General features: G+C 59.2%; 102 protein-coding genes, 4 tRNA genes and 5 pseudogenes (1 of these 111 cut by a window edge). 45 read left to right on the plus strand and 66 right to left on the minus strand.

Annotated elements, in window-relative coordinates; translation table 11 throughout:
• From DNJ95_RS02110 to DNJ95_RS02125, 4 genes are all read right to left on the minus strand, one after another.
• Positions 1–922 carry the 5' portion of a flagellar hook-associated protein 3 gene (locus DNJ95_RS02110; protein WP_131183070.1) on the minus strand. The gene continues 674 nt to the left of window position 1, outside the view, so 922 of the gene's 1,596 nt are visible here — the first part of the coding sequence; the start codon lies at positions 920–922; its stop codon lies off the left edge, out of view.
• An 11-nt stretch (positions 923–933) separates the two neighbouring features.
• Complete coding sequence (gene flgK, locus DNJ95_RS02115; RefSeq protein WP_131183071.1) at positions 934–2,955, minus strand: flagellar hook-associated protein FlgK; 2,022 nt, start codon at positions 2,953–2,955, stop codon at positions 934–936.
• Positions 2,956–3,186: 231 nt separating this feature from the next.
• Positions 3,187–4,500, minus strand: a complete 1,314-nt coding sequence (flgE, locus tag DNJ95_RS02120) for a flagellar hook protein FlgE (protein ID WP_131183072.1) — start codon at positions 4,498–4,500, stop codon at positions 3,187–3,189.
• 27 nt (positions 4,501–4,527) lie between these two features.
• On the minus strand, positions 4,528–5,211 hold the full coding sequence (locus DNJ95_RS02125; RefSeq protein ID WP_131183073.1) for a flagellar hook assembly protein FlgD: 684 nt from the start codon (positions 5,209–5,211) through the stop codon (positions 4,528–4,530).
• Positions 5,212–5,498: 287 nt separating this feature from the next.
• Between DNJ95_RS02125 and DNJ95_RS02130 the strand changes: the two genes are divergently transcribed.
• Positions 5,499–6,317, plus strand: a complete 819-nt coding sequence (locus tag DNJ95_RS02130; protein WP_131183074.1) for a GNAT family N-acetyltransferase — start codon at positions 5,499–5,501, stop codon at positions 6,315–6,317.
• 703 nt (positions 6,318–7,020) lie between these two features.
• Here the strand turns inward: DNJ95_RS02130 and rpoS are convergent.
• The 9 genes from rpoS to DNJ95_RS19635 form a co-directional block, all read right to left on the minus strand.
• The gene (gene rpoS / locus DNJ95_RS02135) at positions 7,021–8,004 is read right to left on the minus strand and encodes an RNA polymerase sigma factor RpoS (protein ID WP_131183075.1); all 984 of its coding nucleotides are present in this window, start codon (positions 8,002–8,004) and stop codon (positions 7,021–7,023) included.
• 96 nt (positions 8,005–8,100) lie between these two features.
• Positions 8,101–8,937: a peptidoglycan DD-metalloendopeptidase family protein gene (locus DNJ95_RS02140; protein WP_131183212.1), complete on the minus strand. Its 837-nt coding sequence runs from the start codon at positions 8,935–8,937 to the stop codon at positions 8,101–8,103.
• A 28-nt stretch (positions 8,938–8,965) separates the two neighbouring features.
• Positions 8,966–9,931 (minus strand): polyprenyl-phosphate transporter, encoded by a 966-nt coding sequence (locus DNJ95_RS02145; protein WP_131183076.1) that lies wholly within the window; start codon positions 9,929–9,931, stop codon positions 8,966–8,968.
• 18 nt (positions 9,932–9,949) lie between these two features.
• A complete protein-coding gene (locus DNJ95_RS02150) occupies positions 9,950–10,585 on the minus strand; it encodes a protein-L-isoaspartate(D-aspartate) O-methyltransferase (protein ID WP_131183077.1) in 636 nt (211 codons plus the stop codon).
• 38 nt (positions 10,586–10,623) lie between these two features.
• Positions 10,624–11,373, minus strand: coding sequence for a 5'/3'-nucleotidase SurE (surE, locus tag DNJ95_RS02155; RefSeq protein ID WP_131183078.1), 750 nt, complete (start codon positions 11,371–11,373; stop codon positions 10,624–10,626).
• The gene (truD, locus tag DNJ95_RS02160) at positions 11,373–12,413 is read right to left on the minus strand and encodes a tRNA pseudouridine(13) synthase TruD (RefSeq protein WP_131183079.1); all 1,041 of its coding nucleotides are present in this window, start codon (positions 12,411–12,413) and stop codon (positions 11,373–11,375) included. The genes surE and truD overlap by 1 nt, the downstream gene beginning before the upstream one ends.
• Positions 12,410–12,883, minus strand: coding sequence for a 2-C-methyl-D-erythritol 2,4-cyclodiphosphate synthase (ispF, locus tag DNJ95_RS02165; protein ID WP_131183080.1), 474 nt, complete (start codon positions 12,881–12,883; stop codon positions 12,410–12,412). The genes truD and ispF overlap by 4 nt, the downstream gene beginning before the upstream one ends.
• Positions 12,884–13,118: 235 nt before the next feature.
• Positions 13,119–14,180 (minus strand): AI-2E family transporter, encoded by a 1,062-nt coding sequence (locus DNJ95_RS02170; RefSeq protein ID WP_131183081.1) that lies wholly within the window; start codon positions 14,178–14,180, stop codon positions 13,119–13,121.
• 76 nt (positions 14,181–14,256) lie between these two features.
• Positions 14,257–14,391, minus strand: a complete 135-nt coding sequence (locus tag DNJ95_RS19635; protein ID WP_276330871.1) for a hypothetical protein — start codon at positions 14,389–14,391, stop codon at positions 14,257–14,259.
• Positions 14,392–14,609: 218 nt separating this feature from the next.
• Between DNJ95_RS19635 and DNJ95_RS02175 the strand changes: the two genes are divergently transcribed.
• Both DNJ95_RS02175 and DNJ95_RS02180 read left to right on the plus strand, forming a co-directional pair.
• Entirely contained in the window at positions 14,610–15,023 is a 414-nt protein-coding gene (locus tag DNJ95_RS02175) for a P pilus assembly/Cpx signaling pathway, periplasmic inhibitor/zinc-resistance associated protein (protein WP_131183082.1), read from the plus strand.
• A 56-nt stretch (positions 15,024–15,079) separates the two neighbouring features.
• Complete coding sequence (locus DNJ95_RS02180; RefSeq protein WP_131183083.1) at positions 15,080–16,438, plus strand: HAMP domain-containing sensor histidine kinase; 1,359 nt, start codon at positions 15,080–15,082, stop codon at positions 16,436–16,438.
• Positions 16,439–16,546: 108 nt separating this feature from the next.
• Here DNJ95_RS02180 and phnA read toward each other — a convergent pair whose 3' ends face one another.
• Genes phnA through DNJ95_RS02200 form a run of 4 tightly spaced genes read right to left on the minus strand, consistent with a single transcriptional unit; the run spans position 16,547 to position 20,285 of the window.
• Positions 16,547–17,797: a phosphonoacetate hydrolase gene (gene phnA, locus DNJ95_RS02185; protein ID WP_131183084.1), complete on the minus strand. Its 1,251-nt coding sequence runs from the start codon at positions 17,795–17,797 to the stop codon at positions 16,547–16,549.
• Positions 17,798–17,832: 35 nt separating this feature from the next.
• Complete coding sequence (phnE, locus tag DNJ95_RS02190; RefSeq protein WP_131183085.1) at positions 17,833–18,642, minus strand: phosphonate ABC transporter, permease protein PhnE; 810 nt, start codon at positions 18,640–18,642, stop codon at positions 17,833–17,835.
• Positions 18,635–19,426, minus strand: coding sequence for a phosphonate ABC transporter ATP-binding protein (locus tag DNJ95_RS02195; RefSeq protein ID WP_244944424.1), 792 nt, complete (start codon positions 19,424–19,426; stop codon positions 18,635–18,637). The genes phnE and DNJ95_RS02195 overlap by 8 nt, the downstream gene beginning before the upstream one ends.
• Positions 19,404–20,285: a PhnD/SsuA/transferrin family substrate-binding protein gene (locus tag DNJ95_RS02200; protein ID WP_131183086.1), complete on the minus strand. Its 882-nt coding sequence runs from the start codon at positions 20,283–20,285 to the stop codon at positions 19,404–19,406. The genes DNJ95_RS02195 and DNJ95_RS02200 overlap by 23 nt, the downstream gene beginning before the upstream one ends.
• A gap of 137 nt (positions 20,286–20,422) precedes the next feature.
• Here DNJ95_RS02200 and DNJ95_RS02205 point away from each other — a divergent pair, with 137 nt between their 5' ends.
• On the plus strand, positions 20,423–21,097 hold the full coding sequence (locus DNJ95_RS02205) for an FCD domain-containing protein (protein WP_131183087.1): 675 nt from the start codon (positions 20,423–20,425) through the stop codon (positions 21,095–21,097).
• A 192-nt stretch (positions 21,098–21,289) separates the two neighbouring features.
• On the opposite strand, the pseudogene ltrA reads toward DNJ95_RS02205, so the two are convergent.
• A pseudogene (ltrA, locus tag DNJ95_RS02210) lies at positions 21,290–22,633 on the minus strand (group II intron reverse transcriptase/maturase).
• A 723-nt stretch (positions 22,634–23,356) separates the two neighbouring features.
• On the opposite strand from ltrA, the gene DNJ95_RS02215 reads away from it, so the two are divergent.
• Complete coding sequence (locus DNJ95_RS02215) at positions 23,357–24,739, plus strand: tyrosine-type recombinase/integrase (RefSeq protein WP_131183088.1); 1,383 nt, start codon at positions 23,357–23,359, stop codon at positions 24,737–24,739.
• Between the two features lie 498 nt (positions 24,740–25,237).
• Here the strand turns inward: DNJ95_RS02215 and DNJ95_RS02220 are convergent, their stop codons facing one another.
• The gene (locus DNJ95_RS02220) at positions 25,238–26,440 is read right to left on the minus strand and encodes an HNH endonuclease (RefSeq protein WP_131183089.1); all 1,203 of its coding nucleotides are present in this window, start codon (positions 26,438–26,440) and stop codon (positions 25,238–25,240) included.
• A gap of 325 nt (positions 26,441–26,765) precedes the next feature.
• Entirely contained in the window at positions 26,766–26,984 is a 219-nt protein-coding gene (locus DNJ95_RS02225) for a hypothetical protein (RefSeq protein WP_131183090.1), read from the minus strand.
• 89 nt (positions 26,985–27,073) lie between these two features.
• Between DNJ95_RS02225 and DNJ95_RS19415 the strand changes: the two are divergent.
• The 3 genes and pseudogenes from DNJ95_RS19415 to DNJ95_RS02240 all read left to right on the plus strand — a co-directional run.
• Positions 27,074–27,302: pseudogene (locus tag DNJ95_RS19415) on the plus strand (tyrosine-type recombinase/integrase); the annotation flags it as partial.
• A gap of 273 nt (positions 27,303–27,575) precedes the next feature.
• Positions 27,576–28,322 carry a restriction endonuclease gene (locus DNJ95_RS02235; RefSeq protein ID WP_131183091.1) on the plus strand — a complete coding sequence of 249 codons (747 nt, stop codon included), beginning with the start codon at positions 27,576–27,578 and terminating at the stop codon, positions 28,320–28,322.
• Positions 28,323–28,497: 175 nt separating this feature from the next.
• The gene (locus DNJ95_RS02240) at positions 28,498–28,920 is read left to right on the plus strand and encodes a very short patch repair endonuclease (RefSeq protein ID WP_131183092.1); all 423 of its coding nucleotides are present in this window, start codon (positions 28,498–28,500) and stop codon (positions 28,918–28,920) included.
• 246 nt (positions 28,921–29,166) lie between these two features.
• Here DNJ95_RS02240 and DNJ95_RS02245 read toward each other — a convergent pair whose 3' ends face one another.
• From DNJ95_RS02245 to DNJ95_RS02280, 8 genes are all read right to left on the minus strand, one after another.
• A complete protein-coding gene (locus DNJ95_RS02245) occupies positions 29,167–34,995 on the minus strand; it encodes a DEAD/DEAH box helicase (RefSeq protein WP_131183093.1) in 5,829 nt (1,942 codons plus the stop codon).
• A 22-nt stretch (positions 34,996–35,017) separates the two neighbouring features.
• Positions 35,018–37,153, minus strand: a complete 2,136-nt coding sequence (locus DNJ95_RS02250; RefSeq protein WP_131183094.1) for a hypothetical protein — start codon at positions 37,151–37,153, stop codon at positions 35,018–35,020.
• A complete protein-coding gene (locus DNJ95_RS02255) occupies positions 37,150–39,684 on the minus strand; it encodes a hypothetical protein (RefSeq protein WP_131183095.1) in 2,535 nt (844 codons plus the stop codon). Before DNJ95_RS02255 ends, DNJ95_RS02250 begins: the two co-directional genes overlap by 4 nt.
• Positions 39,681–40,874, minus strand: a complete 1,194-nt coding sequence (locus DNJ95_RS02260; protein WP_242671853.1) for a DNA cytosine methyltransferase — start codon at positions 40,872–40,874, stop codon at positions 39,681–39,683. The genes DNJ95_RS02255 and DNJ95_RS02260 overlap by 4 nt, the downstream gene beginning before the upstream one ends.
• Positions 40,875–41,247: 373 nt before the next feature.
• A complete protein-coding gene (locus DNJ95_RS02265; protein WP_131183096.1) occupies positions 41,248–43,164 on the minus strand; it encodes an AAA family ATPase in 1,917 nt (638 codons plus the stop codon).
• Entirely contained in the window at positions 43,154–43,660 is a 507-nt protein-coding gene (locus DNJ95_RS02270) for an ABC-three component system middle component 5 (protein ID WP_131183097.1), read from the minus strand. Before DNJ95_RS02270 ends, DNJ95_RS02265 begins: the two co-directional genes overlap by 11 nt.
• The gene (locus DNJ95_RS02275) at positions 43,654–44,178 is read right to left on the minus strand and encodes an ABC-three component system protein (RefSeq protein WP_242671854.1); all 525 of its coding nucleotides are present in this window, start codon (positions 44,176–44,178) and stop codon (positions 43,654–43,656) included. Before DNJ95_RS02275 ends, DNJ95_RS02270 begins: the two co-directional genes overlap by 7 nt.
• Before the next feature lie 40 nt (positions 44,179–44,218).
• On the minus strand, positions 44,219–44,515 hold the full coding sequence (locus DNJ95_RS02280; RefSeq protein WP_131183099.1) for a hypothetical protein: 297 nt from the start codon (positions 44,513–44,515) through the stop codon (positions 44,219–44,221).
• 356 nt (positions 44,516–44,871) lie between these two features.
• Here DNJ95_RS02280 and DNJ95_RS02285 point away from each other — a divergent pair.
• From DNJ95_RS02285 to DNJ95_RS02295, 3 genes and pseudogenes are all read left to right on the plus strand, one after another.
• A pseudogene (locus DNJ95_RS02285) lies at positions 44,872–45,090 on the plus strand (transposase domain-containing protein); the annotation flags it as partial.
• Positions 45,091–45,902: 812 nt separating this feature from the next.
• The gene (locus DNJ95_RS02290; RefSeq protein ID WP_131183100.1) at positions 45,903–46,406 is read left to right on the plus strand and encodes a hypothetical protein; all 504 of its coding nucleotides are present in this window, start codon (positions 45,903–45,905) and stop codon (positions 46,404–46,406) included.
• A 75-nt stretch (positions 46,407–46,481) separates the two neighbouring features.
• Positions 46,482–47,243, plus strand: coding sequence for an HNH endonuclease signature motif containing protein (locus DNJ95_RS02295; RefSeq protein ID WP_131183101.1), 762 nt, complete (start codon positions 46,482–46,484; stop codon positions 47,241–47,243).
• A gap of 257 nt (positions 47,244–47,500) precedes the next feature.
• On the opposite strand, the gene DNJ95_RS02300 is transcribed toward DNJ95_RS02295, so the two are convergent.
• Together DNJ95_RS02300 and DNJ95_RS02305 are read right to left on the minus strand one after the other, a co-directional pair.
• Positions 47,501–48,313 (minus strand): DUF7946 domain-containing protein, encoded by an 813-nt coding sequence (locus DNJ95_RS02300; protein ID WP_131183102.1) that lies wholly within the window; start codon positions 48,311–48,313, stop codon positions 47,501–47,503.
• 378 nt (positions 48,314–48,691) lie between these two features.
• The gene (locus tag DNJ95_RS02305; RefSeq protein WP_131183103.1) at positions 48,692–52,543 is read right to left on the minus strand and encodes a DUF3427 domain-containing protein; all 3,852 of its coding nucleotides are present in this window, start codon (positions 52,541–52,543) and stop codon (positions 48,692–48,694) included.
• 283 nt (positions 52,544–52,826) lie between these two features.
• Here DNJ95_RS02305 and DNJ95_RS02310 point away from each other — a divergent pair, with 283 nt between their 5' ends.
• From DNJ95_RS02310 to DNJ95_RS02340, 7 genes are all read left to right on the plus strand, one after another.
• Entirely contained in the window at positions 52,827–53,099 is a 273-nt protein-coding gene (locus DNJ95_RS02310; protein WP_242671855.1) for a hypothetical protein, read from the plus strand.
• Between the two features lie 95 nt (positions 53,100–53,194).
• Positions 53,195–54,163, plus strand: coding sequence for a DUF932 domain-containing protein (locus DNJ95_RS02315; protein ID WP_131183105.1), 969 nt, complete (start codon positions 53,195–53,197; stop codon positions 54,161–54,163).
• A gap of 78 nt (positions 54,164–54,241) precedes the next feature.
• Positions 54,242–55,243, plus strand: a complete 1,002-nt coding sequence (locus DNJ95_RS02320; RefSeq protein WP_131183106.1) for a YqaJ viral recombinase family nuclease — start codon at positions 54,242–54,244, stop codon at positions 55,241–55,243.
• A gap of 79 nt (positions 55,244–55,322) precedes the next feature.
• Positions 55,323–56,228 (plus strand): recombination directionality factor, encoded by a 906-nt coding sequence (locus DNJ95_RS02325; protein ID WP_131183107.1) that lies wholly within the window; start codon positions 55,323–55,325, stop codon positions 56,226–56,228.
• 53 nt (positions 56,229–56,281) lie between these two features.
• Positions 56,282–56,779: a RadC family protein gene (gene radC, locus DNJ95_RS02330; RefSeq protein WP_124188979.1), complete on the plus strand. Its 498-nt coding sequence runs from the start codon at positions 56,282–56,284 to the stop codon at positions 56,777–56,779.
• An 18-nt stretch (positions 56,780–56,797) separates the two neighbouring features.
• Entirely contained in the window at positions 56,798–56,986 is a 189-nt protein-coding gene (locus DNJ95_RS02335) for a hypothetical protein (protein WP_131183108.1), read from the plus strand.
• Between the two features lie 48 nt (positions 56,987–57,034).
• On the plus strand, positions 57,035–57,370 hold the full coding sequence (locus DNJ95_RS02340) for a hypothetical protein (RefSeq protein ID WP_131183109.1): 336 nt from the start codon (positions 57,035–57,037) through the stop codon (positions 57,368–57,370).
• A gap of 4 nt (positions 57,371–57,374) precedes the next feature.
• Here the strand turns inward: DNJ95_RS02340 and DNJ95_RS02345 are convergent, their stop codons facing one another.
• A complete protein-coding gene (locus DNJ95_RS02345; protein WP_131183110.1) occupies positions 57,375–57,722 on the minus strand; it encodes a helix-turn-helix domain-containing protein in 348 nt (115 codons plus the stop codon).
• A gap of 136 nt (positions 57,723–57,858) precedes the next feature.
• Between DNJ95_RS02345 and DNJ95_RS02350 the strand changes: the two genes are divergently transcribed.
• Positions 57,859–58,221 (plus strand): hypothetical protein, encoded by a 363-nt coding sequence (locus DNJ95_RS02350; RefSeq protein ID WP_131183111.1) that lies wholly within the window; start codon positions 57,859–57,861, stop codon positions 58,219–58,221.
• A 38-nt stretch (positions 58,222–58,259) separates the two neighbouring features.
• Entirely contained in the window at positions 58,260–59,459 is a 1,200-nt protein-coding gene (locus DNJ95_RS02355; RefSeq protein ID WP_131183112.1) for a toxin-antitoxin system YwqK family antitoxin, read from the plus strand.
• A gap of 153 nt (positions 59,460–59,612) precedes the next feature.
• Here DNJ95_RS02355 and DNJ95_RS02360 read toward each other — a convergent pair whose 3' ends face one another.
• The 6 genes and pseudogenes from DNJ95_RS02360 to DNJ95_RS02385 form a co-directional block, all read right to left on the minus strand.
• Positions 59,613–60,095, minus strand: a complete 483-nt coding sequence (locus DNJ95_RS02360; RefSeq protein ID WP_131183113.1) for a hypothetical protein — start codon at positions 60,093–60,095, stop codon at positions 59,613–59,615.
• Positions 60,096–60,148: 53 nt separating this feature from the next.
• A pseudogene (locus tag DNJ95_RS19640) lies at positions 60,149–60,283 on the minus strand (type II toxin-antitoxin system RelE/ParE family toxin); the annotation flags it as partial.
• Between the two features lie 121 nt (positions 60,284–60,404).
• Positions 60,405–60,650: a type II toxin-antitoxin system prevent-host-death family antitoxin gene (locus DNJ95_RS02370; protein ID WP_131183114.1), complete on the minus strand. Its 246-nt coding sequence runs from the start codon at positions 60,648–60,650 to the stop codon at positions 60,405–60,407.
• Between the two features lie 125 nt (positions 60,651–60,775).
• The gene (locus DNJ95_RS02375) at positions 60,776–61,723 is read right to left on the minus strand and encodes a YagK/YfjJ domain-containing protein (RefSeq protein ID WP_131183115.1); all 948 of its coding nucleotides are present in this window, start codon (positions 61,721–61,723) and stop codon (positions 60,776–60,778) included.
• A 327-nt stretch (positions 61,724–62,050) separates the two neighbouring features.
• On the minus strand, positions 62,051–62,278 hold the full coding sequence (locus DNJ95_RS02380) for a helix-turn-helix transcriptional regulator (RefSeq protein ID WP_131183116.1): 228 nt from the start codon (positions 62,276–62,278) through the stop codon (positions 62,051–62,053).
• Positions 62,279–62,326: 48 nt separating this feature from the next.
• A complete protein-coding gene (locus DNJ95_RS02385) occupies positions 62,327–63,814 on the minus strand; it encodes a helix-turn-helix domain-containing protein (protein WP_131183117.1) in 1,488 nt (495 codons plus the stop codon).
• A 169-nt stretch (positions 63,815–63,983) separates the two neighbouring features.
• Here DNJ95_RS02385 and DNJ95_RS19155 point away from each other — a divergent pair, with 169 nt between their 5' ends.
• Positions 63,984–64,655, plus strand: a complete 672-nt coding sequence (locus tag DNJ95_RS19155) for a hypothetical protein (protein WP_165491545.1) — start codon at positions 63,984–63,986, stop codon at positions 64,653–64,655.
• Positions 64,656–64,899: 244 nt separating this feature from the next.
• Here DNJ95_RS19155 and DNJ95_RS02395 read toward each other — a convergent pair whose 3' ends face one another.
• On the minus strand, positions 64,900–65,307 hold the full coding sequence (locus tag DNJ95_RS02395) for a DUF6088 family protein (RefSeq protein WP_131183118.1): 408 nt from the start codon (positions 65,305–65,307) through the stop codon (positions 64,900–64,902).
• A gap of 318 nt (positions 65,308–65,625) precedes the next feature.
• On the opposite strand from DNJ95_RS02395, the pseudogene DNJ95_RS02400 reads away from it, so the two are divergent.
• Positions 65,626–68,343: pseudogene (locus DNJ95_RS02400) on the plus strand (AAA domain-containing protein).
• 93 nt (positions 68,344–68,436) lie between these two features.
• Here the strand turns inward: DNJ95_RS02400 and DNJ95_RS02405 are convergent.
• The 5 genes from DNJ95_RS02405 to DNJ95_RS02425 all read right to left on the minus strand — a co-directional run bounded on the left by DNJ95_RS02405 (position 68,437) and on the right by DNJ95_RS02425 (position 70,970).
• The gene (locus DNJ95_RS02405; RefSeq protein ID WP_131183215.1) at positions 68,437–68,676 is read right to left on the minus strand and encodes a type II toxin-antitoxin system Phd/YefM family antitoxin; all 240 of its coding nucleotides are present in this window, start codon (positions 68,674–68,676) and stop codon (positions 68,437–68,439) included.
• Positions 68,677–68,792: 116 nt separating this feature from the next.
• A complete protein-coding gene (locus tag DNJ95_RS02410) occupies positions 68,793–69,026 on the minus strand; it encodes a type II toxin-antitoxin system ParD family antitoxin (protein ID WP_131183119.1) in 234 nt (77 codons plus the stop codon).
• Positions 69,027–69,287: 261 nt separating this feature from the next.
• Positions 69,288–70,088, minus strand: a complete 801-nt coding sequence (locus tag DNJ95_RS02415) for a DUF5677 domain-containing protein (RefSeq protein WP_131183120.1) — start codon at positions 70,086–70,088, stop codon at positions 69,288–69,290.
• 118 nt (positions 70,089–70,206) lie between these two features.
• Entirely contained in the window at positions 70,207–70,464 is a 258-nt protein-coding gene (locus DNJ95_RS02420) for a hypothetical protein (RefSeq protein ID WP_131183121.1), read from the minus strand.
• Positions 70,465–70,490: 26 nt separating this feature from the next.
• Entirely contained in the window at positions 70,491–70,970 is a 480-nt protein-coding gene (locus DNJ95_RS02425) for a hypothetical protein (RefSeq protein ID WP_131183122.1), read from the minus strand.
• A 469-nt stretch (positions 70,971–71,439) separates the two neighbouring features.
• Here DNJ95_RS02425 and DNJ95_RS02430 point away from each other — a divergent pair, with 469 nt between their 5' ends.
• Both DNJ95_RS02430 and DNJ95_RS02435 read left to right on the plus strand, forming a co-directional pair.
• Positions 71,440–71,727 carry a type II toxin-antitoxin system TacA family antitoxin gene (locus DNJ95_RS02430; protein ID WP_131183123.1) on the plus strand — a complete coding sequence of 96 codons (288 nt, stop codon included), beginning with the start codon at positions 71,440–71,442 and terminating at the stop codon, positions 71,725–71,727.
• Positions 71,724–72,224: a GNAT family N-acetyltransferase gene (locus tag DNJ95_RS02435; RefSeq protein ID WP_131183124.1), complete on the plus strand. Its 501-nt coding sequence runs from the start codon at positions 71,724–71,726 to the stop codon at positions 72,222–72,224. The genes DNJ95_RS02430 and DNJ95_RS02435 overlap by 4 nt, the downstream gene beginning before the upstream one ends.
• 193 nt (positions 72,225–72,417) lie before the next feature.
• On the opposite strand, the gene DNJ95_RS02440 is transcribed toward DNJ95_RS02435, so the two are convergent.
• From DNJ95_RS02440 to DNJ95_RS02485, 10 genes are all read right to left on the minus strand, one after another.
• Positions 72,418–72,494: transfer RNA gene (locus DNJ95_RS02440), tRNA-Pro, on the minus strand.
• A gap of 128 nt (positions 72,495–72,622) precedes the next feature.
• Positions 72,623–72,979, minus strand: a complete 357-nt coding sequence (locus tag DNJ95_RS02445) for a MerR family transcriptional regulator (RefSeq protein WP_131183125.1) — start codon at positions 72,977–72,979, stop codon at positions 72,623–72,625.
• On the minus strand, positions 72,960–73,262 hold the full coding sequence (ihfA, locus tag DNJ95_RS02450) for an integration host factor subunit alpha (protein ID WP_131183126.1): 303 nt from the start codon (positions 73,260–73,262) through the stop codon (positions 72,960–72,962). Before ihfA ends, DNJ95_RS02445 begins: the two co-directional genes overlap by 20 nt.
• Before the next feature lie 4 nt (positions 73,263–73,266).
• The gene (pheT, locus tag DNJ95_RS02455) at positions 73,267–75,657 is read right to left on the minus strand and encodes a phenylalanine--tRNA ligase subunit beta (RefSeq protein WP_131183127.1); all 2,391 of its coding nucleotides are present in this window, start codon (positions 75,655–75,657) and stop codon (positions 73,267–73,269) included.
• Between the two features lie 25 nt (positions 75,658–75,682).
• Entirely contained in the window at positions 75,683–76,687 is a 1,005-nt protein-coding gene (gene pheS / locus DNJ95_RS02460; RefSeq protein ID WP_131183128.1) for a phenylalanine--tRNA ligase subunit alpha, read from the minus strand.
• A gap of 151 nt (positions 76,688–76,838) precedes the next feature.
• The gene (gene rplT, locus DNJ95_RS02465; RefSeq protein WP_131183129.1) at positions 76,839–77,195 is read right to left on the minus strand and encodes a 50S ribosomal protein L20; all 357 of its coding nucleotides are present in this window, start codon (positions 77,193–77,195) and stop codon (positions 76,839–76,841) included.
• Between the two features lie 27 nt (positions 77,196–77,222).
• Positions 77,223–77,417 (minus strand): 50S ribosomal protein L35, encoded by a 195-nt coding sequence (gene rpmI / locus DNJ95_RS02470; protein ID WP_131183130.1) that lies wholly within the window; start codon positions 77,415–77,417, stop codon positions 77,223–77,225.
• A gap of 61 nt (positions 77,418–77,478) precedes the next feature.
• Positions 77,479–78,012, minus strand: a complete 534-nt coding sequence (infC, locus tag DNJ95_RS02475; RefSeq protein WP_131183131.1) for a translation initiation factor IF-3 — start codon at positions 78,010–78,012, stop codon at positions 77,479–77,481.
• Between the two features lie 17 nt (positions 78,013–78,029).
• Positions 78,030–79,952 carry a threonine--tRNA ligase gene (thrS, locus tag DNJ95_RS02480; protein ID WP_131183132.1) on the minus strand — a complete coding sequence of 641 codons (1,923 nt, stop codon included), beginning with the start codon at positions 79,950–79,952 and terminating at the stop codon, positions 78,030–78,032.
• A gap of 271 nt (positions 79,953–80,223) precedes the next feature.
• A tRNA-Val gene (locus tag DNJ95_RS02485) sits at positions 80,224–80,300 on the minus strand.
• A gap of 169 nt (positions 80,301–80,469) precedes the next feature.
• Here DNJ95_RS02485 and DNJ95_RS02490 point away from each other — a divergent pair.
• On the plus strand, positions 80,470–81,753 hold the full coding sequence (locus DNJ95_RS02490; RefSeq protein WP_131183133.1) for an NAD(P)/FAD-dependent oxidoreductase: 1,284 nt from the start codon (positions 80,470–80,472) through the stop codon (positions 81,751–81,753).
• 11 nt (positions 81,754–81,764) lie between these two features.
• Here the strand turns inward: DNJ95_RS02490 and DNJ95_RS02495 are convergent, their stop codons facing one another.
• Entirely contained in the window at positions 81,765–82,739 is a 975-nt protein-coding gene (locus DNJ95_RS02495; RefSeq protein WP_131183134.1) for a PA2778 family cysteine peptidase, read from the minus strand.
• Positions 82,740–83,141 carry a PA2779 family protein gene (locus DNJ95_RS02500; RefSeq protein WP_131183135.1) on the minus strand — a complete coding sequence of 134 codons (402 nt, stop codon included), beginning with the start codon at positions 83,139–83,141 and terminating at the stop codon, positions 82,740–82,742.
• Between the two features lie 281 nt (positions 83,142–83,422).
• On the opposite strand from DNJ95_RS02500, the gene DNJ95_RS02505 reads away from it, so the two are divergent.
• The 3 genes from DNJ95_RS02505 to DNJ95_RS02515 all read left to right on the plus strand — a co-directional run bounded on the left by DNJ95_RS02505 (position 83,423) and on the right by DNJ95_RS02515 (position 83,983).
• Positions 83,423–83,647 (plus strand): YgdI/YgdR family lipoprotein, encoded by a 225-nt coding sequence (locus DNJ95_RS02505; RefSeq protein WP_131183136.1) that lies wholly within the window; start codon positions 83,423–83,425, stop codon positions 83,645–83,647.
• A gap of 67 nt (positions 83,648–83,714) precedes the next feature.
• Positions 83,715–83,791 (plus strand) — tRNA-Pro (locus DNJ95_RS02510).
• Positions 83,792–83,906: 115 nt separating this feature from the next.
• Positions 83,907–83,983, plus strand: a tRNA-Met gene (locus DNJ95_RS02515).
• Between the two features lie 218 nt (positions 83,984–84,201).
• Here DNJ95_RS02515 and DNJ95_RS02520 read toward each other — a convergent pair.
• Positions 84,202–84,462: a hypothetical protein gene (locus tag DNJ95_RS02520; RefSeq protein WP_131183137.1), complete on the minus strand. Its 261-nt coding sequence runs from the start codon at positions 84,460–84,462 to the stop codon at positions 84,202–84,204.
• A 170-nt stretch (positions 84,463–84,632) separates the two neighbouring features.
• Here DNJ95_RS02520 and DNJ95_RS02525 point away from each other — a divergent pair, with 170 nt between their 5' ends.
• The 12 genes from DNJ95_RS02525 to DNJ95_RS02580 all read left to right on the plus strand — a co-directional run bounded on the left by DNJ95_RS02525 (position 84,633) and on the right by DNJ95_RS02580 (position 98,582).
• Complete coding sequence (locus tag DNJ95_RS02525) at positions 84,633–86,180, plus strand: LysM peptidoglycan-binding domain-containing protein (protein ID WP_131183138.1); 1,548 nt, start codon at positions 84,633–84,635, stop codon at positions 86,178–86,180.
• 117 nt (positions 86,181–86,297) lie between these two features.
• Positions 86,298–88,127 carry an extracellular solute-binding protein gene (locus DNJ95_RS02530; RefSeq protein WP_131183139.1) on the plus strand — a complete coding sequence of 610 codons (1,830 nt, stop codon included), beginning with the start codon at positions 86,298–86,300 and terminating at the stop codon, positions 88,125–88,127.
• Positions 88,124–90,004 carry an extracellular solute-binding protein gene (locus tag DNJ95_RS02535; RefSeq protein ID WP_131183140.1) on the plus strand — a complete coding sequence of 627 codons (1,881 nt, stop codon included), beginning with the start codon at positions 88,124–88,126 and terminating at the stop codon, positions 90,002–90,004. The genes DNJ95_RS02530 and DNJ95_RS02535 overlap by 4 nt, the downstream gene beginning before the upstream one ends.
• Position 90,005: 1 nt before the next feature.
• Positions 90,006–91,079, plus strand: a complete 1,074-nt coding sequence (locus DNJ95_RS02540; RefSeq protein WP_131183141.1) for a microcin C ABC transporter permease YejB — start codon at positions 90,006–90,008, stop codon at positions 91,077–91,079.
• A 6-nt stretch (positions 91,080–91,085) separates the two neighbouring features.
• On the plus strand, positions 91,086–92,105 hold the full coding sequence (locus DNJ95_RS02545; RefSeq protein WP_131183142.1) for an ABC transporter permease: 1,020 nt from the start codon (positions 91,086–91,088) through the stop codon (positions 92,103–92,105).
• A gap of 1 nt (position 92,106) precedes the next feature.
• Positions 92,107–93,729 carry an ABC transporter ATP-binding protein gene (locus DNJ95_RS02550; protein ID WP_131183143.1) on the plus strand — a complete coding sequence of 541 codons (1,623 nt, stop codon included), beginning with the start codon at positions 92,107–92,109 and terminating at the stop codon, positions 93,727–93,729.
• 4 nt (positions 93,730–93,733) lie between these two features.
• Positions 93,734–94,528, plus strand: coding sequence for an enoyl-ACP reductase FabI (gene fabI, locus DNJ95_RS02555; protein WP_131183144.1), 795 nt, complete (start codon positions 93,734–93,736; stop codon positions 94,526–94,528).
• A gap of 322 nt (positions 94,529–94,850) precedes the next feature.
• Positions 94,851–95,267 carry an ElaB/YgaM/YqjD family protein gene (locus tag DNJ95_RS02560; RefSeq protein WP_131183145.1) on the plus strand — a complete coding sequence of 139 codons (417 nt, stop codon included), beginning with the start codon at positions 94,851–94,853 and terminating at the stop codon, positions 95,265–95,267.
• Positions 95,268–95,290: 23 nt separating this feature from the next.
• Positions 95,291–95,674 (plus strand): phage holin family protein, encoded by a 384-nt coding sequence (locus DNJ95_RS02565; protein ID WP_131183146.1) that lies wholly within the window; start codon positions 95,291–95,293, stop codon positions 95,672–95,674.
• Positions 95,671–95,973 (plus strand): hypothetical protein, encoded by a 303-nt coding sequence (locus tag DNJ95_RS02570; protein WP_131183147.1) that lies wholly within the window; start codon positions 95,671–95,673, stop codon positions 95,971–95,973. Before DNJ95_RS02565 ends, DNJ95_RS02570 begins: the two co-directional genes overlap by 4 nt.
• Positions 95,974–96,172: 199 nt before the next feature.
• Positions 96,173–97,504, plus strand: coding sequence for a deoxyguanosinetriphosphate triphosphohydrolase (locus DNJ95_RS02575; RefSeq protein WP_131183148.1), 1,332 nt, complete (start codon positions 96,173–96,175; stop codon positions 97,502–97,504).
• Between the two features lie 79 nt (positions 97,505–97,583).
• Entirely contained in the window at positions 97,584–98,582 is a 999-nt protein-coding gene (locus DNJ95_RS02580) for an FUSC family protein (protein WP_131183216.1), read from the plus strand.
• A 412-nt stretch (positions 98,583–98,994) separates the two neighbouring features.
• Here the strand turns inward: DNJ95_RS02580 and DNJ95_RS02585 are convergent, their stop codons facing one another.
• Positions 98,995–99,336 (minus strand): YggL 50S ribosome-binding family protein, encoded by a 342-nt coding sequence (locus tag DNJ95_RS02585; protein WP_131183149.1) that lies wholly within the window; start codon positions 99,334–99,336, stop codon positions 98,995–98,997.
• 167 nt (positions 99,337–99,503) lie between these two features.
• Here DNJ95_RS02585 and dacB point away from each other — a divergent pair, with 167 nt between their 5' ends.
• Together dacB and DNJ95_RS02595 are read left to right on the plus strand one after the other, a co-directional pair.
• Entirely contained in the window at positions 99,504–100,949 is a 1,446-nt protein-coding gene (gene dacB / locus DNJ95_RS02590) for a D-alanyl-D-alanine carboxypeptidase/D-alanyl-D-alanine endopeptidase (protein ID WP_131183150.1), read from the plus strand.
• A 646-nt stretch (positions 100,950–101,595) separates the two neighbouring features.
• On the plus strand, positions 101,596–102,657 hold the full coding sequence (locus DNJ95_RS02595) for a metal-dependent hydrolase (protein ID WP_131183151.1): 1,062 nt from the start codon (positions 101,596–101,598) through the stop codon (positions 102,655–102,657).
• Between the two features lie 89 nt (positions 102,658–102,746).
• On the opposite strand, the gene DNJ95_RS02600 is transcribed toward DNJ95_RS02595, so the two are convergent.
• The 7 genes from DNJ95_RS02600 to DNJ95_RS02630 form a co-directional block, all read right to left on the minus strand.
• On the minus strand, positions 102,747–104,702 hold the full coding sequence (locus DNJ95_RS02600; protein ID WP_131183152.1) for a methyl-accepting chemotaxis protein: 1,956 nt from the start codon (positions 104,700–104,702) through the stop codon (positions 102,747–102,749).
• A gap of 617 nt (positions 104,703–105,319) precedes the next feature.
• Positions 105,320–107,098, minus strand: coding sequence for an ABC transporter ATP-binding protein (locus tag DNJ95_RS02605; protein WP_131183153.1), 1,779 nt, complete (start codon positions 107,096–107,098; stop codon positions 105,320–105,322).
• Positions 107,091–107,723 carry a DsbA family protein gene (locus DNJ95_RS02610; protein ID WP_131183154.1) on the minus strand — a complete coding sequence of 211 codons (633 nt, stop codon included), beginning with the start codon at positions 107,721–107,723 and terminating at the stop codon, positions 107,091–107,093. Before DNJ95_RS02610 ends, DNJ95_RS02605 begins: the two co-directional genes overlap by 8 nt.
• An 11-nt stretch (positions 107,724–107,734) precedes the next feature.
• Positions 107,735–108,670: an oxygen-dependent tRNA uridine(34) hydroxylase TrhO gene (gene trhO, locus DNJ95_RS02615; RefSeq protein WP_131183155.1), complete on the minus strand. Its 936-nt coding sequence runs from the start codon at positions 108,668–108,670 to the stop codon at positions 107,735–107,737.
• 49 nt (positions 108,671–108,719) lie between these two features.
• Positions 108,720–109,019 carry a DUF1883 domain-containing protein gene (locus DNJ95_RS02620; RefSeq protein WP_131183156.1) on the minus strand — a complete coding sequence of 100 codons (300 nt, stop codon included), beginning with the start codon at positions 109,017–109,019 and terminating at the stop codon, positions 108,720–108,722.
• A 124-nt stretch (positions 109,020–109,143) separates the two neighbouring features.
• Positions 109,144–109,443 (minus strand): BolA family protein, encoded by a 300-nt coding sequence (locus DNJ95_RS02625; protein WP_131183157.1) that lies wholly within the window; start codon positions 109,441–109,443, stop codon positions 109,144–109,146.
• Positions 109,444–109,445: 2 nt separating this feature from the next.
• The gene (locus tag DNJ95_RS02630; RefSeq protein WP_131183158.1) at positions 109,446–109,952 is read right to left on the minus strand and encodes a DUF2059 domain-containing protein; all 507 of its coding nucleotides are present in this window, start codon (positions 109,950–109,952) and stop codon (positions 109,446–109,448) included.
• A 163-nt stretch (positions 109,953–110,115) separates the two neighbouring features.
• On the opposite strand from DNJ95_RS02630, the gene DNJ95_RS02635 reads away from it, so the two are divergent.
• The gene (locus tag DNJ95_RS02635) at positions 110,116–111,492 is read left to right on the plus strand and encodes a class II fumarate hydratase (RefSeq protein WP_131183159.1); all 1,377 of its coding nucleotides are present in this window, start codon (positions 110,116–110,118) and stop codon (positions 111,490–111,492) included.
• A gap of 48 nt (positions 111,493–111,540) precedes the next feature.
• Here the strand turns inward: DNJ95_RS02635 and DNJ95_RS02640 are convergent, their stop codons facing one another.
• Positions 111,541–112,395 carry an SDR family oxidoreductase gene (locus DNJ95_RS02640; protein WP_131183160.1) on the minus strand — a complete coding sequence of 285 codons (855 nt, stop codon included), beginning with the start codon at positions 112,393–112,395 and terminating at the stop codon, positions 111,541–111,543.
• Between the two features lie 97 nt (positions 112,396–112,492).
• Here DNJ95_RS02640 and DNJ95_RS02645 point away from each other — a divergent pair, with 97 nt between their 5' ends.
• Positions 112,493–112,945: a winged helix-turn-helix transcriptional regulator gene (locus DNJ95_RS02645; RefSeq protein ID WP_131183161.1), complete on the plus strand. Its 453-nt coding sequence runs from the start codon at positions 112,493–112,495 to the stop codon at positions 112,943–112,945.
• 108 nt (positions 112,946–113,053) lie between these two features.
• Here DNJ95_RS02645 and DNJ95_RS02650 read toward each other — a convergent pair whose 3' ends face one another.
• On the minus strand, positions 113,054–113,755 hold the full coding sequence (locus DNJ95_RS02650) for a pirin family protein (RefSeq protein WP_131183162.1): 702 nt from the start codon (positions 113,753–113,755) through the stop codon (positions 113,054–113,056).
• A gap of 134 nt (positions 113,756–113,889) precedes the next feature.
• Here DNJ95_RS02650 and DNJ95_RS02655 point away from each other — a divergent pair, with 134 nt between their 5' ends.
• Positions 113,890–114,819 (plus strand): LysR family transcriptional regulator, encoded by a 930-nt coding sequence (locus DNJ95_RS02655; protein WP_131183163.1) that lies wholly within the window; start codon positions 113,890–113,892, stop codon positions 114,817–114,819.
• Positions 114,820–115,343: the final 524 nt, after the last annotated feature.

Here is a 115,343-nt window from a genome sequence, read left to right on the forward strand (position 1 = left end):
CGCCGAAGCTGAAGCTATAGCCCGTCAACAGATTGTCCAGGTCCCCTGTGCCATCACTTTCCTTCAGGGCCACGTCCAGTTCGAAGGTGGCGCCGCGAAAACTGATCGTGGTGCCGTCGGTGGCGGTCGGATCGAAGGCACCGGCTGTGGAGGAGGCCTCGCTGGTCACGTCGTTGCCGGAAACATCGAGGATACGGAACTGGGTGCTGCTGACCAGTTCCAGGGTGTAGGGCTGGCCGTCGCGGAAACTCTTGTTGTACTGGGTGGTATTGTCCACCAGCCCCTGCGACAGGTAGACCCGCTGGCCATCGGCGACGGGATCGTTGCTCAGGCTGGACTGGGTGCGGCTGGAGTTGATGACATTCTCGAAGATGCTCCAGCCGGTGTCGTTGGTAGCCAGCGATCCGGAACCCGAAACCTGCAGGTTCAGGGTGGTCTGGTCGCCCTGGTAGGTCACGGAACCGTCCGGGTTGAGCACGAAGGGCTGCACGGTGCTCTTGGAGCCGGCGAAGATGTAGTTGCCACTGGCATCCTTGCTGTTCATCAGGTCCAGCAACTGGCTCATGATCTGGTCCAGCTCACTGGCGATCGAACTGCGGTCCTCGTCGGAGAGCGCACCGCCGCCCGCCTCCACAGCCAGCTCACGGGCACTCTGCAGGACGTTGTTAACCGACGCGAGCAATGCGTCTTCCTGGGTCAAGGCATTGGTGGCGGTGGTCATGTTGGTGCTGTACTGCTTGAGCTGCGCGCTCTGCTGCTCGAGTTGCAAAAGCCGAGCCGCGCCGACCGGATCGTCCGCCGGGGTCTGTACCCGCACGCCACTGGAGATCTCCTGCTGGGTCTTGACGATGTCGGCATAGCCCTTCTGGTAGGTGGAGATGTTGGAGTGGAACATCTGCGAGGTCGAGATTCGCGTACTCATGTCGGCATGCCTCAGAAGCTGTTGATCAGGGTATCGAACGTCGAGCGCGCAACTTGAATGATTTGTGACGCCGCCGTGTAGTACTGCTCGAACTTGATCAGGTTGGCCGCTTCCTCGTCCAGGTTGACCCCGGACAACGACGACTGGCTGCTGGTCGCCTGGGTCAGGATGGCCTCCGTGGCGGCGGCATCGAGCTTGGCCTGGTTGGTCTTGGCGCCAACCGTCTCGATCAGCGAACTGTAGGAGGTGGTCAGGCTCATGCCACTGCTGCCGTTGACCGCGACGGTATTGGCCGTCTGCAGTTCCAGCACGGCCAATGCGTTGCGGTTGTCGCTGCTGCCATTGGCGTTGAAGGCGATGGTCAGGCTGTCACCCGAGGCCGGCGAGCCGGACAGGGTCATCTCGAACGCATAGCTGCTGGGTACGCTGGGCGGATTGGCCGGGACGGTGACGGTCACCTGGTTGCTCTGCCCGGGCACTATGCTGCCGACGCCGATGCTGTTGCCCGAGGCATCGTACAGGGTATAGCCCTGGCTGCCGCCACTGGCGGCATCGTAGACCAGCTTGATCGGCGTGCCGTTCTCAAGGCTGGTCTGCATGTCCGCGATCGCGGCGCTGTCGTAGATGTCGACCGTCGTCGTCAGGGTCGGCTGGGTGATGCTGCCGGTACCGACATTACCGCTGGTCAGGGTCGCCTCCAGCGGTGCGGCGAAAGCCAACTGGCTGGAATCGGTCATGCTCACCGCGATGTCGCCCGCGGCGAAGCGCGTCGGCAGGATGGTGAAGCTGTCGCCCGCCGCCACACTGCCGGAGTCGAGCTGCAGGGAAAAGCCATCGATCACCGGCGCCGGGCTGGTGGTCAGGTCGTAGCTGCCCATGTCCTTGCCATCCGACAGCCGCCTGACCGAATACTCGGTGCCACTGCTGAAAGTGACCTCGTAGTCGCTGGTGCTGAGCTGGCTGGTATCGGCGATATAGACACTGAGGTTGGCCGTGGTGTCGCTGTTGCCGACCTGGGCCAGGCTTCTCTGCTGCTGCAGGGTGGTGTCGTTGATATTGCCGAACAGGCTGGCACCGAGCTCGCTGTTGAGGTCGAGCCCCTGCCCCAGTTGGCTGTTGACCTGGTCCGCCACCACCAGCGCCATGCGCCCGAGGTCGTTGAGCGTGGTATCCAGCACTTCCTCACGATAACGCACCAGGCCGCCGATCTGCCCGCCAGTCACCGAGGAGGTGATATCGAGGGTCGCATAACCGTTCTGCGTCAACTGCAGGGCGAAGCGCGAGGGATCGTCGGTACTCGGCACCGCGCTCAGTTGCGAGGCCGAACTGCCCACCACCAGTGGCTGGCCATTGCCGACGAACAGGTTGTAGCTGTTGCCCTGCTCGACCACGGTGACACCGATCAGCTCGGACAACTCGCGCACCGCCTCGTCACGCTGGTCGAGCAGGTCGTTGGGCGCGGAACCGGAGGCCGAAGCCGTGATGATGGCCTGGTTGTATTGCGCCACGCTGCTCGCCAGGCTGTTGACCTGCTGCGTCATGCTGGACAGTTGCTGGTTGATGTAGCCGTTCTGCTCGGACAACTGGGTGTAGATGGAGTTGAAGCGCTCGCCCAGGGTCGAGGACTGGGTCAGCAGCAACTGCCGCGAGGCCGTATCGGTAGGGCTGGCCGCCGCGGTCTGCAAGGCCGAGAAGAAACTCTCGAGCACCGCGCTGATCCCGGTCGTGCTGTCCGCCAGCAGCGAGTTGACCTGGTTGATCTGGGTCAGGTAGGTCTGCGCCTCGCTGTCCAGTGCCGTGGACGTACGCACCTGGGTGGTGAGGTAGTCGCTGTAGATACGCCGCACGTCGGTGATGGTGGCACCACTGCCGAGATAGTTCGCCCCCAGTTGCTGCGATGCACTGGACACCTGGGTCACCGTCTGGCGGCTGTAGCCGGCGGTATCGGTATTGGCGATGTTGTTGCCGGTAACGGACAGCGCCGTCTGGCTCACGCGCAGCCCGGAAATCCCGATGGAAAGAAGGTCAGCCATGGGTCACCTCAGAATCCTGATGGAGGCGCGATCCGCCCGTGCGTTGTTCTGGTCCGTACCGGTGCATCCCGGCGGGAGTACTCCCCATCGACGGATAAAGCAGTTCGTTCACTGGCCCGCACACCTGCCCCGCCCAGGATAGAGCGGCACAGCCCGGGGAGCGGCCAGCGAAAAAGACGCCATCGGCACAGGATAAGAGCCTTCCACGAACTAACCCGTGCCACCCGGCCATCAACGGATATTGATGATCGTTTGCGAGATCGTATTCTCGGTCTCGATGGTCTTGGCATTCGCCTGATAGTTGCGCTGCGCCACGATCAGGTCGACCAGTTGCGAGGTCAGGTCGACGTTCGAGTCCTCCAGCGCCCCGGCGGCGATGGCACCCAGCGTACCGGAGCCCGGCGTACCGATCACCGGCTCGCCCGAGGCGAGCGACTGCCGCCAGGCCGTCCCGCCCACCGGGGTAAGCCCCTGCATATTGGCGAAGGTCGCCAGGGCCGTCTGCCCGATCACCTTGGACTGACCATTGGTGTAGGTGGCGAACAACTGACCGGTCTCGTCCACCGACAACCCGGACAACTGCCCGGTGGTATAACCGTCCTGGTACAGGCTGTTGACCGAGAAGCTGGTGTTGGTCTGGGTCATGGTGCGCAAGTCCAGCGTTATCCCGCTCGTGCTCGCCGCCGCGCCGTTGCTGGCCCAGGTGACCGGATCGGTCGTGGCGTCGGAAATGGCCGCCGGCACCCAGTCGGACAAGCTCAGCGTACCGTCCGCGTTGATCGTGAAATCGCCTGAAGCCAGGTTGGAGGTATCCAGCTTGCCGGCCGTGGTGAAGGGCAGGCTGGCTTCGTAGGGATCGGTACTGGTCGGGTCCTGGGGGTTGCGCCCATCGACCAGCACATACATGCTCCACTCGTTGCTGTCCGTCTTGACGAAGTACTGGCTCATGGTATGAGCGTTGCCCTGGGAGTCGTACAGGGTGGCGGAGGTCGACCAGTTGTAGGAAGTGGAGATCGACGAATCGAATGGCGTGGTGGTCGGCAGGCTGGCAGCCGAATTGAGCGCCAGCGACTGGGTCACCGAAGTGGTCGCATTCGGCTCCTGGTTGGTGGTATCCACGACCAGGTTGGTCAGCACCCCATTCACCAGGTTGCCATCGGAGTCCACCCCGTACCCCATGAGGTTGTTGCCGGAGCTGTCGACGACATTACCCTGGTTGTCGACCTTGAAGGCCCCCGAGCGCGTATAGAGCTGGCTACCGCCATCATTGACGATGAAATAGCCACTGCCGTTGATGGCAAGATCGAGGCTATTGTCGGTGTAGGTGATATTGCCCTGGGTGAACTGCTGGGCGATGTCGGAAGTGAGAACCCCACTGCCGACCGAGTTGCTGCCCGTGCCGAACATGCTGCTGGCGTACAGGTCCGCGAACTCCGCGCGCGAATACTTGAACCCCGTGGTACCCGTGTTGGCAATGTTGTTGCCGGTCACGTTGAGGTAGGTGCTGGCAGCCTTTAATCCACTAAGCGCTGTATTGAACGACATATCCGCGTACTCCCGCGTGCGATTCCGTTACTGACCGATACTGATGACTTTCGATAGCGAAAGGCTGCCAGCACCTGCAAGATTCAAACTCAATTCACTTCCGCCGATCGTCACGCTACTCACCGTCGCCGGCAGGTAGGTCGTCAGTGCCGTGGAAGTACCGTCCAGCGTGGCGCTGGCCTTGAAGGTATAGGTTCCGGAGGCCAGTTGCTCACCGCTATCGTTGGTTCCGTCCCAGGTGAAATCCACTGTGCCACTGCTGCTCTGGCTATCCAGCGGTATGCTCTTGACCAGGTTGCCGGCGGCGCTGTAGACCTTTACCGAGATCGCATCGGCGGCGGAAGGAATCACCACTGAGCCGGTCATCTCGGTGCCGGTCTCCACATAAGTGTTATCGGACGAGATGATCACGCTGCGCCCCACCAGCGAGGATGCCTGCAACGCCTGGGAGGACTGGTAGGAACTCACCAGGGTATCCATCGAGGTGTTCAGGTTGGTCATGCTTTCGAGGCTGCTGAACTGCGCGAGCTGGGCGACGAACTCACTGTTGTCCTGAGGGTCGAGCGGATTCTGGTTGTTCAGTTGTGTCACCAGCAGCATCAGGAAGTCATCCTTGCCGAGACTGCCGTAGCCGGACTCATTGGTCGTAGAGGTCGTGGTGCCGGAATATTGCGACAACACCGAACTGGAGACACTGTCTGTGGTACTCATCATCAACCTCCTCTACACAGCCCAAGCGAGCCCCTTTGGCATCAGAATTAGCAAGACCTGTGCCAATTCACCGACTGCCACGCCGAGCAGCCTGCCAGTCGCCCGCCCGGAGAAAAGCGGCAAGCCTTTGCCGCCCATGGGCAAACAGCGGCAATACCGAAGAACAACGGCTTCCGCCTGCCTGCCAGCCGAGCGGATTGCAGCCTGCGCCATGGACAAGCGAACATTCCGGGGAAATACTGCCGCCCTGTGAACCCCACCTCAACCGGCACCTTTTCCATTGCGGCATGCATACACTGACCTTCCAGCACCTGCCCTCGCAACAGCACCCCTTGATCGCCAGGTTCTATCGCAACCAGAAGAGTTCGATGCGAGCCTCGAAAGGCGCCAAGTACTGGGTAGCCAGGCGCAAGGAAATCGTCGCGGCCTGTTGCCTGACGCCCGTGGCGGACGGCTACTGGCTGACCAGCCTCCTGGTCGCGCCGGATGAACGCAACCGGGGTATCGCCAGCCTGCTTCTGCAGCGGTTGTCGTCTGGCATAGCGGCGCCCATATGGCTGTTCTGCCATCCATCGCTACAACCTTTATATGCAAAGGCCGGTTTCACACCCTGCGACGAAATCCCACCGCCACTCGCAGAACGACTGACTCGCTATCGGCGCAACAAGTCGCTGATAGCCCTGTGCAAGGCTCCCGCCATGAAAACACTGAATATCGCCAGCGCCTGCCTGCTGGATGACGAGAACAGGCTGCTGATCGTGCGTAAACGCGCAACCAGGCTGTTCATGCTGCCGGGCGGAAAAGCAGAGGCAGGCGAAACACCGCTGCAGACTCTCATACGCGAACTCACGGAAGAATTGGGCGTACAGATGCAGGCAAAGGATTTCCAGCCTCTGGGGCACTTCCAGGCAGAAGCCGCCAATGAGCCTGGCTTCCAGGTCTGCGCAGAGGTGTTCGTGGCGCCCTTGAGGGTTCCGGTCAAGGCACTGGCGGAGCTGGAAGAGACAGGTTGGCTGAACTGGCGAGAAACCAGCAGGGAAGACCTGGCGCCACTGCTAAAGGAAAAAATCCTGCCGGCCTTGCGGGCCAGTCTGGACGAAAGCTGAAACACCCACGGAACAGGATGCGCGGATAAAAAAAGGGGCGGGGTTAAACCCCGCCCGCCTTCTTCCCTGTCCCTTCGATCCTGTTCATCATCCTGATGAAACCCATTCCCCGGGTTGTCCTTGCCTCCCGCTCCCTGGGTAGCCGCGCCGTCCTGAGCACAGGGCTGATATTAATGATTCTCGAATGGCGGGCAACGTGTGGAAATCGCCCCGTCGGCAACGGGACAATCGCCGCCTATTAATAAAACCAATTTAAATCAGTTAGTTAGGCGATAAGCAAGGGAGAAAAGCCAGGATTCTCCCGTTTTTTTCAGATATTGCTTACAACACCTGTAAGCGAATGCTTACATGGGCAAGGGCAGACAACCCCATACCAAGGCGCTCGTACCATGCTGTTATCCGCTGGCAAGCCGCTGCGATAAAAGGTGCTGGAGCCTGGAACGCTGGACGAAAATACCGACTACCTGCCGTTTTTCGTCCAGCCCCCAGCGTTCTTCCCGGCTCTCGCCCACCCATCGCGCAGCCGCCCTGGACGCCATGCCAACCCTGCTTTCACCGCAGCGCTGTCGCACAGCAAACAGGCCCCGTGGGAGCGGGACTTACCGCCCCCACAGCTCAACCAGATACATGGCCGCCGATCGACGGCCAGGTCTGTTGGCGTTTCGCCGCAAGCCGCATTGTCGCGAGAAACGCCAAACAGCCCCTAGCGAAACAACGCATCCCCGGAAAGCCCGTTACGCTCCATGATTTCCCTCAGGCGTTTCAGCGCTTCGACCTGGATCTGCCGGACACGCTCGCGCGTCAGGCCAATCGCCTGCCCTACTTCCTCGAGCGTACAACTGTCATGCCCGCGCAGGCCGAAACGGCGGATCACCACATCACGCTGCTTCTCGTTCAGATCCGAAAGCCAGGTATCGATGCTGCTGGCCAGGTCATCGTCCTGCAGTAGCTCGAACGGATCACTCGGCTTGTCGTCGGTCAGCACGTCGAGCAACGTCTTGTCGTTGTCCGGGCCCAGAGAGACATCCACCGAGGTGACGCGTTCGTTGAGCCCGAGCATGCGCTTGACCTCCGCCACTGGCCGGTCGAGCAATTGTGCGATCTCCTCGGGGCTCGGTTCATGATCGAGCTTCTGCGTCAGTTCACGGGCCGCACGCAGGTAGAGGTTGAGTTCCTTGACGACATGGATGGGCAAGCGAATGGTGCGCGTCTGGTTCATGATCGCGCGCTCGATGGTCTGCCGTATCCACCAGGTGGCGTAGGTGGAGAAACGGAAACCCCGCTCCGGATCGAACTTCTCGACCGCGCGAATCAGCCCCAGGTTGCCTTCCTCGACCAGGTCGAGCAGGGATAAGCCACGGTTCAGGTAGCGGCGGGCGATCTTCACCACCAGGCGCAGGTTGCTCTCGATCATGCGCTTGCGCCCTGCCGGGTCGCCCTGCTGCGCAAGCCTGGCGAAGTGCACTTCCTCTGCGGGCGTCAGTAGTGGGGAAAAGCCGATTTCATTGAGATAGAGCTGGGTAGCGTCGAGCGCTCGATGATAATCGATGGAGGTGTTCTGGCGGATGGTCGGCTTTGCTGCCGAGGAGGCAGGATGTCCTTTCCCTCGGGCCTGGAGTGCGTTTGACTCCATGAGTAAGACGCTGTCATCCGCGTCAAACTCCGGCGCTTCTTTCTTGAGTGCCATTATTGTTGTCCCGTTCCGAGTTCGACCACAGACTCGGGCAACACATGATCCCTGTCATCACCCGAGTCTCCCTGTGCGGGAGCGGGCGGCCGCGGATCAGCGCTTGGGCAGATAGTTCTGGGGATCTACAGGTTTGCCCTGACGGCGTATCTCGAAATGCAGCTTCACCCGGTCAGTGCCCGTCGATCCCATTTCGGCTATGGTCTGCCCAACCTTGACACGTTGGCCTTCCCGCACCAGCAGCCTACGGTTGTGGCCGTAGGCGCTTACATAGGTATCGTTGTGCTTGATGATCACAAGTTCGCCGTAACCCCGTAGACCACTGCCGGCGTACACCACAGTTCCATCAGAAGCAGCCAGGACAGGCTGGCCCAATTCCCCCGCGATATCAATGCCTTTATTCAAACTACCGTTTGAGGAAAAACGACCGATGATCGTACCGCTCGCGGGCCAGGCCCAACCGCTCGCCGAACGCGCCTGGGTCGTCGATACCGGCGTCTGGGCGGGAGCCGTCGTCGCGACCGGGGCGGGTGTCGTGACCGGTTTGACCGGGGGGCTGACAGGCACGGTCGAAACCACTACCGAAGGAGAGGATGCCGCAGGCGTTGCATTCTGCGTTGGCCGTTGCGACGCCGCAGAGGGACTGCTTGCGCTTGCAACTGCCTGGGATGCCCTCCCATCGAAACGGATGATCTGCCCCGGATAGATGGTATAGGGCGCCGGGATATTGTTGCGACGTGCCAGTTCACGGAAATCCCAACCGAAGCGGAAAGCGATCGACCAGAGCGTATCCCCGCGCTGCACGACATATTGCCCAGTGGTAACCGCCGGCCTGCTGTTGCGATCCACGACCTGGACATTGCCCGGTGCCGGCGAGGAGGCACAGCCGGACAGCAGCCAGCCGGCTACCAACAAAGCCACGAGGGTCGGCATGGATGACGGCAGGTGGGGATTCAAACGCTCACTCCTTTGTCCGTTGCACCCGCTGCTGCCGGGGCTCGGCGGCAACCACGGCATCACGTACCGCCAGGCGCTCGAGGCCGAGCACCAGGGCGATGGCGGCGAGCGCCAGGAAAATCGCGATCCACAACTGCGGATTCTCCCCCATGACGCTGGCGTAGTTCCAGGGCAGGAGGTTCTCCTGCAACAAAGGGAAAGACTCTCCGCGGCTGTTGGTCTGCCAGGTCAGTGTCTGCTTCCACGGCCATACCTTGCCCAGCGACCCCAGCATGATGCCGGTCAGGAACGCCAGCGTGATATCGCGAACATGTTGCAACATCCAGCTGAGCAGCCTGGAAAAGCTCATCAGGCCGATCAGGCAACCGGCGCTGAACACCGCCAGCGTTCCGATGTCCAGCCCCTTGACCGCCCCCAGCACCGCCGGATAGAGCCCGAGCAACACCAGGATGAAACTACCCGAGATTCCCGGCAGGATCATCGCGCTGATCGCCACCGCCCCGGCCCAGAACAGGGTGAATGGTGTCGCGCTCAGTTGCAGGGGCGCTGCCATGGTGATCCACAGCGCCAGCGCCAGGCCGGCGCCGAAGAACAGTAATCGCCCGAGCGTCCAGACCGCCACTTCCCGCCCGACCAGATAGACGGATACCAGCACCAGCCCGAAAAAGAAGGCCCAGAGCAGTATCGGGTGGGCCTGCATCAGCCAGGTAATGACCCGCGCCAGGGTGAAGACGCTGGTCAGGATGCCGATGATCAGCACCAGCAGGAAGGTCGCGTTGCAGTGCCCCCAGGCCTCGCGGACACGCCCGCGCAGGAACAGCAGCAACGCCGTCGGCAGCGCCGCCATGGATTGCAGCAGCTTGTCGTAGATCCCAACGATCAGGGCAACGGTCCCGCCGGAAAAGCCGGGCACCACATCGACGGCGCCCATGGCCATGCCCTTGATATACAGCAGAAGAGTGCTTTTCATGGATTCATCCACTGATATTCAGATCACAGGGCCATTGAGCAATGGCACGAAACGAACGGTGTCCAGCAGATGACGGGAGAACCCGTCCTCTTCCCGCACGATCAGCATCAACTGTTGCACATCCCCGGTGCCGACCGGTATGACCAGGCGCCCGCCGGGCGCCAGTTGCCCAAGCAGGGCCTGCGGCACATCGGCCGCCGCCGCTGTCACGATGATCCCGTTATACGGCGCCAGGGCCGGCCAACCTTCCCAGCCATCGCCCCAGCGAAAGACCACATTGCGCAACCTGAGTTCGGCCAGGCGCTCCTTGGCCCGCTCCTGAAGCGCCTGTATGCGCTCCACCGAGAACACCCGCTCGACCAGTTGCGCCAGCACGGCGGTCTGGTAGCCGGAACCGGTGCCGATTTCCAGAACCTTGTCCAGCGGGCCATCCGCCAGCAGCAGCTCGCTCATGCGCGCGACCATGAATGGCTGGGAAATCGTCTGGTTGTGCCCGATCGGCAGCGCCGTATCCTCATAGGCGCGGTGCGCCAGTGCCTCATCGACGAACAGGTGCCTTGGCGTGCGCCTGATGACCTCCAGCACATGGGGGTTCGACAACCCCTCCTCGTAAAGCCGTTGAATCAGCCGATCACGCGTGCGCTGGGAGGTCATGCCCGTTCCGTGACGCAGAAACTCTTCCTGGCGACTACTCACATCAAGCCCCCCAGCCAACTGTCCAGCCCCTGGAAGGCTTCATGGAAGGTACGGTCCAGTTGCAGCGGCGTGATGGAGACATAGCCCTGCATGACGGCATGAAAGTCCGTCCCCGGCCCGCCTTCCTCCACATCGCCCGCGGCGGATATCCAGTAACCCAGTTTGCCGCGGGGGTTGGCCTGCTGCACTGGCGGCTTGGCGCGCTGCCGGTGCCCCAGCCGGGTCAGTTGCAGCCCACGGATGCGCTCCAGCGGCAAGTTGGGAATGTTCACACTCAGTACGGTACGTGCCGGCACTTCGAGATCCGCATGGTTGCGCACCAGCAGACGTGCGATATGCGCCGCCGCCGGCAGGTTGTCGGGGTCCCGCGACAAGAGCGAGAAAGCGAACGCCGGCCGCCCGGTGAAACGCCCCTCGATCGCCGCCGCTACCGTCCCCGAATACAGCACGTCATCCCCCAGGTTGGCGCCCAGGTTGATGCCGGACACCACCATGTCCGGTGGCTCGTCCAGCAGGCCGTTGATGCCCAGGTGGACACAATCGGTGGGCGAGCCGTCGATGCCGATGAAACCATTGGGCATCGTCACCGGGTGCAGGGGGCGATCCAGTGTCAGGGAACTGCTCGCTCCGCTCATGTCACGAATGGGCGCAACCACCGTGCAGCGGGCGTCACCGCTGAGCGCGTCATGAAGCGCGGCGAGCCCGGGCGCATACACCCCGTCGTCGTTGGCGATCAAAATATGCATCAGATATCCGTCGGCCCCGCCAGACTGACCAGTTCGCGCACCACGGCTGTGGCGAAGCATCCGGTCGGCAGGACGAATTCAAGTTGCAGAACTTCAGGTTCGGGATAATGCCACGACAAATCGCGTATGGGGAGGCGAAGAATACGTCGCTCGTGCTTCATACCTGCCTCGGACAGCCAGTCGACCAGGGCCTGCTGCTGCCCGGCCAGCGCCTCCTCCAGAGCCTGCACCGGCCCGCCAGCCGGTGATGGCCCGGCCCCCCAGAGCGGCCCGCTGGGATGCAGGTCGAGGGCCTCCAGCCGTGGGTCCCGGCATTCCGCCTCGGTAGCGGGAAAGAAACTGCGACTATCGGTGAACACCAGCAGATCGCCGAGCATCGCCCGGCTCCAGCTGCCGTCGGCGACACGGCTGGCCAGAACCCGATTGAACAGGTAGCTGCGCGCGGCGGACAGTACGCGGGAACGCAGGTTGCGCTGCTCGGGCAAGACGCCAGCCTGGGCGAACTCATTGGCTCGCGACAGATTCGAGCCGGAGAAACCAAAGCGCTGCATACCGAAATAGTTGGGCACTCCGCACTGACGTATACGCTGCAGACGCTCCTCCAGGACCCGGGGATCTGCCTGCAGATGTCGCAGGCGCAGGCGGAAACCATTGGCCGAATGCGCCCCACGCTGCAATTTGCGCAGGTGCCGGGTCTGTTCGAGGATGCGCAGGCTATCGCTCTGCATGGCGGAGAAATCCGGATCGGCCTTGCCGGGCAAGTGCAGGCTGAACCATTGCCGGGTCAGCGCCAGCCGGTCCTTGAGACCGGCATAACCGACCGCGCGCAATGGCAACCGGGCGGCACGGGCAATCTGCCGGGCAGCGTCCTCGGTATTGAGGTTGCGTTTCTCCACCCACAACCAGAGATGCTCGCCCTCTCCCGCCAGCGGGATATCCAGCACTTCATCGACCTGGAAGTCTTCGGCGCTTTCCTTGAGCACGGCGCTTGCGCACGGGCCGCCATGGGCCCATGGGCCCAGCAATTGCTGCTCCGTCATGATGCGAGCAGCAGCGTCACGGCATGCACCGCGATGCCTTCCTCACGCCCGACGAAGCCAAGGAGTTCGGTGGTGGTCGCCTTGACGTTGACCTGGTCGATATCCAGTTGCAGGTCCTCGGCGATCAGGGCGCGCATGGCCTCGATATGCGGGGCCATCTTCGGTGCCTGGGCCAGGATGGTCGCATCGACATTGCCGATCCGCCAGCCCCTGGCCAATACCAGGGAAACCACATGCCGCAACAGCACCCGGCTATCGGCACCTTTGTAGCGGGGGTCGGTATCGGGGAAATGCCTGCCGATATCCCCCAGGGCGCAGGCCCCCAGCAAGGCATCGCTCAGAGCGTGCAGCAGCACGTCACCGTCGGAATGGGCCACGAACCCTCGATGGTAGGGAATGTGCACGCCGCCCAGCACAAGATGATCGCCGTCACCGAAGCGATGCACATCATAACCATGACCGATACGCATAGACTGCCCATGTCCCCGAATCAACAAACCGCGAATTCTACAGGAAACCACAGGCAGCCAGGACAGGGGATCGCGCACCGCGCTCAAAGAGCCGGGAAAACCGGAAAGAGCGCAGGAAAGCTGGAGGCTGAACGAAAGGGCCTGGCAGCCCATGTTTTCGTCCGGCTTTCCAGCCTAGAGCGCCTTTATCGAAGCATCTTGCCCAGGCATGACTGCATAGTGCGATCGCCCGGGGTCAAGGCACTCCGGCCTCTTCCTCCCGTTCGGCGAACAGGTCCCAGCAAGCGATGAACAGCGCGGCGATCAGCGGGCCGATGACGAAACCATTGAGCCCGAACAACGCCAGGCCGCCCAGGGTCGAGATCAGCACGATATAGTCCGGCATCTTGGTGTCCTTGCCCACCAGGGTGGGCCGCAACAGATTGTCGACCAGGCCGATAACCAGGACACCAAAGGCGATCAGCACCACCCCGGAAACGATCGAGCCGCTGAACAGGAAGTAAATGGCCACGGGCACCCAGATCAGCCCGGCCCCCACCGCTGGCAGCAATGACAGCATCGCCATCAGCACGCCCCACAGCAATGCACTGGGGATGCCCAGGATGGCGAAGATCAGGCCGCCCAGCGCACCCTGTATCACCGCGATGATGATGTTGCCCTTGACCGTGGCGCGAACCACCTGGGCGAATTTTTCGAACAGCTTCTTTTTCTGCTCGCCACTCAGCGGCAAGGCCTTGCGGATACGTGCCACCAGATCGCGACCATCACGGATCAGGAAGAACAGCAGGTAGAGCATCACGAAAAAGCTGACGACGAACTGGAAAGTACCCTGGCCGAAGCTGAACGCCTTGGTCGCCAGGTACTGGCTGCCTTGCAGCGCACTGCTGCCAAGGCGCTCACGCAGATCATCCATGTCAGTCAGGCCGAAGCGCTGCAGATAGCCCTGAATGGACGCCGGCAGCATTTCCTTGACCTGGATGACATAGGCCCCCACGTCCAACTCGCCACTGCTGATGCGCGTATACAGCGTGCTACCTTCCTGCACCAGCAAGCCGGTGATGAAAATGACCGGCAGTACCGCGATCAACAGGCTGGCCAACAGCGTCGCCAGGGCCGCCAGGTTCCTGCGATTGTTGAACAGTACCTGCAGCCGCCGCTGCAGCGGCGCGAACAGGATGGCCAGGATCACAGCCCAGAACACCGCCCCATAGAACGGCCACAATATCCAGCCGAATGCCAGGGTCACCAGCACCAGCAGACTCAGAAAGACTTTTTGCTCGAAGATCAGATTGCCCATTGTGCCTCCCTGTTTTACCACCCTGCCCAGTGCGGCACAGGCCATTCGCATACTGTATGCACCAGCATAGACAGACTCACAAGCGACCTGGAACGTTCAATGCGCCCCGAACGCCATAGCGCTCAAAGTCTTCGGGCAAGTAAAAGCCGACGAAAACGAAAAAAGCGCTGAAGACCGGACGATGAAAGCCACCTCGTTCGCTTTCGTTCAAGCTCGAGCCTCCAGCGCTTTTTCCGGCGCCGGCCTGCAAACCTGGCAAACACCGCGGATTGAATGGAAAATGCCGCCAGGTGACCTTTACCAAGCCTTTACCCATGCCTGACCACGCTTGACCTTGCTCACCCTAGACTGTGCACATCCGGTTCGATACGCCAGTTGGCAAACGCCAGGCGGCCAGGAAACCGGGAGTCATCCACAGGAGAATCCCTCATGCGCAAGACCCTTATCAGCCTGTTGTTCGTCGCTGCACTGCCAAGCCTGGCCCTGGCCGCCCCCGAAGGTCATCCGCAGCGCCCCGCGGAACGCCATGGCCAACTGCCGTTCCATCGCCTGGACCTGAACAAGGAACAACAGAAGGAAATCCACAAACTGATCGGCACCCAGATGAAAAACCGCCACGAGATCACTCAGCGTTATCTGGACAAGCTGCCGGAAGCCGAACGCAAGGCATTCCAGAATGAACTGACCGCCAATCAGGAAAATACCGACAAGGCGATCCGCGCCCTGCTCAGCACCGAACAACAGAAGCAGTTCGACGAGCGCCAGCTCAAGGCAAAGGAAAAACGTGCCGAACGCGAAGAGTTCCTGAAATGGAAAGCCGAGCGCGAACAGCAGAAAAACTGACCCACCCAACAGCCCGGTAGCGCAAGCTGCCGGGCTGCCTGTATCACGGAGGCCCCTTGCGCTCACTGTTCTGGCGAATACTCGCTACATTCTGGCTGGCCATCACCCTGGTCGCGGCCCTGGCCATGCTATTGGGGCGGGCGTTGAACCAGGACGCCTGGATCATTGGCCGACACCCGGCCATCAAGAATCTCGCCGCCGATTGGGCACAGGTCTACGAACAGCGTGGCCCGGCCTCGGCCCAGCGCCTGCTGGAACAACAGAAACAGCGCTTCCATATCGACACCCAGGTCCTGTCCGAAAACGGCCATCCGCTCATCCCCGGAACCTTCCCTCCCCGCGCCGCCGCATTGGAGGCCCGCAGACAGCACCGTGCGGAACAATTGCCCTGGCGGCGCCTGACCAGCGAATATACCAGCCCGACCAGCGACGAGACGTATCTGTTCATCTACCGCATCCCCCACCCGGAACTCGATGAATGGCACCGCGACAGCCTGCTCTGGCCCTTGAGCGCCATAGGCATCGCCCTGATCGTCCTGAGCGGCTTCAGCCTGCTGCTGACACTCTCGATCACCCGCCCGCTCGACCGCCTGCGTGGGGCCGTGCACGACCTGGGGCAGACCAGCTACCAGCAGACATCTCTGGCGCGCCTGGCCAGGCGCCGGGACGAGCTGGGCCTGCTGGCCAGCGACTTCAACCGCATGGGCGCGCGCCTGCAAAGCCTGATCGGCAGCCAGCGGCAATTGCTGCGCGATGTCTCCCACGAATTGCGATCCCCCCTGGCAAGACTGCGTATCGCCCTGGCGCTGGCCGAGCGGGCCACCCCTGAAGAGCGCCAGAGTATCTGGCCCCGGCTGGAACAGGAGTGCGACCGCCTGGAAACCCTGATCGCCGAGATACTGGAGCTCGCCCGGCTGGATGCGGAGCCCGGTGCACCGGTGCGGATCGACCTCGACGAGGTATTTTCCCGACTACGTGAAAACGCCCGGATAACCGCGCCCGACACACGAATCCTCAGCCGAGTACAACCCGGGATCGAGTTCCAGGGATGGCCCGATATGCTCGAACGGGCCCTGGACAACCTGCTGCGCAACGCCCTGCGCTTCAACCCGCCGGGTAGCGATATCGAACTGAATGCACGGCTCGACGCGGGGCAGTTGCTCCTGAGCGTACGCGACCACGGTCCCGGGGTAGACCCCGCCCACCTGCCACATCTGAGCCAACCGTTCTACCGCGCTCCGGGCCAGACCGCCGCAGGCCATGGTCTGGGGCTGGCCATAGCGCAACGGGCAGCCGAGCGGCACGGTGGCAGGCTCTGCCTGGACAACCACCCGGAAGGCGGCTTCACCGCCAGCCTGCAGTTGCCACTGGCTGGAGCGGCTTATACGGAAACGCAAAAGCAGCCAGAGGCCTGAAGCTGTGGCTGGGTACCCTGGATATTGGAAAATCGAAGAGCCTTCCCTGGCTTTTTGATTCCAAAGGAAAAACAGGGGGAAATCAGCATGATTCCCCCTTGTGAAGCCTTACAACGTGCCGTTGATGGCGAACTCGAAAATCTGGTAACTCTTGATATCCGTATAGGTGACGTTTTTCCTGTACTCGGCGTTAAGCGGGCGATTCAGGATGAATGGAACCTTGGTTTCCGTGATACCGCCATGTGTTCGCAGACGATGGCCCTTCAGACCGTTCAGGTCGTGCAGTCTGGCCGAACTGCCGATGACTACGTTTTTCCTGGAAATGACCACCACATCCGCTTCCCGGTCTTCCGGCAGATCGAACATGCGGCATGCAATCGCTTTCCCCAGGGCAAGATCGACCCCTTCCACGGCGGCTACCCGGTCGATAATCGCCTGTACGCTGACATTGCCCTTGCGCCAGATGCGCACAAAGCTGCCCAGCGCACCGTGATGAGCGACAAAGGCATCGGTGATCGGGCAAATAACCGTGGTTTCTCCCGCGCCAAACTCGGCATCGAGGATGTCTTGCAACCAGATCACATTCGGCTCGCCCGCCTCATTGCTCTTGTCGCTCATGCCGTGGTCGGCGATCAGTCCGAGGACGATATCTTCTTGCACAAGACGCCCGAAGGTATCGTCGAGTCGCTGGTAGAAATGGCGCGCTTGCGCTTCTTCGGGGGCCCATTTGTGCTGCACGAAGTCGGTCAGGGAGAGATACATCAGGTCTGGGCGCTTATCCTGCAGCAGCCTGATACCCGCCTCGAGCACGAACAGCGACAGCTCCATCGAGTACATGTCCGGCTTGGGCATGCCGACATATTCGAGCGCATTCTCGATACCGTTTTCCTCCAGCGTGCAGCGGTCGGCATACTCGGATGAAAACGACACATGGCCCTGGCTGACATCCAATCCCTTGCCAAGTTGCCGACGCAGCTTGTCCTTGGCAGTGATGGACACGACCTTGGCCCCTGCCTTGGCGAAGCCCGCCAGAATGGTCTCGCCGCGCAGGAGCTCCGGCCCGGTCATGACCACAGGCTCCCAGGTCTTCGTGTCCAGGTAGAAGTTGCCGGAAATGCCATGCCTGGCGGTCGGCGTCCCGGTGATGATGGACATATTGTTCGGGCAGGTGAACGATGGCATCGAGCCGGTCGCCACGGTCGAGTAGCCCTCCTGGATGAAACGCTGGATATTGGGCAATACGCCATCGGCAAGGAATCGACGAAGGTATTCCGGATCGCCACCATCAATGCACACGACCACGACTGGCCGTTCGGGCCAGCGATAAGCATTGCCATTGATATTGACTGAATGACTCATTTTCTTTCCTTCATGGAGTGGATGTTTGCAGCGGTTCACTGCCGTTTTTTTAGAAGGGATGTGCGGGCGCGAGAGGATATTTTTTCCACACTCAGCACTAGCAGGAAGATCATCAGAACGATGGTCGCGGCCTGATCGAATCGGAAAAGCTCCATCGAAGTCGCCAGTTCGGCACCGATGCCACCTGCGCCGACCAGGCCCAGCACTACGGATGAGCGCACGGCTTTTTCCAGGGCAAACAGGCTGGAGTTGATAAGGCTGGGCATGGCCATCGGCAACGTGGCGCAGACAATCACCGATAGCCTGGACGCACCGATCGCGGACAGCGCTTCCGGAGGGCCGTCATCCACTTCCTCGATAGACTCGGCAAAGAATCTGGCGCAGAAGCCGATGGTGTCCATGATCAGGGTCAGCGTGCCCGCGAATGGGCCAAGGCCGACCGATGCAACGAAGAACAACGCCCAGGCCAGATCGGGAATCGTCCGGATGAAACTGACCAGGCTGCGAATGACCGAACGCACCGCCGGATGTGGTGCGTAGTTCCGCGACATCAGCACGGCCAGTGGCAGGCTGATGAGGATGCCGATCACCGTGCCGACCAGCGCCATCTGGAATGTGACCAGTACCGAACGCATCGTCGGCACGATTCGATCGGTCGCGGGCGGCACCATTTCGGAAGCGATCTTTGCCATATTGGGCAAGCCCGTCACCAGTTCCGACACGGAAACCCCCGCCGCCGAGAATGACCATGCAAGGAAGGCGACGAAGGCAAGGAAGGCCAGCAGGGAACCGGCTGCGGGGCGCTCGAACCGGGTAGGCAGCCTGGCATGTGGTTTCTTACTCATACATCCCCCGCAATTGCTGAGCACTCAGGCTGTTGCTAGGGACGTCCAGACTCAGGCGAGAATCCTGCAAGCCCAGGACACGATCCGCATAACGCAGCGCGTGTTCCAAGTGATGTGTCACGAAGACCAGCGTAAGAGATTCATCACGCGCCAGATCCGAGAAGACCTGCATGACATCCTCGCCAGCCTGCGGATCGAGGCTGGCAGCGGGTTCGTCGGCAAAGATCATGCTGGGCTTTTGCATCAGCGCCCGGGCGATGGCGACGCGCTGCGACTGCCCGCCGGACAGTTCGCCGGCCTGTCTCTTGCTGAGGTGGCCGAGCTTGACCTGATCCAGGCAATGCAAGGCATAGTCCCGATGCTCGCTGGCCGCGACACCCTGGAACCACATGCGCGGCGTGCGTGCCCAGGCCATGCCGCCATGCAGCACATTGGTCAGTACGGAAAGACGGCTGACCAGATTATGTTTCTGAAAGATGAAGCCAACGCGCGAGCGGGCCTTGGACAGCGCATTGCCCCGCAACCCGGTCACGCTTTGATCGCCGAAATATACGATCCCCGAATCCGCGTCGATCAGGCGCATGCAACACCGCAGCAGGGTACTCTTGCCGGCACCGTTGCCGCCGATGATGGCAACCCGCTGCCCGTGTGGAATATCGAATGAAACATCCGACCACACGGGCGCTGCCGCCCCGTCGAAACGCTTGCTGAGGCCACTGACGCGCAACGCGGGAAAGGTCTTGCTGATCGAGGCAGGCATATCAATCACCGATGAATTCAGCATATTCGGGATAACCGGCCGTGCGATACATGGTGCGTACGGCGTTGTAATCCTTATCCGCGATCGACGTCAGGAACCGCATGCCCTGGTAGCGTTTGGCGTGCTCCGCCCCCTGGCCGATGCTGGCTATCAGGCTTGTGGAGTGATCGACGATTGCCTTGCGCAGTCGTTCGGCGGTCTGCGTGGGGACATGCTCACCCGCCATCAGCAAGTCATTCGGCAAATCTCCGCTTCGGGCCAGGACGCGATAGGCGTTCTGCTGGTCCTTGGGCTCTTGCGCCAGGAAGTTTTCCAGGTCAGAGCGCCCCATGCCGACGGCCTGGAGGTCGCCTTTCTTCAGCCCCTCCCAGGCGAGGCGCAAATGGGTATGGGTGACTTTGATGTCGTTGAGTGGCTCCAGGCCGACGTCAGCCAGCAATTGGATCGGCCCCAGATGCCGCGAGGTAGAACCGACGGAGCCAAGGCCAACGTGCTGCCCCTTGAGTTCCAGCAACGAGAAGAGCGGGCTGTTCGCCTTGACCACAACCAACGAGTAGTAATCGGGGCGATAAAGACCGGCGACCACCTTGGCATTGGCGCGCTTTTGCATCACCACATACTCGGCCGGCCCGGTCAGCACGAAATCCACCTTCTTGAAGCGCAAGGCTTCGAGCGCGGCGGTGCGATTGGTAACGGGCAGGAAGTCGATAGCCAGACCACTGGCGCGCTCCAGTTCGGCCTTGAACGGCCCGAACTCCCGTTGCAGCTCTTCGAGGCCAACGAGGTCGGTCACGGCCAGCTTGATGTTCTGGGCATGTGCGCTCAGTGAACCGCCCAGCAGCGAAAGCGCCAGGGCGGCGCCAGTCAGTAGCTTGCGAAACATGATGTGGTTCCTTTCCAGGGTGTTGTGGAACCGCCATGCTAGAGAGCCAATATTGAATATTGTTGACAATTTACGATATTGAAGAGCTGCGATACAATCACAATCATGTTGTTCTTCAGCCACAGAAAGAGGCCCTGATGAGTTCTCCCGACGCAATTTCACTGCTGCGTACGCAGTCCCTGACGACGCTGGTGCATGAGGAACTGGAGCAACGCATTGCCGCCGGGCGGCTCCTTCCCGGCACTCCCTTGCGCGAGTCCGCCATCGCCACGGACATGGGCATCTCCCGTGGCCCGGTGCGTGAGGCGTTTCGCATGCTGGAAGAACGCGGACTGGTCATGTTCGAGAAGAACTGCGGGGTGCGTGTCCGCCAGCTAGACCTTGAGCAAGCCACCCACATTTATCAGGTGCGGATTCCCCTGGAGGGCTTGATCGGTGAACTGGTCACGCAGAATCTGAGTTCGGATGCGACCAATCAGGTTCGGCTCGTGCTGGAAGAAATGGCAGAGCGCGTCGCACATCAGGATGTTCCCGCCTATACGGATCTGAACTTCCGCTTCCATGACCTGCTTGCCAAGTTCACGGGCAACCCTGCTCTTTACGATACCTATCGGCGATTGGTCGTACAGCTCAAACTCTTCAGGAGCTATACCTTTCGGCACAGCCCTGAAACGATTGGCGTATCGCTTCGGGAACACACGGCAATCTTCGAGGCGATTGTTTCTCTGAACGTCCTTTTGGCAGGGGAGCTTCTGCGCCAACATGCCAAAGACAGTTTGCAGCGTCTTCGTGCCGTCGCGCAGCCTTCATGAGGCGCTAGCAAAGGAGCAGATGGAGTCCCGGTATCTGCGGCCCGTGCAGAGGAACGGCCTCACATCGAGCAGCCTCCGCGGTCACGGGCCCATCAAGGAACCAAATCGGCATAGGGGACAGTCCTCATGGACTGCGCCCCTGCCACACCACCCGGCATGCGGGTCCGCACCGGGCGGTTCGAGAGATTGAGATCATGAGAGCCGGGGCAGTCCCAAGCGGTCGAACCAGGCCAGGTTCAGCACGCTGTTGAGCAGCTTGCCGCTGTTGCGCCACCCGGCGCGCCACGGCTACGCCTGCTCCCTGTGCACGCAATTCCCGGAATTGGGTCTTGCCTCGCTTCCATTGCTTGAGCTGGATTGCCCGCAGCCGATGCCGCAGCCATTCGTCCAGCGCCCGCCAGACCCTCGGCGTCTGCGCCAGTCGGTAGTAGCCTTTCCAACCCAGCAGGTAGCTTCCCAGACGCTCGACCACCTGCTGCAGACTGCGACCTCCCGAGCGGCGACTCAGTTGCCGGATACGTCGCTTGAACGTCTCCAGCGCCTTCTTCGCCACTCGCCGCTTGACCACTCCTTTTGGCGCGACCCAGAAGCTGTACCCCAGGAACTTGTGTCCCGCAAATACACGGCTCACCGCGCTCTTGCTCTCATTGACCTTCAAGCGAAGCCGGGCGTACAAACGACGCAGCAGCGCCATCTCCCGCTCTCCCGCCCGACGACTGTGCACATAGACGTTGCAGTCATCGGCATAACGGGCGAAGCAGTGACCACGGCGCTCCAGCTCCTTGTCTACTTCGTCGAGCAGCACGTTGGCCAGCAGCGGCGACAACGGGCCACCTTGAGGCATGCCTTCGTGACGTTGCATGAGCAATCCGCCATCCAGGATGCCGCTGTTCAGGTACGCCCGAATCAGACGGATGACGCCTTGGTCCGGGATACGTTTGCGTAGGCGGTCAATCAGGATGTCGTGGTTGACCCGGTCGAAGAATTTCTCCAGATCGACATCCACCACGATCCGCCGCCCGCGCTGCACGTACACCTGCGCGGCAAGTACCGCGTCGTGCGCACTGCGCCCAGGACGAAAGCCGTAGCTGTGCTCGCTGAAGGTGGGGGCGAGCAGCGGTTGCAGCACTTGCAGCAACGCCTGCTGGATCAGGCGATCGGTCACCGTCGGGATACCCAGCTCGCGCTGGCTACCATCCCCCTTGGGGATCACCACCCGCCGCACCGGCCTGGGCCGGTACTGCCCCGACAACAACCGCTCACGAATATCGGCCCACTCCGTCAGCAGCCGCTCGGCCGTCTGTTCTATGTTCAGACCGTCGACACCCGCTGCTCCCTTGTTGGCTTTGACTCGCTTCCACGCTCGTTGCAGATTGGCTCTCGAAAGGCCCGTTGCAGCAGCCCTTGCCCTGTGCCGTCGGTTTCACCCCGCGGGCGTAATGCCTCGTCGCTGGCGCTGTGATTCACGGCTTCACCGCTCACCGCCTGCACCCGCCCCACCTCCTGGTGGGCATCTGACTTCAGGTCATGTCGCATCGGGATGGCCTATGACACTCTCTCTCGTTCGGCCTTTCGTCAAAAAAACTACTACGGCCTCTGCTGACTTCTGTTCGCCCATCCCGTCATCTCGCGATACCGGTAGCACATGGCAGGCCAAACAGATCTCCCAGGGTAATTCGCGCGACCTTCCTGCTTATGCCTGTCGGATTTACCTCGCAGCGTTCCGTGCAAGTATTGGGCTTTGCCAATCATGGCTACCTTACCCCGCTACGCCGCCTCTATCCGCTTCCTGTTCGTCAGGCCAGCATTTTGCCTTCGGCTTCCTTCAGATTCGCAGTCACCCACGACACCCTTGCCGTCCAGCTAACACTTCCCCTTGCCGGGTGCGTAGAGGACTTTCACCTCCAAGTCACCAACGAGGCCACCACAGCCAAGCTGGTTGCGCTCACGCGCAACGCGCCATGCCTGGCGCACCATGAAAAAAAATCCAGTCACCGCTAATTGACTGGATTTCTTGAGGTTTTTTGGTCTGGACGGAGTGATTTTAACACTCTACCCCTTGCACCCCATGCGCTTATTTGGTGGATTTCCATGGAAGTCCATGGACGCTAATGGAATACCTACAACCTAGTAAATACGGGGCATACAGGCTATATTGGCGTCCATCACAATCCACCAGCATCCACCGACAGCCACGCGATTCGGTGGGGTAAAAGTGGGGTAAAAATACAGGCGACGGGATTATGCAAGGGGTAGGACATGGCCAAACTGACAGCCAAGCAACTGGAAGCGCTCACCGCCGCCGATGACGGCAGGATCCTCCGCGAAGACGGTGGCCTGGTCGCCAAAGTTCGCTCAGGTTTGCGAGGCGTAACGGTGCAATTCCGCTATGAGTTCAAGCTGAATGGATTGAAGCGCGACCAGAGCCTGGGCAGTTGGCCGAAGAAATCGCTGGCGCAGATCCGCGCCGAACGTGATGAGGTGAAAGCGACAGCCGCCAAAGGTATCGATCCCACTGCGGCCCGCAAAGCCGCCAAGATCGAAGCCCAGGCCGCCATCGCCGCCACCATTGCCGAGGCCGAGCGCCAGTCCGCGGAGAATAAGACGGTCGCCGACCTCTTCGAAGAGTGGATGCACGATGGCGTATCCCGCCAGGACGGCAACGCCGAACTGCGCCGCAGCTTCACCAAGGACGTACTGCCCCTCATTGGCAAGAAGCCCCTGCGCAACCTCACCGAGAAAGACCTGCTCGCCGTCCTGCGCTCGATCAAGGCCCGCGGCCTGAACCGCACCGTCGTGATCCGCAACAACGACATTGGCCAGATGCTGCGCTGGGCCGAAAAGCGCAAACCCTGGCGCGGCCTGATGGCCGACGGCAACCCGGCCGACCTGGTAGACGTCAACAAACTCCTCGACCACGACTACCAGGAACAACGCGACCGCCTCCTCTCCCCCGACGAAATCCGCGAACTACGCGACATCTTCGCCCGCCTCGAACACGACTACGACGCCCTCCCCGCCGGCCAGAAATACTCCGGCATCCGCCCGGTCAACCCGCGCGTGCAATGCGCCGCCTGGATCTGCCTGAGCACCCTCTGCCGTATCGGCGAACTGCTCAAATCCGAATGGCGCCACGTCGATCTGGAAAAAGGCACCTGGTTCATCCCGGCCGAGGCCACCAAAGGGCACAAAGGCAAGCGACAGGATCACCACGTGTTCCTATCATCATTCGCACTGAACCAGTTCAAGCGCCTAAAGGAAGAAACCGGGCATACACCGTTCTGCTTCCCGAGCAAGGACGAGAACAGCCACGTCGATACCAAGACGGTCAGCAAGCTGATCGGCGATCGGCAGTGCCGTTTCAAGAACCGCAGCAAGCCGCTTACTGGTCGCCATAATGACGACTCATTGGTGCTTAGCAAGGGTGCTAAGGGTGAATGGACTCCGCATGACCTCCGGCGCACCGGTGCAACGATGATGCAGGAGCTCGGCGTAACGCTGGAGATCATTGATCGCTGTCAGAACCACTTGCTGGGTGGTTCCAAGGTACGTAGACACTATTTGCATCATGACTACGCGAAGGAAAAAACCGAGGCATGGAGAATGCTCGGAGGACACATCGAAGCCATCTTGACCACTTAGGAATGTCATACCGAAGTGCCTTGAGGCTTCAACACACCAAAGCGGAATCCTTGCATAAACATGCAAGTTGCTCACGATATTTTTGGTGCCACCGGCCACCCAGACTAACTTCAGGGTATCTAGTTGAGCCACACATGCCAGATCAGATAACTCAGTCAGCTTGATTGATCTGCCTGAGCCTGGGCCGCGTGATCAGATGATTTCGTTCCAGACCAATTTTGGCTCACCATTGTCTTCCACCGTGTGCACCCACTTACAGCCGCAGGCTTTGCAGCTGTAATACCGCTTATCTGTGCCAATTGGGTTACGTTTCCCGGTGAGTTCAAAGCCCTCTGCGGCCTCACCAGTATCCAATAGGCTCATTGAAGTTTCGCAGCACGGATTAATCACTTCGCTTCTCCTTATGCCGGTACCGCACTGATACTCCATTCTCGAACAACAAGCCACTAGCCGGTAGTCACAAGACCTGTGCGTCTGGCAACAGCTCAGCCTGCTCAATCAACTCGATGCTCCCAGTCCCTTAAAAACAAATTGCCGATGAAAGCCCAGGTATCTCTGCTGCATAGAAGTGAAAGTACCTACATTCAGGATGGTGGATATTCCCCACGCGTCCAGAGCTCCGCGAGCGCTTTCACACGAGACAAGCAGATCTCCGTTATCGGAGAAGGATATCCATCCACGATCGAAAAGCTTGTCTGCGTGCGGAGCAAGCATCAAGCCGTTGCTACCATCGAGCCTCTCCGTATTGTCAGAGTCCTTCCATGGCTTGATGTGACTGGCAATCAGAAAGCGCTCATCAGCAATACCGGTGAGGCGACATGCACGCTCTATTTTTAGCAGTTGTTGGCGAAACTCTCCCTGCCCAACGCGGGCGTTGATGAGCTGTTCTTTTACGGTCGGTTTCAGGTTCGAGGAAAGAATAGAGGCAGCCTCGCCCTGCTCTATCACTATTTCCGAGACACTTTCTGCGGTCGCCATGCCCTCAGCCGCCTGATCAGATAGACCAAGCAAAAAACTACCTAACTCGGCTGAAATAGCTGCCAGATAGCACTTCTGGTTACCAAGACCATCGTGACGGATTGGCGAGTACTTCTCGGGAAGAAGGGGGGCGATTTGCTCAAGGTGAGCTCTAGGCTCAATCGGGCTAGCAAGAACGATCCACTGAATAGGCACACGCCAACCGATACCATCCCATGACTCGCTTCTCTCATCGTATTGGGTTGGCATTCTTTGCTCATGGCATCTGCTCTGAACAACCCCAACTGCACGGATAGCAGCCCCTGCGTAGGAAAAAACCACATCGCCAGGACGAACAAGGGTTAAGTTCTCGTAGGTCTGATTATGTGCGCCGTTACTGTTCGTCTTCGGCGACCATATATACCCGCCATCAATTTCAGCTCGATGCGTCTTCTTGTGGTTAACCCACCAAAACGGGCGTACCGACTTTGCATCAACTGAACCCCGGGTGAAAGTTACCAACTCCCTAGGCATGTCTAGCGCACCCCGCTCCCATCCAGCGGCAATCCAAAGGTGAGCCCAGGTATGAGTATCTTCGGTGCGCGAATTACCCCACCAGGCCTGGTGCTCTCTGGCACTCCGAGGCAGCCTCCCAACTAGCTCGTCGATTTGACCGAAAGAAAGCGTGACGGAGTCTTGTGTCTGGGCCTGAAGAAACGCTGCCAAAGGCGTGTATTTGCTCACCGCTCACCTCCTTGTTTAGGGCTATCGAGCATACACGCCACAGGCGAACCCTTCATGCTCAGCATGCATCATCTGAGTGCGGCCGATTACCGTGAAATTGAGTGCTGCAGAGCGACAGCAGCAGTAAATCCGCATTCTTCCTGGAAAATGGCGACAGACAGGGGGCTATTACCTACAAGCCAATCATTCGTAGGAGGTACCTATGCACCCAGGAGCCATTGTGGCTGTGATCGTCATCGTGCTAATCGCGTTTTTGCTATAAAACTGAGCTACCCAGTCCGGCCACCATCCTTGCCCGATGCGCGGCCGGCGGATGTCTGGAAGCCTAGCAGACCTTCTTGGCCGATATCGTTCTGCAGTGAGGTGGATAAATACCGGTGCTGTCACTGACCTCGTACGAGGCAACAACCTCACCAACCACATTCACCTCGTCGTAGAAATAGAGGTCAATATCTTGCCCCTTGCGACCGCCAAGGGCCTTCATTCCAGTGCCCACCAGACGGTGCCCATCGGGAATGCCGATCTTCTTGAAGTGCTCTTCCATTCCTAGCTCCTGAACCGGCCCCATGCCGGATCGCTAGAACCTACCCCACATCCTTCTGTCACGCCACACGACGAGGTGCCCTCATGCCCAAGCGCCAGGATAACCACGTGTTTCTGTCACCGCTAGCATTGAGCCAGTTCAAGCGCCTGAAAGATGAACCAACCACACCCTGTTCTGCGTCCCCAGCAAGGACGAAAGCAGCCACGTCGACACTAAAACGCTCAGCAAACTGATCGGCAATGCCACTTCAAGAACCGCAGCAAGCCCCTAACTGGCCGCCATCATAGGGCACCTCTACAACGTAAGCGAGGCAGCCAACGTAAGGCAAAAAACAGGCGAAAAAGAGCAGTTTACGTGTTGTAAATGAGCATTTTTAGCTTATTTTTAACACCGCGATGGCAACGCAGGTAGTTTTAGAGGCGCCCCATAACGACTCACTGGTGCCGAGCTAGGGCATCAAAGGTGGATAGACGCCGCAAGACCTCCGGCCTAACCCTCAACGAAGGTGCGGAGCTAATCAGCCCAAAATATAAAACTCTAGCAATCGATTAAAAACAGAAAAGTAAAGCCCACTAAAAAGCCTAAGGTCAAATGAAAAAAGACAAACCAGACTGGGAAAAATATGAGCGCCTGGTGGCGAAGCTGGTATCTGAACAACTCTCCACCGAATACTGCGTAACACCCAACGCTAAAATAACAGGAAAAATTAGCAAAAAAAAACGGCAGATTGATGTTTTGATTGACTCAAGACACAACACCGAAAATGAAAATCGTATAATCATCGACGCCAAGATTCGCACTCGCCGAATCGACATTACACATGTAGAAGCCTTTCTAGGATTAATGGCTGATACCGGCGCAACACATGGTTATTTAGTTTGCCCAAACGGATATACGAAAGCAGCAGAACTTAGAGCCCAAGACTCTGTATCAATTCGCCTACTACCATTGAATCGCCTAGAGAATTTTGATCCATCAACATGGCCTAATTGCCTTGTTCCAAACTGCCAAAACGGTCGTATATTTTGGGATGGCTACCCCTCCATAGATGTCGCCCTAGCACCGTTAAATGGTGGAAAAACAATCTCTATCTCTTACGTTCATTACGTAGGGAAATGCGACAAATGCAGCCGATTTCATGTCAAATGCTTATCCTGCAAACACATACTATCCGTACCTCACGAATCTGATGAAGATTGCGGGGTTCAATGCAGTTGCGGCCTGCCATGGTTTTGGCTCGCATCTATTGAAGAGGATCACACAGGACAGCGTTCTGCGGAGCTACACTTAATTCGAGGTCACAATCAAATACTTACAGCAAGCCGACGATCACTATAAATTTATCGCTATAGCAAAACACCCTCACTGCGGTCAGTCGCACATGTTAGTGCATAACATGCACTAACCATTGTACTCCTATCGCAAGGCGGGAGCAGAGAACATCAGCCATCCAAGTCGACAAAACTGGAGCTCACCCAACGAAACAACAAGGCAAATAAACGAGGAGATATCTATGACAGATACCATCAGCGCCGGCGAGCGTAGCCGCATCATGTCCCTAGTAAAAAGTAAGAATACCCGGGCCGAAATGCTTGTTCGGCAGTTGGTGCACAGCGCCGGGTTCCGCTATCGACTGCATGATGCCAAGCTCCCCGGAAAGCCAGACCTAGTATTCTCGCGCAAACGCAAGGTAATCTTTGTGCATGGTTGCTTTTGGCACCTCCATGAGAACTGTCCATTTTCTCGAATGCCTAAATCAAACCAGGAGTATTGGGTCGCAAAACTCGAGGGCAATAAAGCTCGCGACGAGATAAACCTGCAGAAGCTTCATGACACCGGCTGGCAGACATTAGTGGTATGGGAATGCGAGCTGCGGGATCTGATTTCATTGGCGTCACGGCTTCACTCATTCCTTTTAGATGAGCCATCCTGTTAATCCCCCTCCGGAGCCTTTCGCAAAATACCGATAAAACTTCACTCAGAGCTTTACCACAGCATCAATGGGTCAAATCGAGTGATTGCCTGAGCCCCTCACGAGCTCTGAAACCTAATCGCGCAGCTGAATTGATCCGTCAACTACGGGGACGTCAACAGACTGGCAAGGCATGTCATACAGCGGCAATGCCGGCCATACTAACTACCATGCTTATCTTCACAACTGACGCCCTAATATTTTCTTTCCCTAGCGCAGTACCTGGCCGATCTTCGCCAGCTCTAAAGCCCGTAATGGTCGCCGTTCGAGGTTAAAGGTATCGAGAAACTTCACCTCAGCCCCGCCACTCAACCTTTTGCCGAAATCACCATCGACGCGCCAGAGCGGGTGAACGATCAGGAAGGTATCGCCTCCTTTATGCTTTTCACGAAGCACAGGCAGATTCGAAGGGCCATGGACTTCGACCAAAAGCGAGTCTGGGCGCATCCCCGCAACGGCCTCTGCAAGTGCAAGGGCGCGCTGACTCCAACCAATTGTCTCCGGGAACATCTGATCCTTCGCATCCAGCCCCGCAGTGTAGCCCGGTGTTACCAGTGCTCGTAGGTAGGTGAGCCCGAGCCGCCAATCAAGAAGTCCGTGATAGGAGCGGTTTCCGTATCGTTGGATACACCGGTAGCACGACGTCTGGCATCGCGCAGCATGATTGCCATCCCCATCAACACTTAGGAACTCAATCAATGGCCAAATCGCGCGATCCGTGAGCATCTCCTGGATGAGATACACGATGTGCGGAATGCCATCGCTACGATCTTCGCCGAGACGGCGACAAAGACCTGAACCGTTGATTAGAGAATCGGCTATTTGCAGCATCGGATTGCCTTCACGCAGTCGAGGTTCGAGCGCTTCGAATTCATCGGGAGAAACGTCAAGATCCAAAGCTGCTTTCTGCACAAGAATCTGCGTTGCGCTGATCGCGGCTGAGCGCGTGGGTAGATGACTGAAATTACCTTTTCTAGCAACGTTATCTAGAGTCAGCCTGGGATCAAAATCGAGGAGTTCGAGATAAAGTGCGTCAGTCTCTTTCTTGGCGATGAGGCCGAAAGTACGCAGCGTGTTGGGCTTCACCACCCATCGGCTGCTCGAGCCAGATATCTCGTCAAGTACGATTGCCTGATCATCCGCAAGAGTCGTTGATGCAGCTCGGGGGATCCGGACGCGACTATCTTCAGCCTCGCACACGGAGAATCTACTTGGCTGCCCAGTATCATCATCAACCCCATCGTTAAGCTGCATAATCGTCACGCCAGCACCGCGACGCACCCGAAGCGATCCAGCATCCTTCCACCCCCCTAAATGCAGCACCGTAGCGACCGTTCTCACCGCCATCCGCCCCACAGTATCGAGGTCGGTTTCAGCTGCTTTGAAATCGGTTCGGAATGCAGCCGGAGTTATGTAATCGTTGAACTCGTTAGGCTCTATATCGCCGCCGCAGTCTTCGCATTGTTGAGCACATTGCGGCCGAAGAAGGCTATATCGGGCAGATCCACAGGCCTGGCAGAGAGCTACCTGGTGCTGAGATTCAGCCCAACTCGATAGGCTTTCAATCACCACATCCTTCCCGCGTCTTTCCGGAGCTGAAAGCGTGCCACTGAAGCCGATCACACGATGGCGCTGCTTATCCTTCGTCAGTACCGCACCAGGCGCAAACTCGAAAACGGCAGTATCAATATCCCGATCCATGGTCGACCATGAATAATCAGGATTAGTGTCGTCAGTTTCCGCACGCACTCCGAGGTAGAGCTGCCGTACCCGAGTAGGCATGCCATACATCGGCAGCAACCCGCGTTCTGCCAAGAACTGAGCAAGTCCCTGTCGATTGACCGGCTTGTCCTTCTTCTGACCACCGATCTCCTCTATCAGCCTCTCCACAGTGGACTCCGCACGGAGGCGCTCTCGCTGAACTGGATCAATGCAGGCTGCGTCGATGTAAGCATCACGTTGCGCGATAGTTGCCTGAAGAGCGTCCTTCAACCGCATCTGCCAGTTACAACCTTCACTATCATCGTAATAGTCATCCGTTGGCACATATTCGCCATGGACGTCCGGAGGGACGAGCAGATCGCCGGGATACTCCCCCCCTTCATTAACGAAGTCGTCGCGCACTTTCTGAAACGCCGCGCGAAGCCAAACCTTCGTCAGAAGACGGCGAGGAATCGGATCGTGGCCTGTTGCCAGGAACGGCGGTGGCGGTGGATCCCCGGTAATAGCAGCGGGATGGGCGAAGTAATATGCGTCATGACTTCGCCCACGACAGAAGGTGATGACGAAGGAAAATGCCTGACCGCGGCGACCAGCCCGACCAACACGCTGCTGATAGTTGAAGCGTTGAGGAGGCATGTTCGCCTGGTAGACCGTCTGGAGTGATCCAATGTCGATCCCAACCTCCATCGTTGTCGTGACTGACAGCATGTCAATCTCGCGCGCTAGCCTCGCCACCTCGCCGAAATCGTCAACGAAAATGTTCTTGAACTTACGCAAACGCTCTGAGAAGTCATCGGTCTGCCCAGTCAACTCCTCGCACCTAAGACGGAAACGGGCAACGCCGTCATTCTGACCTCGGACGATGCGCCGCCCGAGGAAATTGGTCTCCCAGAGCTCCTCTACCTTGCCACTCCTCTCAGACGGCAGCGGCTTGTAACAACGAGTACAGTTGCCTACTCCCCGATGGAGGTGGATGCGCTCGCAATAACTGCACCGCCAAAACGGATCACCCGGCTCGGAAACCCGAAGAAACACACGCCCCACACGGATGATGCCGTTCACATGGCCATACTTGCCAAACGCATCGAGAACTCTCTGAAGCTGGTTATTTGTATCTCCATTTAGAGCATCGGCAAACTTCCAAACACGGCTTGAAGGCCTAACCTTGCTTGCCTGATCCCACTCGGTGGTTCGGTTACGATCAAAGAACTTGTTCTCCTGGACACGAGTAGCGCTCGAGAAAACACGGAGCCAAGCGTCTAGTTGATCGATGTCAGGGCCAGATTCGCGACTGATCGATGGATAGGCGAGTCCGGTTTCTTCTAGCGCAAAGAAGGTATTGGCGAAAATAACGTCGTCGACGAGTTCCATCAGCTCCTGCTCAATGAACACGCCCAGCTCTTTTTGCTGAGTATCGTCAAGCCAAGATGCATAGCTGATTAGTTCACCTGACTTCTGGAAAGCCTGGAACCAAGGGCGCTTATCGTAGGGCTTGCGACCAACCTCATCGAAAGGATGGATGCCGAGATTCACGTATTCGGAGATCAACGCACCGACACCGCCGGTAGTGTCCTTATAGTGGAATAGCCTGCTGATTTGTACTTTTCGGGACTCTACAGAGATCTGAGTGTCTTGCGCCTGTGCGCTGATCGCAGCGACAGCCTTTTGGAAACCCTCCATGTCACCCGCGTCCAGCAGCTTCTGCGCTTCAGCCATAGCTGACTTCGGATCAACTTTTGCTACCGCGGCGCATTGAAGGTAATCTCGAGCAACGGTCACTAAAATCTCACGGCGCAAATCGCGAAGATGGAGACGCTCGATCTCGAGCGATTGATTAGCCGCGTCCTGCCGACTATCCGAGAAGACTATGCTCTTAGCCTCTGCCCCCACCGCATGAAGCAGCTCGAATAGCTCTGTCGCCACCAGCTGTGATGCCTTGCTAACACCGGTTCGGAATGCACGGATTGGCGACCGCGAACGCGAGCTGGGCGGTCTATTCGAGTAATCGGTGCCGCAGTTCGGGCAGCAGAACGGCTGAGCGGTGCGATGCCCGTTTTGCGACGCAGTCGTAGACTGGTGATAGAGCCTTCCGCCGATTCGCCCGCCAGGCACCTCCTCCCCCAGACTCACGACGCCAGATTCTGGATCGAGATGAGCTGGCTCCCATTCATCCCAGCCGCGGGCATCCGGCTGTGGGGTAAGCTGGCTCGGCCAAAACACGGCGAACTGCTCAAACGACATACGATCGTAGTATTCCGAAGCGGCGCGCTCCGGTAGATTTTCCAGCTCAGCAGTTGAAGGCAACAACTCGGTCAATGAGCTGGTTCCAACGCGCTTACCACGTTGGCCGCCGAGCAGCAGGTCGCCACACGCCTCGCAATAAAGCATCTCAAATAGCCTTCGACCACGAGCTTCGCCCGGTTCGGGCTGGCCATGGGACAGACCACGCTCAACACTTAGATCTGTAAATGTTACTTTTCCAGCCACATTGGAGGGCGCACCAAACAACCCTTCCACATTACGCACGAACGCGTGAACCCTGAAAGACGGCGTCCCCTGAGAAACACGCCCACTCCATTGCCCACTTTCTGGCAGAGCACGTGCGAGCATTAGTCCTTGGACAGCGACATTAGCATTCGTTATGCCACCAAACAGCCGCTTGCCGAGATCTTCAATGCTGGCGGCCCGAACCCCCTCACCTACTCTACATGCGCTAGTGAGAACAGCCGCTGCGATCTCCGCGATCTCAACGACGCGGGCATCACCGGATACGGTGACGTTGAGCGCGTTGGCAACAGTATCGATCGCTTTCTCTAAGGCATCGCTCCTCACAATCTTCGCGATGAAGTCTTTATCGTTAGTGCGTGCAGCTTCCATTAACCTGAGGAACGGTTCAGACGCAATAATCCCGCCGCCCCAAGATGGGATATCGGCCTCGCCTTTTACAACGCAGTCAGTCCAAAACTCCTCATTTTCTGAGCCGGTGTCTCCGGCCTTAGCGCTTGTGCCGAATGGTGCGAAAAGATCACGCAGATATCGCCGAGATTGAACGCCGGGCTCGCCATCCATCGGCAACGATGCCGACGAGGCGAGGACACGCAGCTTATGCCGATGAGCTGGATCATCCAGCCCCAATCGTTGAATGAGGGACTTGATTAGGAAGGCCACCTCCGTGCCGGCAGAGCCACGAATGAGGTGGAGCTCGTCAAAGACGAGGTAGAAGTAAGCATCCTCATTGTCGCGGAGCCATGTCCGGGTCTTCTCGAAGATTGGCCCCTCAACTTCACGCGACAACATCGCGCCAAGCATCGATGCGTTAGTAACAAGAACGTCTGGTGGCGTCTCCTGCATATCCCAGCGCGAAAGCATTTCACCGCCATCTAACGACGGGAAAATAAAGCGGGTCATTTCAGGAGGAGACGCTCCCAGTTCGTCTGCGCTCTTCCGCGCCCTGGCATCATAAATGCGCGCGTCGTTCTGATCCTGGTTGACCTTCCTCATTGCCGAACGAAGCTCTCGCTGCCGGCGCTGCCTCCGCTTCTTCTCCACCTCGCTATTCGCGATACGAGGGTGATCTTCGTATCCCGTCACCGGCGTGGATGACGTGTACTGTCCAAAGAACACTCGATTCCCTTCGAACCGGCGATCCATTACCGCTCTTGCCTCGTCCGAATCTAGCGTACGCCGGAGACGAACCATTTGATCCTCGACGAGAGCGTTCATGGGATACAACACAAGAGCACGCACTGCTGCCGGACGGTTCTCTCCGTCACGCTGCGGGCTCCACTTCCCCCTCGGTGACGCCCACCAGGGCATCTCGAGATATCCGGCATCCGGCTTCGACCAGCTGACAGCCTCACGCGACAATGCAGCCATGATTGGCAACATGAAGCTCTCGGTTTTACCTGAGCCGGTTCCCGATGTGACAATGCCCGGATGCCCCGGCTGAATACCCCGTTGGAGCATCTCGACCTGATGCTTATAGGGCGCGTAGCGGCCGACGCGCGTCAGTTCACCGACGGTATCATCACCTTCGAACAGGCCGGAAAGCACCAGTTCAGCGAACGCCACCTGTGCATCGTACGGCAGCTTCGCAAGCGGGCCATCCACAACCCCGACCATCTGATCGATACGCAGCTCGTGCGCCCTATAACGCAGTACCGGCTCCACGAATGCCGCGGTAGCGAATACGTTAGTCGTCTCGAGGAGGCGACGTCGCTCTGCCGCAATTTTCCTATCCGCAATGCGAAAGTTTGTTTCCACATACGAGATGAAGAAGTCCCTGATGCGGTTGAAGCCACCAATTGGATCAAGCATCGATTCCCTCCGAATTTCCTTATTAGTTGGAATTCATGACCAGCTGCCTCGCAACTTTGAGGACGATACGCTGCGCCAACTCCGTGTCACCGAGTAATGTGACTGCTTCCGCGAACATGCGCGCGCTGCGCATAGCAATATCCAGGCTCAAGTTTTCACCGAGCTCCAGCACGAGCGAACTAGCTTCAGATAAATCCATGGGCATTTCCCCTGGATCCAGCATCTCCAACTCAATCCGGGGAGGCACGAGGAGAGACAATCCAGCCAACGCCGCTCCAGGCGAGAAGACGTTCGTTATCTCGAGCCATGGGACGCTTCCCCGGAGAACGCGCAGCTCGTCGTGCTCGGGCTCATGGATCGTACAACAAACAAATAGTCCGCGTGGCAACCCCCCACTCCGAAGCACTTCCGACAAGGCCGGCATCCAAAAGCGCGCGCCCGACCGCTCAACACCCCGGATAACAACCAAGATCGCCCCACCATCCTTAGCGGCCTCAGCGGCTGCCGCCAGCAGAGTAGGGACGCCCGACCCCGGCCTGGCCCAGAGGTCGTCGAGAGAGATAAGCGTCGGGTCTGCTTCAATCGAAACAAACCGTCCAGGGCAGATGATCGACTCGGCGACGCGCAATAGATCCGTCGCGTCCCCGCCGACGAGAATAGGCAGCTCTCCTGAGAGGAGCATAACGGCCAGGCTCTGCAGAAGCTCCCTGCCCTTATCCGAGAGCATAACCTGGCGTGTGATTAGCTGCCCCTTGACAGCTGTGCCAACCTTCGGAAGGTTCGGAAACGTCCTCCCGATGCCAATATTACTTACTGCAGGCTGCGGGGCGCTGATCATCGTAGGGCCAAGCTGCTCGGCGATAGCAAGTAAGCGATCCACCTCCCCCTTCACATCGGTAAGCTGTGTTTGAGCATTTTCCGCTTCGGCCCGAAGCTCCTCCCGCTCCACCTCAACACCTGCGACCTCCGCCTTAATATCCATCAGCGTCTGCACCTGCTCAGCAATCTGGCGCTCTAGCTGGTCGCTGCGCTCACTGACACTAGCTTCGAGCGCCTGGATTCGGCTGGAAACGGCGCGCTCAGTATCCTTTAGCCTTACGTCACATTCAGAAAGACCGGCTGCCTCGTACTTTTCAAGCTCCTGTTCGATACGAGATATACCCTCTGTACGCTCCACCTCCAGTTCAGCCAACAGCTGGGCGAGTCTCCGCGCCTTTTCAGAGGCGATTTCCACAGAGAGCTCGGAGCGAAGCTTGGCCCGTTCAGCCCCGTGCCCCTCCCTCACATAAGCGGCCACGACATCGCGTACGGCTTCGTCGTGGAGCACTGCCGTGAGATACACCTCCATGAGCTTATAGTCGGCTCGTAGACGGTTTGCGAGAGCCGCTGAACGGAGCGTGTCAATCACAGGTTCCCTGCCATCCGAGGCTGCGGATACCCGGTCTGTGATCACTTCCTGATGAAGCTCGAGCCAGCGGATGATCTCCGAGACTTTAGGGTCGTTCATACCTGCTAGTGAATTGACAACACGAGCTATGTGGTCAACATCATCCGACCAATCCAATGAGGCCATCTCGCTGTCGATTGAAGCGATGAAGACTTCGTCAGATCTCACTCCGCTATTAACATGTATGACGCGCTCGTGAGCATAGTGGTAGCGTTTCACCTCTCGGGCAGAAGTACGCGAAACTCGAAGCCGACCGTCCTTACCAGCTTCCAACTCGACAACAATCACCGTGTCACCAGCTAGATGAAATGCCCAGAACCCTGGTCTCGCGTCCCCCGACCAGCCCTCGCGGGTAAGCAGATCACGGTACATCGACAAGGTTGACTCCGGTAAAACCACGAAGCGCGGTAGTCGCTTCAAATGAAGCGCCTTATAGGCAGGCGCCCTGTATCGTGTGTTTTTGACTACATCGAACTCGACCCAATCGCCTGGATGAAAGTCGCCGTGCTGGTTCACCCCTTGTATCTCGACCAGACCATCACGTGGAAACAGTCGCTTCGAGTTAGCAATTGCTTCCAAACCATCTTGGTTCAATTGGCCAACAACGGCGATGGAGCCATACGGTCCCTGCCAACGGACAAAATGACCCACGAATCGCTTTAAGTCGGCTACCGCAAATGCGCTGCGCTCCGCTTTAACATCCACTGTCACTCCACAAGTCCTCCATCAGACCAAATAGGACGCCGGTAGCCTCGCCCACGACGACACGATGTAGCAACATCCATCACCGACTCATCTCGGATACCGTCAATGAGGCCTGGCAAAAGGCCGGCCAACCATACTGCATCTTGCTTGGCCACCTCATATCTCCAACTGCGGCCTGTACAAGCAGCGTTGAAGAGCGTCCGTACGCGGAGTGCCGCTGATATCTCCAATGGCAGTGCGCCCTCAGATGCGAGCCGGACTAAATGATCCTGGTCAAATCTAAATAACGGCCGTTCGGCCTGCAGGTATGCATCGAGAATGGCTGCATGACGCGAGTGGAATGACCTAATGCTCTTATGTCCCTGAACTCGATAGATGTCATGGTCTCGCAATCCAGGATGGACGAGTCTTACAAGTGTCACCGATGTATCGATACATGACTCATCAATGCCTACTCCGCTACGAAAGCGACCGACAGACCAATCCCAATGGGAAGAGACCTGATAGCCCTCGCCACTCACTTTGGTTTCAATCAGTCGACTGACGACTGTGCCATCCGGCTGAAAAGGAGCATCCACCACCGGCCAACCAAGGGCTCGCGACAATATCTCGGGCACCACTCCAAATGCTCCGATCAGCGGTAGAGCAGAACTCTCTTTTGACAGCCTGCGAAAGGCTATGCCGCCCTGCAAAGTTACCGCTGTGCGGAAATCAGCCTCAAGCCTTGCGGGGACTGCGCCAGAGACCAAAAGCGCCGTGCTGCCACCCATTCGAATTTTCACGAGTCTGGGCTGCCCAAGCGTAAAGATCCGCCCTCTCCAGCGGGCGAGCGGGCGGGCATCGAAAAATGAGGCCTCTTGGAGCAAGCGGAGAGTCTGCCACCCAAAGGAGCCTACAGCTCGGTCTATGATCGATATCAGATCGCCTTCAGATATACCTGACCGCGACGAAGCGTAGAGAGCTTCGATCATGTCCTGGTTCGCGTAGGGAGTATCGTCCCACTTCCCCGCCAAGACATGGGAACACTCACACCTTCGACTCGTTGTTTCCATCCACTCCGCCTGTGCTGGCAGAGAGTAGGCCGAAGCGCTTAAAGTGGTATGGACATCGGCCAGTGCCACAAACGATGCGCGGCGGGTCCAATGCGCAGCAGCGTCAGAAATCGAGAACTGCCCATCCACAGCATCATCTGCCCTAAGCTCACCGTTTATCCAAGCCAACCTCTCAGACGAACCACCGTCCACTGACTCAATTACGACTTCGCCAGAAGCTCCTTCAAGATGTGGAAGGTATCTAGGCTGACCGAGCCAGCAATTACCAACGCGCACACCATCCACAAGGCCGATCACTCGCACTGTCTGTTTGGCGTTTGTGATGCCGAGTTGGGTTAGGACATTTTCGACAATTAGACCGGGAATTGGGCATGCAGTAATGAACCAACTTCCGGAGGGTGCGAATTCGGTACACACGCCCCTAACAGAGCCGATGTGCCGGCTGGAAATCGCTAGGTGAAAAGGGCCAACCCCAGGGCTAGGTTCGCCAGCGGCAGCCCAGCTCGCCAGCCCGCTAGAGCGGAAAAACAGGATGCCGCGCCTGATGGACGGTCCGAGATTCAAACTATCAGCTACCCCTGGTGATGCGACTGCGCTGCCTAGCCAGTTGAACGCGTTATTTCCTTCCAGCAGCTGCCCAACCCGATAATGACGGATACCATCCTCATCGAAATCCATCACGAGGCTTCCAGCTTTCGGTGGCGCGAGCCCCGCCAGCGTGCTCGCTCTCAGCACCAAGCGCCAGAACCGGTGATCAACGGATGCCGCGCCCGATCTGAGCGCTATCTTGAAATCTTCGAAGGCAACCTTCAGTCCGTGCGAAGTGCTCGAAGCTCGCATTACCGGGTCGAGCTGCCACACTAACGATACGGGATCGATACTAGTGCTGGTCCCGCGATCGATCTGCTTGGACAGCAAGCGAATATCACGTTTGGTAGGAAAAGACAGGAATCTGGTGTAACCGATATGAGTCCAGCTCGCCGGTATCACCGGCAGGATAAGTCGTCGGAACGGCGCGCCTGCGGCGATGCGACTCTCCAGCCAGGCGGCGAGCTGTTTCCACATCATCGCTATACCGTGCAAGTTCGTGAAGGATCGATCAATGCTCAACCATTCGGCAAGCTTGGCGCGATATTGCCCTTTCTCCTCGTAAACGCCATCGAGCAGACTATCTACCAATAAACTGAACGCAAGCATTGCTAAGCAGTTTGGCTGCTCATTAGTTGGAGCTTTGAGTCGACCATACTGAAGGCACCGAATCAGATCGGGGTCGGCTCGGAGCGCCTTCTTGAATGCAGCCTCCGCAGCCTCGGCATACTCCATATCAAGCCCACAGTGCATTGCAAGCGTCTCGGGAGTAACCTCAAACGAGCGGATGGCATCACTATCTCCGCTATCAGCATGTAATAGAGCCCGAGTGAGTATCAACTCCCAATCGTGCAACGTAGTGGGGAGCACTGGCGATAGTTGATCTCCCTCGATCACGCCAACTCTTTCCGATCTAATGTTGCGGACGCGAGAACCTTCGCATGATTCGCCAACGGCTCCAACAGCCTATCCGCAAGAAACCGCACGATTGCCGGCACAACGCCATCGCCGATCAGGCGAAAACAGTCCTGATAGGTTTCCGGAAGGACAAAATCCTCATCGAGCCCCATCAAGAGCGCAGCCTCTGCCACTGAAAGGAGGCGCGTACGGACGCGACCATTTTCGACAACTATAATGCGCGGCCGAGAGGCTCCTCCTTTCGGCGTGCGAAGACACCCCAGCGTGGCTCCAAAAGCGATCTCGGCACGCTGTACATTACGCCCCCCACCACCCGGTCGCATCCGTAGATAAAGACTACCAATCATAGGTCGAGCCTCTGCCTTGGCCGCCGCCAATCGGTTGAGGTGGGACGCACTCATCATGCTAATGAGGCGCTGGGTAGCCTCGTCGGCGTTCCAATCAGCCTCATCACTCAGATCGATGATGTCTTCAAGCTCGAAGTTCCTCTTTGGAGGCGGAGTACCCGGAGACCACCAAATCCACCCTGCCGCATCCTCGACCGAAAGCCCGGCGTAAGCACGCAGCAAACTTTTAGGATGCCAATGTGCTTGCGGCAGGTCGGACTGAACTGCCGTTGGTATCGTCACTTCGCGCCGAACAGCTACAATGAACACTCGGGGACGAGATTGAGGTACGAAATGTGATGCATCTGCCACAATCGCACCAAATCGATAACCAATCTCGCTCAGAGCACCGCAAAGTGATCGGAAGTCATTTCCACCATTCGCACTAAGAAGACCGACCACATTCTCAAGTGCAAGCAGAACCGGATGTCGACCCTCTTTCGCAAGGCCACGGATGATCCGAAGGAACGGCCACACTGCGCCAGAACGCGTCACTGAGACGTCATCAGCCTCTCCGATGCCAGCCTTCGAGCCGGCCTGCGATAGATCCTGGCACGGGAAGGACGCCCAGGCGAGATCGGCCATTCCATCAAGGTCGGTAGTCTCGACCTCTGCAACGTCGCGAGGATCGAAGACCTCTCCAACCCAATTATTCAAATATGACTGCCTCTTAAGCTGATCACTGTCATTAGCGAACAAGCATTGCCAAGAGTCGCCAAGTCCAGTCCTCGCCATACCAACACCAGCGAAGAACTCGTAATACTTTAGCCTTTCTGAATTCAAAATCGCCCTCCGATCCACTCCGGATCGTAGCATCAAAATGAACCGTCCTCATATTCCTGAAGGACTGTTTGGTTTGAGTCGGTTCGTACGTGCCTGCAAACCACCACTTCAGGACTCCCCCTCAACACGCCACAGCGGCACGACTATCCTTGCCATTGCAACCGATCTATACACCTTTACTCATGGCGACCGCCATGAGCACTTTAAACGTATGCGGAACCAGCGTCACTATACCTACCTCCACAAACTAAATACCCCGGATGCCTCCTGACGATCTGAGCTTGACCAAAGCCGCTCCGAACCAGCTATCCATCACCAACAAACGCTTCTAATCAGAGACCCAGAGTTGGCAAATACCCAATCAAAATGCCACCTAGATATTCAATGTATGCATGCCTTTCTTATAATGCGGCCCGACACAGAGATTAGACTCATCAAGATCGGGATCGACCATCGAGGTGGTCATTATGACTTGGTAAGTCTTTTTGTCATGCTTAGCGAGCGCCTCTACAAGTACTCTCTGGAAATTCTGACTGCGATCGGGCCCCATCCCCTTGTCCTCAGTGTTATCGAGCAAGAACAGCCTTGGATAACGCATGCTCTCATCCTCCAGTGATTCCAGCAGAATCGCTAGGTGGAAACTATTCTTGAGGATTGTTTCGGAGCTGGCAGAGAATTTCGAGCGTCCGTCTACCAGCATGAAGTCTTTGCCAAAATCGAACATGACGGATTGTGCGACATTGAACGCAGGTTCAAAACCGCCGTCTTGCTTGAGAAGCTCCACAGTCTTATCAGACAAGTTGCATTCGATGGACTCACGGCGAGAGCTGTTTTGTGCTTTGCTGGCCTTAATCTGCTCATCCAGCTCCAGAATGGTGGCATTGAGACTCTGCTTTTTCTTAATGAGCCCCTCTACAGCCGCTACCAGCTTGGTCTTCGTATCATAGTTTTTTATGCGTTCCTCAATGCTGCCGATCTTAGCCGACAACTCGTTGAGCTTGAAAACGTAATCGGAGCTCATCCTAAGAGCCGTAATGTGATTAGATTTGACCGTTTGGAGTGCGCGCTGCTTTGAGCTTAAGTAGTGAGCATGCTCGCTCAGTTTGGTACGCAGCTCTATCAGAACTTTCGTACTTTCTTTCTTCTGAAACGCCAGCTCATTCAATGCAGCAAGATAGGAAGCTTCTCTGGAGTTATTGTCCAACTCGGTTTTGCAGAGGTGACATTGCTCTTTGCCCGAATCTGACAGTGCGGACAAACAGCTTGGACAGAATTTGAACCTGACTTCTCCGAAGAAATCGTAGGCAGCACGAGACTCCTTGAGTGCCTTGATCCTCGACTCAATCGCTGCGATGAACAACTCGGACTCGACAATCTCATTGACTATTTCGGCTTGCTTGCTCGTCCGGATGTCGATCTCTTTCGTGAGATCAGCGATCTCCCGGCTAGACTGTTCAGCTTTGGCTTTGAGGGCAGTGTCCGACGCTGATTCGTCAGGTTGAGCCAGGAGCATGTCTCGCTGAGCAAGCAGCTCCTTAAGCTCTAGGCTAGCGTTCTCAATGACACTGTTGAGCGACGCTTCGCGCAATACACCTTCGGAGGGGGATATGTATTTGTAGATGGAGTCCAGCTGACCATCAATCTTCGCGAACTCGGACTCAGCTTTTGACAACTGCTGCTTGAGCGCATAGATGCCAAGGTCGTCTAGACCGAGCAGGAAATCCCCGATCGCTTGGCGCATGCTGGGTTTGTCAAACGTTGAGTGTTCGGCTCGCAGAATCTTGTTAACCGCAGTCCCCTGGTCAACATAAATCAGGCGTAGAATCTGGTGAATCGTGAGGCTCGCAAAATCGTCGGTCTGACTGTGAGGCCAGCACAAGAGCTCAAAGAGCTGCTGGGAGAAACTAAGCTTTTCATCGGTACGATTAATGCCATAGTTCTGCCAAACCGCCGCGGAATTGGCAACCCGGAGCTGCTCATAACTGCCGTCGAAGAAACTCATGGGTGGCTTCTTGCCTGGCTGTACCGAACGATGGATTGTCAAAATATGACCGTTCAATTCGATCTCAGCAAAGACCGCGTCACATGTCTGAGCCTCCTCGTTCCATCGATCTTCCGCAATATCTCCGCCAAGACAATTGAATAGAAAGTCCATAATCGTGGACTTGCCTACGCTATTGGCGCCTCGAATTATATTGACGCCTTTGTGGAAGATCTCGTCGTATACCGCTTTGCCACCTTTGGAAATGATGAAGCGATTGACAAAGAACGTAGATGGCCTAGAGATCATAAATGTACTCCATCAGGCCGGAGCGAAATTTAAGACCGTTTGATCCATTAAATTTTGTGCTCGGTAAAGCCTTGGTGATCACCTCAAACGCATCACTCTTCAGGAAATCATCGCCGTCCAAAAGGGCTTTATAGGCAGTGGGCAGGGTGTCAGGCTCTAGCGCCATGATTCCTTTGTCAAAGGAGGACTTGGAGAGAACGCCTTTGGCGATCAATTCCAGCACCGCGGTTTTCTGGAAGGTCTCTAACTCAAAAAATGTACGCGCCGGATTGCTAAGGTCTTCGAACTGATCAGGGATTTTCATCACCTGTATTTTCAACTTCCCAATCTCCCTAGGCCAAGGCTTAATATTTTTAAGCTGGCTAGGGAACAAGTAATAGAAATCCAGCATACGCAATAACTGCCAGTTGATTTGTGTGCCAGTAGTGGCATGAAGAATCGATACAATCCTGTAGAGGCAATGATTGGCGTCAAAGGCCGGGTGATACATCAGCATTTCTGCCTCTCCCAGATCAAATGACACTTTCCGGTCAAGAAATACAGCATGCCGGAGATTGTGTATTGATCAATAGTCAGGTCTTCGGCCATGACCTCGCGATAGATCGTGTCAACAATCCCGTTCAGTATCACACCATCGATCACTTCGTTCGGCGCACCTTGTTTGATAAGTGGACGAACCAATTCCTCGAAGGCAAAGCTGATTTTCTGCAATATGTAGAGGAAGATGCCTTGGCGTCTACGATTGAGCTGCGATTTCATTAGGCGCTTCGCGAAGGCATCTTTTCGCTCGATCGCAATCTCAAGGAGGTCGTCTCTACCACCATTCATGAGCTTTTGCTCAAGGCCGATCACAGACGCCTGGGTTTTCTGATTGGTGAAAAAGTCCAGACGCTCGACGAACCACTGAAAGTCTTCGTCGTTCTCACTGAGCTCCTGAAGCTTGGTCAAAGCACGTGTGATGGCGGCAGGATCAGGCGGGGGAAGATTGATAATGTAGTGGGTATCGTCACCCACCCTGAGCCCCCCGTGTATCTGGGAACCCCACACATTCGCTTTATTCATTTTTTTCGCGGACTGTATTGTTACCGGCTTGGATATTGCCATGCACGGTGGAGCCTTTGATGTTTATTGTGTTGTTCTCGGGATTACGTTTAACAGCGGCATTGACCAAGGCCAAACAAAGGCCGAAAACCACGATTACGATAAGGCTCAGAAGGGCGAACAGCTCAGTGTGCGTGAGGTTTTTCAGGTAGGGAGAGGCAATGATCTGTGGGTAAACCGTGTAGCCGACAAATCCCGCTACAGTGGTGATGCCGCCATACTTCACGGCACCTGTCCAGAATCCTTCCATGATGCATCCAATGGTTTGTCATCAAAAGGCTATCATCACGCATCGCCCCCCATTCGTAAAGTCAAGGCTGAACCCCAGGCACTCAGCGTGCCTAGCCACGACGAGCCGGATCCAGATTCTGCCTATGGGCCTTCTCATTATGGCGAGCCAGCATCTACGACAGCATTTCGAGGGCTGCTCAGTGTTCACCCGCGTTGCGGCCCGCATGGCCCGCTGGCTTCCTATCGAAACCTTTTCAAAAAGTGCTTCAGCCCCTTCGTTACCTCCAGCTCCGCTCCTTGTACTTCCGGCCGGAGCGCGAGTTGGCCGGGTCGGACTTTCACCGACGGATCAATCGTGCCTTGCAAGGCACACACAACAACCGTGCCGAGAACGCCATCCGCCTCTTCGTGATCGGCCACAAGAACTGGCTGTTCAGCGACACGCCCAAGGGTGCCATTGCCAGCGCGCAGATCTACAGCCTGATCGAAACCGCGAAAGCCAATGGGCAGGAGCCCTATGCCTGGCTGCGCTATATCCTCGAACACCTGCCGTTGACCAATAGCATCGAAGACTTCGAAGCCCTGCTGCCGTGAAACTGCCCGCCGACGATCGCATCCTGGTCACGGCAACTCGCCAAAGGAAGACGGGGTTTATGGAGCGGATACGGTATTCCATCTCAACCCGCTATCCGAGCAGGAAAAACACAACCGCTTCCCACTCTTGGGGGCCCAGCTTGCTAATGAGCGCGCTACTTGGTCGCTTACTTGAACGGTTACTTGATCGCTCGCAGTTCCTTGAAGCGATACTTATCGCAGGGTAGCCAGCATGAGCATGCCCCCAACAAAAGGCTTCGCCTCGCTGCATTGTCAGAATGGCCAGCGCCTCGCAAGCACTCTGTTACTCACAGAGCACGTTTCACGACCAGGGCGACATAAGCAAGGCAATTCCGTGAGAGGTAAATTCTTCTATCAATCGCTTGCCTACAATGCCCAACACGTGGATTTGAAAGCAGGGCGGCCTAGCTTGCGACTGCATTCGTGAACAAATGCCCAAGAAAGCAGAAGCAGGATTTTTCAGTAGATCGAGTAGCCCACTACGTATACCCATATGAATCGCAACTGGATAAGCGTTTTAAGTGTGGGTATTTCTGCCGACTTTATGCGTCTAACTATGAGCTGACACGGCCGCATCTAGGCTGTAGAGACCTATAGCGTCAGTGTAGACTATTGATTAGGATCACACCATTGCACCACTCGTGGGAGACCGAGCCTTGCCGTAGCCATTAGCGGAGTCGCGGATGGTTCCATTGCCCCCCAGTAAAGACATGGGCTCCTGACAGCCTCAAATCGTTCGTTTGGACAAGCTAAAGCCCCTTATAGCTTAATCGTTATGTGTGTATAGAGTTATGATCGCGCCAGGAATAAATGAAGTAGCAGATGAAGCAGAAAAAATCAGGCACGCACTGGAGTCATGCGACAAAGGAAAAAACCCATTAATTACGGAGGATTTTCCGGTTATGAATTGCAAACTATCCTCCTTGATATTTACTTACCACATTTTAAGAAAGTGGCCAGCCATAACCATTTATGGCGTGAGTGGAGTGGCCACCGACCTCCATGGAAATGATACAATATCTCACTACTGGCTTGAGCTTCAGGAAATGGCAATAGATATAACAGCTGATCAATATAACATCATTGAAGACAAAAACCTCAACACAAGAATAACCAGCAGCAGGCCGTTCAAACCCGTGTCGATGGGGCGTATTGGAAGCCTACCCAATTACAGTTTATTTGAAATTGTCAGCAGAGATACTTATGTTAGCGGCCTGCCAGGACTAGCCGAAGACTTTCTTGAAAAACTACATGATACCTATCAACTACTAATAGATCGCCCTCTATTCACATAAAAATGCGCTCAAATACCTCGTTCCGCTTACTGGGGCAGACCAAACCCATCACTCAACTAAACTTAGGACATTATGATGAACGCCCCTTCGCTTGCCACTGTGAAAACATTGTTCGCACGCTCGCGTAATCGCTGCGCCTTCCCTGACTGCTTTGCGCCTGTCGTAGAAGATACAGGCACGGTAACCGCGGAGATTTGCCACATCCGTGCACTCAGTCCACGCGGCCCTCGTTACAGTAAGAACCAGACACTGGAGGAGCGTAACTCCGCCGCGAACCTCGTTCTAATGTGCGGACGCCATCACAAGATCATCGACACCGAGACTCGGAAGTACACCACGGCCATGCTCCTGAGGATCAAGCAGGAACACGAGGAACAGGGCTTCGCCGAAATCTCCCCCACTGGGGCCCGAGTTGCCCAGCAGCTTCTTGCCAACTACACGCAGATCACTGTGATAGGGAACCACGGCAATGTGGCAATCCAGAGTCCTGGCGCGATCCAGGCCAGGTCGATCACAATAAAAAACACACGCGCAAAACTCTCTGTAGCGCCCCCAGCTGGGTCAATCGGAGCAGCCCGGGCTAAGGTCGCCTACTGCCAGCACCTCATTGACCGATATCAGGAGTACCAGAAGGCCGACTGGAGCGGCAAATCTGACTTCAAATATGCTGCGATCCACATCGCGCTCAAAAGAACCTTCGGCGCGTCATGGAAGCTGCTAGACGAAGAACAGTTCGACGAGCTTGTCGCATACCTCCAAAAACGTATTGATGCCACCATCATTGGAAAGCGCAACCGGGCAAGAGGTCACCCGAATTACAGCTCCTTCGAAGTGTAACAGCATGAGATTTAACCCGTCACTCAAGCCAACGCCACTTTACAGCGTGGCTTAGTTTAGATGTTAGTGTGGCCAATAGCTAATAAACAAAGGCCTACTGATAGTGGCAGACTAGAGTCTCCCCATAGCCACCGGTCGCGCCCCCAGGAAGTCGAGGAGCATAGAAGTGTCTCATTACCTAACCTTTGAATTCTCCGGCGGCGCACGTTCTGTCGTGCGCCGCCCGGTGAGCGGGGCGAACTCTTCAGCCACAACCCTTAGGCTCTGGATACATTCTGAACCAGATAGCGCCTAGTTATACCTTTTGCAGAAACAACACGCTTCACATCTAGGCGAATTTTTCCTTGACCAGGCTCTTGAGCATGATGAAGTGACCACGTTATTCGGCGACGCTGAGAGGAACTCGCATTTTCATCAAGTTTGAAGGAGACCGTTCTCTTTAGATTATCGTCGTAAAACCTGCCAATCCCAGAAAGTATGTTGTAGCGAGTCACATTGCCTGAAATATCTCTAATAACATTTTGTTCGGTTTGAATCGAAACACTTTTCAGGGTTTCTGAGTCCAATCTTACAATTTCGCCGATACGGCTTCGTTTAATAACAATGACCATGTTATCAAATTTTTTAATTGGTCGATGAGCTTGCTCCAATGGAATTTCTAGAGCTTCTTCCATTTCACCAATGAATGGTTCGACACGCTCTTCAAGCTTCTTGACTTGCGCTGTTTCTGGTTTGTATTCTTGATCGAGAGTTTTAGACCACGTCCACTTTACAAGATCATAGAAAACATTTGCAATCACACTTGTCCCTATCGCAACTGCATAAGAATTTTCTACGGCTAGAGTTATAAGCTCTTCAAAGCTACCTTTACGCGATGGGTTGATATAAAGCTTTGCGCCATTTATTGAGTTTCCTTTTTTCCTTATTTCTCCGTCATTCAACAAAGCATGTGTCGTAATGGACAGGGCTTTTGCAAAGCCCTGTAGTGAAACGGATGCATCATACATATCAAGCCGCCCATCTTGGGCATCACCATTATGGTATGAAATCTTAAAGCTTATCTGCTTCATTCATTGTCCTTGTGAATACTCGTGTCGGCCACCAGCTACAGATAAACATCAGCTGGTGCATTAAAGCAGGCTGTCCGCGTTAATAACGTAGCTTGTTTGAGCTGGCTGGATTGCTCTAGATTTAGGTTTGTATGGAAAATTTGGTGGATTATTATACATCGTCCCCACTGTTCCTTTTGCTGTGCTGTCTGGCCTGGCAGAGGCTACGCCGCTCAAAACCGGTATCAATCCTCACCATTAGGGCCTGGCCGGCATCTGCCCACATAGGCGAACTACTTCGGGAAGTGACAGAGCTAATGCGAGAGCTCAGTGAGCAACGCGATGCTTGCTATCATCCGTTTTTCATACCAACGCTTGGAGAGTAGTGTCTGAACATATCTATACCAAACTGAACAAAACACTCATCGGCCCACTGCCGCTATGGCTGCGGTACCTCACCTTCCCGTAATAGGTAAACGCCGCAGCCTTGCCGTTTTCGACTTTGTTCTCCCGTACGAACAAGTGAATTCCGATGCCGAGTTTTTCGTGCTCAATGATTTCTTTTCCCCGCTTGCTGCTCGGTGTGGTCGCGTTCTGGCTCTGCCAGTGAAAGTTCTGCTCGTCGAGCCAATGGTCTAGGTAGCGATGCTCCTCGATCCTACCTTGTTTGTTCAGGGTCACCAGCAACACATGGGCACGCTGCTCGGTCAACACGACGTGGCCGACGTTCCAGTTACCGGGGTTGAACTCAACGCCAAATAGCGCCGGAATCTCCTCACGCTGGAAACGCTCACCGATTGCCATTTCCAGCGGATCCAACACCGCCTTGAGACGGGCGAAGGTGTGTAACTGCTCGCGTAGCTCTTCGGTAACGGCAATATCAGCGTAGTCAGGATTGTTAGCACGCAGGAGGTAGCTGCCGTCTCCCGCCTTGAGAATCATCCTTAACAGGTACTGATTGTCGCCAGCGGCGTCCTGGCGCTCAATAGCCATGGTGGTGCCTGTGATCGAGCCCGCGCTTTTGGGGTTGATCTGCTCGAGCAACAGGTAATCACCATCGCGGATCGGCTGTTTGCCGCCATTCATGGAGTTACCGGAGGCCCGAGCAATAAAGTGTCGTGAGCTATCGAGGCGACCATAGCCCTCCCCAACCAGGCGGTACTTCACACTGTCTACCGTGCCGGTCTTAAAATGGCCGCAGGCGATTTTCAGGTTGGGGAAGAAGGGCAATTCGGTACCACCGCGTACGGTGACAGGTAGGGTGACCACCGGGGCTGCCGTAATCGCCTTACGCGCTTCGTAGGAGGCCAATCGAAAGTCCACCAACTCCTGCACTAACTCCGAAAAGCTCTCCCGCTCTGCTGCAGATATCTGAAAACTCGGGACAAAACGCCCTTGCTCCACGGCGAAAAAGCGCTTGCCGCTGTTCTTCCGGTTGCCACCGATCCAGGCATTGATCGGATTGTTCTGCCAGTAGCGCAACCAGGCCGGTGCGCTGCCGTCGACCAACCGCGCCTGCTCCTCTGGCAGATCGGCAAGTAGCGGTCTACGCCGTTGCAAAAGCTGCCAAGAACGCTCGGCCAAGACAGCTTCACTGGGCGCCGTACGCCAGCCATCCAGCTCCTGGAAGGCCTCCAGCAGAATCATCTTGAAGCTCTTGGTCATAGCGGTGGTTTCCAGCTCGCGCAGGAAGGGCCTATGTGTTTTGACCAGATCACGTTGCGCCTCAGACAAATCGTCCATTTGCTCCAACAGAGAGAACCAGCCGCCGAATTGCCTACGCATCTGTTGCAAGCTGGCACCGGAGCGGTAGAACTCGCTCAGTGTTGGCCGCCGACTCAGCCCCTCCCACAATGCCCGGTAGTGGCTCTGTACACCGTCGCTATCAAGCGATTTGAGGAAGTCGAGCAGCTGCAGGTCGTAGTTGACGAAGCATCCCTCAGGCAATTCCAAGCGCTGTTCTGCAGCGGCGTGGGCAAACGCGGCCAGTTGCCTATGGTTCATGCTATTGCCCATCAACGCCTGCGGCTTGTGTAGGAAGCTCTGGTGGTTGCCAATAAAATCGAGCACCACCAGTTTGTCCTTGCCCTCAGCCTTGCGCAGGCCCCGACCCAATTGCTGTAGGAAGAGAATCTTCGACTCTGTCGGCCGCAGCATCATCACCGTATCGATGGCAGGTAGATCGACGCCTTCGCTGAACAGGTCGACCGAGAAGATCAACGGCAGTCGACCATCGCTCAGTTGTTCCAGAGCTTCACCCCGCGATAGAGTCGAACCGGCATACACGGCGGCGGCTTCGACGCCTTGCTTGCGGAAGAATTCAGCCATGAATTCGGCATGGCGGATCGAAACGCAGAACGCCAGCGTCCGGCTTTGGGCATGCGCGCGCCAGGTCTTCAACACATGGCGTGCCCGCCCCAGAGTAGCGAGCTTATTAGCCAGTTGCTTAGGATCGAAACGGCCATTGCGCCAAGGAATCGACTGGTAATCCACGCTGTCGTCGAAGATACCGTAGTAGTGGAAAGGTGCCAGCAGTTTGCTTTCGATACCACGGAATAGGTTGGTCTCGAACACCAGATTGTCGTCGCACAGCGAGAGGATGTTGGAGCAGTCGGTGCGATCCGGCGTCGCCGTCAGGCCTAGCAGGAACGACGGCAGAAAGTAATTGAGTAAGCGGTGATAGGTGGGAGCAGCGGCATGGTGGAATTCGTCAATGACGATGTAATCGAAGTGCTTTGGCGAAAAACGCTCCAGATGTTCGATACGTCCGAGTGTCTGCACCGAAGCGCAAAGCACGTCGACCTGACTGTCACGCTGCTGCCCCATATAGAAGCCAACCCGCAGCCCCGTCCGAATACGCACAAAGGTCTCAGCCGCCTGGTGCAAAATTTCCTCTCGATGAGCCACGAATAAAACTCGTCGAGCACCAGCCTGTTTGGCATCGAAAGCGGCTAACCAGGTCTTACCGAGCCCGGTCGCCAGCACTACCAAGCCGCGCCGATAGCCGCTCTCGCGGCTCTGAGCCAGAGCTCGCAACGCTTCCTCCTGAATACTCGTCGGCGTCGGTGGTGGTTCCATCTCCAGACTGCCCGGCGCGATGGAAACCGGAGGCGGTTGGCGCCGTGTCTCGTAGCTGTCTATCCAGTCATGACTCAATGGTTTGCAGCGTGGATGGGCGAACAGCTCTTCGAAGCGACTGCGTGTCTCAAGAAATCCATCATCGCCGGGATAGTCGATGCGGTAGTTCCATTCCAAGCCATCGCGCAACGCCTGCCGGCTGATGTTGCTCGATCCGATAAACGCCTGCCCACACAGTTGCCCTTCCGTCTGAGCGGCGAACAGGTAGGCCTTCATGTGGAAACTGCTGCCGGCGCTTTCGTAGACGCGCACCTGAGCCCCCTCCTCTTGCAGCAACATCAGACTACGCAACGCTTCAGGGTCGGTGACGTCAAGGTAATCGCTGGTGACGATACGTACCCGAACGCTCGGTGCTGCCTCCTCGCTCGGCTTCAGCCGCGCGAGCAGATCGGGCAGCAACAAGCGCAATCCCGTGCTCTTGATGAAGGCCACCGCCATATCGATTTCGCTGGCAGTATTGATCGCAGCACACAGGTGCGGCAGGAAGTGGTTCAGCTGGCCACCAGTGACCAGGCGAGCCAAGGGCGCCGGTTGGCGCCAAACCAAAACGTTCAACCAGGCATCACTACGGCCTGGACGCTGATCAGCTGTGTGCCAATAACTAACATTGGCCACATCAGCCAAAGGTGCCAGCCAGAGCTCCATCTGTGCTTCAACCGCGTCGGTAAAGCGACGGCCCTGGTGCTCACGCTCCCCCTCACCCACCTTGAAGCTGCAGTAGAAGACCCCGCCAGGTTTCAATGCCTGCCACAAGCGGGTGAGCACATCGGGCATCTGGGCATGAGGCACATGCAACAAGCTGGCGCAGGCCCATACGCCATCGTACAAGTTGAGTTCAGTGACCTCGGCAAATCTCCGTACCGGCACGGGCTGGCCAAGGTGCTTACTAGCGAGCTCCGCCAAGGCTGGCGAGGCATCGAAGGCCGCAACACGATAACCACCCGTGGCAAATGCCTTAGCGTCACGCCCGGAACCGCAACCAGCATCCAGGATGTAGCCGCCGGCAGGTATCGACTCAAGAAAACGTGCATACAGCGCACTCATATCCACGTCGACAGTATCAGCAAAAAACTGCTCGGCATTCTGCTCGTAGTAGCTGTACGTATCGCTCAAACTTCGCTTCCTTGTGCGACAACCAATGCTCAGAGGCTGAGGGAGAGGGCCGCTCTATTTAGCACATTGTGGTCGCCTTGTTCAGCCAGCGCGTAAATCGTGCAAAGACGCTCATTTGAGTCGCCCTCTGACGGCCGCAGCAAAATATTGGTGACGAGCCATTCAATTCAAAAAATTCTCAGTCATACATCACTGCAATGACATCCCCACCATGGAGTCTCAAACCATGTCATTGCAGTGCCCCCGCTGTCACTCCCCCAAAGTCGCTTCACTCCATCATGCAATGAAGATCGCCGCCGCGGTCGGTGCTGTAGGTGGTGCCGCTCGTGGAGCCAGCGCTGCCCTGGCCGGCGGTCAGGCTGGTGCAGTAATTGGTGCTGTTGCTGGCCCGCTGGGCATCACGCTCGGATCCGTATCAGGCGCCATTCTCGGAGGCCTCGTTGGCGGTGCCGGTGGCTGTGCCCTTGGTGCCCAGCTCGGCGACAAGCTGGATCGTCACGTGCTGGCCAACAACCTGTGCCTGATCTGCGGGCACCGCTTCAACCTGCCGGCCTGATCAGACTCTCCCTCCTCCATTCCCCCACTACTCCCGGTTGGTGCTGCGCTCCCGCGCAGCGCTTTATGCCGGCTATGGCTCAAAGGAAACTCACCATGGCTCATCAAATCGAACAAATGGCTTATGTCGGCCAAACTCCTTGGCATGGCCTGGGCAACAATCTGCCACGCAAGCAACCTATCGAAGTCTGGCAGCGTGAAGCAGGCATGGACTGGCAAATCCTGGAAAGCCCCGTTCACTTCAAGTCCGATGCTGTAGGCCACCTGGGCGCTATTCATTCCTTCCCCGAGCAAAAGGTGCTCTTCCGCTCGGACACCAAAGCACCGCTGTCGGTGGTTTCCCAGCGCTATCACACCGTGCAACCGCGAGAGGTGCTGGAGTTCTACCGCGACCTCACCGAGGTCTCCGGCTACGAGCTAGAAACAGCTGGCGTGCTCAAGGGCGGCCGTAAGTTCTGGGCGCTGGCGCGTACCGGCCAAGGTGCTGCGCTCAAGGGTAACGATCAGGTCAACGGCTACCTGCTGCTGGCCACGTCCTGCGACGGCACCCTGGCCACCACGGCAACGCCAACCACGGTACGCGTGGTGTGCAACAACACACTGACCGTCGCCCTGGACGGCACTACTCGCGCGATCAAGGTGCCGCACAACACCCGCTTCGACTCCAAGGTGGTGAAGAAACAGCTCGGCATCGCCGTCTCGCAATGGGACGACTTCATGTATCGCATGCGCGCGTTGGCCGAACGCAAGGTGCAGTGGCATGAGGCCCTGGGCTTCTTCATGAATGTGTTGTGCGAAACCTCGCCGACCGGCGCCCTGCCGGAAGTGCTGCCGAACGAACGCGCCGTGCGCAAGGTGCAGGAGCTGTACGAAGGTCGGGGGCGTGGCTCGAACCTGGAGTCGGCTCGTGGTACTGCCTGGGGACTGCTCAATGCCGTGACCGAGTTCGTCGACCACGAGCGGCGTGCACGCAGCACCGAATATCGCCTGGACTCGGCCTGGTTCGGCCAGGGCGCGCAGATCAAGCAACGCGCCTTGGACACCGCTCTGCAATTGGTCGCCTGACCTCTACCCTCCTCACCCCATAACGCCCGATCAGCCTCGTCGCTGATCGGGCGTTTCTATTTCCGCATGGTGAACACGATGAAAGCGACTCCGTTGAGCAGTACCGGCAAGACTCGCCCGGCGCTGCGCCTGATCAGTACCAAGGAACTGCCCCGCGAAGACTGGCTGGCCGTGCGCAAGCAAGGCATCGGCAGTTCTGACGCCTCGGCCGCAGTCGGCCTGAATCCCTATAAATCGCAACTGGAGCTGTGGCTGGAAAAAACCGGCCGCGACGCCAGGCTGCCGAAGGCCGACCCGCATGACGAGCAAAGCCCGATGTACTGGGGCAACGTGCTGGAACCCATCGTGGCCTGGCACTACAGCAAGCGCACCGGCAACAAGGTGCGTCGCATCAACGCCGTGCTGCAGCATCCCAACCCGGAACTGCCCTGGATGCTGGCCAATATCGACCGCGAGGTGATCGGTGCCGAGGACGTACAGATCCTCGAATGCAAGACAGCCGGCTTGAACGGGGCACGCCTTTGGAAAGAGGGTGTGCCCGAGTATGTGCAGTTGCAGGTGATGCACCAGCTCGCTGTCACCGGCAAGCAGGCGGCGGATGTGGCGGTGCTGCTCGGCGGCCAGACTCTGGAGATCCATCGTATCGAGCGGGACGAGCAGATGATCGCCCGCCTGATCGAGCTCGAACGGCGTTTCTGGCATTACGTGGAAACGGATACACCGCCACCCGCCGACGGCAGCGCCTCGGCCGAGCTCGCCCTGCGATGCCTCTATCCCGAGGACAACGGCCAGACGCTAGACCTCAGCGGTAATGCTGGCCTGGCAGCAGCTTTCCTGGAATTGAAGGCGGTACGCCAGTCGATTGCCGGGAAAGAAAATCGCGAAGCCGAACTCAAGCAGCGCCTGCAGCAGGCCATGGGCGATGCCACTCGTGCGGCGTTCTCCAGCGGCAGCATCACCTGGAAGAAAGCCAAGGACAGCGTAACCCTCGATGTGGCGCGCCTGCTCAAGGACAAGCCCTATCTCCAGGCGAAGTACCCGCTGCTGAAACCCGGCTCACGCCGCTTCCTGATCAACTGACTTCCCAACTCCCTCCCCCTTGGCCAGCACCGCAGTTCGCGCTGCAGGGCTGGCTTTTCTCGTTTCGAGGAGAACCACCATGCTGAAAGGCCTGGCAATCACCCCGCCCGTGCTGGGGCGCATCTCCATCGGCAGGGTCGTCGAGAAGAACGGCAAGCGCCTGCCGGAGAAAGACGACCAGTTCACCATCACCTCCCAGGTACAGAACAAGGATGGCTGGCTGCTGCACCCGCTCAACGACGAGTTGCGTAAATCCCAGGAGAACAAGCTGCGCAGCATCCCGATTCGCCTGCTGTTCAATGAGCCGGAGCTGAACTTCCGCGCCGACTACACCCTGTTCGACCGGCAGACCGGGCGCCCGCTGTGTGTCGGCAACGGAGAAACCTGCAAGCGCCTGGGCAAGGACGGCATCCAGTCGCTGCCTTGCCCCTCGCCGGATGCCTGCCCGCTGGCCAAAGGCAATGCCTGTAAACCCTACGGCCGGCTCAACGTCGTGATCGGCGACGACGATCCACTGGGCAGCTTCGTGTTCCGTACCACCGGCTTCAACAGCATCCGCACCCTGGTCGCCCGGTTGCAATATTTCCGGGCCATCTCCGGTGACCGGCTGGCGTGCTTGCCACTGGAGCTGCGCTTGCGCGGTAAATCCACCCGGCAAAGCCACGGCACACCGATCTTCTACGTCGATATCACCGTGCGCAGCGGCATGGCGGTCGAAGAAGCCCTGCACGCCGCCCGTCAACTGGACGAAAGCCGCCAGGCTGCCGGATTCGACCAGGCCGCCCTGGATGCCGCCGCTCGACAGGGGTTCGGCAACGGCACCTTCGAGGAAGACAGCGAGGACGGCGGGAATGTCGTCGAGGAGTTTTTCCCCGAAGCAATCACTCCCCCGGGTCAGCCGGAAGCATCCGCCGCGAGGCCTTCTCTCGCCGAGAAGCTGGAATCCCAGGCCAGGCGCAACACCCACTCCCCCGCTATTCAGTAACCATCAACAGGTAGCGAGCCACAAGCGGCTTGCTACCCGCAGGAGCCCGCTCCATGAAATTACACAAACTCAAGGCCGGCGAAATCGCTGGCAGCTACATCATCGACTCTCCCGTCACCGAAGCCGACATCCTGCGCCTGGCCTTGCAGTTGGCCGCTCGGCGCATGGCCAGAGGCAAACCGCTGACCGATCCCCTGCAGGTCGCCGAGCATCTGCAAGTACTGCTGCAGGATCATGAGCACGAGGTGTTCGCCTTGCTGCTGCTCGACAGCAAGAACCGGGTCATCGGTTTTCAGGAGCTGTTCAGAGGAACACTGGATGGAGCCAGCGTCTATCCGCGCGAAGTGCTCAAGACCGTGCTCGAGCACAACGCGGCGGCCGTGGTTCTGGTGCACAACCATCCTTCCGGCGATCCGGCCCCCAGCCAGGCAGACCGCCGCCTGACTCGTACGCTGAAAATCGCACTCGACCTGGTAGGCACCCGCACGTTGGATCACATCGTGGTCGGTCGCGAAGGCTTCGTATCCCTGGCCCAGCAGGGCTACCTGTAGCGGGAGGAGGAAAGTGTCATGCACCTGCTCCGCTTCCTGGCCCTGCTGTTCGCACTCATCGGCATCCTGGCCAGTTGCGCAGTCGCCGTCGCACTGCTGGTGCTCGCGCTGCGTTTCTGGCCGGTACTGCTGATTTTCGCCTTGGCAATCAGCCTGTTCGGCTGGCTCCTCAAGCGGGTCGGAGTCCGCATCACATCGCGGCGTTGATCCACGACGCCCGTACGCCTGCATTTTCAATCGAGAGGAACCCACACCATGACCATACGGTGCCTGATCTGTAATTCATCCGTCATACTTTCCCAAGAGGAAGCCCAGGCCATCGCGCTGCTGATAGGGCTTCTCGAAGGCTTTCTGAAGGGTATTCAAGGTGCGTCCAGCGCAACACCTGGGGGCGCTGTTGCAAGCCCGCTTGGGCATACCCTCAGCATGATGGTCGAGGGCATATCCGGCGCGGCATCGAACTGGGCAGACACCCAGGACTTCGCCCGCGAGCACAGGAAATACCATTTCATGGGATATGACCGCCTCTGCCTGCGTTGCGGAGCGCTGTTCGACGACTCGCCCAACGTCGAGTCACCACCTGATGGCTGAGCATTCAGCCGCGGGCCAGACGTTCCACCAGGCTTTCCACCACACCCATGACGAGTTGCCGGTCGTCACTGTCCAGCGTGGCCAGCAGGGATCGGAGGTGGCGGGCCTGATCTTCGGGACGGGCGCTCGCTTCGGTCAGCAGATCGGCCGTCTCACACCCGAAAATCTCCGCAAGCGCGACTAGCCGTTCAATGTTGGGTATCACGATCCCACGCTCGATGCGTGACACCGCCTCATTGCCAATCCCCAGGCGCTCAGCCACCTGCTCCTGGGTGAGTTCACAGCGGACACGTTGCCGAGCGATCGCCCGGCCAACCAGACCCGCCAATGTCTTTTCATCAATTTCCAGCATGGCGCCCTCCATTCGACTTTTATGGTCGAGCACCACCCTCTTGACATGAAGGACTCTACAGATCGAGGATCACCCCAAAAGGTTGAAAATCAACTTTCTGTAAACACGATTCCACCATCAGGAGTACGGAGACAACATGCTGGTCATCAACGGACTAAATGAAGTGCAAATAGAAGGCTTGTTAAAAAGCAAGGCATCCTTCGAGGTCGTTGGCCTCAGAGGAAATTTCATGGACGGGATCAAGCTCGTCGAAACCAAGGTAGAGGCCCTTGGCATGAAGTGCCGAGTCAAAACAGATATCAAGGGATCACTGATCCAGGGCGGCGCCCTGGGTGCAGTTTTCAGCGTGATGTCCACACCCGCCACATTGACCCTGGTCACATTGACCGCAGCAGCAGGCGTTGGCCATGCGCTCGCGACTTACAACCCGGATTACGAAATCGTAAAAGACTACGTGAACAAAAAGCTCAAAGTCATTTACAAGAAACAGCTTAAGTAATGCGCAATACTCCTTATTCACAGAAGAAACAACCAATCATGAAGAAATCAATCATCGCTTTCCTGATCGCAGCTTCCATTGCGGGCTGTCGATCCGAAATAGACCATGCAGAAACCGTTATCAGGAATGGGCTGGTCTATAAGTACGGCGACACCGATCCGTTCAGCGGCCAGGTATTGAACATTCCGTCTGGACTCCCTGGAATATCAGCACTGTGTAACTCCACGATAGAAAAAGGCCGTAACAGTGGACAAAGCGAGTGTTTCTACAATGGTCAAAAAGTGTATGAAGTCGAGTACCGGGCAGGCAACAAGGATGGAGCCGAACGAGTATTCGATGCCAAGACAGGAAACAAGATCTCCGTCAAGAACTGGAAGAATGGTCGCCAGGACGGTGTGGAAGAGCAATATCTGAATGGTAATCTGGTGTCGAAAAAAGCATACAAGGATGGCAAGCCGGATGGGGAGGACACTCGCTGGAGCGGCGACGGGAAGACCGTTCTGACGAAGCTCACATGGCATGCAGGAAACAAACAAGATGGCTTCTTGGAAGACTCCGAAGGGAAGTATAACTACCTGAACGGCCAGCTACACGGCACACAACTCAAATATGGCTACATAGTTGGAAAGCTGAAGCGATATACCTCTGCCGAGGAGAACTACGGCAATGGCAAGCTCGATGGCGTGCAGAAAAAGTTCGTGAATATCCTGCACACCGACATCGTCCAGCAGGAGTCGGAAATCATCTATGACAAGGGCGTTGCCCTTTCCGGCTGGATGAAAAAATTCGACTCGGTCAATGGAACGGTCATCCAAGAGATCAAACTGACTCAGTCACCGCACAGAAGCGACGAGGATTTCTACAGCGGCTACCCCGGAAATCTGGTGCCTGATGGCGTGTTGAAACGAGAGGATGCAGAGGACGAAGAGGTCTGGGCCAATGGCGTAAAAGTTAAGTATTCCTACAACTACGGAGAGCCGAGCTTCCATGTACTGGAGAGCACAACGCCTCGCGAAACATACAGAGAGGTATCCAGTGCCGAATACATTGCCTATGGAGTATCACCCTTTCACGAGCCGAGTATCGCGAAGAACCAGCCGTCCTCAATCTCGAATAGCGAAAGTTGTATAAACGACTGGATCACGGCTTACCGCAATGAAGTCGGAGAGGATGCCTTGGTTACGAGTGAACAGTTTGGCGAGTGGGATGACTGGTGTAGCGAAGGAAAACACCCTTAACGCCTTAAATACCTTAGATTTATCTAATCGGGGCTGGCAGGCCCCGATTAGATAAATGATTTTTTCTTTATAAAATAAAGCAAAAAGATCCGTAAAAGCCAAGAACATGCCCTGACCACCGCACCAGCCAATATAGATAGAAAGTGTATAGTATTATCCAGCGCTAACCAATAAAAGCACTGCAGAAACAAGCAGCAAAAACAGCCCGCATGCCTTGGCGCATTTGGCATTTCTGCTTGGATCAAGCACCGAAGCAAAGTGCTGATTCAAGTTAGAAATATGAATCAAATGATCGCAGAGCACCGAAACCTTTTCTCGAGTTATTGGCTTTTGCTTTGCAACTTCGTATCTTTGCTCTGCGCATTCTCTGAGATAAAAATACTGCCCCCTCCTCCGTCGAATAAAACCAGCTCGAAAGAAATTTATATCACAAAGCAAAACACCAATAAAAGCGCACATGGCAGAGCAAGCCTGCAGTGACAACTTTTGTCCGTTTCCCTGTGCGCCAAACCAGTCGAAAAATTCAGGATTCTTCAAGATAGCCGCACAACTCAATATAGCTATCAGAAGCCCAAAGAAAACCTCTTTCTCAGGCACTGGAACGGGATATTCTCGCTGAAGATACTCTTTATTCATAAATCCCCCAATACAAATATTACATTTACTATTCGTCAATCCAAGGCAACCGATTAGCACTTATTCGCCGATTGATAGACTGCGCCGCGCTCGCGCTTACCCACCGAAACCACCACCACGACCACCCGCTCATCCTCGACGCGATAGACAAGGCGGTAACCGGAAACCTGCAGCTTGATTTTTCGCGCAAAGCGTCGGCATGCACGTGTGGCCTCTCCAAGCGCTCCCTGAGCTTCTTATTGATCTGCTCGCGCACCGTGATAACCAAGTTTCTCCCATTGCTTCAAGACGGAAGGCAGGAGCCCCAGTTTAAAGGTTATCCAGGCTCACCGGGATGGCTTTCTCCCCAGTTCGCGCCTTGGCGATCTCGACCAGTCCCAGGTCTTCCAGGCGCCCCACCATCGACTCGTACAACCCGGCCGGAACCAGGTAGCCCATGACACGATTGTGGTTGAGCACCGCAACCGGCATTCCGTCCGCATTGGCCATGACCCCGGATGGATTTTTCTTCAATTCGGACACACTGACTGCGATGTCGGCGAAAATGCTCTGCATATCAAGCCCCTAGATTTGGTCTTTATTTTGGTCATAAAAGACGATGCCGGCATGCATCCACGCTGGGCGGCCGTTCACACTATTGCCCAGCATGGAAAATACGCTGCAACAGCGTGATGCAGGCATCAGAAAACCTGCCCCTTACGCAGGCACCTGGCCCCCTGAGGCTTCAGCAGGAGCTGTTGATCATCTTTGACCAGATAGCGCACGACCTGGTGGACGTTGTCGCGAGCCTTGCGATCATTTCGGCGAAGGGTGCCGACCCCACACCGCTCCCCATAGCGTGCCTTGTCATGGTTGCAGCTATGGAAACACCCCTGACCGCGAGTGATGTGCTCCCACAGCTCGCCGATCTGCTGAGCCTTGTAGAGGTCGCCACGTATCTCCGCACCGTTGAAGAAGAAAGCTGCATGGATGTGGTAGCCCCGGCTCTCCCCTTGCTCCACTGCGCAGATGTAGCCCGTTAGATGCTCGAAAATCGGGTTGCGCACACGCTCGGCCATCAGCCTGTCCAGATCATCGAAGACGTGCTCCGCCCGCAATCGTGCTCGGGCTACCGAGAGGTAGAACAGATCGATCCTGACCACCACGCTCCGCGAGTAACGATCGAGCACGGAATCAACGTAATCGACGATTCCGGTTTCCTGCTGTCTGGCCTGGTAGCGATGGTCATCGTTCCTGCGTAGATACCGGGGTTCTCGAATCAACTGGCGGATCCGGGCGACCAGGACGTTCATACTCTGGTAATGATCCAGGTAGTCCGTTCCCTCTTCGTCCAGGCAGACAGGGCCGCGAGGGCTGCGCTCCAGCCCAACATCCTGGCAGGCCTCCCAGAACGCCTGGAGGTGTTCGCTGTAGCGGTACGCATAGTGCTCGTCGAACAGGTCGATCATCTGCTGGATATGATCGAAGTAGCGAGAGAGCCGGGTTCGTTCGATCAGCTTGAACCCCGAGCGTGTTGGCTTGAACCTGAATGCCGGCGTGTCGTGGCTCTCGATGGCCTGGACAAGTCGTTGAATCTGGATGGCAATATCGGATTGCGACAGGCGAGCATGGATGGGGCGCTTAGTCATGGGAATGTACCTGATGGTTTAAGACATACAGGTATGGGGATGTGTATTTTTTAACCGATGGCCTATTCCCTGGGTCAGAGCCAGATAATGCTCAGGATACAGATGCCTCCTATGACAATGACTGGATAGATAGCTATCTGCTATTTCAATAGAACCAGCCAGTCCGCCATTGACTTCCCTAGCCAGGCAGGGCAACGAGGAGCCACATTGCCACGCCTGCCGGGAAAACGCCCCATCAACCATCTGAGTGAGTTAGCTGAGGTTGCAACTCAGCCGGCATAAGCGTCATGACCAGCCGTAGCCAGCCATGACGCCGATAATTGACGATCAGACAACCGTCCCCAGGCGGCCAAATCGGCCTGGGGACTTCTCGGCCGAATCGCGTTCCTCGATCCTTGCCAGGATCCAGTCGTGTACCTCGCTTTCGACCCAGGCGACGCAACGTTCCCCCAACGAGACCGGCTTCGGGAAGGTGCCCTCTCCGATGTACTTGTAGATGGTCGACCGGGCCAGGCCGGTCGAATCGATGACTTCTTTCAGGCGAATGATCCTCATGAGCAGGCTCCTCTGTTAGCTCAGAGGATCTGCTGACAGAGGTTTTTTTTACTGCAGCCCCAACGCCCTTCTTACCCTGCGTGGCAGACTGGCCAATCCGAAATCCAGGCGGTTCTGCAAGGCCAACTCGGTTTCATTGGCTTTCGGCCCGATGGCCACCACTCCCCGCTCAACCTCATGCAGCACCGAGAAACGCCCGAGTCCCCCGAGTGCCGGCTGACACAAGATCGTGATCACGCGGTAACCGAGATCGCTCATGGCCGGCAGAATGCGAATATCCGCCGCCTCGAACTCAACCCAGTCCGCCTGGCCGAATCGCGCTAGATACTCGCGCGCAATCTCCATTGCCAACGCGTAGATGCACGTACAGGTCTGCCCTGCCTCGCCGCCCGCGCCATCCTTCAGATCACTGACCGCTTCGCCACCACTTCCCGTTTTCAGTTCGGGATCGATTTCGCTTGCCAGCGCAGGTTTCGGCGCCTTGATGAAATCCCTCTCAATCCACGCCCTCAACTCAGCGTCCTCAATCGGCTTATCCGAAGCCAATTTCTGCCAATGTAGCGAGAGCAGGTGAGAGGCGTACCGATATAGCAAGTGCTGAAACAGGAAAAAGACTTTCTCCGGCTGCCCCATCAAGAGGCGAAGAAGACTGGCTGGCGTTTCCAGCCCATTCAACTGCCCCTTCACGGCATTACTACAATCGCCGTGCAGCACATCCGCGTGGGTGAACTTCTTGCCCTCCCAGTCATGGGTTATATGAACGGCAATGGCTCCCTGCGGCGTGAGCGCATCGACATTCAGAAAGTAAGTACTCTCGATCCTGCCTGCGGCAAAAACCTTGCTCGACAGGCCGGGGATATGCCGCCGAATCAGCCCCAGCATCATTAGACGAGCAAGACGGGTCTTCACTTGCTCAGGATGCATGCCCGTGAGCTTCGCCAGTTCTGGAACCCCTACCTGCACTTCACCGAACCGGTCTGAGCGTGAGAGCAGCACCGCGAAAAGCAGGCGATTGCGGGTACTCAGTCGCCCACGCCCACCGGAAAGCTGGTGCTTTCCCCTCTTAGGCTTCGTAGCGGCTTTGTCCTGGTCGGACGTTTCGGATTCCTGGGACACCCTAGACCCGTTTAGCGCTCCCCGTTTTGCTGCTCTATCCAGCTCGCTTCCGAGCACAGCAAAGGCCATGTCCGCCTTCGAGAACAGGATCTGCAATAGCTCGGCGTGCTGCGGATACGTGCGATCTGCTAGTTCGGGCTCATTCCCCAGGCACGATGCGTATGTAACCTTCCCCCGCCCTCTGAGTCCATTCCGCGGGGCGACACATCGCTCCAGCACACCCGCGTCGACCAACTCGCTCAACGCAGCGGAAACGACCGTCTCATCCAAACGAAGGTGCTTCGCAAGCGACTTTACGCTGAGGTCTTGCCATGGCTCATGCCTGTACTCCGGCCCAGCAATGATGACCTCCAGCAGAAATCGGGCGTCCGGGCCACATGCGGAAACCACCGTTGAAAAGCGCTCAAAATACAGATCCATGTCGAATCAAAATCAGAAAAGCAGATATTTTACACTCTGTATTTTCATACGAATTTTTATTTTTCTGTTACTGATAACATACACGCGTAACATTTTTCAGAAAAATAGAGCATCCCGAAAGCCGCTCACGCCCCTGAGCGGCGCTTTCATGGAGAAACGGAGAGCGACCGTGCCTACAGCAGACAAGATTCGCTGGCTGAAAAAAGAGAACGCCGAATGGCAGTGGGTGTGCGACTACATAGAGGGTAACGCCAACCCGGCGATTGCCGAGGACATCAGGAATATCCTCAAGAACAGAGAGCCCAGCCATGAGGTCATCGAGGAGATCATTCGACACCTCACAAGGACTGAGCGCGGTCGTGACTTTATAAAGCGCCTCAGAAATGCCCTGCGCCAGCACAGGTATCGTTCATCTGAGAAGGGCAAGATAATCTGCACCTTTGCCCTGCCAACCAACACCAAGAAGGCACTGCGCAAAAATGCAGAAAGGCTGGTCAAGAGCGAGAGCGACCTCGTTGACGAAGCCCTCAATCAGTCCGAGAGGCTGATTGAGGAACACCGGCAGCGGGAACAACGGCTTGAAAAAGCGCGCGAGCTTGAGCGCAAACGAGCGAAGCAGCGCATCGAGCTACTCAGGGTCAAACACCACGAAGCGATGAGGCAAATCCAGATGCTAGCGACACGCCTCTCCATCTGGGAGCTGGCTCTTGGGGCGGAGCATCCCGATATCAGCGTCGATCAGGCCATGCTGGCCGATACAGCGAAGGAAAAGACCAAGGCCGTCAAGAAAGCCATCAAAACCGCTGTGGCCAGGTGGGACTTTCTCCAAGCGAGGGTATGACAGCAGAGATATCCACGCCCACGTAACGCCCCAGTAGTGACCGAGCCCTGATTTCAAATTCAGGATGAAGTTCTTCGGGTGGTCGTCGCGGTTACCACCGCAGAACACCAGATGGGTTACGGGATACTCCATGTCCAGCAAGGCGCGCAAGGCATCCGTGACGTGGATATCCTTCTCCAGGATGCTGGCAGTCAGCAGGCCGACATCGAGTTCAGCCTATACCGCCTCGATCAGTTCGGCCTGATCAGGCGTGATGGCTTTCATAGGCTACCGTCTGTTTGCCGAAGCCCAGCTTGCGAGTAATCCGGCGGCGCCCGGTGTCCAGCACAATGCCAGCAGCCACTTGCTGGGAAATACCCGAGTTGTATTCGCGCACCGGCTGAGAAGGCTTCACCTTGACACCAAGCTTTTGCAGAACCAACGGTGCCAACACCTCTAGGGGTTGCACAGGGATGGGGTTACCGGTCAACGCACTGGGCTTAGCTTTGGCGAACACACCCAGTCCCAGCTTGACCAGCACACCTTCAGCAATGAGCTGCCTCAAGGCTCTGGAGAGCTGGGCCGGGCTGCCAAAACGAGCGAACTCGGAACGCAGGAACACATTGTCCTTGCGCAACGCGATAGCCCTTTTCAAGCGTTCTTCGGTAATCATGCTGTCTCCCACCTACCCATATAAAATAAACAATATGTTGTTTATTAAAGGATTTTTATCACAAAAGATGCTCATGACGTAGCAGAGTATACGTCACTCAAGATGCTGACCCCACCTGAGCACCATCGCTCCCGCAAAGGATTCGATCAGTTGCTGATCGTCAGCGGCCACGGGCAGGCTGACCATGACCAACCGCATGAGCCATGCTATCGATCATGCACGCAATGATGGCAAGATGATCCCAATTGGAGAAATGTCGGCATTCGATGTTCGGCGTGAGGCGCGGCAAGATGCAGTACACATACGGATAATGGACGCATGGTTTCGATTCAGGTGGAAGGTGAGGACAAGACCGCTAAGATCAGCGACTGGTCGATTTACTGGAGCGACAAGTACGAAACTCTGCTACTCACGTGTCATTACCCCTCCAAGAAAACCTACACACGCCCTCTCAGCGACTGCCGTATTTCTCCCGCCCGCGAGCTGGGCAAGATGTTGCTGACCAAGCCCGGCAGCACAATCGTCACGCCCATCGCCAAGGCGACGATCTACGGCGAGCGGTATGCCGTCGTGCACTATCCGGACGCCGACAAGCCCTATGTCCACAAGATGGACGGCATCGGTTTTGCCGCGCCGACGGCGATGAAGGATGCACCGGTCTTCCACTATTTCTCAGCCGTGGCGAATGCCCGGCAGAATTGCGCCACGTCGAAAACCGACCGTGAGATCGCCGCCAATGTCGTGCGCCAACTGGAGAAGCTACCCTCCAGCGCCGACACTGCCTTGCAAGCCTACTGTACCGGGCGCAACGGCACGCTGGCGCCGGGTCGGGGGCTGATCTATCCGTTCGGCCTGAACGAGAGCCAGCTCGCGGCGGTCGAGCAAGCGTTCCGTGCGCAGGTCAGCGTGATCGAGGGCCCACCGGGAACCGGAAAGACCCAGACCATCCTCAACATCCTTGCCAATATCCTGCTGTGCGGACAGACGGTAGCGGTGCTGTCCAACAACAATGCGGCGGTGGAAAACGTCTACGAGAAGCTGGAGAAATGTGGCCTGGGCCATCTGTTCGCCAGACTCGGCAACCAGGACAACCGCAAGGACTTCTTCGCCGACCTGCCGCCTTGGCCATTGAGCGAGCCCGAGCCCGCACCGACGCTGGACGAGATTCAGGCCCTGCTGGCCCGCGTGAAGCAGCACTTGCACGATCAAAATCGGGCGGCGCAACTGCAGGTCGAACTCGATGAGCTGACCATCGAGCGACGCTACCTGCAGCAATGGCAGGCAGAAAGCGGCGTGCAAACCGTCGCCTCACTGGACAGATACGGACTGTCGCCGCGCAAGACCGCTGACCTGATGGCCTACCTGAGCCATCTGGGTGAGCAGCGCATCCGCCTCAAGGATCGCATCGAGCTACTGTTCAACTTCAGGATCTTCCGCGCCAAGCCGTTTGCCCAAGGCGATGCGCGCCTGGCCGTTTTCCATGCCCTGCAGATGCACTATTACGACAAGGCGCTGTGAGACAAGGACGCGGAGTTGCAGGCGTGCCGCGAATCGTTGGCGCGCGGGAACTTCGAAGCCTCCCTGGAGGTGTTGAGGACGGCGTCGATGCGCCACCTGAAGCAGCATCTGCAACGTCAGGCACGACCGTCGGACAACTTCGATGCCAAGACGTACCGGCATCCGCAACAGTTCGATGCCTTCGTGCGGCGTTTTCCGATCCTGGGCAGCGGCACGCATTCCATCGTCAACTCGATCGCGCCGGGGGCGATCCTCGACTACGTGATCATCGACGAGGCCTCGTTGCAGGACATCGTGCCGGGCATTCTGGCGCTGGGCTGCGCGAAGAACCTGATCGTCGTCGGCGACAACCGCCAGTTGGCGCACATTCCCGTGAAGCTGGGCCTGCAGGCGCCCGCCGAGGCCTACGATTGCGAGCGCTACAGCCTGCTCGATTCGTGCATCGGCGTGTTCAAGGAGGCGCTGCCCAGAACCCTGCTGAAAGAGCATTACCGCTGCCATCCCAGGATCATCCAGTTCTGCAACCAGCAGTTCTACGACAACGCGCTGGTTCCCATGACCAAGGACAAGGGCGAAGCACCATTGCGCCTGGTGGTAACCGCCAAGGGCAACCACACCCGCCAGAACACCAACTTGCGCGAGCTGGACTCCCTGCTCAAGCTGCTCGACGACGAGGGCGAGCCGGTCGGGCTGGACGGCGACGGGCGCGGGTTCATCGCGCCTTTCCGGGATCAGGTCAACCTTTCCGGTACGCGCCTGCCGGCGGATTTCGTCAAGGACACCGTGCACAAGTTCCAGGGCCGGGAGTGCGACGAGGTCGTCTTCTCCACCGTACTGGACAAGAAACGCTACAACCAGGAGCGCAAGCGCCTGGACTTCGTCGATGACCCGCGCATGATCAACGTGGCGGTGTCGCGGGCCAAGCACCGCTTTACCCTGGTGACGGGCGACGAGGTGTTCACCGGCAATAACGGCCACATCGCGGCGCTGATGCGCTACGTCACCTATTACGCGCAGGACGAGCAGATCGTACGCGCGCCCGTGGTATCGGCCTTCGATCTGCTGTACCGGGAATTTGACCAATCCCTCGCGCGCTTGGACGCCCACTTGCGGCCCGAGGATTCACGCTACAAGTCCGAGCAGATCGTGGCGCAACTGCTGCGCGAGGCGCTGTCCGAACCGTCGTGCCAGGCGTTGATGTACCACGATCAGGTCAAGCTGGATCAGGTCGCATCACCGAGCAACCCGGATTTGACGCAACCCGAGCGGATCTTCATGAAGCGCGCCAGTTGCGACTTCGTGATCTATTTCAAGGTGGGCAAGACCCCGGTGGGGGTAATCGAGGTCGATGGCGGCACCCACGACCGACCCGATCAGGCAGCGCGGGACGCATTAAAGAATGACATCCTGGCGAAGAGTCGCATTCCCATCCTGCGTCTACGCACGGTCGAGAGCCGCATCGAGGAGAGAATCGGCGAGTTCATCGCCCAATGGGCCAGCGCGACGCCTAGCGTATGAGGCGGGAGCTGTCTAATGAGAGCCTCCGTAGGGGATGATTCTTCCAAAAAGGAAGTTGGTGATCCGACAGGGCAGGAATTCAAGCTTTATAAGTCATCCTGACTCTACTGGAATGCCCTGCTCGCCAGAGCGTGCTTTGATCACCTCAATCAACTCCAAGTCTTCCAGGCGCTCCATCACCTGCTCGTATAGCTTGGCAGGCACTAAGTAGCCCATCACACGGCTATGGTTGAGAATGGCCACTGGCATACCACCCGCTTCAGCCATAACTGCAGACGAACCCTTCTTCAACTCAGGAATGCTGACCATAACGTTGGCTAAGACATTTTGCACAATAAGGCCCTTTTTATGCCGAGCGCTGATCCCTTCATATCTAGGCTGCGTGGAGAATTGGCAGCGCCTCCCCCCCCGGATGACAAGTACCAATGGAATAACAGGCTTGACAATCATCATAGAGACTTCCGAACCCTGGCGCGCAGGGATTCGAAGTAGTCGCCATCCACAGGAGCAGTGGGAGCCGACTCAGCCCCGGCCAGTAGCAGACCACGTAGGTGCTGCCGATCCTGATCCTTGCGAATCAGCTCCCGCACATATTCGCTACTAGTGCTATAGCCTCGCCGGCTGACCTGGTCATCAACAAAGCTCTTGAGGGCGTCCGGCAGGGAGATGCTCATGGTACTCATGGTTTCGTCCGCCTTTGACAAAACTTGCCAAAGTATACACTTCTAGCTCTGCCTCGCCAGGTCACAACACAGTATCGAATTGCGATAATAAGAAACCGCCGTAATAAGCAGAGATAGCCCCAAAGCTGCAGCTCGCTACCGGCAGCAACCGGCCAGAAATTGCCTGTCAGATCCGGCGGTTTCTGCCCTCATTAGCAGACGCTCGTCGTTCGGAAAGGCCCTTTTTCTTGCTCTTGAGTAACCTGGCAAGCAGGCACATGGCTACAAGTGCATACTGCTTCTAGAATATTGCTTCACCGCATCGGCCAAGCTCTCCAGCATGCTTTTGCGGAACTCTCCTGTATCAACTTGAAATACGTTATCCATGGATTCTAATCCTTTGAGAAGAATCTCAGATGCACATAAGTAAAGACCATGCAGGTCGTCTACAATTGCCCCGCTTCGCACACCCTCGATTTCTTCGTCACATTCACTGCGAACGAATTGCTGATCCAAGTCGTGAATGTTTCCATGCACTGCGTCGCTGAAGACCGTATAGGCGGTCAGATACCAGTCATGAAGACCGGCTAGCTTGGCCATCTCTTCGGTTGATATGTTTCTGGCCTTAGTGGTTTTAGCGACATCCTCGGCCTCTTTGAAAGTCTCACTGCTAAAGCGTGATGCCAATGGCGTTCGTAGATTTAGTGACCAAAGGCGCGACTTAAATACCTTTCGTTTGACCTCACGTTCGCCGGACCGCACAAATGCTTCCGCCATACTTGAGTCTTTTGCGATCGCTGCCAAGGCAAACATTGATTCCAGTGCCGTTCGCAACAACGCCTTACATTGAACTTTATACCCATGCTCTGCCACGAGCATCGCTGCTGATGTGTTTGATACAGTCCTGGCAAAAAGCGCCATTACCAGCAGATGTTGCAGGCTGTCGATGGGAAACAGTCGGTTATGCTGTAGTTCTCGTGTTCTGGATTCGATCTGAGCATAAAGGGTAATCCAAATCGCGTACCTTTCCCTGACGTCCGCTTTCACAGCTCCGTAGTCAACTTGGTAAGTTGCATTTCCCATGCAGGCGTGTCCTAAGCTAAATTCGCATAAAGTGTGACCTACAGGGGCAGCTGGCGGTAATAAATCCATAGCGACCGGTCAGTGGCATCAGTTTGCAGTCTATTATGTCAGTCGCCTATCAGAGCTTGTTATAGATTTTTGCAGCGTAATCTTGAGCCGCTTTACGAATATCTTTCGGTGTACCAAGCATGGCCGGAAGGTCTTTTACACGTTCGTAGATTACTTCAAAAAGCTCATCTTTACTTGGTGTATAATTTAGCGATTTCAGGTTTGATACGGCCCGGCGAAGTTCCTGTGTATCACTTGGGTGGGATGCAAACCAAGTCGGGCGTGAAGCCCAACACTCAATTGCCTGCTTAATCTCTTTCGCTGTCATGGCGCTCGTTTCCGTTGTGTTTATTTTCAATCAATTCGCTTTCCGTCTTTCCAGATTTCCAGTTCATAGAAATCACCAATAGCGATGGTCTCAGTGACTTTTGAAAACGCCTTACTCAGGAAGTTGACAAAGTAATTTTCCGGCGTGCTATCAGGATCAAGGGTCATATGTGTAATATTCTCGTACTCTGCCAGTATTCTGGCTCCTTCCTGCGGTTCAAGAGGGCTTACTGTGATTCCGCCCACGGCCCCAATATCGTCGATACGGTATGCGACAGCGGCCATCTGCTCCTGCTTTATTCTGTAATTTAGATAGCGCCTGCATTCTATCAGGATGACGCCGGAATCTCCGCTTCTGATCCCTTTGGCATCAATTTCCCAATTTGTTCCCGATTTTCCGGGAATAATTTGTTTGCCCTCAATACCTTCAAGACCAAACTCTGTGGCCAGCTCCTTGATAATGGACTGGGCCAGCTCTTCGTATGCGCGCCATTTGGGCTGAGGCATTGACTCCTCCCTTCTCCAGTTGCTTATGGTGCAGTGAATAGCCCCTAGTTTAGTAGACAGTCCCAAGCGTCAGCTTTAGGGCAGACACCTCCCTGCTGCAAGCGTCAGCTTTTGGCCGATTCTGTTGAAAACAGTCGGCCTCTGGGAGAGCTGCTTTTTAGCAGTTCAAAAAACGCTCAATTTTGGCGTTGCTGTGTAAAAATCAAGACAGCTCCGTCTTCTGCCTTCTGAGCAAGCCAGATTTCAACGCCCCCCTTTCGTGAGCAAAATCGCGGAGGGACTTTTTCAACAGAATCAGCCGAAAGCAGCCGTCGTCTGGCTAAAAAAGCACACCCTGAATCACTGATCCAAACGGTACAGGAAAGCATCTCCACGAAGCTCCTGGTGGCTATCAGTACGAAGAGACATTGATAAGGCACCACTTTGACGTACAATACTTCACATCTACCCTGGAGTGGAGGCTTTCGCCATGAACACAGCCACAGACACCAAACAGGAACGGATCAACCTCCGCCTGCAGGACAGCGCCAAGAAAACCCTGGAACGCGCCGCGAGCTTCGAGGGCAAAACCGTCAGCCAGTTCATCCTGAACAGCGCACTGGCACATGCCGAGAAAACCATTCACGAGCATGAGGTCATGAGCCTGAAGGCGAACGATGCAGAAGCGTTCTTCGATGCGCTGAGCAAGCCGGTCAGGTTCAACAAGAAGTTGGCCACCGTCCTTGAGAGTCACGAACAGCGTATCACCAGCCGATGAGCGAGCGAGTCGATCTGCTCATCACGCCATTGGCCACCAACCATCACCGAGCCGGCTTCCAGTGCGGCGTAAACGCACTGGACGACTACCTACACAAGCAAGCCGGCCAAGACGTGAAGCGCCGCGTTAGCCGGGTATTCGTCGCCACCACGTTGGAGCAGCCAGACGTCATCACGGGTTACTACACCCTTTCCAGCCTGTCGATCGAGTTCGACCAGCTTCCCGAAAAGCTTGCTCGCAGACTGCCCCGCCACCCACTCCCCGCCGCCTTGCTCGGCCGCCTCGCCATCAGCCAGGATGCCCAGGGTCGTGGCATAGGCGGATTGCTGCTAGCCGATGCCATCAAGCGTACGCTGGCCATCAGCAATCAGATCGCAATCTACGCCCTGGTCGTCGACGTCATCGACGACCAGGTTCGGGGATTCTACGAGCAATACGGGTTCTTGCCGCTTGGTTCGGATAGCCGTCGCTTATTCCTGCCACTGCAATCCTTTTAATCACTCGCCAGACAGGAACGCCCCTGCCGGCTCAGCTCACACAAAGCCCTCCACCGATCCCTCCTCACGGGTAGTGACCAGCGCAAAAATCCCCGGTGGGGCAAAAAGTGGGGCAAAATTCGGACGCCCTCAAAAACCACCAGGCATAAAAAAATCCAGTCACCGCTAAGTGACTGGATTTCTTGAGGTTTTTTGGTCGGGACGGAGTGATTCGAACACTCGACCCCTTGCACCCCATGCAAGTGCGCTACCAGGCTGCGCTACGCCCCGACACTTCGCTGCCTCTTCGGCAACGGGCGGCATTCTACATTAAGCATCTGAAACTGTGAAGATTTTTCTTGGCTGATACGTTACTGGAGCAAGCCGTTGAGTAACCAATCAGCCCTGAACGCTACAAGCTAAACCCGCAACACCAGCAGAACCTCCTCCAGTTCTGCGATCGTCTGTCTGATGAGTTGCTTGTACTGGGTGCTGTCATCCTGGGCAGCTTCTCCAGAAAGACGCTGCCTTGCTCCACCGATGGTAAAGCCCTCGTCATAGAGCAGGCCGCGAATCTGGCGGATCATCAGGACGTCCTGGCGCTGGTAATAGCGACGATTGCCACGTCGTTTCACCGGACTGAGCTGGGGGAACTCCTGTTCCCAATAGCGCAAGACGTGAGGTTTGACCAGGCACAGTTCACTCACTTCGCCGATGGTGAAGTAACGCTTGCCCGGTATGGTGGGAAGCTCGTCGTTATGACTTGGTTCCAGCATAGGCTTCTACCCTGGCCTTGAGTTTCTGTCCCGGGCGGAAGGTCACTACGCGGCGTGCCGTGATAGGTATTTCTTCACCCGTCTTGGGATTGCGTCCTGGCCGTTGGCGCTTGTCGCGCAGGTCGAAGTTGCCGAAACCGGAAAGCTTGACCTGCTCGTTCTGCTCGAGGGCCTGACGAATTTCTTCGAAGAAAAGTTCGACCAACTCCTTGGCCTCACGTTTATTCAAACCGAGCTCTTCATGCAGTCGCTCGGCCATTTCTGCTTTCGTCAGGGCCCCCATTGCGCTATTTCCTTAACGTTGCGTTGAACCTATCTCTCAGTAAGTCGAGCGTACCCTGCAGGGCACCGTTTATTTCGTCGTCATTTAGAGTGCGCGAAGGGTGTTGCCAGGTCAAGCCGACGGCCAGGCTTTTGCTGAGCGGATCGATCCCCTTGCCTTGATAGACATCGAACAGGCGCAGATCCGTCAAGTACTCCCCTGCCTCTTCGCGAATGGCACCAAGTACCTCATCGGCCGAAACGCTGCGCTCGACCAGTAACGCGAGGTCTCGACGCACTTCGGGGAAGCGCGACAGTTCGGAAAACTGCGGTAAACGCCCCTGCAGGATTTCCGGCACGAGCAACTCGAATAGATAGACCGATTGTTCGATGCCCAGTTCACTCGCCAGGCGTGGGTGCAGGCTACCGACGAAACCGACCAGGCGCCCTTCGCGCTCGATACGGGCCGTTTGCCCCGGATGCAAGGCTGGGTGCTCACCCGCGACGAAACGATAGGATGCAAAGTCCCCGGCTGCGGACAGCAATGCTTCCACATCCGCCTTGGCATCGTAGAAATCGAAGGATTCTCGATCGTTGCTCCAGTTTTCCGGCAACCGGGCACCACTCAACAGGCCACCCAGGACACGCTCCTGACGGAGGCCGTCGAGGCCGCCCTGCAATTGCCCGACAAAGCGCAGTCCCGCCTCGAACAGTCGTACCCGGGTACGCTGGCGATTCAGGTTGTACTGCAACGCCTTGACCAGGCCAGGCCAGAGCGATGCACGCATCGCCGACATATCCGCCGAGATCGGGTTGGACAGCAGCAGCGGCTGCAGGTCTGGCTGGAACTGGGCGAAGGATTTTCCATCGATGAAGCTGTAGGTAATGGCTTCCTGGTAGCCCCGCGCCACCAGTGTCTTGCGTAGGGCGGACAGTTCGATGGAAGACTCGGAACGAGCCGCAGGTGCCAGCCGCGCCTGCGGATAGCGAACAGGCAGGCGATCATAGCCATAGAGCCGTCCGATCTCTTCGATCAGGTCCACTTCCAGATTGATATCGAAGCGGTGGCTCGGCACTTCGACGGCCCAGACGCCAACAGCCTGTTCGGCGAGCTCCAGCCCCAGCGCGGCGAGCAGGCCGACGATCTGCTCTGCAGGCAGGGAAAGCCCCAGAAGCTGCTCGACACGCTCATGGCGCAAGGTAATCGGCGCTACGGATGGCAGCTTTTCCTCGGTAAGCGCCTCCTCGATCGGCCCTGGTTCGCCACCGACGATTTCCAGCAGCAAGGCCGTCGCACGCTCCATGGCGCGGCGTGCAAGCTGTGCATCCACGCCGCGCTCGTAGCGATGCGAGGCATCGGTGTGCAAGCCATAGGAACGGGCCTTGCCGGCCAACGCGATGGTGTCGAAGAAAGCGCTTTCCAGGAACAGGTCACGGGTGTCGCTGGCAACACCGCTATGTTCGCCGCCCATGACCCCGGCAATCGCCAGCGCCCGCCCGTGGTCGGCGATGACCAGCGTATCGGCACGCAGGGTCACTTTCTGGCCATCCAGCAGTACCAATTGCTCTCCGTCTTCCGCCATGCGTACACGGATGCCGCCCTGGATCTGTTTCAGGTCGAAGGCATGCAGTGGCTGGCCGAGTTCGAGCATCACATAGTTGGTGACGTCGACCACCGCGTCGATACTGCGAATATCCGAACGACGCAGGCGCTCGACCATCCACACAGGCGTCGGACGTGAAATATCGACATTGCGAATGACGCGGCCCAGATAGCGCGGACAAGCTTCCGGCGCCACGACTTCGATGCTGCGGGTTTCATCGTGCACGGCGCTCACCGGCGCGATCTCGAACGTCCGCACCGGCTCGCCATAGATCGCCCCGACATCACGGGCAAGGCCGGCGATGGACAGGCAGTCACCCCGGTTCGGCGTCAGACCGATCTCGATGCTGATGTCGTCCAAGCCAAGGTATTCACGAATATCCGCACCAACCGGCGCATCGGTGGCCAGTTCAAGCAAACCGTCATTCTCATCACTGATCTGCAGCTCGGAAGCCGAGCAGAGCATGCCATTGGACTCAATGCCACGCAGCTTGGCCTTCTTGATCCTGAAGCCACCAGGCAACTCGGCACCAATCGTCGCGAAGGGTATACGCAGCCCTGGCCGCACATTCGGAGCACCACAGACCACCTGGAGCGTCTGTACACCATCGCTGACCTGGCAGACACGCAGCTTGTCCGCATCCGGATGCCGCTCGGTACTCAAGACCTCACCCACCACCACGCCGCTGAAGGCACCGGCCACAGGTGTTGCCGAGTCGACTTCCAATCCTCGCATGGACAGACGGGCTACCAGCTCGTCACTGGAAACCCTGGGGTTCACCCAGCTACGCAGCCACTGTTCACTGAACTTCATTCTGCTCTCCTAGAATCCTGGGGCCTTAACGGAACTGCTCGAGAAAACGCAGATCGTTGTCGAAGAAGATCCGCAGATCCCCCACCCCATAGCGCAGCATGGCCAGGCGCTCCACTCCCATGCCGAAGGCGAAGCCCTGGTATTTCTCAGGATCGATCCCCGACATCCGCAGCACGTTCGGATGCACCATGCCGCAACCCAGCACTTCCAGCCAGTCGGCCTTCTGCTCGCCATTACGGGTCACCACACGGCGGATATCCACCTCGGCCGAAGGCTCGGTGAAGGGGAAAAAGGACGGACGGAAGCGCACTTCCAGATCGGCCTCGAAAAAGGCGCGCAGGAATTGCTCGATGGTGCCCTTGAGATCGGCGAAGCTTACGCCCTCGTCGATCAGCAGCCCCTCGACCTGGTGGAACATGGGCGAGTGGGTCTGGTCGGAATCGCAGCGATAGACCCGGCCGGGGCAGATGATGCGAATCGGCGGCTGCTGGGACTCCATGGTCCGCACCTGCACCGACGAGGTATGGGTGCGCAGCACCGTGGTCGGGTTGAAGTAGAAGGTATCGTGCATCGCCCGCGCGGGGTGGTGCCCCGGCATATTGAGCGCTTCGAAGTTGTGGTAGTCGTCCTCGACTTCCGGCCCCTCGGCGACGCTGTAGCCGATACGGGTGAAAATCTCCGCCATGCGCTCCAGGGTACGAGTGATGGGGTGCAGGCCGCCCGACTGCTCGCCCCGACCAGGTAGCGTGACGTCGATGCGCTCCTGCGCCAGGCGACTGGCCAGGGCCTCCTGCTCGAGAGAGGCCTTGCGCGTATTGAGCGCATCCTGCACCTGGCTCTTGGCGGCATTGATCAGCGCACCGGCCTTCGGCCGCTCTTCGGCGGAGAGCTTGCCGAGCGTCTGCATCAGCTGGGTCAGTTCGCCTTTCTTGCCCAGGTACTGTACCCGGAGCTGCTCCAGGGCGTTGATGTCACGACTTTCCTGCACGGCCGCAAGCGCTTGCGAAACCAGTGCGTCAAGGTTTTCCATTTACAACCTCCAGAGGCTCTTGCAGAACCACTCGAATCAGTCCGCGTGGTTCTGTAAAAGCCCCTCCCAGATACGAAACAGGGGAAGAGCACAAGGCTCTTCCCCTATCGGTAACGCTGCTACGAATCCGAAGACTCGCGATTGCCGGGGCTCAAGCCAGAGAAGCTTTGGCTTTCTCGACAATCGCAGCAAACGCTGCTTTTTCGTTCACTGCCAGATCGGCCAGAACCTTGCGGTCGATCTCGATGGACGCTTTTTTCAGGCCGGCGATGAAACGGCTGTAGGACAGACCGTTGACACGAGCACCAGCGTTGATACGAGCGATCCACAGTGCACGGAACTGACGCTTCCGCTGACGGCGGTCACGGTAGGCATATTGACCGGCCTTGATCACCGCCTGCTTGGCAACACGGAATACGCGCGAGCGCGCACCGTAGTAGCCTTTGGCGAGTTTCAGGATTTTCTTGTGACGGCGACGAGCGATGACGCCACGCTTAACACGAGCCATGAGTTATTCCTCTGAGTCTTGACCGGATCAACGAACGCGCAGCATGCGCTCCACTTTTGCGACGTCGGATGCGTGCAGCAACGAAGTGCCCCGCAGTTGACGCTTACGCTTGGTGGTCATCTTGGTCAGGATGTGGCTCTTGAAAGCGTGCTTGTGCTTGAAGCCGTTACCAGTCTTCTTGAAGCGCTTCGCAGCACCACTCTTGGTTTTCATCTTTGGCATGTTCGGACTCCACTTAGTGAGTGATTACACATAACCGCAAGGCCTGCCAGTGCCCTGGTGGTTATTTCTTTTTCTTGGGAGCGATGACCATCATAAGCTGGCGTCCTTCCATCTTCGGATGCTGTTCGACGGCACCGTATTCGAGCAGGTCCTTTTCGACCCGCCTCAACAGTTCCATACCCAGCTCCTGGTGGGCCATCTCACGACCACGGAATCGCAGGGATACCTTGGCCTTGTCCCCATCTTCAAGGAAACGTATCAGGTTGCGCAGCTTGACCTGATAGTCGCCATCTTCCGTCCCTGGTCGAAACTTGATTTCCTTGATCTGTTGCTGGTGCTGGTTCTTCTTCGCCGCAGCAGCCTGCTTTTTCTTTTCGAACAGGTGCTTGCCGTAGTCCATGATCCGACAAACCGGTGGCACCGCATCAGCGGATATCTCCACCAGATCCAGCTTGGCCTCCTCGGCAGCGCTCAGCGCTTCATCGATGGAAACCACACCAATCTGCTGGCCGTCCACACCAATCAGGCGAACTTCACGGGCTGTGATGTTCTCGTTGATCGGCGCCTTCGGGGCGGCCCGCCTATCCTGTCTCATTTCACGCTTAATAGTTCTTACTCCAAATCTTGGCGACCACGCCGGGAAACCGCTTGCTGCAACTGCGCAGTGAACTGCTCGATGGGCAGCGAGCCCAGGTCGATACCTTCACGGGTACGCACAGCAACGGATCGAGTCTCGACTTCCCGATCTCCAATAACCAAGAGATAGGGAACCTTGAGCAAAGTATGCTCGCGGATTTTAAAGCCGATCTTCTCGTTTCTCAAGTCGGCCTTGGCACGAAAACCACTTTGAACAAGGGTTTTCTCCACTTCGCGAGCGAAATCCGCCTGTTTGTCGGTGATATTCATGATCACCGCCTGCACCGGCGCCAGCCAGGCCGGGAATGCCCCCTCGAAATGCTCGATAAGGATACCGATGAAGCGCTCGAACGATCCCAGGATCGCGCGGTGCAGCATGACCGGGTGCTTGCGGTTGTTGTCCTCGGAGACATACTCGGCACCGAGGCGAACAGGCAGATTGAAATCGAGCTGCAGTGTACCGCACTGCCAGACGCGACCCAGGCAATCCTTCAGCGAGAACTCGATCTTCGGCCCATAGAAGGCACCCTCGCCCGGCTGCAGCTCATAGGACAACCCGGCACTCTCCAGCGCGGACGCGAGCGCCGCCTCGGCACGATCCCACAGTTCATCGGAGCCCACGCGCTTTTCCGGACGCGTGGAGAGCTTGAGCTGGATATCGGTGAAACCGAAATCGGCATAGACCGCCTGGGTCAACCTGATGAAGTCGGCCGACTCGCTCTGCATCTGCTCTTCGGTACAGAAGATATGCGCATCGTCCTGGGTGAAGCCACGCACACGCATGATCCCGTGCAAGGCGCCAGACGGCTCGTTACGGTGGCAGGCACCGAACTCGGCCAGACGCAGCGGCAACTCGCGATAGCTCTTCAGGCCCTGGTTGAACACCTGCACATGGCACGGGCAGTTCATTGGCTTGATCGCGTAGTCGCGGCTTTCCGACTCCGTGGTGAACATGTTCTCGGCATAGTTGGCCCAATGCCCGGATTTCTCCCAGAGCACGCGATCGACCACCTGCGGCGTCCTGATTTCCAGGTAGCCGTTATCGTGCTGCACCTGACGCATGTACTGCTCGAGCACCTGGTACAGCGTCCAGCCATTGGGATGCCAGAACACCATGCCCGGCGCCTCTTCCTGGGTATGGAAGAGATTCAGGCGCTTGCCGATCTTGCGATGATCGCGCTTCTCGGCTTCTTCGATGCGCTGGATATAGGCGGCCAACTGCTTTTTGTCCGCCCAGGCGGTGCCATAGATACGCTGCAGTTGCTCGTTCTTCGAGTCCCCACGCCAGTAGGCGCCGGAAATCCGCGTCAGCCTGAAGGCTTTCAGGAATCGAGTGTTCGGCACATGCGGGCCGCGGCACATGTCGACGTATTCTTCGTGGTAATACAGCCCCATGGCTTGCTCATCGGGCATGTCGTCGATCAGGCGCAGCTTGTATTCTTCGCCACGCGCCTTGAACAGCTCGATGACCTCGGCCCGCGGCGTCATTTTCTTGATGACATCGTAGTCCTTGTCGATCAGCGCCTTCATGCGCTGCTCAATGGCCGCCATGTCCTCCGGGGTGAAGGGGCGATCGATGGAGATGTCGTAATAGAAACCTTCATCGATGACCGGGCCGATCACCATCTTCGCATTCGGATACAGCTGCTTGACCGCATGCCCTATCAGGTGGGCACAGGAGTGACGGATGATCTCCAGCCCTTCCTCGTCCTTAGGCGTAATGATTTGCAGGGTCGCATCCGTCTCGATCAGGTCGCAGGCATCGACCTGCCGGCCATTGACCTTTCCGGCCAGGGTGGCCTTGGCCAACCCCGCGCCAATGGAACGGGCGACTTCCAGCACGGATACCGGGTGATCGAATGAACGTTGACTGCCGTCGGGAAGAGTAATGATGGGCATGGCGCCTCCTCTCCTAGTGGTGACCCCTACCAAAGGCCACATGGGTGGGATGAGCCAGTAAAGCGATCCAACGGACAAGCCTGCCTCACAGTGGCAGGGCTGCGACTGCCCGCATGAACCGGAGTCACTGGAAATCGGTGAAACAATACAAATCTGCCTGCAGAAGATCGGGAAAACGCACATCATCTGCACACGAAAATTCACCAAAACAAAAAAGGCGACCTTCTAAGGCCGCCTTTTTGTAACTTACACCATTGCGTAAGCATTTGTTTGGTAGGCACAATTGGATTCGAACCAACGACCCCCACCATGTCAAGGTGGTGCTCTAACCAACTGAGCTATGTGCCTTCGATGGGGGCGCATTCTATAGATACTCACTGGGGAGTCAAGTACTTTTTTTGGGCTAAGCTGCTGATATTCGGAATATTTGCAGATCACCCCATAGACAGTGCCCAGCAGCGCCCGCCTCTCCTCACATGACGAGTCTGCATCGCGTATTCGGAACAGGGGTTTCACCATGCCGCACACCGACTATCCAGCCTCCTACTATGCCGCTTCGGCCAATCCAGCCCCTTCCCGCCCACCGCTGGAGGGCGACCTGCACACCGACGTTTGCGTGATCGGCGCAGGCTACACGGGGCTATCGACAGCCCTCTTCCTGCTCGAGCACGGTTTCAAGGTGGTCGTCCTGGAAAGCGCCAGGGTCGGCTTCGGCGCATCCGGGCGCAATGGTGGCCAGATCGTCAACAGCTACAGCCGTGACCTGGACACCATAGAGCGTAGCGCCTCCCGCCGACACGCCGAGCTGATTGGCGCCATGGCCTTTGAAGGCGGCCAGATCATCCGTGAACGCGTCGAGCGTTACCGGATCGACTGCGACCTGAAGGATGGCGGCATCTTCGCTGCGATCACCAGCAAGCAGCTCCGCCACCTGGAAGCGCAGCAGAAACTCTGGGCACGCTATGGCTATGACCGGCTGGAGCTACTGGATGCCCAGGCCATCCGGCGCTCCGTGGCCAGCGAACGTTACCTGGGCGGTATGCTGGACCTTGGCGGCGGCCATATCCATCCACTCAACCTTGCCCTGGGCGAGGCCGCGGCAGTGGAGTCGCTGGGTGGCGTGATATACGAGCAAACGCCCGCGCTCAGCATCGAGCGCGGCGAAAACCCGCTCATCCATACTCCACGAGGAAAGGTCACGGCCAGATTCGTCGTGGTCGCAGGCAATGCTTACCTGGGCAACCTGCTACCCGAACTGACGGCCAAGTCGATGCCTTGCGGCACCCAGGTCATCGCCACCGAGCCGCTGTCCAGCGAGCAGGCCGCCAGCCTGATCCCACAGGACTACTGCATCGAAGACTGCAACTACCTGCTCGATTATTACCGCCTGTCCGCCGACAAGCGCCTGATCTACGGTGGCGGCGTGGTCTACGGCGCCCGAGACCCGGCTGACATACAGGCAATCATCCGCCCCAAGATGCTCAAGACCTTCCCGCAGTTGCAGAGTGTGAGCATCGACTACGCATGGACCGGCAACTTCCTGCTGACCCTGTCCCGCCTGCCACAAGTCGGGCGGCTGGGCAGCAATATCTACTACTCCCAGGGCTGCAGCGGGCACGGGGTGACCTACACCCATATCGCCGGCAAGATCCTGGCCGAAGCGCTACGCGGACAGGCGGAGCGCTTCGACGCCTTCGCCAGCCTGCCCCACTATCCGTTCCCCGGCGGGCACAGCCTGAGAGTACCGCTCAGCGCCCTCGGCGCGATGTATTACAGCCTGCGCGATCGACTGGGCTTCTAGGGTCGCCGGCATCAAGGGCAGTCCGGCAGCGCCTGGCACTGCCCCGCGGCAACTCCTTTCGGCGCCGGCAACGGCCAATCCAGACGCCGGTCGTCGGGAGCCAGCCTGCGCGAACAGGCCAGTGCCGCAGACGCCTCGACGGCACAGCCATTCTCGGCCAGTACATTGGACAGGTTGAACCACGCCGCCGCAAAACCGGCATCCAGCTGGATACTCTTGCGTAACGCCTGCTGCGCACCAGCCCCATCGCCTTCCTGGTAAAGGCTGTTGCCCAGCGCAAACCATGGCAAAGGGGAACTCCAGCGTTGCGCCGCACTTTCATAGGCCCTGCGCGCAGCCTGCCGCTGCCCCACCTGCTCGAGATCGCTGGCGGCCGCCATCCATGTAACCGGCTCGGCAGTGGCCGGCAACCGTTCCGGCTCCTGGGTCACCACGGCCCAGCGCCCGCCTTTGTGCCAACTGCGCAGAAACGAGCGGAAATCATCGACCAGCCGCTCGTTCGTCCCCGAGCGCAGGATGAGCTCCTGCCGCTCCAGGTCATAACCCACCACCACCGCGAAATGCCAGAGCGGCCAGTGCTCGAACGCCAGGTTCTGCAATACGAGCACCGGATTACCCGCGGCGACCTCCGCCAACAAACTCTCCAGCCGCGGCTTCAGTGGATAGACCAGCAGGCCATGCGCTCGGGCCGCCGCAACCATTTCCACCTGCAAGCTGCCCTTGCGCTCCGGTATATAGACACGTTCGACCAGCGCTTGCGGACTGGTATCGATGCCACGATGAGTCAGCACGGTAGCCAGCGCGGCAGGGCCACACTGGTATTCATCCTGAGCAAAGAAGGGTACCTCGACCAATTCGACCCGCCGGGGCAGGTCCGCATCCCCCGATAAGACCAGCGGAGAACGCGCACAAGCCCCGAGCAGACCGCACAGTAACAGCAGGGAAAAAGTGCGGATCAACGATGGCGCATTCAACGATCGATGCATTTATCGATTAATGCATTTGACGAAGTTGAAGATATTGGTGGCGCACAGCAGGTCCGTAATGATGAAGATCACCAGGAACAGCACGATCACGCCCACAACGCCAGCACCGGCCGGCGCCTGTTCGAGCTGCTGGTTGAACTGTGCCAGTTCGGCCGGAGTCAGGCTATTGATACGCTTCTCCACCTGCTGCCGATCCACGCCCATGGACGCCAGCTTCTGCTTGACCTCTTCATCGTCCAGCATACCGAGCAACTGCTGCTGATCGATACGCTGCTGCTGTTCGGCGACGACCTCGGGCGTCCCGATCATGGCAGCCTGGGCAAGCGGTATCTGGGCGACCAGCATGAAATGCAACGCGGCCACGACCGCGGCAATACGCTTCATCAAAATGGACTTGAACATGACGGGAATCTCCTTCTTGTCTGATTGCCGGCCGCCGCCACAGGCAGCAACCACCGAACACTAAGACGCCCAGTTGGGCGGTACAGTTCCACCGGCACGGATACCGACCGTCCGCATCATGCGCCCCACGGCAAACGCGAGCACCACCGGCCACTCGGGGAGCATCTTTCACAGCAACGCGATGCGCGACGAAACGGAAACAGGCCCTACGGCAACATTGGGAACTTAACGCGAAAAACTTCCGTCACACACGACACCTCTCATGGAAAAGGAAATGCACCATGCGCCTCCTCCTGAAACTACCGGCACTCTTGCTCATCATGGGTAGCCTGGCCCTGGCCGGCTGCTCCACACCCAGCGTCATCACCCTGGATGATGGCCGGGAAATCCAGACATTGGACCGCCCCGACTACGATGAGGATTCCGGCTTCTATGAATACCAGTTGATCGATGGCAGCTCGGGCAAGGTCAACAAGGACCGGGTTCGAACCGTGCGCGACCTTTGAGCCGCCGGATAAACATCGATGAAGGTCTTGCCCTGCGAGAAAAAATATGTAGAATGCGCGCCAACTTCGGAGTGTAGCGCAGCTTGGTAGCGCGTCTCGTTCGGGACGAGAAGGTCGCAGGTTCGAATCCTGTCTCTCCGACCAAATCCTGAAACCGGCCTTACGGCCGGTTTTTTTATGGCTGAATGAAACACTTGCAAGAACCATGCAGGTTTTCATTGACAGCTTGCGAACAGCCTGTAGAATGCCGGCCCACAGACGCGGGATGGAGCAGTCTGGTAGCTCGTCGGGCTCATAACCCGAAGGTCGTCGGTTCAAATCCGGCTCCCGCAACCAAACCTTGGACCCCGCTGGCATCGCCAGCGGGGTCTTTCTTTATGCGCTCCGCGCGACCACCCCGCCTTGGCTCAAGCGAATGAACGAGCAGCAGGCACGCGGCCAAAGCCCGGTCGAATGCTTACGCGCCTGGAGCAACCAGCCTCCCGCCGACCCTGGGCGAGAACTTCGGCGGCCAGCAGCGCCTCATCCAGGCTGTCACTGACCATCGCCAGCAGTTACGCCCCCAGGGGAAGCAGCAGAGACACTCCATAGACGACGGTCAGAATGCTGCCCATCAGGGTGACGCCGCTCGCCCCGCCCAACTCATAGGCAACTTCCACGAGCGAGACCGCCATGCCCACTCGCGATACCGGCGCCACCCGCATGATGGTGCTGGATGCCGCCGTCATCATTGCGCCGAGCCCTACGCCCGGCATGACCAGATAGGGGATCCGTAGCGAGCGGGCGGTACCGTAGCCGAACGGATAAGCCAGCATAGCCGCCCCGACACCAGCCACCGCCCGGTGCCAACTCGCGGCAACGGAGCCTGGCGAGATCAGCTGTTCTCAGGAGCGTATCGGGCGTGATGCGACACCAGCAAACTTGACCCCCGCCAAGGGCATTTTTAAACTCCGATGAATTTTGCCCCAGGGATTTTATCCAGCCAATGCTTCCAAATGCCCTCAAAAGCTCGATTCCAGGCGCCTTGGCAGCCTCTGGCAGAGCGCTCGCCCTCCTGCTGGCCGCAGCCCTGGCCGGTTGCCAGAGCCAGACCAGCACGCCACCGGAGCCTACTCAGCCAGTGCGCGAAAGCGCGAACCTGATGCAGATGCTGCCACAGGAAGATGTCTGGCTGATGGAAGCAGCCGAAACACCGGCACCGCAGGACATATGGATACGAGTACGCGAGGGCTTCCGGTTCCAGGAACATCTCGACAACAACCCGCGCGTCGAGCAACAGCGCCTGTTCTTCGCCGGGAGGGCCAAGAGCATCGAGGCGGCAAGCGTGCGTGGTGCGCCTTATATCCACTACATCGTCGAGAGCCTGGAAGAACAGGGCATGCCGTTGGAGCTGGCGCTGCTGCCGATCATCGAAAGCGCCTATGACCCCTTCGCCTACTCGCCGTCACAGGCGGTCGGTCTCTGGCAGTTCATTCCCTCGACCGCGCGCAATTTCAACCTGCGTCAGACCAACTGGTACGATGGCCGTCGCGACATCACCGCCTCGACCCATGCCGCGCTGCGTTACCTGAACTACCTGCACGGCCTGTTCAATGGCGACTGGCTGCTGGCCCTGGCCGCCTACAATGCCGGCGAAGGCACCATCAGCCGGGCCATCGAACGCAACCAGAAGCTGGGCCTGCCCACCGATTACTGGAACCTTTCGCTGCCCCGGGAAACCCGCGACTATGTGCCGAAGCTGCTGGCACTATCACAGTTGGTGCTGTCGCCGCAGGCATATGGCATCAATCTGAACCCCATCGCCGACGAGCCCTACTTCGAGGCGATCGCCCTGCAGCAGCAGGTGGAACTCGCGCAGATCGCGAAACTGGCCGATCTGGAGGAAGAAGAGCTCTATCAGTTGAACCCCGCCTTTACCCGCCGCATCACCCAGGATGGCCCGCAACAGTTGCTGGTGCCCTCGGAGAAGGCGGAAATGCTGATGGCCAACCTGGCATTGATGAAACCGCAGGAGCCGGTGAAATGGCAGCAGTACAGGGTACGCGCCGGTGACACCCTGGGCTCCATCGCCAACAGCCACAGCGTCTCCGTCTCGGTCATCCGCGATATCAATCGCCTGGCGGACGATCGCCTGCGCATCGGCCAGACCCTCAATATACCGGGCAGCGATGGCCAGGCCCTGCACATCGTCAGGCACGCCGAGCCCGTGCGCAGCTATCGGGTAAAGGCCGGTGATAATCTCTGGGATATCGCCAAGTCGCAGCGTGTATCGGTGCGCGACCTGCAGCGCTGGAACGGCCTTTCGGGCAGCAGCCTGCAAGTCGGCCAGACCCTGCATCTGCAGGACAGCGGCACGAGCGTCAGCGCCAGTGGCAAGCGCACGCCGACCTATTATCAGGTCAAGCCCGGCGACTCGCTGCATCGTATCGCCAAGCAATTCAATATCAGGATCAACCACCTGAAAAGCTGGAACCCCGGGGAAAGTGAAGCCCTCAAGCCCGGCCAGACACTGACCCTGTATCTCGCCAAGTGAGCGCTTGCCCGATGGCGTTGCCGCCGCTGGCGCGCAACGGCCTGTCGCGGCGAGCTTTTTCCCGGCAATACAAGCTGTTACTGTAATCGACCGTCAGACCAGAGCGCTCCACGGATCGTGCACCCAATTTTCCTTCTGCTGCTCTGCCTGAGCACCAGCCTTGCCGCCCTCGCAGCTCCCCATGAAAGCCATGGTTACGCTCAGTTCGGTACGCTCAAGTATCCGGCGGACTTCACCCATTTTTCCTGGGTCAATGCCCAGGCGCCCAAGGGCGGCACGCTGCGTCTGATGGCGGCTGGCACCTTCGACACACTCAACCCTTATACCTTCAAGGGCAGCAGCCCCAGCGCCGCGCCTGGCTTCACCCAGTACGGCATCAGTGAGTTCAACGAACCGCTGATGGCCGGCACCGGCGTCTATGACCCCTCGGGCGACGAGCCTTCCTCCAGCTACGGGCTGATCGCCCGCTCGATCGAGTACGCCGACAACCGTAGCTGGGTGGTATTCAACCTGCGCCGGGAAGCCCGCTTCCATGACGGCATACCGATCACCGCCTACGACGTGGCCTTTTCCTACCGCACCCTCATCCGCGACGGGCACCCGCAGTACCGCACCAACCTCAAGGGCGTCAAGCGCGTGGATATCCTTGGCCGCCATCGCATCCGCTTCGTCTTCGACCAGCCGGACAACGGCCTGCTGCTGATGCGCCTGGGCGAACTGCCGGTGCTGCCGCAGCACTATTGGAAAGACCGCGACTTCAAGGCCACCACCTTCGAGGCCCCGCTGGGCAGCGGCCCCTATCGCATCACCCAGGTCCAGCCAGGCCGCCGCGTGATGTTCGAGCGAGTCAGGGACTGGTGGGGAGAAAAACTCTCGGTCAACCGCGGCAAATACAATTTCGACCGGGTCGAGGTCGAGTTCTACCGGGACAACACGGTCGCCTTCGAAGCCTTCAAGGTCGGCGCTTTCGATATCTTCCTGGAGAACCAGGCGAAGAACTGGGCCAGCGGTTACCAGTTCCCCGCCGTCCAGCGCGGCGATGTGATCCGCGCGGAAATCCCGCATCAGATACCCACACCGACCCAGACACTGTTCATGAATACGCGCCGCGCGGTATTCAACGATATCCGGGTACGCGAAGCCCTGGGCTTGATGTTCGATTTCCAGTGGACCAACCGTGCCCTGTTCTACGATGCCTATCGACGCAGCGAGAGCTACTACCCCAACAGCGACTTCGCCGCCACCGATACACCGCGTGGCGCAGAGTGGCTGCTGCTCTCACCTTATCGCCAGCAACTGCCCAAGGCGCTGTTCAGCCAAGCGTTCCGGCTGCCGGGTACCGAAGGGCGCGGTATCCCCCGGGAGAATATGCGCCGCGCCCTGCAACTCCTGGGCAAGGCCGGCTTCAGGCCTACCGGCGAACGCCTGGAAAACGCCCAGGGGCAACCGCTGCGCTTCGAGATACTGCTGGTCAACCCGCGCCTGGAGCGGATTCTCCAGCCCTATGTGGAAAACCTCTCGCGTATCGGCATCCAGGCCAGGATACGCAGCGTGGACAGCGCCCAGTACAAACAGCGGCTGGACCAATACGACTTCGACATGATCCTGATGACGCTGCCGCAGAGCCTGAGCCCGGGCATGGAACAGTGGCTGTACTTCCATTCCAGCCAGGCGGACGTGAAAGGCGGTCGCAACTACGCCGGGATCCGCAATCCGGTCATCGACGAGTTGCTGCAGAAACTTCTGGCCGCCCGCAGCCGCGAGGAACAGATCGCCGCGGCACGCGCCATCGACCGCGTCCTGCTATGGAACCACTACAGCATCCCCAACTGGTTCATCGACCACCATCGCCTGGCCTATCGAAACCGTTTCGCCCATGTCACCACCCCGCCCTATACACTCGGACTACGCGCCTGGTGGCTGAAAGACCTGGAGAAGGCACAATGACCCAACGTATTCGGCATGGATTTCTGGCAGGCCTCGGCCTGGCCACGCTCGTCTGCCTGGGCGGCCCGCTGCAAGCCGGCCCCCGCCACGCACTGACGCTCTACGACGAGCCGCCCAAGTACCCGGCGAACTTCCAGCACTTCGACTACGCCAATCCCGACGCGCCCAAGGGCGGCATCCTGCGCCAGGCCGGATTCGGCAGTTTCGATTCGCTCAATCTCTTCATCAACAAGGGCGTCCCGGCGGACAACATCGGCCTGATCTACGACACACTCACCACCAACAGCCTGGACGAGCCCTTCAGCGTTTACGGCCTGCTGGCGCAGAAGATCGAGAAAGCCCCGAACAACACCTGGGTGCGCTTCCATATCAACCCCAAGGCACGCTTCCACGATGGCCAGCCGGTCACCGCCGAAGACGTGATCTTCACCTTCGAGACCCTGACCACCCAGGGCCAGCCGTTCTACCGCGCCTATTACGCGGATGTCGACAAGGTCCGTGCCGAAGGCCGGCTGCTGGTGCGCTTCGACTTCAAGCGCAGCAATCGCGAGCTGCCGATGATCCTCGGCCAGATGCCGGTTCTGCCCAAGCACTGGTGGAGCGAGCGCGACTTCAACAGCGGCAACCTCGAAGCGCCACTCGGCAGCGGCCCCTACCGGGTCGGCAGGGTGCGCGCCGGCCGCTCCATCAGCTACGAACGGGTCGAGGACTACTGGGGCAAGGACCTGCCGGTCAACCGTGGCTTCTACAATTTCGACCGTGTCGACATCGACTACTACCGGGACAACTCGGTGGCCCTGCAGGCCTTCAAGGCCGGGCAGTTCGACTACTGGCTGGAGATCAGCGCGAAGAACTGGGCGACCGCCTACAAGATCCCGGCGGTGGCCGATGGCCGCATCGTTCGCGAGGAGATCGACAACCACAATCCGACCGGCATGCAGGGTTTCATCTTCAATACCCGCAGGCCGCTACTGCAGGATCGCCGGGTGCGCAAGGCGCTGTCGCTGCTGTTCGACTTCGAGTGGGCCAACCGCAACCTGTTCAATGGCTCCTATGCCCGCACCCTGAGCTACTTCGACAACTCCGAACTGGCCTCCAGCGGCCTGCCCGGCAAGGACGAACTGAAGATACTGGAGCCGCTGCGCGGGCAGATCCCCGACGAGGTCTTCGAACAGCCCTTCAGCCTGCCGCAGACCCAGGCCAACGGCATCATCCGCGAGCAGCAGCGCGAAGCCTACCAATTGCTCACCGAGGCCGGCTGGAAGATCGAAAACGACCGCATGCTCGACGCCCAGGGCAAGCCGGTGAAGCTGGAGTTCCTGCTGGCACAGACCGAGTTCGAACGCATCCTGCTGCCTTACAAGCGCAACCTGGCGGACCTCGGCATCGAACTGGAAATCCGCCGCGTCGATGTCTCCCAGTACATCAACCGCCTGCGCTCGCGCGACTTCGACCTGATCGTCAGCGGCTTCGGGCAATCCAGTTCGCCCGGCAACGAGCAGCGCGAATTCTGGCACTCGGCCAGCGCCGACAATCCCGGCAGCCGCAACTTCATCGGCCTGCGCGACCCGGCCATCGACAGCCTGGTCGACCAGTTGATCGCCGCCGACTCGCGCCAGGAGCTGGTAGCCCATACCCGCGCCCTCGACCGGGTGCTGCTGTGGGGCTACTACGTGGTACCCAACTGGCATATCAAGACCTGGCGCGTCGCCTACTGGAACCACCTGCAACACCCGGACATTTCCCCCGACCACGATGTCGGGCTGATGACCTGGTGGAGCAAGCCCGATGCCCGCAAGGCCCAGGCCGATACCGACGAACAGGCCAAGGCGGACAAGCTTGTGGAATCCGAGCCCGACAGCGCGGCGGAGCGATAATATGCTGGCCTACATCTTCCGTCGGCTGCTGTTGATCATCCCCACCCTGCTCGGCATCCTGCTGATCAATTTCCTTATCATCCAGGCCGCCCCCGGCGGCCCGGTGGAACAGGCCATCGCCAAGCTGGAAGGTTTCGACGGTGCCACCAGCCGTATCGCCGGCGGCGGTTCCGAAGTCGCCGTGGGCGGCGCCAGCTACCGTGGCGCCCAGGGCCTGGACCCGGAGCTGATCGCCGAGATCGAACGCCTCTACGGTTTCGACAAGCCAGCCCACGAGCGCTTCTGGATCATGCTCACCAACTACCTGCGGCTGGATTTCGGCGAGAGTTTCTTCCGCGATGCCAAGGTCATCGACCTGATCATCGAGAAAATGCCGGTATCCATCTCCCTCGGCCTGTGGAGCACGCTGATCATGTACCTGGTGTCGATCCCGCTGGGCATCGCCAAGGCCACCCGCCACGGCAGCCCGTTCGATGTCTGGACCAGCTCGGCGATCATCGTCGGCTACGCGATCCCGGCGTTCCTGTTCGCCATCCTGCTGATCGTGCTGTTCGCCGGCGGCAGCTACTGGAACTGGTTCCCGCTGCGCGGACTGACCTCGAACAACTTCGAGGACCTCAGCACCGCCGGCAAGATCCTCGACTACTTCTGGCACCTGGCCCTGCCGGTGACCGCGCTGGTGATCGGCAACTTCGCCACCCTTACCCTGCTGACCAAGAACAGCTTCCTCGACGAGATCAACAAGCAGTATGTGACCACCGCCCGCGCCAAGGGCCTGAGCCGCACCCGCGTGCTCTACGGCCATGTGTTCCGCAATGCCATGCTGATCATCATCGCCGGCTTCCCGGCAGCCTTCATCGGCATGTTCTTCACCGGCTCCTTGCTGATCGAGGTGATCTTCTCCCTCGACGGCCTGGGCCTGATGAGCTTCGAGGCGGCGATCAACCGCGATTACCCGGTGGTGTTCGGTACGCTGTTCCTGTTCACCCTGCTCGGCCTGCTGGTCAAGCTGGTCGGCGACCTGGCCTACACCCTGGTCGATCCACGCATCGACTTCGAAAGCCGGGAGGGTTGAGCCGAGATGAAACTGTCCCCCATCAACCAGCGCCGCTTCGCCCTGTTCCGCGCCCACAAGCGTGGCTGGTGGTCGCTGTGGTTGTTCCTCGCGCTGTTCGGCCTGAGCCTGGGTGCGGAACTGATCGCCAACGACAAGCCGATCGTGGTGCGTTACGACGGCGAGTGGTACTTCCCGGTGTTCAAGCGTTACCCGGAAACCACCTTCGGCGGCGAGTTCCCGCTGCAGGCCAACTACAAGAGCCCCTATATCCAGGAGCTGATCGAGGAAAAAGACGGCTGGATGATCTGGCCGCCGATCCCTTTCGACTACACCAGCATCAACTATGACCTGCAGGTACCGGCCCCGGCGCCGCCCTCGGGCGAAAACTGGCTGGGCACCGACGACCAGGGCCGCGACGTGCTGGCGCGGGTGATCTACGGCTTCCGCATCTCGGTACTGTTCGCCCTGACCCTGACGCTCATCAGCTCGGTGGTCGGCGTGGTCGCCGGCGCCCTGCAGGGCTTCTACGGCGGCTGGGTCGACCTGCTCGGGCAGCGCCTGCTGGAAATCTGGTCGGCGCTGCCGGTGCTCTACCTGCTGATCATCCTCGCCAGCTTCGTGCAGCCGAACTTCTGGTGGCTGCTGGGCATCATGCTGCTGTTCTCCTGGATGAGCCTGGTGGACGTGGTGCGCGCCGAGTTCCTGCGCGGGCGCAACCTGGAGTACGTGCGCGCGGCGCGGGCGCTGGGCATGGGCAACGGCGCCATCATGTTCCGGCATATCCTGCCCAATGCGATGGTCTCCACCATGACCTTCATGCCGTTCATCCTCACCGGCGCCATCGGCACCCTGACCGCACTGGACTTCCTCGGCTTCGGCCTGCCGGCCGGCTCGCCGTCGCTGGGCGAACTGGTCGCCCAGGGCAAGGCCAACCTGCAGGCGCCCTGGCTGGGCATCAGCGCATTCATGGTGCTGGCGATCATGCTGACGCTGCTGGTATTCATCGGCGAGGCCGCCCGTGATGCCTTCGACCCGAGGAAATGACATGGAGCAGAACCTGATCGAAGTACGCGACCTGGCGGTCGAGTTCGGCCATGGCGGCACGGGCGCGCAGCGGGCCGTGGAAAATGTCAGCTTCACCATCCGCCGTGGCGAGACCCTGGCGCTGGTGGGCGAGAGCGGCTCGGGCAAGTCCGTCACCGCCCACTCGATCCTGCGCCTGCTGCCGGCCCAGGCCAGCCATCCGGCCGGGCAGATCCGCTACGCCGGGCAGGATCTGCTGCGGGCCAGCGAAAAACAACTGCGGGCGATCCGTGGCAACCGTATCGCCATGGTGTTCCAGGAGCCAATGACCTCGCTCAACCCGCTGCACAGCATCGGCAAGCAGATCAATGAAGTGCTGGGGCTGCACAAGGGTCTGCGCGGCAAGGCGGCCACGGCGCGCACCCTGGAGCTGCTGGAACTGGTCGGTATCCCCGAGCCGGCCAAGCGTATCCGCGCCTTCCCCCATGAACTCTCGGGGGGCCAGCGCCAGCGCGTGATGATCGCCATGGCCCTGGCCAACGAGCCGGAACTGCTGATCGCCGACGAGCCGACCACTGCCCTGGATGTCACCGTACAACTGAAAATCCTCGAACTGCTCAAGGATCTGCAGGCGCGCCTGGGCATGGCCCTGCTGTTGATCAGCCACGATCTCAACCTGGTGCGGCGCATCGCCCATCGCGTATGTGTCATGCAGCGCGGTCGCGTCGTCGAAGAAGCGGACTGCGAGACGCTGTTCGAATCGCCACGGCACCCCTACACCCGGGAACTGCTGGAAGCGGACCCGAGCGGCGCCCCGGTGGAGGTCGAGAACGCCCCACCAATGCTACAGGCGCGGGACCTGCGCATCTGGTTCCCGATCCGCAAAGGGCTGCTGCGACGTACTGTCGGGCATATCAAGGCAGTCGACGGTGTAACCTTCGAACTGCCCCGTGGGCAGACCCTGGGCATCGTCGGCGAAAGCGGATCGGGCAAGTCCACCCTGGGCCTGGCCATCCTGCGACTGATCGCCAGCCAGGGCGAGATAGTGTTCCAGGGCCAGTCGCTGCAAGGGCTGTCGCAGCGCCAGGTCAGGCCCCTGCGGCGGCAGATGCAGGTGGTCTTCCAGGACCCCTTCGGCAGCCTCAGCCCGCGCATGTCGGTCGGGCAGATCGTCGGCGAAGGGCTGCGCATACATGGCATGGGCAATGAGGAGGAGCAGGAACGGGCGATCATCGCCGCGCTGGAGGAAGTCGGCCTGGATGCCGCGACCCGGCACCGCTACCCCCACGAATTCTCCGGGGGGCAACGCCAGCGCATCGCCATCGCCCGCGCACTGGTGCTGAAGCCGGCGCTGATCCTGCTGGACGAGCCGACTTCGGCGCTGGATCGCACGGTACAACGGCAAGTGGTCGAACTCCTGCGTTCATTGCAGGCAAAATACGACCTGACCTACCTGTTCATCAGCCATGATCTGGCGGTGGTACGGGCGCTGAGTCACCAGATCATGGTGATCAAGCAGGGCCAGGTGGTTGAACAGGGCGCGGCACAGGCTATCTTTGACGCACCGCAACACCCTTACACACAACAGTTGCTGGAGTCGGCCTTCCTGGCCCCGGCAGCAGATGAACCAGCAAAAAAAGGATAAAGACATGGGTTTTCTAACCGGTAAGCGCATCCTGATCGTCGGTGTGGCCAGCAAGCTGTCCATCGCCTCGGGCATCGCCGCCGCCATGCACCGTGAAGGCGCCGAACTGGCATTCACCTACCAGAACGACAAGCTCAAGGGGCGTGTCGAAGAGTTCGCCAGCGGCTGGGGCTCCGGCCCGGAGCTGTGCTTCCCCTGCGACGTGGGCAATGACGAGGACATCGCCAAGGTCTTCGAGGCGCTGGCGAAGAAATGGGACGGCCTCGACGGCATCGTCCATTCGGTCGGCTTCGCCCCTGGCGACCAGCTCAACGGCGACTTCACCGAAGTCACCACCCGTGAAGGCTTCAAGATCGCCCACGACATCAGCGCCTACAGCCTGATCGCCCTGGCCAAGGCCGGCCGCGAGCTGATGAAGGAGCGCAACGGCAGCATCCTCACCCTCTCCTACCTGGGTGCCGAGCGCACCATGCCCAACTACAACGTCATGGGCATGGCCAAGGCCAGCCTAGAAGCCGGCGTCCGCTACCTGGCCGGCAGCCTCGGCCCGCAAGGCACCCGCGTCAACGCCATCTCCGCCGGCCCGATCCGCACCCTGGCCGCCAGCGGCATCGCCAGCTTCCGCAAGATGCTGGCCGCCAACGAGAAGCAGACCCCGCTGCGGCGCAACGTGACCATCGAGGAAGTCGGCAACGCCGGTGCCTTCCTCTGCTCGGACCTGGCCTCGGGCATCAGCGGCGAAATCCTCTATGTCGATGGCGGCTTCAATACCACCGCCATGGGCAACCTCGAGGACTGACGACAGCGGCCTCAGACTGCAGGCGGCAAGCTTCGAGTCCGCGGTCTGCAGGGCGATCGCGCTATGCCGTTATTCACCTTCGATAAAAGCGCTGGAGGCTGGAAAGCTGGACGAAAAACATTGGCGGCCACGCTCTTTCGTCCAGCCCCCTGCCTTCCAGCGCTGTTTTCGGCTGTTTGCCGTGCATAGCCCGATCGCCCTGCCGAGGCCTGCCGCCGCTCTTGCCCCTCCCCCACAAACAGTGGGAACCTTGCCCGAGTCCGGGGCTCGAAACCCTGAGGGATAAAATCGTCCCGTCGGAACTGACCATGAGGAGAGGCAAATGGCTGTCGAATCAAGCAAGGCAAGTGCAAGCAAAGCCAAGAAGGCCGTGGAAGATGCTGTCGACGAAGTGCTGGAGCCCTCCAGACCGCTGATCGACAAGGAAGCCCATCGCCGCAACCTGCAGAATGCCCAGAGTGCGCTGATCGACGAATTCCACACCCTGATCGCCGATACCGAACGCCTGCTCCAGTACACCCAGGAAACCGCCGGCGAACAGAGCGAGGAACTGCGCGACAAGGTCAACGAAAACCTGGCCCGCGCCCGCGAGTTGATCAAGGAAACCGAAAGCAGCGTTCGCGACCAGGGACAGGTCGCACTGCAGAACACCGAGCAATACATCCAGGACAATCCCTGGAAATCCATCGGTATCGCGGCAGGCGTAGGCTTTCTGGTCGGCCTGCTGACTCGCCGCTGAACACCTGCGACAGGGGAATTCGAATGGATGCAAGGCAACCTGGCGATGATCCACAAGGACCATCGCTGAAAAAACTGGGAGGAGCCCTGGCCGGTCTGCTGCAAGGACACCTGGAGCTGCTGGGTCTCGAGTTCCAGGAGGAAAAGGCACGGACCTTCCGGCTGTTCCTGCTTGCCGGTATCAGCCTGATTCTCGGCCTGCTGATTCTGGTCGGTCTGTCGGCCGCAGTCGTCATCGTCTTCTGGGACGAACACCGCATCGCGGCGATCCTCGGCTTGTGCGCCGCCTATGCCATAGGCTTGCTCATCTGCATCCTCAATGCCGTACGACTGGTGAAGGCCGGTGCCACGCCATTCGAAGCCACCCTGCAGGAACTCGCACGCGACCGGGAGCGCCTATTGCCATGAGCCGCCCGTTGAGCAGCGCAGCACAATTGCAAGCACACAAGGAACTGGTGCGCCTGCGCATGGAAATGAATCGCCAGCAGTTGCGCTACCATGCACAACCACTGCTGGCCCCCCTGCGCCAGGCGCGGAATATCGTCGAGGCACGGCGCGAACACGCAACCTCCAGGAAGCCGCTGGCGATCGCCGCCACGATCGTCCTCGGCCTGTTCAGCCGCCGCCTGGGCCGGGTCGGTCGACTGGCGCGGGTCGCCCTCGCGGCCTACCCCATCATTCAGAGCCTGCGCCGGCAACGCCAGTAAAGCTGCGCCGGCCGCTACCGCAGGTCCGCTAGCGGTCGGCGCGGAAGGCTGGGGTAGTAGACAAAGGAGGCATTCCCGTAACCGGGCACATGAAGCACATTCATGCCATTGTCCCGAACGGTCGGACGACTGCAGTGTGACCTGAACCGAAATCAGGCATTCTGATACTCGGGCACACTGGTTCTCAGGAGAGAAGTCATTGGATTGGCATACCCTGCTCAACCGCGAGCGCCTCGGCAAGGAACCGCACAGTTCCCAGGAGCCGGGGCGTAGTCCTTTTCACAAGGACCATGACCGCATCATCTTCTCCGGGGCGTTTCGCCGCCTTGGGCGCAAGACTCAGGTGCACCCGGTATCCAGCAACGATCACATCCATACGCGCCTGACCCACTCGCTGGAAGTGAGCTGCGTCGGCCGCTCCCTTGGCATGCGTGTCGGCGAGGCGCTGCGAGGCGAACTGCCTGCATGGTGCGACCCGGCGGACATCGGCATGATCGTGCAATCCGCCTGCCTGGCCCACGACATCGGCAACCCGCCCTTCGGCCATTCCGGCGAAGACGCCATCCGCCACTGGTTCCAGCAGGCCGCCGCGCGTGGCTGGCTGGACGACATGAGCGACGAGCAACGCGACGACTTCCTCAATTTCGAAGGCAATGCCCAGGGCTTCCGGGTGCTGACGCAGTTGGAATACCACCAGTTCGACGGCGGTACCCGGCTGACCTACGCCACCCTCGGCACCTACCTGAAATATCCCTGGACCTCGCGCCACGCACAGGCTCTGGGCTACAAGAAGCACAAGTTCGGCTGCTACCAGAACGAGCTGCCGATCCTCGAACAGATCACCGCCCGGCTGGGCATGCCCCAGCAGCAGGAACAGCGCTGGGCCAGGCACCCGCTGGTGTACCTGATGGAAGCCGCCGACGATATCTGCTACGGGCTGATCGACCTGGAAGACGGCCTGGAAATGGAGTTGCTCGACTATGCGGAAGTCGAAGCGCTGCTGCTCGGCCTGGTGGGCGACGACCTGCCGGAAACCTATCGCCAGCTCGGGCCGCGTGACTCGCGCCGACGCAAACTGGCGATACTGCGCGGCAAGGCCATCGAACACCTGACCAACGCGGCGGCCAGTGCCTTTGCCGAGCAACAGTCCAGCCTGCTGGCCGGCGACCTTGCGGGTGACCTGGTCGAGCATATGCACGGCCCGGCCAAGCAATGCGTACTGCAAGCCAAGGCCATGGCGCGGGAAAAGATCTTCCAGGACAAACGCAAGACGCTGCATGAGATAGGCGCCTACACCACGCTGGAAATCCTTCTCAACGCCTTCTGTGGCGCCGCTCTGGAACAGCACGGCGGTAAACCCCTGTCGTTCAAGAACCAGCGTATTCTCGACCTGCTCGGCAACAACGCGCCCTCACCCGACTGTTCGCTCTATGAAGCCTTTCTGCGCATGATCGACTTCATCGCCGGAATGACCGACAGTTACGCAACGGAAATGGCGGGGGAAATGACCGGTCGCTCCAGCCCGGTGTAGCGCAATGGCCAAGACAGCTTCCAGATTCCTGCGACAGACCCTGCACTGGCAACCGGGCCGCCCCGCCTGGGGACCGGCCATGGTCGCCGGTCTTGGCTGCGCCCTGCCATTGCTGCTGGGCCTGTTCAGTGGCCATCCCGGCTTCCTCTGGGCCACGGTCGGCGCCTTCCAGGCAGCCAAGGCCAACCCTCTGCACCGCTTCGGCATGCTGCGCATGCTGCTGCTGATCTTTCTCGGTGCGAGCAGTGCCGGGCTCGGTTTCTGGGCCGCACCGCATCCACTGATCAGCCTCGGCCTGTTCGCGTTCTACGGCCTGTTGCTGGCCTGGCTGCAGCGTTATGGCAGCGAAGCCGGCAAGCTCGGTATCGGCCTGGCCATCTGCCTGTGCCTTGGCCAGGGCCAGTACGGCATCGCCGATTTCAACAATCCCCAGGCCATCGCCGTGCTGTTCGCCCTCGGCGGACTCTGGGTCACCTTGCTGGCATTCGGCCTGCGCGGCCTGCACGGCCTGCGCATGTGGCCATACATGCCACGCCTGCTGAGCATCGTGCGAACGCTGCATCGCCGGGCCAGGCGCACACCGATACGGCAGTGGCGGCTGCATGCGCTGACCTACCTGATCGCCTGTTCGGCGGCCGGGCTGCTGGTCAACCTGGCCGAACTGCCGCGCGGCTACTGGCTTACCCTGGCGGTCTTCACAACCCTGCAGATGGATATGCACAACAGCCTGCTGCGGGCGATACAGGCCAGCCTTGGCATACTCGCGGCCGCCACGGCACTGATCTACATGGGGCATAGCCTGGCCGATCCACCACTGATGGTGATGATCATGCTGCCGATGATCATGCTCAGCCGGGCCTTCCAGGCCAATCACTATGGCCTGTTCGTATTGCAGACAACCCTGTGTTTCCTGCTGCTGGCGGAAACCCTGGCCAATGACTGGCACCTACCGGAAATAAGGCTGATCAACGCCGCACTGGGTGTCGGGCTGAGCCTGCTGGTCATCGTGGCGATGCACCTGTTGGCAAAGGGCCTTGCCAGGCTCGGCAAACGCAGAAGCGCCGAGGCCCCTGCATAAGCTCTATACCAAGCGTTCTGGCGCAGGGGCGCCGCGACAGTCGATCCTTGATCCGATGCCAGGGCCTGTCGACCTTTCGTCGCGAGCGCGCCGGAGCCCGTTTTTACACCAGGCAAGGCGCGAGAGGCGAAGTTTGCTCAACGCACCCATAGGCCTCAGCCCTTCGGGGCTTACGCTCAAGAACGCTCCCGGCGTTTTTGTGGTGGGGCAAATAAGCCATCGAGTAACGCTGCCTCGCATGAAAACAGGCGCGACCCTTCGGGTTGTGCGAGAAATAGCCCCCGCTGTCGTTGCGGGACTTGGCAAGGAATGCCGCAAGCCCGCGGCAACGGGCGCGACCTGACCGGGAGGAATTTCTCGCGATAACGCGGCTTGCGCCGAAACGTCGGCAGGCCCTAGCGGTGTAAACCCGTCACGCAGTGACGTTGATCGGGTTTTGCGGGTACCACACGTCCATCAGCGGACTGACGCTGTATTCGGCCAGTTCGCCACGCCCCGCCAGCCAGTCCTGGGCCTGCTGGCGTTGCGCCTCGTCGACCGAACCACGGCGCGCCAGGCAGACGAAACCATAGTCCTCGCCACCGACATAGCCCAGCCCCAACGCCTCCAGCGTGTCCAGGAAGGCCTCTAGAAACGCATCGCGCTCGCTGTTACCGGCACTTTCCCGGTAAGTCAGGTTGATCTCGAAGCCCAGCTCCTGGAATTCATCGACACAGAGCTTCTTGCGCAAACGACGCGAACGGTTGGTCGCCATGGGTATGCATCCTCATAGTAGTGGTGGCGCGCACTCTAGCAGCAAGCGCATGACAAGGCGATCAAAGCGCATTGCCGGGTACCGCATAGCCCGTACAATGAGCGGCTTGCGAAGCGGATTCGTGACTGCCGCCTGTCCAGTCACAGCATGCACAGAATACCTTCATCATGAGAAAACTCTTTCGTTGCTTCATCGTGGGCGCCCTGAGTGCCCCGCTGGCCTTTTCCACCCTGGCCGCTCCCGTCCATCAGAGCCTGCCAGCCGCCGTCGAGCAGTCCCTGAAACGCAACAAGATAGAGTCTTCGGCGCTGTCCCTGGTGATGCTGCCGCTCACTGGCAACGCGACACCGACCATCGTCAACGCCGATGTCTCGGTCAACCCGGCCTCGACCATGAAACTGGTCACCACCTATGCCGCCCTGGAACTGCTCGGCCCCAATCACCAGTGGCGCACGGAGTTCTATGCCGACGGCCCACTGAAGGACGGCGTACTCGGCGGCAATCTGTACCTGAAGGGCGGCGGCGACCCCAAGCTGAATATGGAGCGGCTCTGGCTGTTGCTGCGTGACCTGCGCGCCAACGGTGTGCGCCAGGTCACCGGCGATCTGGTGCTCGACCGCAATTACTTCATCCAGCCCGACCTGCCACAGTTCGACGATGACGGCGGCGACAGCAACAAACCCTATCTGGTCGGCCCCGATTCGCTGCTGGTCAACCTCAAGGCCCTGCGCTTCGTCGTACGCAACGACGCCGGCAAGGTCGATATCGCCGTCGAGCCGCCGATCGCCACGGTAAAGATCGACAACCGGGTGCAAAGCCAGCCCGCCGCCAAGTGCCCCGGCTGGCCGGAAGTCGTCTACAACCCGGTCAAGAGCGCCGACGGCAGGGAAGTCACGGTGGTCGTCAGTGGCAAGCTGCATGTTGGCTGCAGTTCCCAGACCTACCTGTCCGTGCTCGATCACGAACACTATGCCGCCGGCGCGGTGCGCGCCATCTGGAACGAGCTGGGCGGCAGCATCCGTGGCCACGACCGCCTCGGCAGTGTGCCGAAGGATGCCCGCCTACTGGCACGGGCGCTCTCCCCCGACCTGGTGGAGATCATCCGCGACATCAACAAGTACAGTAACAACACCATGGCCCGGCAATTGTTCCTCAGCCTTGGCGCCGCCTTCCGCAACGAAGCCGACGGCGACGACGCCAAGGCCGCACAGCGGGTCATCCGCCAGTGGCTGGCGAAGAACCGCATGATCTCGACGCACCTGGTGATGGAAAACGGCTCGGGCCTGTCCCGCGCCGAGCGCATCAGCGCCAGGGAGCTGGGTACCATGCTGCAGAATGCCTGGCGCAGCCCCTATGCGGCGGAGTTCATCTCGTCCATGCCGATCGCCGCACGGGACGGCACCATGCGCAAGCGGCTGCTGAATACCGGTGTCGCCGGCCAGGCACATATCAAGACCGGCACCCTCAACACCGTACGCGCCATCGCCGGCTACAGCCGCGACAAGCACGGCGATGTCTGGGCGGTGGTCGCCATCCTCAACCATCCACGCCCCTGGGGCGCCTCGGCGGTACTCGACCAAGTGCTGATCGACCTCTACAGCCAGGCCCGCTGAACGCGGGCTATGCAGTAGCAGGACGAGCGGAGAACGTACAGCCGGTCACAGCGGTGTGATCGCAACATGCCTCGTTGCCAGCGGATTGGCAATCAAGTGTGCGTTTCATCGTAGGCCGCTGGCGGTGCCCTGTTACCCGTGGTGTCGTGAACCCGGCCAGCCCCGCTACGAAACCCTAGGTGGCCGGGAAGCCGACGAAGAGCGCCCCCTTATTCAGATGAGAGACGGGGTCATGCGCCTTTCGTAGCGGGGCCGGCCGGGCTCGCGGCGAATAGCGTGGCGGCGATGGAAAGAGCCGTCGGCGCAGAGCTGGGTTATTCGCAGGGCTTTAGGTTTCGCGCTCTTTCCCTCAGGCGCGGCTTAAGGTGGCTGTGAGGATGCCTGGTGGTGGGACGGGGCCTTCGCCGCCAGGGATGGCGGCGAAGAGCTACAGGGAGGTATTCACGCGTGCCCCGTCCCACCACCAGGCATTCGTACAAGGACGGTGATCCCGAGGTCATGTTCTACGATCCAGAAGCCAGACACACTATTGCCAATCCCGTCGCAGGCCGCACACGACATGCTCGCCCCGGCAAGACGAAAAGCTGCTGCATGTGCCCGCCCTGGCTTGCTACCGTATCCACCCCATCACTCTCTCGGGCAATCCATGGACTCGATCACCCAGGCTGTTCTCGGCGCCAGTGTACAGGCGGCTCTACTCGGGCGTTGGCAAGGCCGCAAGGCACTGCTGTATGGCGCCATGCTCGGCACCCTGCCCGACCTGGACGTTATCATCGACTATGGCGACGCGGTCGCCAACATGACCCAGCACCGGGGGTTCAGCCACTCGCTGCTGGTCCTCAGCCTGTTTTCCGTGCTGCTCGCCTGGCTGGTGCGGCGCTTCTTCCCGGATGCCGGCTATTCGGGCAGGCGGCTGCTCCTGAGCATATGGCTGGTACTGGTCACCCATGTGCTGCTGGACGCTTTCACCAGCTACGGGACCCAGTTGTTCTGGCCACTGCAGACGCCGCCAGTGGCCTGGTCGAGCATCTTTATCATCGATCCGTTGTATAGCCTGCCACTGCTGCTGGCGGTGTTGATCACCGGGCTGTCCGGCCTCGGCGGCAGGCGGCGGCATCTGCCCCTGGCGGCCCTGGCATTGTCGTCGCTCTACCTGGGTTCGACACTGGCGGGCAAGCAGATGGCGGAGCGACGCATGCACGACGCCCTGGCACGGCAGGGCGTCGAGGCCCGGCAGGTGTTCAGTGCACCAACACCCTTCAATACGCTGCTCTGGCGCATGCTGGCGGTGGATGACGAGTACTACTACGAAGCGGTGACCAGTTGGTTCGACCGCAAGCCGCCAGTGCTGGTACCCATCGCCAGGGGTGCGGAAAAGGCCGAGGCACTCCAGCATTCGAGCGCCCACGAGCGCCTGCGCTGGTTCAGTGGCGGCCTGCTGCGCTATGACGAAATAGACGGTCAGTTGGTGGTCACCGACCTGCGCCTGGGCATGACCGGTGTCCACCCTTTCCGCTTCCCGCTGGCCGAATACCGCACAGGTACCTGGGTTGTCCTCGAACGCCCACAGCGCCTGCCCGCCGAGCGCGGCGACCTGCGGCAACTGGAACGTATCTGGCAGCGAATCTGGCAGGCACGGCCTGAATTACCGCTGGCGCAGTGGGCAGCGCCCCTGGCCCGGTCGAATGGGGACACCGCTAACAGATAGAAACCAAAAGCGCTGGAGGCTGGACGAGAGGCAAGGCCAGCCTATCTCGTTCAGCCTCCAGCGCTTTTATCGGCGGGCATGCCGCTCAGTCAAACCCGGAACTGCCTGACCAGCCCCTGCAATTCGCCACCCAGGCGCGCCAGCTCGGCGCTGGCACCCGCGGTCTGCTCGCTGGCTTCGGCGCTGCGCTCGCCGATATCGCGAACCCGCGTCACGCTCTCGGAGATATTCTCGGCGACCGCGCCCTGCTCTTCGGCGGCGGCCGCGATCTGCTGGTTCATCTGCTCGATGGTGGAAACCGCGCCAGTGATCCGCCCCAACGCGGCCCCCGCCTGCTCGGACAGCTCGACTGTGTTCTGCGTCAGCACCCGGCTGCTGCCCATTTGCTCGACCGCCTGTTGCGCCAGGTGCTGCAGGCTGGCGATCAGCGTTTCGATCTCCTTGGTCGATTCATGGGTACGTTGCGCCAGCGCCCTCACTTCATCGGCCACCACCGCGAACCCCCGCCCCTGCTCTCCGGCCCTGGCCGCCTCGATAGCGGCGTTCAACGCCAGCAGGTTGGTCTGCTCGGCCACCGTACGGATCACCTCCAGGACACCACCGATGCGCCCGCTTTCGGCGTTCAGCGCCTCGATACCGCGGCCCGACTGCTCGACCTCGCCAGCCAGGCGCCCGATCTCGTCGATGGCCTGGCGCACCACGGCTTCCCCCTGGCGTGCTTCGTCATCCGCCTGCCGCGCGGCCAGCGATGCCTGTTCGGCATTGCGCGCCACCTCCTGCACCGTGGCCGCCATCTGATGGATCGCCGTCGCGGTCTGCTCGGTCTCCATGCGCTGGTTCTGCACACCGGCGCTGGTCTGGGCGGTCACCGCCGACAGTTGCTCGGCGGACGCGGCGATCTGCGCAACACCGCCGCCGATACGCCCGATCAGCGTGCGCAGGCTGTCGGTCATGCCCTGCATGGCCAGTTGCAACTGACCCAGCTCATCGCCGCGGACATTCGCCGGCGCCGGCTGGCTCAGGTCGCCGGCGGCGACACGCTGCGCCAATTGCACGGTACGCCGCAACGGCACGGTGATGGTGCGGGTGATCGAGATCGCCGCGAAGAGGCCAATGACGATAGCCAGCAACGCGATGGAAGCCAGCAGCAGATAGGCATTGTGGCGCTGCTCACGCATATCCTGCGTAGCCGTCTGCTCGCTACGTTCGAGCGCCGCGATCACCGAGGCGGAATGCTCGGCCAGCGATTGTTCCAGGCTTACACGCTGCTCGCGCCCGTCACGGAACGCATCGAAACTCTTGCGGTAGGTTTCCAGCTCGGCCAGCGCGGTATCCATCGCCGCCGACTGGCTTTCATTGAGCCAGCGCTTGAGGTTGCGCCCCACGTCGATGACGTTGCTATGAACCTCGTTCCAGTTGTCCACGGACTCCTGCGACGGGTTGCCGATATAGACGTTCTCGAAGGTACGCAGGTCGAGAATGTTCTTGGTCAGGCCGGAAGCCGCCTCAGCGACGGTCAGTGGGTCGCTGCCGCGCAGACGATCGCCTTCGAGCCTGAGTGCGCGCACCGCATCGTACATTTCCAGTTCGATGCCTTCGAACTCATAACGGCTGTTCTGCGCCGACTGGTCCATATGCTCGCGCAGGCCGGCGACCTGTTCGATCAATGCGCCATAACGCTCGAACTGCCGGCCATACTCCTGGGCCGCGGAAGCGATGGCCGACAGATCGGCCTGCTCGCGCACCGAGGCAGTACCGGCCAGTTCCTGCAAGGCGGCCTGCAGCGCTGCCAGCGAGTCGCGCAAGGCCACCGCCGAGGCCGAATTGCGGGTCAGGGCGAAGTCCCGTTCCTGGCCACGGGCGGAGAGCATCAGCGCATTCACATGCGCCAGTTGATCCACCTGCTGGGCTCGCCCGATGATTCCGGTCACCGCATAGAACCCGGTGGCTGCCACCGCAAGGGTCAACAGCAACACCACACCAAAGCCCAGCAGCAGTTTCTTGCCGACCCCGAGGTCGATAAATATGCCAACCAGCGATCGCATCATAAACACCCTGAAATCGTGCCAGTTCATCAATGGACCTGCACCGCACCACTACGAAGTACCGGTGCCGAAAGTAGGGCATTCTAATCGGCAAAGCGTGGCATTTCGCCACTCCCGCCAGAAAATTTACACAAAAAACGCCAATCTTATGACATGCAGTGTTTCAAGAACCGCCGTGCCGTGGCCTGCGCAGGGATCGAAAAGAGCGCTGAGAACCTGTTCACGATCTCGCGAGCTAGGGTCTGCAAGGTGCAACAACCAAAGAGAGTAACCGCCGGAGGCTGACCCGCCAGGGTGGGCGCAGCGAGTCAAGCGGAGTTTACAAGTGGTAAATGAGCATGACTCGCTTCGCTGCCCCTTCGGTGCCGCACTGGTAGTGCGTTAGCCGCAAGCGGCTTGCCGAAGCCTGTTTTTAACGCAGCAGGTCGTGAACAGGTTCTGAGGGTGCGCAATGCGCACCACGGATAGCAGCGTCGATCGTTCAGATGCTCGCGGCACACCCTACGCAAGGCCGCTGTTATCCAGCATGGCACATGATCGGTGACGCGACGCTGGTGTTTCTCGTCCAGCTTTCCAGCTTCCAGCGCTCTTCTCGGCGCTTTCGAACGGTCTTTCGATCAGTGCTGCAAATGGCCATACAGCTTGGCGTAGAGCCCGCCCTCAGCGATCAGTTGCCGATGTTCGCCCTGCTCGGCGATGCAGCCGCCATCGAACACCAGCACGCGGTCGGCCTGCTTCACGGCAGACAGGCGGTGGGCGATGATCAGGGTCGTACGCCCTTGGAGGAAGCGCGCCAGGGCCTGGTGCAAGGCATGCTCGGTGGCGCTGTCGAGGGCCGAGGTCGCCTCGTCGAGGATCACCACATGCGGGTCGGCGAGCACCATGCGCGCGACCGCCAGGCGTTGCCGCTGGCCGCCGGAAAAACGCACGCCCGAGCGCCCGACGACACTGTCCAGCCCGGCCGGCAGGCGTGCCACGGTTTCCTCCAGTTGCGCGATGCGCAGCGCCTCCCAGCAGGCCTCGTCGCTGCTGTCACGGCCCATACACAGGTTGGCCCGCACGGTGTCGTCGAACAGCACCGGATGCTGCAACACCACCGCCACATGCTCGCGCACGCACTCGTAGCCGATCTCCTCCAACCTGACGCCGCCCATGCGGATCTCGCCGGATTGCGGTTGATACAGCCCAAGCAGCAGTTGCACCAGGGTGCTCTTGCCTCCGCCGCTGGCACCGACGATGGCGACCTTCTCGCCGGGCGCGATATCCAGGCTCAAGCCGTCGAGCACCTGCTCGTCCTGGTAGGAGAAATGCAGATCGCGCACGCTGATGCCAACGGTCCGCCGTCCTGCGAAAGGATCGCGCACGGCGGCATGCCGTGGCTCGTCGGCCCGCGCCAGCAACTGGTCGATGCGCTTCAGCGCGCCGCTGGCCGAATAGAAGGCATATTGCAGGCCGAGCAACTGCTCGACCGGGCCGATCATGAACCACAGGTAGCTGAACACCGCCAGCATCTGGCCGATGGAGAGGTCGGAGAACAATACGGTGAGCATCGCCGCGGCACGGAAGATATCGATACCGAACTGGAACAGCAGCCCACTGGCCCGGTTGGAGGCATCGGTCTTCCACTGCGATGCCACGGCGTGGTCGCGCACCTGCCGGGCGCGCTGGCCCAGACGCGAGAAGAAATAGCCCTGGCGATTGGCCGCACGCACCTGCTGGATGGCATCCAGGGTTTCCGTCAACGCCTGGGTAAAGCTGGCGGTACTGTCGTTCTCGCGCTTCTTCAGGTGCTTGACGCGCTTGCCCAGTTGCACCGTGGCATAGACCACCAGCGGGTTGAATAGCAGGATCAGCAAGGCCAGTTGCCAGTGCATCCAGAGCAGGATGGCCGCGGTGCCGAGAATCGTCAGGACGCCGACCAGCAGCCGGCTGAGGGTTTCACCGATGAATTTGTCGAGGGTTTCCAGGTCGGTGACCAGGTGCGTGGCCACCGTGCCGCCGCCCAGGCTTTCGTACTCGCCCAGGGCGATCCACTTCAGCCGCTCCAGCAGCCGCAGGCGGATGCGGTAGATCACATCCTTGGACAGCCGCGCGAACAGCCAGGCCTGCAGAACGCTGAACCCCAGGAAGGCGCTGCGCAGCAGCAAGGTCAGCCCCAGCATCAGGCCGACATAGCCGACGGCATTTTCCCAGGCTGGTGGCAGCAGCCGATCCATCAGCGCGGTGGCCGAGCCAGCCTGGCCAAGCAGTACCTCGTCCACCAGCAACGGCAGCAGCAACGGGATCGGCACGCTGCAGAGCGTGGCCAGGATGGCCACCAGGTTGGCCAGCAACAGCGCCTTGCGGTGCTTCAGCGCGAGCCCGCGGATGTCCGCCCAGCTCAACCGCTCAGGCATAGCTACCCTGCTCCAGCCAGCGCCCCAGCAGCGGGCCCAGGACCTCGGCCGACTGGTAGCCATTGGTCAGCAGGGCATAGCCGCCCTGGCGCCGCGCCAGCAGCGTGGGGAAGCCGGCAATGCCCAGATTCTGCGCCCAAGCGAAGTCCCGTTGCGTTTCTTCGCGGGCCTCCAGGCCATCGAAGCGGCTGGCGAACGTCTCGCGGCACAGTCCCTGGCGCGTGGCCAGTTCCAGCAGGACCTGGGCCCGGGTGATGTCCTGCCCCTCCTGGTAGAAGGCCTGCTGCAGCCGTCGCGCCAGGGGCCAGGCGCTGCCCGCGTCCATACCGCGCGCGACCACCAGGGCGCGGCAGGCGGGCTCGGTGTCGTAGACCAGCCCCGGCGGCAGGCCCGTCTCGAAGTTGAACGACTGCCCGGTGCTTTCCCGCACGCTGCGCCAGTAGCCGAGCGTACGCTCACGCCCGCCCGGGTCCATCACCTCGCACTCGCGGCGCAGGCCACCCACCACCAGTTGCAGGCCGACCCCAGCCCGCTCCGCCTGGCTCGCCAGGTGTTGCAGAACCGGCTCGAAGCCCCAGCACCAGGAGCACATCGGGTCCATCACATAGATCAATCGGGCACTCATGCCGGCCTCCTTCAACTGTCCTGCCGGCGCGGATCGCGCCCCAGTGGATGCGCCTGCTGCCGCTGGCGCGCCAGTTCGATCTGGCGTTGCCGCTCCTGCGCCCTGGCACGGGTCTTCGGGCTCAGGCTGTCCCAGCAGTGTGGGCAACTGATTCCCACCACATAGTGCTCGGACTGCCGCTCCTCGGCGGAAACCGGCATGCGGCAGGCATGGCAGAGTTCGAAATCCCCTTCGCCCAGGTCATGGCGCACCGTGACCCGGTTATCGAACACGAAGCAGTCGCCGCGCCAGCGGGTCTGCTCCTGCGGCACATCTTCCAGGTATTTGAGAATACCGCCCTTGAGATGGTAGACCTCTTCGAAGCCCTCTTCGAGCATGTAGCTCGAGGCCTTTTCGCAGCGAATACCGCCGGTGCAGAACATCGCCACCTTCTTGTGGCGGCCCGGGTCGTAATGGGCCTTGATATAAGCGGGAAATTCGCGGAATGAGCGGGTAGCGGGATCGACGGCACCCTCGAAGGTGCCGAGCGCCACTTCATAGTCATTGCGCGTGTCGATCAGCAGCACCTCGGGATCGTCGACCAGCGCGTTCCAGTCGGCCGGCTCGACATAAGTGCCGACCCGGCGGTTGGGGTCCACGCCGGGTACCCCGAGGGTGACGATTTCCTTCTTCAGCTTGACCTTGGTGCGATAGAACGGCTGCTCGTCACAGAAGGATTCCTTGTGGTCGATATCGACCAGCCGCTCATCCCTGGCGAACCACTGCAACAGCGCGTCCAGCGCCTGCCGCGAGCCCGAGACGGTGCCGTTGATGCCTTCCGCCGCCAGCAGCAGGGTGCCCTTGATGCCGTGTTGCAGCAGGGTGTCGAGCAAGGGTTGGCGCAAGGCCTCGTAATCGGGCAGCGCGACGAACTTGTACATCGCGGCCACGACGACCTTTTCTGTCATCGGATAATCCTCGGTGATCGCCCTCGCAAAGGGCGGACTGCCATGGTTCTCAGCGTGGAGCAGAGCGCCGCACGATCCTGATCGTATGCTTCAGCTCGACGGGCTTGCGCGTCACGCTGATCGCCCGCCGCGTGACCGTATCCAGCGTGATATTCCAGAAGCCGCTGCTGGGCACCACGATCTTCGCCGGGAAGCGATCGAACGCACCGCCGTGGTAACTGTGCCGCCCACCGTTCTTGAAGCTGCGAAAGTTCGCATCGCTCATCAGGCGGATATTGCACGGTCTGGAACACTCGATCAGCACGATGTCGTCTTCATCGAGGTACTCGCGCTGGTGGATGAACTTCATCGAAACTCCATGGGCCCGCTGGAAAAACGCGACAATAACATGACGCAATGGTCGGCCGCGTCCAAATCCAGCGGGCGGCGTCAAGCTGGACTGGATGACAGGCGAAGAGCCATAAGCTTCCAGCTCAGGAATGCCCACCACGACAGGTCGGCGAGTCCGGCGCGCCCTCGCGCTCGCTCCATTCCCGCGGGGTGTAGGTATGCACGGCGAGGGCATGGATTTGCCGCATCATGCCCCCCATCGCCGCATACACGCGCTGGTGGCGCTTGACCGAATTCAGCCCATCGAACAGCGGGCTGACCACCACGGCCTTGTAGTGGGTTTCCTGCCCACGGCTGTGCATGTGGCTTTCATCGAGCACATCCAGATACTCCGGCTGCAACTGCGCATCGAGTGTCGCGCGGATGCTGTCTATCTTCGCCATGCTCATTCCTTCTTCGCTTCGAGTGCCTTGCTCATGTCGTCCAGCAGCCTGTTCACCTCGGGCACGGCCGCCTCCAGTTTGCTCTGGGCGATCTGTGCCGAGCGCATGTTCAGTTCCGGCAGTTGCGTCAGCACCTTGCGCCCCAGCGGCGACTGGTAGAAGTCGATCAGTTGCCGCAATTCCTGCTCGGTGAACTGGCCGATATAGAGCTTCACCAGTTCAGGCTTCAGCTTGTCCCAGCCAATCGCCTTGTCCAGGGCGGCATTGGCACGGGCCTGATAGCTGTCCAGCAGGGCCTGCTGCTTCTGCCCGCCCTGTAATTGGGTAAAGCGCTGGGCGAACATGTCCTGCACCTGCGCATAGACGGGCGTAGCCAGTTGCTGGGCGCGGGCCAGTCGCAGGAATTCTTCCGCATTGCGCACATGTGCGGCCTGATCGGCCAGTGCCGGGGCAACCTGGCCACCCAGCGCCAATGCGCCAGCCAGGACCAGGTATCGAAACGAGGGCATTGCAAGACTCCTGAAGAGATCGGCGGGCATCGGCCTGCGGCGCCCGGAAGGCGCATTCTGCCCCCCTGCCGTCCGCCCCTCAAGGCGCACCTGACCGGCGCCTGCATGGAACCCTGCCGCAGAACACGGGCCTTACCTTGCAGAGCCCCGCGGAGAAACCATCATGACGCGCATAGAAACCGACAGCATAGGCCCGGTGGAAGTCCCCGATTCGGCCTACTGGGGCGCACAGACCCAGCGGTCCCTGACCTATTTCGCCATTGGCGAGCAGTGCATGCCGCTGGCGCTGGTCAAGGCCCTGGCCCTGATCAAGAAAGCCGCGGCCCGTGTCAACGGGCGTATCGGCGAACTGCCGGCGGATGTTTCCCGCCTTATCGAGCAGGCGGCGGATGAAGTGCTGCACGGGCAGCATGACGATCAGTTCCCGCTGCGGGTCTGGCAGACCGGCAGCGGCACCCAGAGCAACATGAACGTCAACGAGGTGATCGCCGGGCGTGCCAATGAGCTGGCCAACGGGCAACGTGGCGGCAAGAGCCCGGTCCACCCGAACGATCACGTCAATCGTGCACAGAGCTCCAACGACTGCTTCCCCACCGCCATGCATATCGCGGCAGCCAGGGCGGTCCAGCAGAAGTTGCTGCCGGCCATCGGCGAACTCCAGGCCGGCCTGGCCGAACAGGCGATGCGCCACGAGCACCTGGTGAAGACCGGTCGCACCCACCTGATGGATGCGACACCCGTGACCTTCGGCCAGGAACTGTCGGCCTTCGTCAGCCAGTTGCAGATCGCCGAACAGGCTATCCGGCAGAGCCTGCCCGGCCTCTACCAACTGGCCCAGGGAGGCACGGCGGTTGGCACCGGGCTGAATGCGCCACCCGGCTTCGGCCCGGCCATGGCGGCGGAAATCGCCGCCCTCAGCGGCCTGCCGTTCGTCTCCGCGCCGAACAAATTCGCGGCACTGGCCGGGCATGAAGCGCTGGTGGTCCTTTCCGGTGCCCTGAAGACCCTGGCGGTGGCCCTGATGAAGCTGGCCAACGACCTGCGGCTACTGGGCTCCGGGCCGCGCGCGGGACTGGCCGAGGTACGCTTGCCGGCCAACGAGCCTGGTAGTTCGATCATGCCGGGCAAGGTCAACCCGACCCAGTGCGAAGCCCTGTCGATGCTGGCCTGCCAGGTCATGGGCAATGACGCCAGCATAGGCTTTGCCGCCAGCCTGGGGCAGTTGCAGCTCAATGTGTTCAAGCCCGTGATCATCCACAACCTGTTGGAGTCGATCGACCTGTTGGCCGACGGCTGCCATAACTTCAACATTCATTGCATCGCGGGCATGCAACCCGACGCCGAACGCATGGCGGCCCACCTCGAACAGGGGCTGATGCTGGTGACGGCGCTCAACACCCATATCGGCTACGACAAAGCGGCGCAGATCGCCAAGCTGGCTTATGAACAGGGCCTTACGTTGCGGGAAGCCGCATTGCGATCAGGGCACCTGAATGCACAGGAATTCGATGACTGGGTACGACCACAGGACATGCTGTAGGCACAACGGCGGCACCCGGCACGGATGCCGCCGTTGTCGGAGGGACGCTCAATTCAGGCTTTCCAGCGCCCTGGCCACCGAAACAGACAGTGGCGTGCTCGGGCGGCCGATCAGCGCGGACAACTGCCGCCCATCATCGAACAAACCGCCCTGCGAAGCCCCGACATCCGACTCCGCCAGCAGGGCGGCCAGGCCACTCGGTAGCCCGGCCTGTTCGAGCGCTGCCCGGTAGTCGGCCTCCGACAGATTGCGGTAGGGAATCTCGCGGCCAGCCTGCCGGGAGACCTCGCGGGCCAGTTCGGCCAGGGTCCAGGCCTGGTCGCCGGCCAGTTCGTAGGTCTTGCCCACGTGCCCCGGCCCCGTCAACACCACGGCCGCCGCCTCGGCATAGTCCTCACGGGTAGCGGAAGCGATGCGGCCTTCCCCGGCACTGCCGATGAAGGCGCCGCCCGCCAGCGCCGCGGGGATCGACCCGGTGTAGTTCTCCGTGTACCAGCCATTGCGCAACAGCGTGAAGGCGAGCCCACTGGCGCGCAGCAACGCCTCGGTCTGGCGATGCTCGATGCCCAGGCTCAACGGGCTGCTGTCGGCGTGCAGGATGCTGGTATAGACGATATGCCCGACCCCCGCCTTTTTCGCCGCCTCGATCACGTTGCCATGCTGGGCGATCCGCTGCCCGACCTCGCTCGATGAAATCAACAGCAGGGTAGCGATCCCCTGCAAGGCGGTTTCCAGTGTTTCGGGGCGGCTGTAATCGGCTTGCCGCGCATTGACCCCGAGGCCCTGCGCCTTGCCGGGGTTGCGCACCAGCGCCACGATCTCGCTGGCGGCGACCTTCTGCTTGAGTTTCTCGATGACGATACGGCCAAGCTGGCCGGTGGCTCCGGTGACGGCGATAGTCATGATCTGTTTCCTCGGAAGTGGATTTGATATCTGAAGACCACGCGACTATATAATCCATGATTACTTTTAGTAAGTACGCACAGAAAGGTAAGTCTGGATGAGCACCTCAGGACAGCGACAAGACCCCGCCATCCCACCCCCCGAGACGCTGTCCGGGAAACTCCAGCGTGGCGACCTGATGGCTGCCGCCTGCCCTTCACGCGAGGTACTCAAGCACCTCACCAGCCGCTGGGGCGTGCTGGTCCTGATTACCCTGCTGGCAGGCACGCAGCGCTTCAGTGGCCTGCGGCGCGGGATCGGCGGCGTCAGCGAGCGCATGCTGGCCCAGACCCTGCAATGGCTGGAAAACGATGGCATGCTCGAACGCAAGGCCTACAAGGTGGTGCCGCCACATGTGGAATACAGCCTGACGCCCCTGGGGCGGCAGGCTGCGGAACGAGTGAAGGAACTGGCGGACTGGATCGAACTCAGCCTGCCCGAGATCATGCGGCAGCAACGGCACACGACGGAAAGCCCGCCGGAACAAGGCGGGCTTGCGGCGATATCATGATAAGGCCGACATGGAGGCTGGACGGAACACTGGCCGGTTCCCGCTTTTCGTCAGGCCGTCAGCCTCCAGCGCTCTTGCCGGAGCCTGGGAACGGATGGTTTTTGCCAATCAGCGAGCGGTATCCACCAGCACCAGTTCGGCATCCTCATGGGCCGTCACGCGCAGGTTATGCTCATCCTTGATGGCAGCGCCGTCGCGGGTCTGCAAGGCAATACCGTTTATCTCGACCTGGCCGCTGGCCGGTACCAGATAGGCGTGATGCCCAGCCTCCAGGCGGTACTCCACGGTTTCCCCGGCTTTCAGCGTAGCCCCCAGTACCCGTGCCCTGGCCCGGATCGGCAGTGCATCCACATCCTCCTCGATGCCGCTGGCCAGGGCCACGAACTGCCCGGAGCGTTCACCCCTGGGGAACGGCTTGGTGCCCCAGGACGGCTGGCCACCCCGCTGGTCGGGGAAAATCCAGATCTGGAACAGCCGCGTCACGCCCGGCTCCAGGTTGTACTCGGAGTGGCGGATGCCCGAACCGGCACTCATCACCTGCACATCCCCCGCCTCGGTACGCCCCTGGTTGCCCAGGCTATCCTGGTGGCTGATGGCCCCTTCGCGAATATAAGTGATGATTTCCATATCCGCATGGGGGTGCGGCGCAAAGCCGGTACCCGGCTCGATCGCATCGTCGTTCCAGACGCGCAACGCTCCCCAGTGGACGCGCGCCGGGTCGTGGTATTCGGAAAAAGAGAAGTGGTGTCTGGCATCCAGCCAACCATGGTTGGCACCACCCAGACTGTCGAAGGGGCGACGTTCGATCATGATGACCTCCACAGGGCATTGGTTGAGATGGCCCCACTATAGGCGGACATTTTCATGGAGAGAATGGAATTGATGGAATAACATGATTTCCATAAACGACACCATCCCTTCCACTCTCCGGTGCCACGACCTCCATGAAACGACTTCCCGATCTCGAAGCCTGGGCGATTTTCGCCAGGGTCGCCGAAAGCGGCTCCTTCGCCCGCGCCGCCGCCGAATGCGGGCTGTCGCAGGGCACCGTGTCCAAGGCTATAACGCGCCTGGAGGAACGGATGAAAAGCACCCTGCTGCACCGCACCTCGCGGCGCATGTCGCTGACGGAGAGCGGGCAGGCGGCACTGGAACGTGCCCTGCGCATTCTCGCCGAGGGCGAGGCGGTCGAGGCGGAAGTCACCGAACAGTCGCGCAGCCTGAGCGGCCTGATCCGGGTCGCCGCGCCCATGTCGTTCAGCATCTCGCACCTGGCGCCGCTACTGCCGGCATTCATGCAGCGACACCCGGACATACTGCTGGATATCCAGCTCAGCGACGAACTGGTCGAGCTGGTGGCGCAGGGCTTCGATATGGCGCTACGCATCTCGGCACTGGCCGACTCCAGCCTGCTGGCCCGGCGCCTGTGCGCCGTGCGCATCCTGCTGGTTGGCGCACCGGCGTATTTCCAGCGCCATGGCCGGCCAGGCCACCCCCGCGACCTGGCGCAGCACCAGGCCCTGCACTACAGCTATGCGCGCGGCGGCAACGTCTGGCGCTTCCGCCATGCCCGCCACGGCGAGTTCGCCCAGGCACTGCCATCGCCGCTGCGGGCGAACAATGCCGAGGCGCTGGCCCCGGCATTGCTGGCGGGCATGGGGCTGGCCCTGCAGCCGGAGTTCCTGGTCTGGCAGGACTTGCAGGAGGGCAGGCTGGAAACCGTGATGGACGACTGGCAGGTGGAGCCGGTCGCCCTGCACATCGTCACCCCGCCAGGCCGTGGCAGGCCAGCGCGGGTACAGGCACTGATCGACTACCTGGCCGAGCGCTTCGCCAACGCCCCCTGGGCGCAGCCCGTAGGTACCCGGGCATAGCGCAAGTCCCCCGTAGAAGCGCTCTTCCGCCCCCGGGCAGGCGTATTCCCTACTTGCAGGCGGGACAGTGCGACCGGCTCTTTCCCACAGGCACCACCACTAGTGGCTGTGCGGATGCCTGGTAGCGGGACGGGGCCTTCGCCGCCAGGAATGGCGGCGAAGAGCTACAGGGAGGTATTCACGCGTGCCCCGTCCCGCCACCAGGCATTCGCACAGGGACGATGAGCCCGAGCTCGCGCTCTACGATCCTGAAGCCAGACACACTATTGCCAATCCAGCCCTGCGAATAATTCAGGCACCGCACCGACGGCTCCTTCCATAGTTGCCACGGCATTCGCCACGAGCCCGGCCAACCCCGCTACGAAACCTTCGGCGGCAGGGACGCCGACGAAGAGCGCCCCCTTATCCATATGCACGACGGGTTCATGCGTGTTTCGGCGGGGCTGGCCGGGTTCGCGACGACACGGGCACCGACAGCGGTGTACGGCCAACCGCAGACCTGATCGCCAATCCGCCCGCAACGA

This window comes from Stutzerimonas kirkiae (genome assembly GCF_004327335.1).
Lineage (GTDB): Bacteria > Pseudomonadota > Gammaproteobacteria > Pseudomonadales > Pseudomonadaceae > Stutzerimonas > Stutzerimonas kirkiae.

Bases quoted from the DNA above. Each gene is read 5' to 3' on its own strand.
- flgK (WP_131183071.1), bottom strand. From the start codon at position 2,955: ATGGCTGACCTTCTTTCCATCGGGATTTCCGGGCTGCGCGTGAGCCAG.
- flgE (WP_131183072.1), bottom strand. From the start codon at position 4,500: ATGTCGTTCAATACAGCGCTTAGTGGATTAAAGGCTGCCAGCACCTAC.
- DNJ95_RS02125 (WP_131183073.1), bottom strand. From the start codon at position 5,211: ATGAGTACCACAGACAGTGTCTCCAGTTCGGTGTTGTCGCAATATTCC.
- DNJ95_RS02130 (WP_131183074.1), top strand. From the start codon at position 5,499: ATGCATACACTGACCTTCCAGCACCTGCCCTCGCAACAGCACCCCTTG.
- rpoS (WP_131183075.1), bottom strand. From the start codon at position 8,004: ATGGCACTCAAGAAAGAAGCGCCGGAGTTTGACGCGGATGACAGCGTC.
- DNJ95_RS02140 (WP_131183212.1), bottom strand. From the start codon at position 8,937: ATGCCGACCCTCGTGGCTTTGTTGGTAGCCGGCTGGCTGCTGTCCGGC.
- DNJ95_RS02145 (WP_131183076.1), bottom strand. From the start codon at position 9,931: ATGAAAAGCACTCTTCTGCTGTATATCAAGGGCATGGCCATGGGCGCC.
- DNJ95_RS02150 (WP_131183077.1), bottom strand. From the start codon at position 10,585: ATGACCTCCCAGCGCACGCGTGATCGGCTGATTCAACGGCTTTACGAG.
- surE (WP_131183078.1), bottom strand. From the start codon at position 11,373: ATGCATATTTTGATCGCCAACGACGACGGGGTGTATGCGCCCGGGCTC.
- truD (WP_131183079.1), bottom strand. From the start codon at position 12,413: ATGACGGAGCAGCAATTGCTGGGCCCATGGGCCCATGGCGGCCCGTGC.
- ispF (WP_131183080.1), bottom strand. From the start codon at position 12,883: ATGCGTATCGGTCATGGTTATGATGTGCATCGCTTCGGTGACGGCGAT.
- DNJ95_RS02170 (WP_131183081.1), bottom strand. From the start codon at position 14,180: ATGGGCAATCTGATCTTCGAGCAAAAAGTCTTTCTGAGTCTGCTGGTG.
- DNJ95_RS02175 (WP_131183082.1), top strand. From the start codon at position 14,610: ATGCGCAAGACCCTTATCAGCCTGTTGTTCGTCGCTGCACTGCCAAGC.
- phnA (WP_131183084.1), bottom strand. From the start codon at position 17,797: ATGAGTCATTCAGTCAATATCAATGGCAATGCTTATCGCTGGCCCGAA.
- phnE (WP_131183085.1), bottom strand. From the start codon at position 18,642: ATGAGTAAGAAACCACATGCCAGGCTGCCTACCCGGTTCGAGCGCCCC.
- DNJ95_RS02195 (WP_244944424.1), bottom strand. From the start codon at position 19,426: ATGCTGAATTCATCGGTGATTGATATGCCTGCCTCGATCAGCAAGACC.
- DNJ95_RS02200 (WP_131183086.1), bottom strand. From the start codon at position 20,285: ATGTTTCGCAAGCTACTGACTGGCGCCGCCCTGGCGCTTTCGCTGCTG.
- DNJ95_RS02205 (WP_131183087.1), top strand. From the start codon at position 20,423: ATGAGTTCTCCCGACGCAATTTCACTGCTGCGTACGCAGTCCCTGACG.
- DNJ95_RS02215 (WP_131183088.1), top strand. From the start codon at position 23,357: ATGGCCAAACTGACAGCCAAGCAACTGGAAGCGCTCACCGCCGCCGAT.
- DNJ95_RS02225 (WP_131183090.1), bottom strand. From the start codon at position 26,984: ATGGAAGAGCACTTCAAGAAGATCGGCATTCCCGATGGGCACCGTCTG.
- DNJ95_RS02235 (WP_131183091.1), top strand. From the start codon at position 27,576: ATGAAAAAAGACAAACCAGACTGGGAAAAATATGAGCGCCTGGTGGCG.
- DNJ95_RS02240 (WP_131183092.1), top strand. From the start codon at position 28,498: ATGACAGATACCATCAGCGCCGGCGAGCGTAGCCGCATCATGTCCCTA.
- DNJ95_RS02245 (WP_131183093.1), bottom strand. From the start codon at position 34,995: ATGCTTGATCCAATTGGTGGCTTCAACCGCATCAGGGACTTCTTCATC.
- DNJ95_RS02265 (WP_131183096.1), bottom strand. From the start codon at position 43,164: ATGATCTCTAGGCCATCTACGTTCTTTGTCAATCGCTTCATCATTTCC.
- DNJ95_RS02270 (WP_131183097.1), bottom strand. From the start codon at position 43,660: ATGCTGATGTATCACCCGGCCTTTGACGCCAATCATTGCCTCTACAGG.
- DNJ95_RS02280 (WP_131183099.1), bottom strand. From the start codon at position 44,515: ATGGAAGGATTCTGGACAGGTGCCGTGAAGTATGGCGGCATCACCACT.
- DNJ95_RS02290 (WP_131183100.1), top strand. From the start codon at position 45,903: ATGATCGCGCCAGGAATAAATGAAGTAGCAGATGAAGCAGAAAAAATC.
- DNJ95_RS02295 (WP_131183101.1), top strand. From the start codon at position 46,482: ATGAACGCCCCTTCGCTTGCCACTGTGAAAACATTGTTCGCACGCTCG.
- DNJ95_RS02300 (WP_131183102.1), bottom strand. From the start codon at position 48,313: ATGAAGCAGATAAGCTTTAAGATTTCATACCATAATGGTGATGCCCAA.
- DNJ95_RS02310 (WP_242671855.1), top strand. From the start codon at position 52,827: ATGAAGATCGCCGCCGCGGTCGGTGCTGTAGGTGGTGCCGCTCGTGGA.
- DNJ95_RS02315 (WP_131183105.1), top strand. From the start codon at position 53,195: ATGGCTCATCAAATCGAACAAATGGCTTATGTCGGCCAAACTCCTTGG.
- DNJ95_RS02320 (WP_131183106.1), top strand. From the start codon at position 54,242: ATGAAAGCGACTCCGTTGAGCAGTACCGGCAAGACTCGCCCGGCGCTG.
- DNJ95_RS02325 (WP_131183107.1), top strand. From the start codon at position 55,323: ATGCTGAAAGGCCTGGCAATCACCCCGCCCGTGCTGGGGCGCATCTCC.
- radC (WP_124188979.1), top strand. From the start codon at position 56,282: ATGAAATTACACAAACTCAAGGCCGGCGAAATCGCTGGCAGCTACATC.
- DNJ95_RS02335 (WP_131183108.1), top strand. From the start codon at position 56,798: ATGCACCTGCTCCGCTTCCTGGCCCTGCTGTTCGCACTCATCGGCATC.
- DNJ95_RS02340 (WP_131183109.1), top strand. From the start codon at position 57,035: ATGACCATACGGTGCCTGATCTGTAATTCATCCGTCATACTTTCCCAA.
- DNJ95_RS02345 (WP_131183110.1), bottom strand. From the start codon at position 57,722: ATGCTGGAAATTGATGAAAAGACATTGGCGGGTCTGGTTGGCCGGGCG.
- DNJ95_RS02350 (WP_131183111.1), top strand. From the start codon at position 57,859: ATGCTGGTCATCAACGGACTAAATGAAGTGCAAATAGAAGGCTTGTTA.
- DNJ95_RS02355 (WP_131183112.1), top strand. From the start codon at position 58,260: ATGAAGAAATCAATCATCGCTTTCCTGATCGCAGCTTCCATTGCGGGC.
- DNJ95_RS02360 (WP_131183113.1), bottom strand. From the start codon at position 60,095: ATGAATAAAGAGTATCTTCAGCGAGAATATCCCGTTCCAGTGCCTGAG.
- DNJ95_RS02370 (WP_131183114.1), bottom strand. From the start codon at position 60,650: ATGCAGAGCATTTTCGCCGACATCGCAGTCAGTGTGTCCGAATTGAAG.
- DNJ95_RS02375 (WP_131183115.1), bottom strand. From the start codon at position 61,723: ATGACTAAGCGCCCCATCCATGCTCGCCTGTCGCAATCCGATATTGCC.
- DNJ95_RS02380 (WP_131183116.1), bottom strand. From the start codon at position 62,278: ATGAGGATCATTCGCCTGAAAGAAGTCATCGATTCGACCGGCCTGGCC.
- DNJ95_RS02385 (WP_131183117.1), bottom strand. From the start codon at position 63,814: ATGGATCTGTATTTTGAGCGCTTTTCAACGGTGGTTTCCGCATGTGGC.
- DNJ95_RS02395 (WP_131183118.1), bottom strand. From the start codon at position 65,307: ATGATTACCGAAGAACGCTTGAAAAGGGCTATCGCGTTGCGCAAGGAC.
- DNJ95_RS02410 (WP_131183119.1), bottom strand. From the start codon at position 69,026: ATGAGTACCATGAGCATCTCCCTGCCGGACGCCCTCAAGAGCTTTGTT.
- DNJ95_RS02415 (WP_131183120.1), bottom strand. From the start codon at position 70,088: ATGGGAAATGCAACTTACCAAGTTGACTACGGAGCTGTGAAAGCGGAC.
- DNJ95_RS02420 (WP_131183121.1), bottom strand. From the start codon at position 70,464: ATGACAGCGAAAGAGATTAAGCAGGCAATTGAGTGTTGGGCTTCACGC.
- DNJ95_RS02425 (WP_131183122.1), bottom strand. From the start codon at position 70,970: ATGCCTCAGCCCAAATGGCGCGCATACGAAGAGCTGGCCCAGTCCATT.
- DNJ95_RS02430 (WP_131183123.1), top strand. From the start codon at position 71,440: ATGAACACAGCCACAGACACCAAACAGGAACGGATCAACCTCCGCCTG.
- DNJ95_RS02435 (WP_131183124.1), top strand. From the start codon at position 71,724: ATGAGCGAGCGAGTCGATCTGCTCATCACGCCATTGGCCACCAACCAT.
- DNJ95_RS02445 (WP_131183125.1), bottom strand. From the start codon at position 72,979: ATGCTGGAACCAAGTCATAACGACGAGCTTCCCACCATACCGGGCAAG.
- ihfA (WP_131183126.1), bottom strand. From the start codon at position 73,262: ATGGGGGCCCTGACGAAAGCAGAAATGGCCGAGCGACTGCATGAAGAG.
- pheT (WP_131183127.1), bottom strand. From the start codon at position 75,657: ATGAAGTTCAGTGAACAGTGGCTGCGTAGCTGGGTGAACCCCAGGGTT.
- pheS (WP_131183128.1), bottom strand. From the start codon at position 76,687: ATGGAAAACCTTGACGCACTGGTTTCGCAAGCGCTTGCGGCCGTGCAG.
- rplT (WP_131183129.1), bottom strand. From the start codon at position 77,195: ATGGCTCGTGTTAAGCGTGGCGTCATCGCTCGTCGCCGTCACAAGAAA.
- rpmI (WP_131183130.1), bottom strand. From the start codon at position 77,417: ATGCCAAAGATGAAAACCAAGAGTGGTGCTGCGAAGCGCTTCAAGAAG.
- infC (WP_131183131.1), bottom strand. From the start codon at position 78,012: ATGAGACAGGATAGGCGGGCCGCCCCGAAGGCGCCGATCAACGAGAAC.
- thrS (WP_131183132.1), bottom strand. From the start codon at position 79,952: ATGCCCATCATTACTCTTCCCGACGGCAGTCAACGTTCATTCGATCAC.
- DNJ95_RS02490 (WP_131183133.1), top strand. From the start codon at position 80,470: ATGCCGCACACCGACTATCCAGCCTCCTACTATGCCGCTTCGGCCAAT.
- DNJ95_RS02495 (WP_131183134.1), bottom strand. From the start codon at position 82,739: ATGCATCGATCGTTGAATGCGCCATCGTTGATCCGCACTTTTTCCCTG.
- DNJ95_RS02500 (WP_131183135.1), bottom strand. From the start codon at position 83,141: ATGTTCAAGTCCATTTTGATGAAGCGTATTGCCGCGGTCGTGGCCGCG.
- DNJ95_RS02505 (WP_131183136.1), top strand. From the start codon at position 83,423: ATGCGCCTCCTCCTGAAACTACCGGCACTCTTGCTCATCATGGGTAGC.
- DNJ95_RS02520 (WP_131183137.1), bottom strand. From the start codon at position 84,462: ATGCTGGCTTATCCGTTCGGCTACGGTACCGCCCGCTCGCTACGGATC.
- DNJ95_RS02525 (WP_131183138.1), top strand. From the start codon at position 84,633: ATGCTTCCAAATGCCCTCAAAAGCTCGATTCCAGGCGCCTTGGCAGCC.
- DNJ95_RS02535 (WP_131183140.1), top strand. From the start codon at position 88,124: ATGACCCAACGTATTCGGCATGGATTTCTGGCAGGCCTCGGCCTGGCC.
- DNJ95_RS02540 (WP_131183141.1), top strand. From the start codon at position 90,006: ATGCTGGCCTACATCTTCCGTCGGCTGCTGTTGATCATCCCCACCCTG.
- DNJ95_RS02545 (WP_131183142.1), top strand. From the start codon at position 91,086: ATGAAACTGTCCCCCATCAACCAGCGCCGCTTCGCCCTGTTCCGCGCC.
- DNJ95_RS02550 (WP_131183143.1), top strand. From the start codon at position 92,107: ATGGAGCAGAACCTGATCGAAGTACGCGACCTGGCGGTCGAGTTCGGC.
- fabI (WP_131183144.1), top strand. From the start codon at position 93,734: ATGGGTTTTCTAACCGGTAAGCGCATCCTGATCGTCGGTGTGGCCAGC.
- DNJ95_RS02560 (WP_131183145.1), top strand. From the start codon at position 94,851: ATGGCTGTCGAATCAAGCAAGGCAAGTGCAAGCAAAGCCAAGAAGGCC.
- DNJ95_RS02565 (WP_131183146.1), top strand. From the start codon at position 95,291: ATGGATGCAAGGCAACCTGGCGATGATCCACAAGGACCATCGCTGAAA.
- DNJ95_RS02570 (WP_131183147.1), top strand. From the start codon at position 95,671: ATGAGCCGCCCGTTGAGCAGCGCAGCACAATTGCAAGCACACAAGGAA.
- DNJ95_RS02580 (WP_131183216.1), top strand. From the start codon at position 97,584: ATGGTCGCCGGTCTTGGCTGCGCCCTGCCATTGCTGCTGGGCCTGTTC.
- DNJ95_RS02585 (WP_131183149.1), bottom strand. From the start codon at position 99,336: ATGGCGACCAACCGTTCGCGTCGTTTGCGCAAGAAGCTCTGTGTCGAT.
- dacB (WP_131183150.1), top strand. From the start codon at position 99,504: ATGAGAAAACTCTTTCGTTGCTTCATCGTGGGCGCCCTGAGTGCCCCG.
- DNJ95_RS02595 (WP_131183151.1), top strand. From the start codon at position 101,596: ATGGACTCGATCACCCAGGCTGTTCTCGGCGCCAGTGTACAGGCGGCT.
- DNJ95_RS02600 (WP_131183152.1), bottom strand. From the start codon at position 104,702: ATGCGATCGCTGGTTGGCATATTTATCGACCTCGGGGTCGGCAAGAAA.
- DNJ95_RS02605 (WP_131183153.1), bottom strand. From the start codon at position 107,098: ATGCCTGAGCGGTTGAGCTGGGCGGACATCCGCGGGCTCGCGCTGAAG.
- DNJ95_RS02610 (WP_131183154.1), bottom strand. From the start codon at position 107,723: ATGAGTGCCCGATTGATCTATGTGATGGACCCGATGTGCTCCTGGTGC.
- trhO (WP_131183155.1), bottom strand. From the start codon at position 108,670: ATGACAGAAAAGGTCGTCGTGGCCGCGATGTACAAGTTCGTCGCGCTG.
- DNJ95_RS02620 (WP_131183156.1), bottom strand. From the start codon at position 109,019: ATGAAGTTCATCCACCAGCGCGAGTACCTCGATGAAGACGACATCGTG.
- DNJ95_RS02625 (WP_131183157.1), bottom strand. From the start codon at position 109,443: ATGGCGAAGATAGACAGCATCCGCGCGACACTCGATGCGCAGTTGCAG.
- DNJ95_RS02630 (WP_131183158.1), bottom strand. From the start codon at position 109,952: ATGCCCTCGTTTCGATACCTGGTCCTGGCTGGCGCATTGGCGCTGGGT.
- DNJ95_RS02635 (WP_131183159.1), top strand. From the start codon at position 110,116: ATGACGCGCATAGAAACCGACAGCATAGGCCCGGTGGAAGTCCCCGAT.
- DNJ95_RS02640 (WP_131183160.1), bottom strand. From the start codon at position 112,395: ATGACTATCGCCGTCACCGGAGCCACCGGCCAGCTTGGCCGTATCGTC.
- DNJ95_RS02645 (WP_131183161.1), top strand. From the start codon at position 112,493: ATGAGCACCTCAGGACAGCGACAAGACCCCGCCATCCCACCCCCCGAG.
- DNJ95_RS02650 (WP_131183162.1), bottom strand. From the start codon at position 113,755: ATGATCGAACGTCGCCCCTTCGACAGTCTGGGTGGTGCCAACCATGGT.
- DNJ95_RS02655 (WP_131183163.1), top strand. From the start codon at position 113,890: ATGAAACGACTTCCCGATCTCGAAGCCTGGGCGATTTTCGCCAGGGTC.